The sequence below is a fragment of the Fundidesulfovibrio soli genome (genome assembly GCF_022808695.1).
Classification (GTDB): domain Bacteria; phylum Desulfobacterota; class Desulfovibrionia; order Desulfovibrionales; family Desulfovibrionaceae; genus Fundidesulfovibrio; species Fundidesulfovibrio soli.
The window spans coordinates 1-112,909 of sequence record NZ_JAKZKW010000008.1 but is presented as its reverse complement, the minus strand read 5'-3'; the positions used below and the strand labels follow the sequence as shown (position 1 = coordinate 112,909).

Annotated in this window: 102 protein-coding genes, 1 tRNA gene and 1 pseudogene (1 of these 104 cut by a window edge); 62 read left to right on the top strand and 42 right to left on the bottom strand. The window is 66.6% G+C overall.

All coding sequences use genetic code 11. The features are described 5' to 3' along the window. From fba to MLE18_RS09485, 4 genes are all read right to left on the bottom strand, one after another. Positions 1–125, bottom strand: the start of a protein-coding gene (fba, locus tag MLE18_RS09500; protein WP_243438559.1) for a class II fructose-1,6-bisphosphate aldolase. 799 nt of this gene lie to the left of the window's left edge; 125 of the gene's 924 nt are visible here — the first part of the coding sequence; it begins with the start codon at positions 123–125; its stop codon lies beyond the left edge, outside the window. Between the two features lie 246 nt (positions 126–371). Then, positions 372–2,717: a PAS domain-containing hybrid sensor histidine kinase/response regulator gene (locus MLE18_RS09495; RefSeq protein ID WP_243438558.1), complete on the bottom strand. Its 2,346-nt coding sequence runs from the start codon at positions 2,715–2,717 to the stop codon at positions 372–374. Next, on the bottom strand, positions 2,714–3,742 hold the full coding sequence (locus MLE18_RS09490; protein WP_243438557.1) for a sensor domain-containing diguanylate cyclase: 1,029 nt from the start codon (positions 3,740–3,742) through the stop codon (positions 2,714–2,716). The genes MLE18_RS09495 and MLE18_RS09490 overlap by 4 nt, the downstream gene beginning before the upstream one ends. Before the next feature lie 35 nt (positions 3,743–3,777). Next, positions 3,778–4,731, bottom strand: coding sequence for a magnesium transporter CorA family protein (locus tag MLE18_RS09485; RefSeq protein ID WP_243438556.1), 954 nt, complete (start codon positions 4,729–4,731; stop codon positions 3,778–3,780). A 184-nt stretch (positions 4,732–4,915) separates the two neighbouring features. Here MLE18_RS09485 and MLE18_RS09480 point away from each other — a divergent pair, with 184 nt between their 5' ends. The 11 genes from MLE18_RS09480 to MLE18_RS09430 all read left to right on the top strand — a co-directional run bounded on the left by MLE18_RS09480 (position 4,916) and on the right by MLE18_RS09430 (position 17,772). Next, entirely contained in the window at positions 4,916–5,236 is a 321-nt protein-coding gene (locus tag MLE18_RS09480; RefSeq protein ID WP_243438555.1) for a carboxymuconolactone decarboxylase family protein, read from the top strand. Positions 5,237–5,254: 18 nt separating this feature from the next. After that, positions 5,255–6,109, top strand: coding sequence for an AraC family transcriptional regulator (locus tag MLE18_RS09475; RefSeq protein WP_243438554.1), 855 nt, complete (start codon positions 5,255–5,257; stop codon positions 6,107–6,109). A 93-nt stretch (positions 6,110–6,202) separates the two neighbouring features. Next, positions 6,203–7,090 (top strand): DMT family transporter, encoded by an 888-nt coding sequence (locus tag MLE18_RS09470; protein ID WP_243438553.1) that lies wholly within the window; start codon positions 6,203–6,205, stop codon positions 7,088–7,090. A gap of 85 nt (positions 7,091–7,175) precedes the next feature. Then, on the top strand, positions 7,176–8,600 hold the full coding sequence (locus tag MLE18_RS09465) for a UTP--glucose-1-phosphate uridylyltransferase (RefSeq protein ID WP_243438552.1): 1,425 nt from the start codon (positions 7,176–7,178) through the stop codon (positions 8,598–8,600). Between the two features lie 3 nt (positions 8,601–8,603). Further along, the gene (locus MLE18_RS09460) at positions 8,604–9,290 is read left to right on the top strand and encodes a response regulator transcription factor (protein WP_243438551.1); all 687 of its coding nucleotides are present in this window, start codon (positions 8,604–8,606) and stop codon (positions 9,288–9,290) included. After that, positions 9,268–10,650: a HAMP domain-containing sensor histidine kinase gene (locus MLE18_RS09455; RefSeq protein WP_243438550.1), complete on the top strand. Its 1,383-nt coding sequence runs from the start codon at positions 9,268–9,270 to the stop codon at positions 10,648–10,650. Before MLE18_RS09460 ends, MLE18_RS09455 begins: the two co-directional genes overlap by 23 nt. A 92-nt stretch (positions 10,651–10,742) precedes the next feature. Next, positions 10,743–12,140: a DegQ family serine endoprotease gene (locus MLE18_RS09450; protein ID WP_243438549.1), complete on the top strand. Its 1,398-nt coding sequence runs from the start codon at positions 10,743–10,745 to the stop codon at positions 12,138–12,140. A 234-nt stretch (positions 12,141–12,374) separates the two neighbouring features. Continuing rightward, the gene (locus MLE18_RS09445; protein WP_243438548.1) at positions 12,375–13,067 is read left to right on the top strand and encodes a 4Fe-4S dicluster domain-containing protein; all 693 of its coding nucleotides are present in this window, start codon (positions 12,375–12,377) and stop codon (positions 13,065–13,067) included. Continuing rightward, positions 13,064–14,134 (top strand): NrfD/PsrC family molybdoenzyme membrane anchor subunit, encoded by a 1,071-nt coding sequence (nrfD, locus tag MLE18_RS09440; RefSeq protein WP_243438547.1) that lies wholly within the window; start codon positions 13,064–13,066, stop codon positions 14,132–14,134. Before MLE18_RS09445 ends, nrfD begins: the two co-directional genes overlap by 4 nt. Then, complete coding sequence (locus tag MLE18_RS09435) at positions 14,131–17,202, top strand: molybdopterin dinucleotide binding domain-containing protein (RefSeq protein WP_243438546.1); 3,072 nt, start codon at positions 14,131–14,133, stop codon at positions 17,200–17,202. Before nrfD ends, MLE18_RS09435 begins: the two co-directional genes overlap by 4 nt. A 3-nt stretch (positions 17,203–17,205) precedes the next feature. Next, the gene (locus MLE18_RS09430) at positions 17,206–17,772 is read left to right on the top strand and encodes a molecular chaperone TorD family protein (RefSeq protein WP_243438545.1); all 567 of its coding nucleotides are present in this window, start codon (positions 17,206–17,208) and stop codon (positions 17,770–17,772) included. 7 nt (positions 17,773–17,779) lie between these two features. On the opposite strand, the gene MLE18_RS09425 is transcribed toward MLE18_RS09430, so the two are convergent. Beyond that, entirely contained in the window at positions 17,780–18,634 is an 855-nt protein-coding gene (locus MLE18_RS09425) for a fumarylacetoacetate hydrolase family protein (protein ID WP_243438544.1), read from the bottom strand. A gap of 92 nt (positions 18,635–18,726) precedes the next feature. Here MLE18_RS09425 and MLE18_RS09420 point away from each other — a divergent pair, with 92 nt between their 5' ends. Together MLE18_RS09420 and chrA are read left to right on the top strand one after the other, a co-directional pair. Beyond that, a complete protein-coding gene (locus tag MLE18_RS09420) occupies positions 18,727–19,092 on the top strand; it encodes a PadR family transcriptional regulator (RefSeq protein ID WP_243438543.1) in 366 nt (121 codons plus the stop codon). Further along, positions 19,089–20,462, top strand: coding sequence for a chromate efflux transporter (gene chrA, locus MLE18_RS09415; RefSeq protein ID WP_243438542.1), 1,374 nt, complete (start codon positions 19,089–19,091; stop codon positions 20,460–20,462). Before MLE18_RS09420 ends, chrA begins: the two co-directional genes overlap by 4 nt. A gap of 240 nt (positions 20,463–20,702) precedes the next feature. On the opposite strand, the gene MLE18_RS09410 is transcribed toward chrA, so the two are convergent. The 4 genes from MLE18_RS09410 to surE all read right to left on the bottom strand — a co-directional run bounded on the left by MLE18_RS09410 (position 20,703) and on the right by surE (position 24,450). After that, entirely contained in the window at positions 20,703–22,007 is a 1,305-nt protein-coding gene (locus MLE18_RS09410) for an SGNH/GDSL hydrolase family protein (RefSeq protein WP_243438541.1), read from the bottom strand. A 677-nt stretch (positions 22,008–22,684) separates the two neighbouring features. After that, on the bottom strand, positions 22,685–23,110 hold the full coding sequence (locus tag MLE18_RS09405) for a hypothetical protein (RefSeq protein ID WP_243438540.1): 426 nt from the start codon (positions 23,108–23,110) through the stop codon (positions 22,685–22,687). Positions 23,111–23,195: 85 nt separating this feature from the next. Further along, positions 23,196–23,618 (bottom strand): response regulator, encoded by a 423-nt coding sequence (locus MLE18_RS09400; RefSeq protein ID WP_243438539.1) that lies wholly within the window; start codon positions 23,616–23,618, stop codon positions 23,196–23,198. A gap of 79 nt (positions 23,619–23,697) precedes the next feature. Next, on the bottom strand, positions 23,698–24,450 hold the full coding sequence (surE, locus tag MLE18_RS09395; RefSeq protein WP_243438538.1) for a 5'/3'-nucleotidase SurE: 753 nt from the start codon (positions 24,448–24,450) through the stop codon (positions 23,698–23,700). A 113-nt stretch (positions 24,451–24,563) separates the two neighbouring features. Between surE and MLE18_RS09390 the strand changes: the two genes are divergently transcribed. The 7 genes from MLE18_RS09390 (at position 24,564) to MLE18_RS09360 (ending at position 29,394) form a co-directional block, all read left to right on the top strand. Beyond that, positions 24,564–25,595 (top strand): 3'-5' exoribonuclease YhaM family protein, encoded by a 1,032-nt coding sequence (locus tag MLE18_RS09390; RefSeq protein ID WP_243438537.1) that lies wholly within the window; start codon positions 24,564–24,566, stop codon positions 25,593–25,595. After that, the gene (gene tmk, locus MLE18_RS09385) at positions 25,571–26,203 is read left to right on the top strand and encodes a dTMP kinase (protein ID WP_243438536.1); all 633 of its coding nucleotides are present in this window, start codon (positions 25,571–25,573) and stop codon (positions 26,201–26,203) included. Before MLE18_RS09390 ends, tmk begins: the two co-directional genes overlap by 25 nt. Positions 26,204–26,280: 77 nt before the next feature. After that, positions 26,281–27,075 carry a transporter substrate-binding domain-containing protein gene (locus MLE18_RS09380; protein ID WP_243438535.1) on the top strand — a complete coding sequence of 265 codons (795 nt, stop codon included), beginning with the start codon at positions 26,281–26,283 and terminating at the stop codon, positions 27,073–27,075. Positions 27,076–27,132: 57 nt separating this feature from the next. Beyond that, on the top strand, positions 27,133–27,933 hold the full coding sequence (locus tag MLE18_RS09375) for an amino acid ABC transporter permease (RefSeq protein WP_243438534.1): 801 nt from the start codon (positions 27,133–27,135) through the stop codon (positions 27,931–27,933). Next, the gene (locus MLE18_RS09370) at positions 27,930–28,181 is read left to right on the top strand and encodes a glutaredoxin family protein (protein ID WP_243438533.1); all 252 of its coding nucleotides are present in this window, start codon (positions 27,930–27,932) and stop codon (positions 28,179–28,181) included. Before MLE18_RS09375 ends, MLE18_RS09370 begins: the two co-directional genes overlap by 4 nt. Continuing rightward, positions 28,181–28,528, top strand: coding sequence for a ferredoxin-thioredoxin reductase catalytic domain-containing protein (locus MLE18_RS09365; RefSeq protein ID WP_243438532.1), 348 nt, complete (start codon positions 28,181–28,183; stop codon positions 28,526–28,528). Before MLE18_RS09370 ends, MLE18_RS09365 begins: the two co-directional genes overlap by 1 nt. A gap of 218 nt (positions 28,529–28,746) precedes the next feature. Continuing rightward, complete coding sequence (locus MLE18_RS09360) at positions 28,747–29,394, top strand: response regulator (RefSeq protein ID WP_243438531.1); 648 nt, start codon at positions 28,747–28,749, stop codon at positions 29,392–29,394. 145 nt (positions 29,395–29,539) lie between these two features. Here the strand turns inward: MLE18_RS09360 and MLE18_RS09355 are convergent, their stop codons facing one another. The 6 genes from MLE18_RS09355 to MLE18_RS09330 form a co-directional block, all read right to left on the bottom strand. Beyond that, the gene (locus tag MLE18_RS09355) at positions 29,540–29,824 is read right to left on the bottom strand and encodes an Hpt domain-containing protein (RefSeq protein ID WP_243438530.1); all 285 of its coding nucleotides are present in this window, start codon (positions 29,822–29,824) and stop codon (positions 29,540–29,542) included. Between the two features lie 8 nt (positions 29,825–29,832). Next, a complete protein-coding gene (locus tag MLE18_RS09350) occupies positions 29,833–31,239 on the bottom strand; it encodes a sigma-54-dependent transcriptional regulator (RefSeq protein ID WP_243438529.1) in 1,407 nt (468 codons plus the stop codon). Between the two features lie 115 nt (positions 31,240–31,354). Continuing rightward, positions 31,355–33,112 carry a two-component system sensor histidine kinase NtrB gene (locus tag MLE18_RS18105; protein WP_243438528.1) on the bottom strand — a complete coding sequence of 586 codons (1,758 nt, stop codon included), beginning with the start codon at positions 33,110–33,112 and terminating at the stop codon, positions 31,355–31,357. 4 nt (positions 33,113–33,116) lie between these two features. Next, entirely contained in the window at positions 33,117–34,301 is a 1,185-nt protein-coding gene (locus MLE18_RS09340) for a hypothetical protein (RefSeq protein WP_243438527.1), read from the bottom strand. A 165-nt stretch (positions 34,302–34,466) separates the two neighbouring features. Next, positions 34,467–35,018, bottom strand: coding sequence for a periplasmic heavy metal sensor (locus MLE18_RS09335; RefSeq protein ID WP_243438526.1), 552 nt, complete (start codon positions 35,016–35,018; stop codon positions 34,467–34,469). 98 nt (positions 35,019–35,116) lie between these two features. Continuing rightward, positions 35,117–35,419: a hypothetical protein gene (locus MLE18_RS09330; protein ID WP_243438525.1), complete on the bottom strand. Its 303-nt coding sequence runs from the start codon at positions 35,417–35,419 to the stop codon at positions 35,117–35,119. A 244-nt stretch (positions 35,420–35,663) separates the two neighbouring features. Here MLE18_RS09330 and MLE18_RS09325 point away from each other — a divergent pair, with 244 nt between their 5' ends. The 4 genes from MLE18_RS09325 (at position 35,664) to MLE18_RS09310 (ending at position 39,946) form a co-directional block, all read left to right on the top strand. Then, positions 35,664–36,641, top strand: coding sequence for a GDP-mannose 4,6-dehydratase (locus tag MLE18_RS09325; protein ID WP_243438524.1), 978 nt, complete (start codon positions 35,664–35,666; stop codon positions 36,639–36,641). Beyond that, positions 36,638–37,729 carry a GDP-mannose 4,6-dehydratase gene (gene gmd / locus MLE18_RS09320; RefSeq protein ID WP_243438523.1) on the top strand — a complete coding sequence of 364 codons (1,092 nt, stop codon included), beginning with the start codon at positions 36,638–36,640 and terminating at the stop codon, positions 37,727–37,729. Before MLE18_RS09325 ends, gmd begins: the two co-directional genes overlap by 4 nt. A gap of 319 nt (positions 37,730–38,048) precedes the next feature. Continuing rightward, complete coding sequence (locus MLE18_RS09315; RefSeq protein WP_243438522.1) at positions 38,049–38,978, top strand: Lcl C-terminal domain-containing protein; 930 nt, start codon at positions 38,049–38,051, stop codon at positions 38,976–38,978. 203 nt (positions 38,979–39,181) lie between these two features. Continuing rightward, a complete protein-coding gene (locus tag MLE18_RS09310; protein WP_243438521.1) occupies positions 39,182–39,946 on the top strand; it encodes a glycerophosphodiester phosphodiesterase family protein in 765 nt (254 codons plus the stop codon). 194 nt (positions 39,947–40,140) lie between these two features. On the opposite strand, the gene gltX is transcribed toward MLE18_RS09310, so the two are convergent. After that, entirely contained in the window at positions 40,141–41,523 is a 1,383-nt protein-coding gene (gene gltX / locus MLE18_RS09305) for a glutamate--tRNA ligase (protein WP_243438520.1), read from the bottom strand. A 139-nt stretch (positions 41,524–41,662) separates the two neighbouring features. Beyond that, positions 41,663–42,238 carry a hypothetical protein gene (locus MLE18_RS09300; RefSeq protein WP_243438519.1) on the bottom strand — a complete coding sequence of 192 codons (576 nt, stop codon included), beginning with the start codon at positions 42,236–42,238 and terminating at the stop codon, positions 41,663–41,665. A 294-nt stretch (positions 42,239–42,532) separates the two neighbouring features. Between MLE18_RS09300 and MLE18_RS09295 the strand changes: the two genes are divergently transcribed. From MLE18_RS09295 to MLE18_RS09285, 3 genes are all read left to right on the top strand, one after another. Further along, entirely contained in the window at positions 42,533–42,937 is a 405-nt protein-coding gene (locus MLE18_RS09295) for a Fe-S-containing protein (RefSeq protein WP_243438518.1), read from the top strand. Positions 42,938–42,950: 13 nt separating this feature from the next. Further along, on the top strand, positions 42,951–44,111 hold the full coding sequence (locus MLE18_RS09290) for an ABC transporter permease (protein ID WP_243438517.1): 1,161 nt from the start codon (positions 42,951–42,953) through the stop codon (positions 44,109–44,111). A gap of 241 nt (positions 44,112–44,352) precedes the next feature. Beyond that, positions 44,353–45,072 (top strand): ABC transporter ATP-binding protein, encoded by a 720-nt coding sequence (locus MLE18_RS09285; RefSeq protein WP_243438516.1) that lies wholly within the window; start codon positions 44,353–44,355, stop codon positions 45,070–45,072. 96 nt (positions 45,073–45,168) lie between these two features. Here the strand turns inward: MLE18_RS09285 and MLE18_RS09280 are convergent, their stop codons facing one another. Continuing rightward, on the bottom strand, positions 45,169–46,335 hold the full coding sequence (locus MLE18_RS09280) for a hypothetical protein (protein WP_243438515.1): 1,167 nt from the start codon (positions 46,333–46,335) through the stop codon (positions 45,169–45,171). Positions 46,336–46,538: 203 nt separating this feature from the next. Here MLE18_RS09280 and MLE18_RS09275 point away from each other — a divergent pair, with 203 nt between their 5' ends. Then, positions 46,539–46,964 carry a phage regulatory CII family protein gene (locus MLE18_RS09275; protein ID WP_243438514.1) on the top strand — a complete coding sequence of 142 codons (426 nt, stop codon included), beginning with the start codon at positions 46,539–46,541 and terminating at the stop codon, positions 46,962–46,964. A gap of 109 nt (positions 46,965–47,073) precedes the next feature. On the opposite strand, the gene rpmB is transcribed toward MLE18_RS09275, so the two are convergent. Continuing rightward, complete coding sequence (gene rpmB / locus MLE18_RS09270; protein ID WP_243438513.1) at positions 47,074–47,289, bottom strand: 50S ribosomal protein L28; 216 nt, start codon at positions 47,287–47,289, stop codon at positions 47,074–47,076. A 145-nt stretch (positions 47,290–47,434) separates the two neighbouring features. Between rpmB and MLE18_RS09265 the strand changes: the two genes are divergently transcribed. From MLE18_RS09265 to MLE18_RS09185, 17 genes are all read left to right on the top strand, one after another. Beyond that, positions 47,435–47,965 carry a YceD family protein gene (locus MLE18_RS09265; protein WP_243438512.1) on the top strand — a complete coding sequence of 177 codons (531 nt, stop codon included), beginning with the start codon at positions 47,435–47,437 and terminating at the stop codon, positions 47,963–47,965. A gap of 31 nt (positions 47,966–47,996) precedes the next feature. Continuing rightward, on the top strand, positions 47,997–48,182 hold the full coding sequence (gene rpmF, locus MLE18_RS09260) for a 50S ribosomal protein L32 (protein WP_243438511.1): 186 nt from the start codon (positions 47,997–47,999) through the stop codon (positions 48,180–48,182). Then, positions 48,166–49,218 (top strand): phosphate acyltransferase PlsX, encoded by a 1,053-nt coding sequence (plsX, locus tag MLE18_RS09255; protein ID WP_243438510.1) that lies wholly within the window; start codon positions 48,166–48,168, stop codon positions 49,216–49,218. Before rpmF ends, plsX begins: the two co-directional genes overlap by 17 nt. Before the next feature lie 18 nt (positions 49,219–49,236). Further along, entirely contained in the window at positions 49,237–50,232 is a 996-nt protein-coding gene (locus MLE18_RS09250; protein ID WP_243438509.1) for a beta-ketoacyl-ACP synthase III, read from the top strand. Between the two features lie 83 nt (positions 50,233–50,315). Continuing rightward, positions 50,316–51,062, top strand: coding sequence for a 3-oxoacyl-[acyl-carrier-protein] reductase (fabG, locus tag MLE18_RS09245; protein WP_243438508.1), 747 nt, complete (start codon positions 50,316–50,318; stop codon positions 51,060–51,062). Between the two features lie 38 nt (positions 51,063–51,100). After that, on the top strand, positions 51,101–51,334 hold the full coding sequence (gene acpP, locus MLE18_RS09240) for an acyl carrier protein (protein WP_243438507.1): 234 nt from the start codon (positions 51,101–51,103) through the stop codon (positions 51,332–51,334). Between the two features lie 60 nt (positions 51,335–51,394). Then, positions 51,395–52,639 carry a beta-ketoacyl-ACP synthase II gene (fabF, locus tag MLE18_RS09235; RefSeq protein WP_243438506.1) on the top strand — a complete coding sequence of 415 codons (1,245 nt, stop codon included), beginning with the start codon at positions 51,395–51,397 and terminating at the stop codon, positions 52,637–52,639. Between the two features lie 444 nt (positions 52,640–53,083). Further along, positions 53,084–54,322 carry a serine hydroxymethyltransferase gene (gene glyA / locus MLE18_RS09230; protein ID WP_243438505.1) on the top strand — a complete coding sequence of 413 codons (1,239 nt, stop codon included), beginning with the start codon at positions 53,084–53,086 and terminating at the stop codon, positions 54,320–54,322. Between the two features lie 97 nt (positions 54,323–54,419). Continuing rightward, entirely contained in the window at positions 54,420–54,899 is a 480-nt protein-coding gene (locus tag MLE18_RS09225; protein ID WP_272881572.1) for a deoxycytidylate deaminase, read from the top strand. Between the two features lie 10 nt (positions 54,900–54,909). Then, positions 54,910–56,007 carry a bifunctional diaminohydroxyphosphoribosylaminopyrimidine deaminase/5-amino-6-(5-phosphoribosylamino)uracil reductase RibD gene (gene ribD / locus MLE18_RS09220; protein WP_243438503.1) on the top strand — a complete coding sequence of 366 codons (1,098 nt, stop codon included), beginning with the start codon at positions 54,910–54,912 and terminating at the stop codon, positions 56,005–56,007. 76 nt (positions 56,008–56,083) lie between these two features. After that, positions 56,084–57,409, top strand: coding sequence for a DUF945 family protein (locus MLE18_RS09215; protein ID WP_243438502.1), 1,326 nt, complete (start codon positions 56,084–56,086; stop codon positions 57,407–57,409). Positions 57,410–57,796: 387 nt separating this feature from the next. Next, positions 57,797–58,111 (top strand): RHS repeat domain-containing protein, encoded by a 315-nt coding sequence (locus MLE18_RS09210; protein WP_243438501.1) that lies wholly within the window; start codon positions 57,797–57,799, stop codon positions 58,109–58,111. Positions 58,112–58,270: 159 nt separating this feature from the next. Beyond that, positions 58,271–62,368, top strand: a complete 4,098-nt coding sequence (locus MLE18_RS09205; protein WP_243438500.1) for an RHS repeat-associated core domain-containing protein — start codon at positions 58,271–58,273, stop codon at positions 62,366–62,368. Positions 62,369–62,735: 367 nt separating this feature from the next. Continuing rightward, positions 62,736–62,811, top strand: a tRNA-Thr gene (locus MLE18_RS09200). Between the two features lie 175 nt (positions 62,812–62,986). Further along, positions 62,987–63,928 (top strand): hypothetical protein, encoded by a 942-nt coding sequence (locus MLE18_RS09195; protein ID WP_243438499.1) that lies wholly within the window; start codon positions 62,987–62,989, stop codon positions 63,926–63,928. A gap of 300 nt (positions 63,929–64,228) precedes the next feature. After that, a complete protein-coding gene (locus MLE18_RS09190; RefSeq protein WP_243438498.1) occupies positions 64,229–64,501 on the top strand; it encodes a transposase in 273 nt (90 codons plus the stop codon). Further along, entirely contained in the window at positions 64,498–65,277 is a 780-nt protein-coding gene (locus MLE18_RS09185) for an IS3 family transposase (protein ID WP_243438497.1), read from the top strand. Before MLE18_RS09190 ends, MLE18_RS09185 begins: the two co-directional genes overlap by 4 nt. A gap of 163 nt (positions 65,278–65,440) precedes the next feature. Here the strand turns inward: MLE18_RS09185 and MLE18_RS09180 are convergent, their stop codons facing one another. The 5 genes and pseudogenes from MLE18_RS09180 to MLE18_RS09165 form a co-directional block, all read right to left on the bottom strand. Beyond that, on the bottom strand, positions 65,441–65,599 hold the full coding sequence (locus MLE18_RS09180) for a hypothetical protein (protein WP_243438496.1): 159 nt from the start codon (positions 65,597–65,599) through the stop codon (positions 65,441–65,443). A 224-nt stretch (positions 65,600–65,823) separates the two neighbouring features. Further along, positions 65,824–67,815 (bottom strand): copper-translocating P-type ATPase, encoded by a 1,992-nt coding sequence (locus tag MLE18_RS09175; protein ID WP_473828292.1) that lies wholly within the window; start codon positions 67,813–67,815, stop codon positions 65,824–65,826. Positions 67,816–67,869: 54 nt separating this feature from the next. Next, positions 67,870–67,926: pseudogene (locus MLE18_RS18245) on the bottom strand (heavy metal-binding domain-containing protein); the annotation flags it as partial. 245 nt (positions 67,927–68,171) lie between these two features. Then, positions 68,172–70,541 carry a glycoside hydrolase family 65 protein gene (locus MLE18_RS09170; protein WP_243438495.1) on the bottom strand — a complete coding sequence of 790 codons (2,370 nt, stop codon included), beginning with the start codon at positions 70,539–70,541 and terminating at the stop codon, positions 68,172–68,174. After that, on the bottom strand, positions 70,538–71,293 hold the full coding sequence (locus MLE18_RS09165; protein ID WP_243438494.1) for an HAD family hydrolase: 756 nt from the start codon (positions 71,291–71,293) through the stop codon (positions 70,538–70,540). Before MLE18_RS09165 ends, MLE18_RS09170 begins: the two co-directional genes overlap by 4 nt. Positions 71,294–72,047: 754 nt before the next feature. Between MLE18_RS09165 and MLE18_RS09160 the strand changes: the two genes are divergently transcribed. The 13 genes from MLE18_RS09160 to zwf all read left to right on the top strand — a co-directional run bounded on the left by MLE18_RS09160 (position 72,048) and on the right by zwf (position 88,305). Further along, the gene (locus MLE18_RS09160; RefSeq protein ID WP_243438493.1) at positions 72,048–73,331 is read left to right on the top strand and encodes a cation:proton antiporter; all 1,284 of its coding nucleotides are present in this window, start codon (positions 72,048–72,050) and stop codon (positions 73,329–73,331) included. A gap of 552 nt (positions 73,332–73,883) precedes the next feature. Further along, positions 73,884–76,874: a 4Fe-4S dicluster domain-containing protein gene (locus MLE18_RS09155; protein WP_336605570.1), complete on the top strand. Its 2,991-nt coding sequence runs from the start codon at positions 73,884–73,886 to the stop codon at positions 76,872–76,874. Beyond that, positions 76,871–78,751 (top strand): quinol:electron acceptor oxidoreductase subunit ActD, encoded by a 1,881-nt coding sequence (locus MLE18_RS09150; RefSeq protein WP_243438492.1) that lies wholly within the window; start codon positions 76,871–76,873, stop codon positions 78,749–78,751. Before MLE18_RS09155 ends, MLE18_RS09150 begins: the two co-directional genes overlap by 4 nt. Next, on the top strand, positions 78,738–79,829 hold the full coding sequence (locus MLE18_RS09145) for a hypothetical protein (RefSeq protein ID WP_243438491.1): 1,092 nt from the start codon (positions 78,738–78,740) through the stop codon (positions 79,827–79,829). The genes MLE18_RS09150 and MLE18_RS09145 overlap by 14 nt, the downstream gene beginning before the upstream one ends. Then, positions 79,826–80,374, top strand: coding sequence for a cytochrome c3 family protein (locus tag MLE18_RS09140; RefSeq protein WP_243438490.1), 549 nt, complete (start codon positions 79,826–79,828; stop codon positions 80,372–80,374). Before MLE18_RS09145 ends, MLE18_RS09140 begins: the two co-directional genes overlap by 4 nt. A gap of 10 nt (positions 80,375–80,384) precedes the next feature. Continuing rightward, positions 80,385–81,773, top strand: coding sequence for a cbb3-type cytochrome c oxidase subunit I (locus MLE18_RS09135; RefSeq protein ID WP_243438489.1), 1,389 nt, complete (start codon positions 80,385–80,387; stop codon positions 81,771–81,773). Continuing rightward, on the top strand, positions 81,770–82,819 hold the full coding sequence (locus MLE18_RS09130) for a cbb3-type cytochrome c oxidase subunit II (protein ID WP_243438488.1): 1,050 nt from the start codon (positions 81,770–81,772) through the stop codon (positions 82,817–82,819). The genes MLE18_RS09135 and MLE18_RS09130 overlap by 4 nt, the downstream gene beginning before the upstream one ends. A gap of 3 nt (positions 82,820–82,822) precedes the next feature. Next, positions 82,823–83,086: a hypothetical protein gene (locus MLE18_RS09125; protein ID WP_243438487.1), complete on the top strand. Its 264-nt coding sequence runs from the start codon at positions 82,823–82,825 to the stop codon at positions 83,084–83,086. A 7-nt stretch (positions 83,087–83,093) separates the two neighbouring features. Continuing rightward, entirely contained in the window at positions 83,094–83,423 is a 330-nt protein-coding gene (locus MLE18_RS09120; RefSeq protein ID WP_243438486.1) for a hypothetical protein, read from the top strand. Continuing rightward, positions 83,416–83,949, top strand: a complete 534-nt coding sequence (locus MLE18_RS09115) for a c-type cytochrome (protein ID WP_243438485.1) — start codon at positions 83,416–83,418, stop codon at positions 83,947–83,949. The genes MLE18_RS09120 and MLE18_RS09115 overlap by 8 nt, the downstream gene beginning before the upstream one ends. 76 nt (positions 83,950–84,025) lie before the next feature. Beyond that, a complete protein-coding gene (locus MLE18_RS09110) occupies positions 84,026–85,855 on the top strand; it encodes a transketolase (RefSeq protein WP_243438484.1) in 1,830 nt (609 codons plus the stop codon). A 7-nt stretch (positions 85,856–85,862) separates the two neighbouring features. After that, positions 85,863–86,729 (top strand): transaldolase family protein, encoded by an 867-nt coding sequence (locus MLE18_RS09105; protein WP_243438483.1) that lies wholly within the window; start codon positions 85,863–85,865, stop codon positions 86,727–86,729. 46 nt (positions 86,730–86,775) lie between these two features. Beyond that, complete coding sequence (gene zwf / locus MLE18_RS09100) at positions 86,776–88,305, top strand: glucose-6-phosphate dehydrogenase (RefSeq protein WP_243438482.1); 1,530 nt, start codon at positions 86,776–86,778, stop codon at positions 88,303–88,305. A gap of 13 nt (positions 88,306–88,318) precedes the next feature. On the opposite strand, the gene MLE18_RS09095 is transcribed toward zwf, so the two are convergent. Genes MLE18_RS09095 through MLE18_RS09040 form a run of 12 tightly spaced genes read right to left on the bottom strand, consistent with a single transcriptional unit; the run spans position 88,319 to position 102,703 of the window. Beyond that, positions 88,319–89,734: an NADH-quinone oxidoreductase subunit N gene (locus tag MLE18_RS09095; RefSeq protein ID WP_243438481.1), complete on the bottom strand. Its 1,416-nt coding sequence runs from the start codon at positions 89,732–89,734 to the stop codon at positions 88,319–88,321. Between the two features lie 17 nt (positions 89,735–89,751). Continuing rightward, a complete protein-coding gene (locus MLE18_RS09090) occupies positions 89,752–91,242 on the bottom strand; it encodes a complex I subunit 4 family protein (RefSeq protein ID WP_243438480.1) in 1,491 nt (496 codons plus the stop codon). A gap of 22 nt (positions 91,243–91,264) precedes the next feature. After that, positions 91,265–93,142 (bottom strand): NADH-quinone oxidoreductase subunit L, encoded by a 1,878-nt coding sequence (locus tag MLE18_RS09085; protein ID WP_243438479.1) that lies wholly within the window; start codon positions 93,140–93,142, stop codon positions 91,265–91,267. Between the two features lie 2 nt (positions 93,143–93,144). Beyond that, on the bottom strand, positions 93,145–93,450 hold the full coding sequence (nuoK, locus tag MLE18_RS09080; protein WP_243438478.1) for an NADH-quinone oxidoreductase subunit NuoK: 306 nt from the start codon (positions 93,448–93,450) through the stop codon (positions 93,145–93,147). Next, positions 93,447–93,968: an NADH-quinone oxidoreductase subunit J family protein gene (locus MLE18_RS09075; RefSeq protein WP_243438477.1), complete on the bottom strand. Its 522-nt coding sequence runs from the start codon at positions 93,966–93,968 to the stop codon at positions 93,447–93,449. The genes nuoK and MLE18_RS09075 overlap by 4 nt, the downstream gene beginning before the upstream one ends. An 11-nt stretch (positions 93,969–93,979) precedes the next feature. Beyond that, complete coding sequence (gene nuoI, locus MLE18_RS09070) at positions 93,980–94,534, bottom strand: NADH-quinone oxidoreductase subunit NuoI (RefSeq protein WP_243438476.1); 555 nt, start codon at positions 94,532–94,534, stop codon at positions 93,980–93,982. Positions 94,535–94,551: 17 nt separating this feature from the next. Then, a complete protein-coding gene (nuoH, locus tag MLE18_RS09065) occupies positions 94,552–95,541 on the bottom strand; it encodes an NADH-quinone oxidoreductase subunit NuoH (protein ID WP_243438475.1) in 990 nt (329 codons plus the stop codon). Then, positions 95,538–98,030, bottom strand: a complete 2,493-nt coding sequence (gene nuoG / locus MLE18_RS09060; protein WP_243438474.1) for an NADH-quinone oxidoreductase subunit NuoG — start codon at positions 98,028–98,030, stop codon at positions 95,538–95,540. Before nuoG ends, nuoH begins: the two co-directional genes overlap by 4 nt. After that, a complete protein-coding gene (locus tag MLE18_RS09055) occupies positions 98,018–99,385 on the bottom strand; it encodes a complex I 51 kDa subunit family protein (RefSeq protein ID WP_243438473.1) in 1,368 nt (455 codons plus the stop codon). Before MLE18_RS09055 ends, nuoG begins: the two co-directional genes overlap by 13 nt. After that, complete coding sequence (gene nuoE, locus MLE18_RS09050; RefSeq protein WP_243438472.1) at positions 99,382–99,876, bottom strand: NADH-quinone oxidoreductase subunit NuoE; 495 nt, start codon at positions 99,874–99,876, stop codon at positions 99,382–99,384. The genes MLE18_RS09055 and nuoE overlap by 4 nt, the downstream gene beginning before the upstream one ends. A gap of 8 nt (positions 99,877–99,884) precedes the next feature. Further along, positions 99,885–102,257, bottom strand: a complete 2,373-nt coding sequence (locus MLE18_RS09045) for an NADH-quinone oxidoreductase subunit B/C/D (protein ID WP_243438471.1) — start codon at positions 102,255–102,257, stop codon at positions 99,885–99,887. Further along, on the bottom strand, positions 102,254–102,703 hold the full coding sequence (locus tag MLE18_RS09040) for an NADH-quinone oxidoreductase subunit A (protein ID WP_243438470.1): 450 nt from the start codon (positions 102,701–102,703) through the stop codon (positions 102,254–102,256). Before MLE18_RS09040 ends, MLE18_RS09045 begins: the two co-directional genes overlap by 4 nt. Positions 102,704–102,957: 254 nt before the next feature. On the opposite strand from MLE18_RS09040, the gene MLE18_RS09035 reads away from it, so the two are divergent. Both MLE18_RS09035 and eboE read left to right on the top strand, forming a co-directional pair. After that, complete coding sequence (locus MLE18_RS09035) at positions 102,958–104,130, top strand: 3-dehydroquinate synthase (RefSeq protein WP_243438469.1); 1,173 nt, start codon at positions 102,958–102,960, stop codon at positions 104,128–104,130. Then, a complete protein-coding gene (eboE, locus tag MLE18_RS09030; RefSeq protein WP_243438468.1) occupies positions 104,118–105,281 on the top strand; it encodes a metabolite traffic protein EboE in 1,164 nt (387 codons plus the stop codon). The genes MLE18_RS09035 and eboE overlap by 13 nt, the downstream gene beginning before the upstream one ends. On the opposite strand, the gene MLE18_RS09025 is transcribed toward eboE, so the two are convergent. Together MLE18_RS09025 and MLE18_RS09020 are read right to left on the bottom strand one after the other, a co-directional pair. Further along, complete coding sequence (locus MLE18_RS09025) at positions 105,181–105,666, bottom strand: RpiB/LacA/LacB family sugar-phosphate isomerase (protein WP_243438467.1); 486 nt, start codon at positions 105,664–105,666, stop codon at positions 105,181–105,183. The two genes, eboE and MLE18_RS09025, sit on opposite strands and share 101 nt — an antisense overlap. Positions 105,667–105,678: 12 nt before the next feature. Next, positions 105,679–107,022: a dihydrolipoyl dehydrogenase family protein gene (locus MLE18_RS09020; RefSeq protein WP_243438466.1), complete on the bottom strand. Its 1,344-nt coding sequence runs from the start codon at positions 107,020–107,022 to the stop codon at positions 105,679–105,681. Between the two features lie 277 nt (positions 107,023–107,299). On the opposite strand from MLE18_RS09020, the gene MLE18_RS09015 reads away from it, so the two are divergent. Then, the gene (locus MLE18_RS09015) at positions 107,300–108,064 is read left to right on the top strand and encodes a DUF2231 domain-containing protein (protein ID WP_243438465.1); all 765 of its coding nucleotides are present in this window, start codon (positions 107,300–107,302) and stop codon (positions 108,062–108,064) included. Here MLE18_RS09015 and MLE18_RS09010 read toward each other — a convergent pair. The 3 genes from MLE18_RS09010 to MLE18_RS09000 form a co-directional block, all read right to left on the bottom strand. Next, positions 108,026–108,988: a UbiA family prenyltransferase gene (locus MLE18_RS09010; RefSeq protein WP_243438464.1), complete on the bottom strand. Its 963-nt coding sequence runs from the start codon at positions 108,986–108,988 to the stop codon at positions 108,026–108,028. The two genes, MLE18_RS09015 and MLE18_RS09010, sit on opposite strands and share 39 nt — an antisense overlap. 67 nt (positions 108,989–109,055) lie before the next feature. Then, complete coding sequence (locus MLE18_RS09005; RefSeq protein WP_243438463.1) at positions 109,056–109,655, bottom strand: class I SAM-dependent methyltransferase; 600 nt, start codon at positions 109,653–109,655, stop codon at positions 109,056–109,058. After that, positions 109,646–110,407 (bottom strand): ubiquinone/menaquinone biosynthesis methyltransferase, encoded by a 762-nt coding sequence (locus tag MLE18_RS09000; protein WP_272881569.1) that lies wholly within the window; start codon positions 110,405–110,407, stop codon positions 109,646–109,648. Before MLE18_RS09000 ends, MLE18_RS09005 begins: the two co-directional genes overlap by 10 nt. 675 nt (positions 110,408–111,082) lie before the next feature. Here MLE18_RS09000 and MLE18_RS08995 point away from each other — a divergent pair. Continuing rightward, a protein-coding gene (locus tag MLE18_RS08995; RefSeq protein WP_243438462.1) for an IS3 family transposase occupies positions 111,083–112,320 on the top strand; the annotation gives its coding sequence in 2 pieces (ribosomal slippage) (positions 111,083–111,428 and positions 111,428–112,320; 1,239 coding nt in all). A 166-nt stretch (positions 112,321–112,486) separates the two neighbouring features. On the opposite strand, the gene MLE18_RS08990 is transcribed toward MLE18_RS08995, so the two are convergent. Further along, a partial coding sequence (locus tag MLE18_RS08990) for a sulfite exporter TauE/SafE family protein (RefSeq protein WP_243438461.1) occupies positions 112,487–112,909 on the bottom strand: 423 nt, incomplete at its 5' end.

Here is a 112,909-nt window from a genome sequence, read left to right as displayed (position 1 = left end):
CGCTCCTGGTTGCCTGCGGAGATGATGCCCTGGACGATCTCCATGTTGTTGACGTTGAACGCGCCGACGGCGTAGCCGCCAGCATAGGCTTTCTCGAACATCTCTTTGGGCGATACCAATGGCATGACGCTCTCCTCCTTGCGGGACGCGGGCGGTTGTGTCGGGGTGTGCGGGGTCGGGCGCGAAGCGCCGCGACAGCCTCGCGAGCCTAGCCCCGGAACGCTTTTTTTGTCAATGAAAAGCGGACGTTCGCGGCCTGGGGACGCAGCATCCATGCGGCTCGCGGCCTTCCCCCGAGCGGTAGGTGCTTGATAAGTATTCCAAGTTATCCTCCGGCGGGAGGAATGCGTGGACAACAGCCTGCGGCCCCCTCAAGGGCTGCCTCGGCCAGCAACTCGGCACGGGGGGGAGCCCCCCGCATCCAGGGGCTGGCCCAGGGCGCGGGCCAGTTGGGAACGCGACACCGGCTTGGCCAGCACCGCGTCGGCCACCGCCGCGCCGGGCCCGTCCTCGGCCTGGTCGGTCAGCAGCACCAGCCGGGCCTGCTCCCGCACGCGGCGGCAGGCGGCCAGGAACTCCCAGCCGGACATGCCGTGCAGATTCTCACCCGCCAGAACCGCGTCGAAGCGGGCCGGCACCCGCGCGAACACGTCCAGGGCCTTGGACGCGTCGCGCATGCTGGTGACCTTGAACCCGATCTCCCGCAGGGTCATGGCCAGGGCCTGGCGCGAGAAGGCCTGGGCGTCCACCACCAGCGCGCGGCGGCCGACCGCGCCAGTCGCGGCCCCCGCGGAGCATCCCGGGGACGGCGCTGCTCCGGCCTGTTGCGGGGCCAGCGGCAGGTAGACCCTGAACAGGCTGCCGCGCCCCAGTTCGCTCTCCGCCCGCACCGCGCCGCCCAGGGAGCGGACGATGCCGTGGACGGTGGCCAGGCCCATGCCCGTACCCTCACCCGGGCGCTTGGTGGTGAAGAACGGAACGAAAATCTTCTCCAGCAGGGAGGCGTCCATGCCGTGGCCGGTGTCTCCCACGGTCAGCAGGGCGTATTCCCCCGGGGCCAGGGCGGTGTCCCCGGAGGGATCGCCCCCGTGGGCCTCGTGCCGGGCCAGGGCGACCGACAGGGAGCCCCCGCGCCCCCGCATGGCGTGCAGGGCGTTGTCCATCAGGTTGGAGAGCATCTGGTGCACCAGGCTCGGGTCGGCCATGACGGACAACGGCTCGGGGCCTTCGTCGAAGGTGGCCTCAACGTCTGCGGGCAGCGTGGGCCGCATCAGCTCGATGGTTTCGCGCACCAGCGGGGCCAGGGCCAGGCGGGTGGAGCGCAGGCTGCCACGGCGGCTGAAGGCCAGGATCTGCTTGATGAGCTGCCTGGCCCTGCCCCCGGCCTTGATGATGTCTTCCAGGGGCTTGCGCAGGATGTCCCCCGGTTCGAGCAGCTGCATGCCCAGCTCGGCGTTGAGCAGGATGGGCGTGAGGATGTTGTTGAAATCGTGGGCTATGCCCCCGGCCAGTGTGCCCACGGCCTCAAGCTTCTGGGCGCGGCGCAGGCGCTTCTCCAGCCGCTCCTGGTAGCTCACGTCGCGCAGGTGCAGCACGGCGTTGCTCACCTGGCCGGAGGCGTCGCGGATGGGGCTGAAGGTCGTCTCCGCGGTGAAGCAGTGCCCGCCGGGACGCACCTGGTTGATGATGCCCGTCCACTCGCGGCCTTCGGCCAGCGCGGCGGCGATCTCCTGCCCGGGCAGGGGCGGGCGCGCGCCCAGGAACAGCCCGAACAGGGGGCGGCCCAGCGCCTCGCTGCGCCCAAGGCCCGTGACGGCCGAAAAGGCCGGGTTGACGTACTCCACGGACCATTTCGCCCCGGTGACGGCGATGCCCTCCACGGCCTGCTCCACGGCGGCCACCAGCAGCATCCTTTCGGCCTCGGCCTGCCTGCGGGCCGTGACGTCCTCGGCCACGCCCTCGTAGCGCAGCACCCGCCCGCCTTCGCCCCGCTGGGCCCAGACGTGCACCGAGACCCAGATGGGCAGACCGTCCTCACGCTGCAGGCGGACCTCCCTGCGGTCCCCCCTTGCGGCGGCGCGGGCCAGGAAGCCGCCGAAGCCCTCGCCCGCCTCAACGGGGGGATTGAGCATCACGCAGGTCCGCCCTGCCGCATCCGCCGGGCTCGCATAGCCGAGCATCCTGGCGAAGGCCGGATTGACCCACTGGAAGCCGCCCTCGGGCGAAGCCTGGAAGATGCCCTCCATCACGCTCTCGGAGATGCTGCGGAAACGCGCCTCGGAGTCGCGCAGGGCCTGCTCCGCCTGGGTCCGGCCAGAGATGTCGGACACCACCGCGAAGAGCACCTCGCCCTGGTCCGTCCTGATGCGCGAGACCCGCAGGTCCACGTCGCGGATCTCGCCGGTGCCCAGCCTGTGTTTGCAGACCGCCACCCGCCCGCCCGCGGACCGGCACACGCTGCTGGTGGCCTCGTGGCAGGCGGCCCCGTTCATGCAGAAGCTGGCCAGGGTGATCCCGCCCAGCGCGCCCTGCTTCCACCCGTAGAAATCAAGGGCGGACTGGTTGGCATCCAGGACCTGCATGGTATCGGGGTCGAGCAGGAACATCGCTGAGACGTGGCCCCGGAACATGGCCTCGAACATGCCCTCGCGCGCGGCGGCGCAGGCGGATGGGGCGGGGGCGTCCTGCGGGATGGCGGCCTTGGGCGCGTGCTTCATGCGTCGTCCGGCCCCGGGAGGTTCAGGCGCGTCAGGCTGGAGGCGAAGGCGAAGCTGCCGCGCTGGTGGTTCTTGACGTAATACATGGCCTCGTCTGCCCTGCGGATCAGGGTGGAGGGGTCGGCCCCGTCGTCGGGATAGAGGCTCACGCCCACGCTGGCTCCGGGCCCGGCGGCCCCTTCCAGGCTCTCATAGGGCCTGGCGAACGCAACCACCAGCTTGCGGGCCACCTCGGCCGCGCCCGCCCCGCCGCGTTGGCGGCCCAGCAGCACCACGAACTCGTCCCCGCCCACGCGGGCCACGGTGTCCGTGGAGCGGACCACGCCCTGCAGGCGGGCGGCCGCCTCCCTGAGCACCTCGTCGCCCACCGCGTGGCCCAGGGTGTCGTTGACGGGCTTGAAGTTGTCCAGATCCACGAAGAGCACGGCCACCTTGTCGCCCGCGCGCCTGGCGGCGTCGATGAGCGCGGCCAGCCTGCAGAGCATGAGGGGCCGGTTGGGGAGCATGGTCAGGGGATCGTGCTGGGCGTCGTGCATGGCCTTGGCCTCGACGCCCTTGGAGGCGGTCACGTCCTGGATGATGCCGTCGTAGAAGGCCACGCGGCCGAAGGCGTCGCGGCGCACCACGGTGGTGTTGCGCACCCAGAGCAGCGTGCCGTCCTTGCGCAGGATGCGGTGCTCCAGGGGCATGGCGTCCTCGCCGCGCAGGATTTTCCCGGCCTGCTCCAGCACCGCGGGGCGGTCCTCCTCGCTGACCATGCCCAGCCAGAGCAGGGGGTCGCGCTCGAACTCGTCGGGGGAGTAGCCGGTCAGGCGGGTGCAGCCCGCCCCGTGCGTGGTGCCCACGGCGCGGCCGTCCTCCACCTTCACGGTGTAGACGTAGTCCGTCACGGACTCCAGAAGCCTGCGGTAGCGCTCCTCGGAGTCGCGCACCATGGCCCAGGCGCGCTCGAGCCCGTTCACGCGCAGCTGGAGCTCCGCAATCTCCCGCACCAACTGCTCTTTCGTCTTGCCGGCGCTCTTCATGGTGCCTCCGCCCCGGGTGGGGCCCGCCAGGGACGCTACAGCAACCTTCTGAAACGCAGGAACAGGATGACCCCGCTCGTGATGAGGATGGACACCAGCCCCACGACCCCGAAGGCGTGCTCCGCCTCCTGCAGCGGCAGGGGGATGTTCATGCCGTACATGCTGGTGATGAGCGTGGGGACCATGAGGATGACCGTCAGCGAGGTCAGGATCTTCATGATCTGGTTGACGTTGTTGGAGATGACCGAGGAGTAGACGTTGGCCGTCGAATCCAGGACCTCCGAGAAGATCTTGGACATGTAGATGCCCTGGCGGATGTCGATGAGGGCGTCGTCGAAGATGTCCAGGTCGTCCTCGGAGAACATGAGCTTGTAGCTGTTGCACACGGCCAGGCCCTTGCGCGCGATCCTGTCGATGATGAGGTCGTTGTTCTTCAGGGCCGCGTGGAAATACGTCACGGCCTTGCGCAGGTTCAGCAGGAACTTGAGGTCGTCGTTGGAGGGCGATTCCGCCAGGTCGCGCTCCACCTCCTGGATATTGGCGGAGATCGCCTTGAGGTGGTGCATATAGAGCATGGTCACGTGCTTGACGATGTTGCAGAGGCAGCGCTCCTGCTTGAAGCCGTCCGGCGCGCTCCTGCTGATGCTCAGGATGTGGGTGAGGGACTCGTCCTCGATCTGGCAGACCGTGACCACGTTGGCCCGCGTGAAGAGGATGCCCATGGGCACGGTGGAATAGCGCCGCTGGTCCCCGTTCTGCTCGATGTGCGGGGTGCGGATGACCACCAGGGTGGCGTCGTCGTCCACCTCGATGCGCGGCCGCTCGTGCATGTCCAGGGCGTGGCGGAGGAGCTTCTCGTCCACGTCGGCCATGCGCGCCGCCCGCGATATGTCTTCCGAACGGGGCTCGATGAGATCGATCCAGCAGCCCTCGCAGGCTCCGTCCGGGTCGTCCAGGATGGTGCATCCTGGTCCGTAGATTGTGATCATCCTTCCTCCGGGAGGCCGCCGGCGCCGCCTTGGACGGCGGCAACCGGTATCGCCCCGCGTTGCATATCCCCGAGCGCGCGTGACGGTCAACCATGAGACGCCCGGGCCGCGCCACCCGCGCCGTGGACTTTTTGCCATCCTCATGTCACGGGAAGGTCACGAAAACAGACTCCGGGAGAAAACGATGAAGGACGACCTCAAGCCCAAGCACTACGAAATCATTCGCGCCAAGCACCCCGCATACATCGAAGCCGTGGAGAACCTGGGCAAGGCCGTGCACGGCTGCGGCCCCCTGGACAGCAAGACCCTCCTGCTCGTCCAGCTGGGTGCGGCCGCCGCCAGCCACTCCGAAGGCTCCGTGCTCTCCCACGCCCGCCGCGCCCTGAAGGCCGGGGCCAGCCTGGACGAAATCTACCACGCCCTCATCGGCCTGACCTCCACCATCGGCTTCCCCACCGTGGCCGCCGCCATGAGCTGGGTGCGCAAGGCCCTCGACGAGGATTAGCCCGTAAAGGCCCAGCCCATGCGCAAGACCCCTCCCTGCGCCTCGGTGTTCCGGCGCGACCCGGAGCTTGGCTTCCTGGAGTGGCGCAGCTCGCTCATCCAGGGCGCGCCCTTCGGGGTTCACACGCACGACACGGTCTCCGTGGCCGTGGTGCGCGGGGGGAGCTACGCCCTGAGCTGCCGGGGCGAGACCCGGGCGGCCGGGCCGGGCTCGGCGGTGTTCTTCCCGGCGGAGGAGCCGCACTCCTGCAATCCCCTGCCGGGCGAGGCCATGGACTACCGCAAGTATTACCTGGCCCCGGTCTGGTTCGAGGCCCTGCGCCTGGAGCTGGCCGGGGAGCCCGCCGCGCCCCCCGCCTGGAGCATCCTGAAGGACGGGGCCGCGCGCCCGGCCGTGGTCAGCGACCAGGGTTCGGCCGTGGCCTTCGCGGCCCTGGCCCGCGCACTGGAAGGGGAAGCGGCGGCCGGCGAGAAGCTCGCCCTGCTGCGCGAGGCGCTTGCGAGGCTGTTGCGCGCGCCAGCGTACTTCATGGGCGAGGGGGAGCCCACGGCGGAGCGCGAGGCCGTGAGCGCGGTGGTGCGGGCCATCTCCCGCGACCCGGCGGAGACCATCCGCCTGGAAGAGCTGGCCGAGGCCTCCGGCCTGACCCCGAGCCACCTGCTGCGGGTGTTCAGGCGCTCGCGCGGGCTGACCCCGCACGCCTTCCAGAACCAGCTGCGCGTGAACCTGGCCAAGCGCCTGCTGGCCGGGGGCGAGCCCATCGCCCAGGTCGCCCTGGAGGCCGGATTCGTGGACCAGAGCCACCTGAACAGGGTGTTCAGGCGCTACATGGGGGCCACGCCGAGGCAGTATCTGTTGGGGGCAAGGCCGTAATCGGGAGCGCCCAGCGCAATTTCATCCAAGAATCCCCGCCCCGCTCCGGGGTATCGCCTCCCGCGACCCGACAATCCCATCCCGGAGTATCCCATGCCACGCGCCTCCTACGCCCCCTACGCCGCCCTGGCGGCGTCCGTGCTCTTCTGGGGCCTTTCCTTCACGGCCACCAAGATCGCACTGGAGGGCCTGAGCCCCTCCTCCATCCTGTTCCTGCGTTTCGGGCTGGCATGCCTGCTGCTCCTGCCGCCCGCCTTTGCCAGCGGATCGCTGCGCCTGCCCCTGCGGGTGCACCTCCAGGTGCTGGCCGTGTCGGTGGTCTTCCCGGGTTGCTATTTCGCCCTGGAGACCTGGGCCCTGCGCCTGACCACGGCCACCAACGCCTCGCTCATCGCGGCGGCCATCCCCATGATGGTCCTGGCCCTCTCCTCCGTCGTGGAGCGCCGAAGCCCGAGCCTGCGCAGCATGGCGGGCGTGGCCGCCTCCCTGGCCGGGGTCGCCATGCTGGTGGGCGTTGGCGGAGGCCCCGTGAACACGGGCGACGCCCTGATGCTCGGGGCCGTGGCCTCGGCATCCGTGTACATGGTGGCCACGGGGCGTCTGAGCGCAAGCGTCGCTCCGCTCGGCTTCACGGCTTTGCAGATGGCCTGGGGCGCGATCTTCTTCCTGCCCATGTTCCTGACGAACCCGCCCAGCCCGGATGCCGTGCCCCTGGCCAGCCTGCTGGCCGTGGGCGCGCTTGGCCTGTTCGCCACGGTGGGCGCATTCCTGGCCTACAACTACGCCCTGTCGCGGGTGGAGGCTCCCACGGCCTCGCTGTGCATCAACGCCGTGCCCGTGGTGGCGGTGTTCGGGGCGCACCTGGCCCTGGGTGAGTCCGTGAGCATGGGCCAGGCCCTGGGCGGTGCGGTGATCCTGGCCTCGGTGTACGCCTCCTCCCGCCCCGCTCGAAACACGGAGGAATCCGCCCAGCCCGCTTGACGCGTCCAACCATTTCACGCATGTGTGGGAGTGGTACGCAATTACACTCCCAGCACCCGCGAGGACGCGCATGATCCTTGATTGCATGAAAACGGCCGATCCGGCGATGATCGAGATGTTCCGCCCCTTCGGCCTGAAGATGGAGGAGCAGGGCATCCCCCCCATCGTCATAAACGTCTTCAAATGCTACTACGCCCGGCTGCTCTACGGCGCGCAGGGCAAGCTGCCAGAGGACGAGCTGCTCCCGCTCACCGACGCCGAGGTGCCCCAGTACGAGGCCCTGGCCGACTACGCCGAGACGGGCCGCAATTCCATGGGCCACACCGTGGTCATCAAGCTCAACGGCGGCCTGGGCACCTCCATGGGGCTCGAGAAGGCCAAGAGCCTGATCCAGGTGAAGGACTCCATGACCTTCCTGGACCTGATCCTGGGCCAGATGCGCGCCCTGCGCGAGAAGTACGGCAAGCCCATTCCGCTGTTGTTCATGAACAGCTTCAAGACCCACCTGGACACCATGCTCAAGGTGGAGGGCTTCGACAACGGCACCACCAGCCTGCCCCTGGCCTTCCTGCAGCATCGCTACCCCAAGATCCTGCACAAGGACCTCTCGCCCGCCACCTGGCCCGGCAACCCCGAGCTGGAATGGAACCCGCCCGGCCACGGCGACCTCTACACCGCGCTGGTGACCTCCAAGATCCTGCGCAAGCTCCTGGACCGGGGTTTCCACTACGCCTTCATCTCCAACTCGGACAACCTGGGCGCGGTGATGGACGAGCGCATCCTGGGCTACATGGTCAGCCAGGGCTCACCCTTCCTCATGGAGGTGGCCGGTCGCACCGCCTCGGACCGCAAGGGCGGCCACCTGGCCCGCCAGCGCTCCAACGGCCGCCTGGTGCTGCGCGAGATCGCCCAGTGCCCCGACAAGGACCTGGACGCCTTCCAGGACATCACCAAGCACCGCTTCTTCAACACCAACTCCCTCTGGATCGACCTGCGCGCCATGGAGAAGGTGTTCGTGGCCAACGGCATGATGCCGCTGGACCTGATCCTCAACCCCAAGACCCTGGACCCGCGCGACCACAAGTCCCCCGAGGTGATCCAGATCGAGACGGCCATGGGCTCGGCCGTGTCGGCCTTCGAGTCCGCCCAGGCCATCAAGGTGCCGCGCACGCGCTTCGCCCCGGTGAAGACCACGGCGGACCTGCTGGTGGTCATGTCCGACTGCTACGAGGTCAGCCCGGAGAAGACCGTGGTGCCAGCCAGCGCGCACAAGGGACCCATGCCCGTGGTGCACCTGGACGGCCACTTCTACAAGCGCATCGACGACTTCAGCGCCCGCTTCCCGCACGGGGCGCCCTCGCTCAAGGATTGTTCCTGCCTGACCATCAAGGGAGACGTGGTTTTCGGAAAAAACGTCACCGTCAGCGGCACAGCCACGGTGATCAACGCCTCGGGCGCCCAGGTTCACATCCCGGACGGAACGGCGCTCACGGGGGAAGTGAGGTTCTAGGCCATGCGCGTTCTTCTGGTGGAAGACGACCCGCAAGCCGCCTCCTATCTGGTGAAGGGCCTCAAGGAGCAGGGCCTCACCGTGGACCACGTGGCCGACGGGCGCGAGGGCCTGATCCGGGCCACGGCGGGCGGCTATGACGTGATCGTGCTGGACAGGATGCTGCCCAACCTGGACGGCCTCTCCATCCTCAAGGCCATCCGCGCCGCAGGGGACACCACCCCCGTGCTGGTGCTCTCGGCCCTCTCCGACGTGGACGCCCGCGTGGAGGGCCTGCGCGCCGGCGGCGACGACTACCTGACCAAGCCCTTCGCCTTCGCGGAGCTCATGGCCCGCATCGAGTCCCTGGGCAGGCGCGGCCGCGCCGAAAAGATGCTCACCGTGCTCCAGGTGGCCGACCTGGAGCTGGACCTGACCGCCCGCACCGTGAAGCGCGCGGGCAAGCCCATCGACCTCAAGCCCAAGGAGTTCTCCCTGCTGGAGTACTTCATGCGCCACGCCGGGCAGGTGGTCACACGGACCATGCTGCTGGAGCGCGTCTGGGACTACGCCTTCGACCCCCAGACCAACGTCATCGACGTGCACGTCTCCCGGTTGCGCAGCAAGGTCGACAAGGATTTCGACAAGCCCCTGATCCACACCGTGAGGGGGGCGGGGTACATCCTGCGTGATCCGTCTGAAGCTCCTTAAGTCGTTCAGTTTCCGCCTGGCCCTGTGGTACGTGGGCATCTTCGCCATCACCGCCACGGTGGTCTTCGGCTTCATCTACTGGGCGGCGGTGACGTTCATGATCCGCCAGACCGACGAGATCATCGAGAGCGAGACCTGGGGGCTGGTGGAGCAGTACGACGAGCGCGGCCTGGCGGCGCTCTCCATGCAGATCTCCAGCCGCCAGCGAAGCGGCTCCTCCCAGGCCAACATCTACCTATTGGTGGACCGCGAGTTCCACTACCTGGCGGGCAACATGCGCCTGTGGCCCAAATCCATCGAGCCGCGCGGCTTCCCGGAGTGGCACACCATCTCCGTGACCGCCGAGGACGTGGCCCACCCCCTGGAGGCGCGGGTGTTCGTGGTCACGCTCATGGGCAAGGTGCACATGCTGGTGGGGCGCGAGCTCTCCGACGTGTTGCGCGCCCAGGCCGTCATGGCCCGGGCCATGGCAATCGGCCTGTTGTGCACGGTGCTCATGGGCCTGGTCTGGGGCCAGGTGATGAGCAACAAGCTTCTGCGCCGCCTGGAGGACGTCAACCGCGCCAGCCGCAAGATCATGGGCGGCACCTTCACCCAGCGCATTCCCCTGACCGGCTCCGGCGACGAGTTCGACAGCCTGGCCCAGAACCTCAACGCCATGCTCGACCGCATCGGCGAGTTGGTGGTGGCCGTGCGCCAGGTGGGCGACAACATCGCCCACGACCTGCGCAGCCCCCTGACGCGCCTGCGCTCCCGCCTGGAGCTGGCCCTCCTGGAGGACCCCGACCCCGCGGCCCAGCGCCAGGCCATCGAGGACGCCATCGACCAGGCCGAGGCCATCATCGCGACCTTCAACGCCCTGCTGACCATCGCCCGGGCCGAGGCGGCGGCCGCGCGGGACGCCTTCGAGCAGCTGGACCTGGCCATGCTCGCGCAGGACGCCACCGAACTGTACGAGCCTTTGGCCGAGGACAAATCCATCACCATGACCCTCAACCTGGAGACGGGCGCGAACGTGCTGGGCAACCGCCACCTGCTCTCCCAGGCGGTGGCCAACCTGCTGGACAACGCCGTGAAGTACACGCCCGAGGGCGGGGCCATCCGCGTGGAGGTGGCCTCCGGGGAGGGCGAGTCCGTGCTCACGGTGGCGGACAGCGGGCCGGGCGTGCCCGAAGCCGAGCGCGCCCACGTGCTCTCCCGGTTCTACCGGCTGGACCAGAGCCGCAACACCCCGGGCTCCGGCCTGGGCCTCTCGCTGGTTGCGGCCGTGGCCCGGCTGCACGGAGGCAGGCTCGAGCTGGGCGACAACGCCCCCGGCCTCAGGATCAGCCTCACCGTCCCCGCGGCACAGCCAGGATGAACATCCGTTCATCCTTGGGAAATATTTCTGTCATTCACGTGATTTAATTGCTCCCATCACGGGCGCAGACCGCCCAACACCAGGAGAAGACCATGTTAAGGACGAAGCTCATCCGCATCGCGCTCACCTGCTCCCTTCTCGTCCTGTTCACTGTGGGCCAGGCCCTGGCCGAACTGCCCAAGCTCGCCGACCTGGCCGAAAAGGCCGGACCGGCCGTGGTGAACATCTTCACCGAGACCATCCCCAAGCAGCAGCAACAGCCGCGCACGCAACGCAACATCCCCCGCGGGACTCCTTTTGACGACTTCTTCGACCAGTTCGACCAGTTCTTCAACCGCGACCCGCAACAGCAGCAGCGCAGCCGCTCGCTGGGTTCCGGTTTCCTGATCTCGGCCGACGGCTACATCCTGACCAACAACCATGTGGTGGAGAAGGCCGACCGCATCAACGTGAAGCTCCAGAAGGGCGAGAAGACCATCGCCGCCAAGGTCATCGGCACCGACCCCGAGACCGACCTGGCGCTCATCAAGATCGACAACGGCTCCAGCCTGCCCTACCTCAAGCTGGGCGACTCCGCCAAAATGCGCGTGGGCGACTGGATCATGGCCATCGGCAACCCCTTCGGCCTGTCCCACACGGTCACGGCGGGCATCATCTCGGCCAAGGGCCGCGTGATCGGCGCCGGCCCCTACGACGACTTCATCCAGACCGACGCCTCCATCAACCCGGGCAACTCCGGCGGCCCGCTCCTCAACCTGGACGGCGAGGTCATCGGCATCAACACGGCCATCGTCTCCTCGGGCCAGGGCATCGGCTTCGCCATCCCCTCCAACATCGCCAAGGAGGTGGTGGCCCAGCTCAAGAGCAAGGGCAAGGTGCGCCGCGGCATGATGGGCGTGACCATCCAGTCCATCGACGAGAACACCGCCAAGGCCCTGGGCCTGTCCTCCACCCACGGCGCGCTGGTCAGCCAGGTGAGCCCGGGCAGCCCGGCCGAGAAGGCGGGCATCGTCTCCGGCGACGTGATCACCGAGGTCAACGGCCAGGCCGTCACCGACTCCCACGAGCTCACCGCGCGCATCGGCACCATGGCCCCCGGCGACACCGTGTCCGCCACCGTGCTGCGCAAGGGCCAGACCAAGACCGTGAAGGTCACGCTCACCGAGCGCGACCCCAAGAAGCTCGGCAAGGCCGAAGAGCAGGACCAGGGCGACGAATCCAGCACGCTGGGCATGTCCCTCTCCAACGTGGACCCGCGCAACGGCCGCCCCGTGGACGGGCTGCTGGTGGTCAACGTGGCCCCGGGCTCCCCTGCCGCCGAGGTGGGCATCCGCCGGGGGGACGTGCTGGTGGAAGTGAACCAGCGCCCGGTGGGCAGCGTGGCCGACGTGGCCCAGATCGTGAACAAGGAAGGCAAGGCCAACGGCGCGGTCCTGGTGCTCATCAAGCGCCAGGGGCAGCCGGTGTTCCGCTCCATCCCGGTGCAATAGAGCACTGCCCGGCATGAATTGATCCCCTCGCGCGGCTCCGGCCCCAGCCCCCCGGAGCCGCCTGCCTCGCACCCCGCATCAGCCCCCCGTCATGGGGGGCTGTTGTTTTTCGGGGCCTGCCCAGGCTTCCGAACCGGCGCGTTTGCAATCCCCCGAACCATCTGCTAGTTTCATGCGCTGGCTTTCCGCACTGAATAGTCAACAAACTCGAACAATTACCAGACGGAGCAGCCCATGGAGCGCCGGGACTTCCTGGAGTTTTTCTCATTCGGCGGCAAGAAGCGCGAGGCCGCGCCGCCCCCGCCGCCGCCCCAACGCTGGGTCATGGTCGTTGACCTGCGGCGCTGCGTGGGCTGCCAGGCCTGCACCGTGGCCTGCGCCATGGAGAACGGCACCCCCCTTGGCGAATTCCGCACTTCGGTAAGCGATTTCGAGACCCTGGAGCAAGGCAGGCCGCGCAAGATCCTGCTGCCCGCGCTCTGCAACCACTGCGACAACCCGCCCTGCGTGCCCGGCTGCCCGGCCAAGGCCACCTTCCGCCGCGCCGACGGACTGGTGCTGGTTGACGCCCAGCGCTGCGTGGGCTGCGGCTACTGCGTTCTCAACTGCCCCTACTCGGCCCGCTTCCTCAACCGCGAAACGCGCTCGGCGGACAAGTGCTCCCTGTGCGTCCACCGCCTGGACGCCGGGCTGCTGCCTGCCTGCGTGGAGACCTGCATCGGCAAGGCCCGCACCGTGGGCGATGTGAACGACCCCGCCAGCGCAGCGGCCCGCCTCCTGGCGGAGCACAAGGCCGTGACGCTCGCGCCCCAGGCCGGGGCCAAGCCCCAGGTGTTCTACATCGGCCTGCCCGAGGGCATGGCCCTGCCGCAGGCCGACCCGGCCGTCGCACGCGAGCGCCGCGTGACCGAGGAGACCTTCCGATGAGCACGCTGATCGAACTCACCGCCTTCCGGCACCAGCCCGTGTGGGAGATGCACGCAGCCCTGTACCTGCTGATGATCCAGGCCGGCGCCTGGGCCATGCTGGCCGGGCTGGCCGCCAGGGCCGCCAACTCAGAGAGGCTGCGCGGGCTCGGTGCCTGGGGCCTGCTGGCCGCCACGGGCCTGGGCCTTTGCGCCCCGCTGAACCTCATCGCTGAGATGCTTAGCCCCCACAAGTTCTACACCCTGATCCCGCACTTCACCCCGAGCTCCCCGCTCTCCTGGGGCGTGGCGGCCATCAGCCTGTTCGTGCTGGCCGGGGCCCTGGGCTGCGTGGGGCTCAAGCGCACCCTGCCCGTGCCGAAGAAAGCAGTTGCGGGCCTGGGCCTGCTGGCCGCGCTCGGCGTGCTGGCCTACACTTGGTTCGAGATCGCCCGGGCCGCCGGAGTGCCCCTCTGGGCCAACCCGTACGCCTCGGCGGTGCTGCTCGCCTCGGCGCTGCCTTGCGGCCTTGGGCTGGCCCTCTGGCTGGACCTGGCCCACGGCGGCGCGGCGGCGCAGTCCCTGATCGTGCGGCTGGCCGCCGCCCTTGGCGCGCTGGGCTCCGGCGGGGCGCTGGCCGTGTGGGGCCTGCTGGGCTCCTGGCCTGATGCGCCCGGCTGGCCCTGGGGTTCGGCCCTGCTGGGCGGCTCGGCCCTGGCCCTGCTGCTGGCCGGGGCGCTCTTCCTGGACAGGCCCAAATCCCTCTCCGGCCCGCTGACCTGGGCCTGCCTGCTGGCGCTGGCCGGTGGCCTGGGCGCGCGCCTGGGCATCCTGCTGCTGGGGCAGTCCGCCGCGCTGGGCCGCGCCCAGGGCGAGCCGCATCTGCTGGGGCACACGGACATCCTGGGCGTGCTGGCCCAGCCCGCGCTGTTCGTGGCGCTCATGTTCATCGCCTCCATGGTCATGAGCCGCCCGGCAAAGACTGAGCCCGCCGCACCCAAAACTCAGGCCGCGACTGACGCGCCCGCCGCCCCGGCCCAGCCCGAAGCCCCCGCCGACGCCCAAACCGCCCACGGAGACCCCGCATGAGCATCGACCGCCGCACCGTCCTCAAGGGCCTTGGCGCTGGGGCCGCGCTCTCCGTGTTCGCCTCGGGCTACAAGCCCACGCTCCGGGCCATGCTTTTATATCCGGTCCAGTCTGACCCGGCCAAGCAACGTAACAACTGGCCGCACCTGGAACCCGAGGCCACGGTGGACAAGGCCACCGGCGAAGTGACCTTCAACCGCCAGCAGTATCTGGCGGGCAGCATCTGCCTGGGCTGCACCTCCATCTGCGGGGTGCGCGTGCGCATGGACAATGTCTTCGGGAGCGTTTTGCGCGTCTCCGGCAACCCCTACCACCCCCTGGCCGCCCAGCCCCCCGCGCCCTACGAGGCATCCCTGGCCGACACCGTGCGCGCCCTCTCCGCCCACCAGGGCTCGGGGCTTTCGCAGCGGGCCACGGCCTGCGGCCGGGGCAACGCCGTGCTGGACAAGCTCAAGGACCCCTACCGCGTGCTCACCCCGCTCAAGCGCTTGGGGCCGCGCGGCTCCGGCAAGTGGGAGCCCATCACCCTGGAGCGCCTGGTGGAGGAAATCTCCGCGGGCGGCGACCTCTTCGGCGAAGGCCAGGTGGAGGGCCTGGCCGCCCTGCTGGACGGCAAGCCCATCGACCCGGCCTCCCCGGAACTGGGCAGCCGCGCCAACCAGCTGGCCTGCATCTTCGGCTACGCCAACGGGCGCATGCAGTTCTTCCAGCGCTTCGCCGCGGGCTCCTTCGGCACCATCAACATCGCCAACCACCAGGGCAACTGCGGGCTGACCATGCGCGCGGGCTACGCGGCCATGCTGGGCGACTTCCAGGAGTATCCGCACCTCAAGCCCGACTACGCCAACTGCACCTTCTACCTCTCCGTGGGCTCGGCCCCTGCCAACGCGGGCAACCCCTTCATGTACCAGGCTGCCCACGCGGCCCGCGCCCGCGCCGAGGGCGGCCCGAGGCTGGTGGTGGTGGACCCGGTGCTCACCAACTCCGACAACGCCTGCTGCGGCGAGCGCACCGAATGGGTGCCGGTGCGCCCGGGCACGGACGGCGCGCTGGTCATGGGCATGATCCGCCGCATCCTGGAGACGCGCGGCTACCAGGCCGGGCACCTGGCATGCGCCGGGCCGCTGGCCGCCAAAAACGCGGGCGAGGCCGCCTGGACCAACGCCGCGCATCTGGTGGTGGCCGATCCCGCCGCCAAGGACTTCGGCCAGTTCCTGCGCGCCCGCGAGCTGAGCCCCGAGGCCGCCGAGAACGCCCTGCTGGCCCGCGACGTGGCCACGGGCGACATGGTGGCCCACGATCAGGCCCAAGGCCCCTGCTCCATCTTCTTCAGCGGCTCCGTGGCCACCCCGGCCCGCACCGTGGCGGTGAAGACCGCGCTGCAGCTGCTCCTGGAGGAGGCCCAGTCCAAGACGCTGGCCGAATACGCCAAGGCCTGCGGCGTGCCCCAGGCGGACATCGTGCGCCTGGCCGACGAGTTCGCGGCCAACGGGCGCACCGCCGTGGCCGACTGCCACGGCGGCACCATGCACGCGGGCGGATTCTACACCGCCTACGCCGTGGCCCTGCTCAACGCCCTGGCGGGCAACCTGAACCGCAAGGGCGGCACGGGCGTGGGCGGCGGCAAGTACAAGGATTTCGGCCCCGGCCCGCGCTACAACCTGGCCGACTTCCCGGGCAAGGCCAAGCCGGGGGGAGTGCGCCTCTCCCGCCAGGGCTTCCCCTACGAGAAGACCAGCGAGTTCAAGCGGCTGGTGGAGTCAGGCGCCAAGCCCTACCCGGCCAGGGCCCCCTGGTACCCGTTCTCCAACTCCGTGCAGTCGGAGTACCTGCCCTCGGCGCTGAGCGCCTACCCCTACCCGCTCAAGGCCATGCTCTTCTGGGCCAGCAACCCGGTCTACGGGCAGGCCGGGCTGATGAACACCAGCGCCGGGCAGATCAAGGACCCCAAGCGCATCCCGCTGATGGTCTGCGTGGACGCCTTCATGACCGAGACGGCCGCCCTGTGCGATTACGTGGTGCCCGACGTGGCCCTGTACGAGGGTTTCGGCTGCGCCACGCCCTGGGCCGGGCCGCTCTCAAAGGTCTCCAGCGTGGCCTGGCCCTGTGTGAAGTCCCCCGTGGCCCGCACGCCTGCGGGCGACCCCGTATGCATGGAGAGCTTCCTGATCACCCTGGCCAAGCGCCTGGGGCTGCCCGGCTTCGGCCCTGAAGCCATCGCCGACGCCCAGGGCGGCAAGCACCCCCTGGAGCGGCCGGAGGACTGGTACCACCGCGCCGTGGCCAACATGGCCTTCGACGGCAAGCCCGTGGCCGACGCCGCCCAGGAGGACATGGACGCCAGCGGCGTGTCCAAGCTGGCCGAGAGCCTGGCCCGCGTGCTCACCCCGGAGGAGGCGGCCAAGGCCGCCAGCGTGTACTGCCGGGGCGGGCGCTTCGAGCCGGTGGAGAAGGGCTGGCAGGGCGAACTGCTGGCCTCCAGGTGGGAGAAGCCCGTCCAGATCTGGAACGAGAACGTGTCCCGCGCCATCAACTCCATGACCGGCAAGCGCCTCAAGGGCACGGCCGCCTGGATCGAACCGGCCTTCTGCGAGGGCACCCCGGTGCGCGCCGTCTACCCCGAGGAGAAGTGGCCCTTCTCCATCGTCTCCACCAAGTCCCAGCTGATGGCCGCCGGTGCCGTGGGTTCCAAGCGGCTGCACGCCATCCGGCCCGAGAGCGAGGTGGCCGTGTGCGAGGCCGACGCCGCCCGCCTGGGCCTGCGCACGGGCGACAGGGTGCGCCTGGAGACCCCGGACGGCTCCGTGGAAGCGCGCGTCACCGTGCGCCGGGGCGTGATGGAGGGCGTGGTGGCGGTGGAGCACGGCTACGGGCACTGGGCGCTGGGAGCCAAGGAAATGAGCTTCGGGGCCAAGACCCTGCCCGCCAGCCCCCTGCGCGGCGCGGGCGCGGCCTCCAACCTGCTTGGCCTCAAGGACCCCTTCCGCAAGGGCTTCTCCACGCTCGGCGACATCGCGGTGGGGGCCAACGCCCGCAACGCCCTGCCCGCGCGCATCGTGAAGCTGTAGGAGATGGAGGACGCCGCCGGGCTGGCCCGGCTGTTCGACGCGGGCGCGGCCCTGCTGCTTAAGCGCCCGAGCCACGGGCTGCTGGAGGCCGCCAGCCTCGCCCTGCCCTGCCTGGCCGAGCCCATGCTGGAGCCGGACGCCCTGCCCCTGGCCCTGGAGGACTGGAGCGACCTGTTCTTCTCGCCGCGCTCCGGGCGCTACCTGCCGCCCCTGGAGTCCGTCTTTCGGGAGGGCCGCCTGGGCGGGGAGGCCGCCTGGAGTGCGCGGCAGGCCTACGAGGCCGCAGGGTTCGAACCGGCCCGCCTGGACATGGACCCGCTCTGGCGGGCCATCCCCCACCCTGACCACCTCGGCTTCGAGCTTGCCTTCGTGAGCGCCCTGCTGCGCTGCGCCGACGATGATGCGGCAGGCGCGGCAGCCCTGCATGCCACGGCCCGGGCCTTCCACGCCGAACGCATCGCCCCCTGGGCCGGGGCCTACGGTCTGCGCCTGGGCGAGGCCGGGCGCTCCCCCCTCTACCGTGCCCTGGCTGCGCTGCTGCAGAGGCTGGCCGCGCCGCTCCCTGGCTGATCCCCCGCTATACCGCGTCGGCCACGCCGTTCCTGAGCACGCCCACGCCCTCCACCTCCACCTCGCAGACGTCCCCCGGGGCCATGAACACCTTGGGGTCGCGCGCGAAGCCGATGCCCGCCGGGGTCCCGGTGACGATCACGTCGCCCGGCTCCAGGGTGGCCACCTCGCTGATGATGGAGACCAGGGAGGCCACGTCGAACATCATGTCGTCGATGGAGGCCTTCTGCATCACCTTGCCGTTGAGCCGAGTCTGGATGCCCAGCCCCGCGCAGCCCGGCGGCAGCTCCTCCGGCGTGACCAGCCACGGGCCGAAGGGGCCGGTGCCGTCGAAATTCTTGCCCACGGTCCACTGCGGGGTGCGGAACTGGTAGTCCCTGATGGAGGCGTCGTTGAACAGCGAGTACCCGGCCACGTGCTCCAGGGCCACCTCCTTGGGTATGGCGTGCCCCTTGCGGCCGATCACCACGGCCAGCTCGCCCTCGTAGTCCAGTTGGGTGGAGACGGCAGGGCGCACGATGGGCTCGCCATGCCCCACCAGCGTGGTGGTGAAGCGCAGGAACAGTGTGGGGTAGTCCGGCATGTCGTAGCCGGTCTCCTTGGAGTGGTCGCGGTAGTTGAGCCCCACGCAGACGATCTTGCCGGGCCGCCGCACCGGCGGCAGCCAGCGCACACCTGATTCGTCCACCACCGGGGCCTTCTCCAGCAGCGCGCCCACGGCCCGCAGGTCCGCCCCGGTGGCCAGCAGCTCCTCCAGATTGCCGGGATAGTCCTGGTCGCCCTCGAAGAACGCCCGCATTTCCCCATCCTTGCACAGTGCCAGGCCCGTGCGGCCCTCCCGGCTGATCATGGCCAGACGCATGACGTATCCTCCTTGCGGCCCGGGCCGCATTCTGTTTTTGACATTACACTGTTCATAGCACTATACTGTTAAAAACAGTATGCGAGGCTCCCATGGAAAAACGCAAGCAATACAGGCACCTCAACGCCTTCGTGCTCCTGGCCCTGGCCGAGGCCCCCAGCCACGGGGCCGCCGTACACGACGCCCTGCTGCACAAGCTCCCGGTGTTCAAGGCCGACACCGGGGCCGTGTACCGCGCCTTGCAGAAGCTGGAGCGCGACGGCGAGATCGCCTCCGGCTGGGACACGGGCCAGTCCGGACCGCCCCGCAAGGTCTACCGCCTGACGCCGCTGGGCTGGGAGCGGCTGGCATTCTGGAAGGGCGACATCGAGACGCGCATGCGCATCCTGTCGGTGTTCCTGGAGGCCTATGAACGCCTCTCCCCGCCGGAGCCCGACGAAGCCGGAGCAAAGCAGTGAGCCCGCCAACCGTGCAGCCAGGCTTGCCGCCCGAGGCCGGGCCGAATGAGGGGCCGAAGACGGGGGCCGCAACCGGGTCCATGCCGGACGCCACGTTCATGGCCGAGCCCGGGGTTGACCCTGGGACTGGCCCGATAGCTGGCCCTGGGACAGGGCCAGCGGGCGCGGCCGGGATCGGAGCAGAGCCCGAACCGGGGCCAGAACCGGGCTTCGAACTCCGGCCCTGCACAACCGGACAGATCTTCCGGGCCTTCCTGCGCCTGGGCCTCACCGCCTTCGGCGGCCCGGCGATAATCGCCATTATCAGGGACATGGCCGTTACGCGCAACAATTGGCTTTCGGAGCGAACCTTCCGGGAGGGGCTTACCCTGTGCCAGTCCCTGCCCGGGGCCACGGCCATGCAGATGGGCGCCTACGTGGGTCTCAAGGCGGGCGGGTTGCGCGGGGCCGTGGCCGCCTACGTGGGGCTTGGGCTCCCGGCCTTCTTCATGATGCTCGGCCTGGCAGCCACCTACGGGGCCACGCGCTCGCTGGAGAGCTTCCAGGCCCTGTTCCAGGGCTTGCAGATCGTGGTCATGGCCATCCTGGCCGTGGCCTGCGCCGGATTCGGCCGCGCCCTGCTTGGCACCGCCCGGCACTGGCTGCTGGCCGGGCTGGCCTGCGCCCTGCTGGCCTACGGGGTGAACCCCTTCGGCATCATCGTGGCCTTTGCCCTGGCCGGGATGGTCGTCTTCTGCGATTCGCCTCCCGCAGCCCTGCCGCAAGTCGGGAGCGCGCCCGCGCCCTCCCACGTCAGGCCCATGCTGGCCTATTGCGCGGCCCTGCTGGCCGGACTCGGCCTGCTCCACCTGCTGGACCCCAGGCTGTTCAGCCTCACGGAGCTGATGCTGCGCATCAACGTGGTGGCCTTCAACGGCGGGTTCTCCTCCCTGCCGCTGATGCTCCACGAGATCGTGGACGTGCGCGGCTGGATGGACGCCAAGACCTTCATGGACGGCATCGCCCTGGGCCAGGTGACGCCTGGACCCATCAGCATCACCTCCACATTCCTGGGCTACATGCTCTTCGGGCTGCCCGGGGCGGTGGCGGCCACGCTGGCCATGTTCTCGCCCTCCTTCGTGCTGCTCATGCTGGCCGACCCCTACCATGAGCGTCTCAAGGCTTCGGTGCGCTTCCAGCGGGCCAGCATGGGCGTCAACTGCTGCTTCGTGGGGCTGCTTGGCTACACGGCGGGCATGTTCGCCCTGGCCACGCACTGGAGCCCGGCCCGAGTGCTGCTGGGCGCGGTCGCCGTGGCGGCCCTGGCCCTGAAGGTGGACATGCTCGTGGTGGTGATCGCGGGAGGGGTCGCGGCGCTGCTGCTGTTCTAGGCGGTAATTTCCGGGGAGAGAGCGCCTTGCATGTTTGCCGCGTTGCGGACGCTGTGAGCCGTAGCGGGTCCAGGCGCGGCCTCTCCAGGGCCGAACTGGCGGATGTTCTTCAAATACAGCGGGCAGTTCGGCCTTGGAGAGGCCACGCCTGGAGCCGAGACAAAGGCAGCGCCTTCGGTGGCCCAGGGGACTTCAACCCCTTGGAACCCCGCATCGCTTCTCGGCCTGCCACCGCGCGGGTCACGGGTCGAGCTTGCCGACGGCGTCAGGCTCGAAGAGAACGCCCCCGGCGTCGCCCCAGACCTGCACGCCGTCCCCAATCAGGACGACCTCGATCCGCTGGCCGCGAACCTCCTCGGGGAGGTCGATCAAGTGCCGGTCCCCCACGTTGGTCCATGCTCCCGCTCGGGTGGCCGGGCTGTAAACCGCCAGCGGCCGGAACGAACCCTCGCCGTCCACGGCGCGCACCTCCACCCGGCCCTGGGGCGAGGAGCCACGGGGATAGAACAGCAGACAGCCGCCGGACCATCCGCCTTCCGGGGGGGCCATGCCGATGGTCGCGGGCAGCGCCGCATCCTTGGCCTCGTAGGGCCGCCACCCTTTCTGGTCCGCATCGCCCGGCTTCACGTTCGCGAACGACGGCTTCGCCGCGTCGGACCGTGCGGGGCGGGTGACGAACCCCGATGCGGGGGCGATGGAGGCTATGGCCCGCCGCACCTCGCGGTAGCGGGCTTCCATGGAGCCGGCGTCCGGGGTTCTCGTGATGCCGAGGGCCTGGCGGCAGGCGGGATTCGCGAGAATTCCCCGCGCAAGGACGTCGGCCAGTTGGACGTACCCCTGGTTGGAGAAGTGGATGTAATCGCTGAACAGGGCGAACTGCCCGCATGGGTCGGCGAGGTATCCCGCCATCTCGGCGGAGGCGTCCACAAGCGGAACACCGGAGCGGCTGGCGAGCGCCCTGTTCGCATCGTTCAGCTCGCCGCGGATGAATTCGAGCATGGCCACTTTGTCGGCCGACAGATTGAAAATGCTCCCCCTGGCCTGAAGCACCGGGAAGTTCACCAGTACCGGCATGATCCCCGCGCGCAGCAGGGTCTCGACGGTCAGGGACGTGTGCGCCACGTATTTCTCCAGCCCGTAGCGCCACATCGCCTCGGCAGATGCGGGCGCGTGCCAGACAGGCCCGGGAAAGAGCCTCCGGGAGGCGTCCCGCAGCTTGCGGACCGAGGAGAGCCGCAGAAGCGGCGTGGTCAGTTCGTCCAGGAGGTACAGCCTGTGCGCGGCGTCCGCCAGATCGCGGCGCTCGGGCAGATCCAGCCAGGGATGCTGCGCCAGGCTCGCGGCGAGGAGAATGTTGTCGAACCCGTCTCCCAGCAGGACGAGGTCCGGCGAGAGCGGGATGATCTCCTCCTGGAGCCGCAGCAGGAACTGGAGGCTTGTATGAGCCGGGACCCCCGCGTTGATCACCTCCACCTGCCCGCCCGTGGCGGCGCCGAGCAGCTCCGCCAGGGCGCCGGGGTAGGCGGTGGCGTCCCAAGGCGGCATTCTGTCCGAAGGTGAAGGAGCTGCCGAGGCAGGCGATCCTGGGGCGGCCCGGCGTCCGCGACGGCAGGATTTCCGGCCCCCGGAATCCGAGCGAATTGATCGTGACCGAGGGTGTGGCCGCCCCGGGATTCAGGCGGGTGCCGAGGAGCTCGTGCCGGATTCCCACCGCGTCCTCTGGCGATCCGCGTCCGCCCGCCTGGATGTGGTCCAGCAGGCGGCAAGCGCCCTCGGCGTATAGAAAAATGAGAAAGATCAGGGCTGTGGCCCAGGCGATTTTCCTGTGGGGAGCGGCGGCGTGAGGCGTTGCCATATCGCCGGGGAAACTACAGCGAGTCATCCTGTTGCGCAACCGGGTCGCCTTGCCGCGCGGTCCGGCGAGCGCCTCCGGCGGCCAAGGGGACTTCGTCCCCTTGGAACCCCAAATAGACTATTGAATTATTGTGCTTTGAGCCTTCCGGGTGGCCCTGCCGGGACGGCGCACGCCGACATATCGGAAGAATATCGTCATGCGCCGTCCCGGCAGGGTCACCCGGAAGGCAACACGGACCACGGCGCACATCCGGGAAACAGCTCTCTCCGATCGACGCGAAGCCGAAAGGGAGTCGGGAGGGGCGAAGCCCCTTTCGCGGGTGGGGTCCGGGGAGGGCATGGCCCTCCCCGGTCCTCGTCTTCGGCGTCTAGTTGTTGGTGCCGCAGCCGGAGTACCAGCTCTTGCAGCTGGCCTGGCAGGACTCCATGTCGTAGCGGGATTTGTTCATCGGATTCTTGGAGCAGGCGCTCAGGCACTTCTGGTACTGCTGCTGGCAGTATTCGGGAGTCTCCTTCCCGTTGGGAGACTTGATGGGGCCTTTCCCATCCTCCACGGGCGGGGGCATCACCGGGCGCAGGGTACCGTCCTCGTTGGTAAGATGCAGGCGGGCGGCGCAAACCATGTTGCAGTCCGGACATTCGTAGTTGCAGGTGACGCTGGGGTCACCGGAGGTGTCCCTGGTGGTGCAGACGACCGTGCCGTCGGGCCTCACGCACTGGTACACCTTGCCGCCCTGGGCCTGGGCGATGCCCGCCAGGCCGACCAGCAACACGAGCAGGAGAAGGATTCTCATCGCGTTGACTCCTTTGGATGGATGATGGGCCGATGCACCCTCTGTAGCGCGCCACAGCGGTCATCGCAAGCGGGCAGGCAAAAAATCAGGGTTCGCCGGGAGAATCGTGCGGGGGGATCTTGAGCTCGCGCAGGGCGGCGCGCAGTGAATCCTCCTCCAGGGGCTTGACCAGGTAAGCGTCCGCGCCGCAGGCGTAGAGCGCGTCGATACGGGTGTCGGGCTCGTCCACTGCGGAGAGCATGATGATCTTGGGGCGTTCTTCCAGGGGCAGGCGCAGCTTGTTGAACAGGCCCACGATCTCGCGCACGGTGGTCAGCCCGTCGAGGCCGGGCATCTTCACATCCATGAGTATCAGGTCGTAGGGCTTGCCCTTGTCCAGGGCGGTGCGGACGCATTCCAGGGCGTCCAGGCCTGAGCTGGCGATGCGCACCTTGCCCAAAGGCATGAGCAGCTGGGTCAGGTGGAACTGGGTGACCTCGTCGTCGTCCACGGCGAGTATGTGCAGCATGGCGGCGTCCGGTATTGGTTTACGCGATACCTGTCATTTTTCCACACAGCGCGCAACGAAAAAACCGGTGCTAGTATACTCAGAAAGCCAGCCCACGCAACAGTTCCATGCTCGCGTGGTCGGTGAAGTCGAAACGCAGGGGCGTCAGCGTGATGTAGCCCTCGGTCAGCAGGGCCCTGTCCTTCTCCGGGGAGACCTTGTCCTTGGGGATCACGCCCGTGAGCCAGTAGTACTTCCTGCCGCGCGGGTCCTCGCGCTCCTCGTACCAGTCGTGGTAGGCGGCGCGGGTCTGCGGGCAGACCTTGAGGCCCTTGACCCGGTTCATGGGCAGGTGCGGGAAGTTCAGGTTGAGCACGCAGTTGCGGGGCAGCGCGGCCCAGTCCACCCTGGCGGCCAGCGCGGCGGCGTAGTCGGCCTGCCCGGCCAGGTCGCGCGGGTCGAAGCTGTCGTAGGAGATGGCCAGCGCCGGGAAGCCCATGAGCGCGCCCTCGGTGGCGGCGGAGACCGTGCCGGAATAGAGGATGTCCACGCCTACGTTGGCCCCGGCGTTGATGCCGGAGACCACCAGGTCCGGCACGGAGTCCATGAGCGTTGTCAGCCCGAGCTTCACGCAGTCCGCCGGGGTGCCGGAGACGCCCTGGCCGTAGAAATCCGCCTCGTCGAAGATTTTCACGCGCAGCGGGGCCGCCAGGGTGACGGCGTGCCCCACGGCGCTCATCTCGGTCACGGGGGCCACCACGTGCACGTCGTGCCCGGCGCGTTTGAGTGCGTGGTAGATGGAGCGCAGGCCCGTGGCCTGGATGCCGTCGTCGTTGGTGAGCAGGATCTTCATGGAATTATGCGCCTTCGGGTGCGGCACAGGGGCACTTGCCCCGCCTCTTGAAATCTGTAACTCTTTGCGCCGCTTGAATCCACATTAGATGACACCCGAGGGGCTGGCAAGCCGTGAGCGAAAAACGCATCTTCGTCCGTGACCTGGCGGTTGGCGCCCAGGTGAACGAGTGTTTCCTGCTGGCCCAGGCCTCCAAGGGGCAGGCCCGCAACGGCCCGTTCTGGAGCCTCAAGCTCCAGGACGCCACCGGCACCATCGAGGCCAAGCTCTGGTCCCCCGCGGCCGGGGCCTTCGAGGACATCGCCGCCGGGCAGTTCGTGCTGGCCTCCGGCGTGGTGAACACCTTCCGGGACCAGCCCCAGCTCAACCTGGACGGCCTGGAGCTGCTGGGCTCCTCCCCCGAGGGGGTGGACCACGGCCTGTTCCTGCCTCAGAGCGCCGAGAAGCCCGAGAGCCTGCTCACCGCCCTGGAGGAGCTGCTGGCCGCCAACATCGGCCACGCCCCCTGGCGGCGCTTCTGCCGCAAGGTGCTGGCGGACCCGGAGATCCGCGAGAAGCTCCTGGCGGCGCCCGGGGCCAAGGCCATGCACCACGCCTACCGGGGCGGCCTGCTGGAGCACACGCTTTCCGTCTGCAAGGTCACGCTGGCGCTCTGCCAGCTCTACCCGGCCCTGGACCGCGACACCCTGCTGGCCTCGGCCGCCTTCCACGACCTGGGCAAGGCCTGGGAGCTGACCGCCGGGCTGACCCGCGACTACACCGACGAGGGCCAGATGCTCGGGCACATCATGCTGGGCATGTCCGTGCTGGAGCCCTTCCTGCGCAAGGCCAAGGACCTGGAGCCGGGCCTGGTGCTGCATTTCAGGCACATGCTGGTCAGCCACCACGGCGAACTGGAGTACGGCTCCCCGCGCGCGCCCATGACGCCCGAGGCCATGATCCTTCACTTCGCGGACAACATCGACGCCAAAGTGCAGCAGTTCAGCCAGGTGGTGGATGACCCCGAGAAGACCGGCGTGGTGGGCTACGTGCGCGGGCTGGACCGCTACGTGTTCAACCCCCTGCGCGTGCGCCCCGAGACCCCGCCCGCCAAGAAGACCCAGGAAAAAGGACCGGCACAGTGTTCGTTACTTTCGAAGGCGTAGAGGGTTCGGGCAAGTCCACCCAGATCGGACTCGTCCGGCAATGGCTTGCCTCCCTGGGCCGCGAAGCCCTTGTGACGCGCCAGCCCGGGGGCTGCGCCCTGGGCCTGGAGCTGCGCCGCATCCTGCTGGACGCCCGCAACACCCACCTGGACAGCACCGCGGAGCTGTTCATGTACCTGGCCGACCGCGCCCAGCACGTGGCCGAGGTGATCCGCCCGGCCCTGGACGCCGGGCGCGACGTGCTCTGCGACCGCTACCACGACTCCACCGTGGCCTATCAGGGCTTCGGGCGCGGCCTGGACGTGGAGCGCCTCGTGGCCCTGGGCCGGATGGCCACGGGTGGGCTGGCCCCGCACGCGACCATCCTGCTGGACCTGCCCCCCGAGACGGGGCTGACCAGGGCCAGGGGGCGCAACCAGGCGGTTGGGGCGAGCCAGAGCGAAGGCCGCTTCGAGGCCCTGGAGCTGGACTTTCACCAGCGGGTGCGCGAGGGTTTTCTGGAACTGGCCCGGCGCGAGCCCGGGCGCTTCGCCGTGGTGCACGCCGCCGGAAGCCCGGAGGACGTGTTCGCCAGAGTCCGCGCGGCGCTCGAAGCGCATCTGTCCTGAAGAATTAAAAAACTCTTTCCTCACAACGGCCTTTCAGGCTAGGTGTTGCCTACCATCCATTCCCGGAGGAATCCACGATGCGCAAAATCCTGCTTCTGTTCGCCATACTTCTGCTTGGCGCCCAGGCCTCCCTGGCCCAGACCCCCTTCGACATCAGCAAGAAGAGCCAGCTGGCCGAGATCGTGGCCAAGGGCAAGCTCGTCGTGGGCATGGAGCTCAAGTTCTGGCCCTTCGAATACACCGACGAGAAAGGCCAGCCCGTGGGCCTGGACGTGGACGTGGCCCGCCAGATCGCCAAGGACATGGGCGTGGAGCTCGAAATCAAGGACATGGAGTGGACCGGGCTCATCCCCGCGCTGCAGTCCGGAAAGATCGACCTGATCATCTCGGGCATCACGGGGACGCTTGAGCGCGCCAAATCCATCACCTTCACGGACGCCTACTTCACCACCGGCCTGTGCGCCCTGCTCTCCAGCAAGCGCGCGGGCGACCTGACCAAGGCCGACCAGCTCAACGCCACCGGCCGCGTCATCGCCGTGAAGACCGGCACCACGGCGGATTCCGTGGCCACCGCCCGCTTCCCCAAGGCCCAGATCAACCGCTACAAGGACGAGACAGCCTGCGTGCAGGAGGTGGTCAACGGCCGCGCCGACGCCTTCTTCTACGACCAGATCTCCGTGGCCAAGCACGCCCGCCAGAACCCGGAGAGCACCAAGGCCCTGCTCACGCCCTTCACCTACGAGCCCTACTGCATCGCCATGCGCAAGGGCGACTTCGACCTCTGGAACTGGCTGCAGATGTTCATCAGCGTGAACAAGGCCAACGGCCGCATGGAAGAAATCCGCAAGGCCCACCTGGGCGAGCTGTTCTAACAACGCCTTACGCGTCCCGGCCGGCCCTTTGCCCGGCCGGCCGGGGACTTCCTCGCCATGACCCGCGACCCAAAAACCATCCGCCCCTTTTACGTCCGCCTGATCATCGTCGCCTTCTTCACGGCGTCGCTGGCCGGGCTGCTCTCCACAATCGACTACACCTGGAACTGGGGCGTGGTCTGGCAGTACCGCGCCGTGTACTGGCAGGGCTTCGTGAACACGGTGGCCGTCTCCTGCGGGGCCATCGCGCTGGGGCTGGCCATCGGGCTCCTGGGCGGTCTGGCCCGCGTGTCGGAGAACATCTGGCTGCGCGAGCTGGCCACCATCTACGTCTGGGCCTTCCGGGGCACTCCGCTGCTCACCCAGATCTACATCTTCTACTTCTGCCTGGCCGTGGTCATCCACGTGGACAGCCCCTTCCTGACCGGCATGGCCACCCTGGCCTTCTTCGCCGGGGCCTACATCACGGAGATGGTGCGCGCGGGCATCGAGTCCATAGGCCAGGGCCAATGGGAGGCGGCGCGCTCTTCGGGCCTGAGCCACGGCCAGACCCTGCGCCACGTGATCTTCCCCCAGGCCATGCGCCGCATCATCGCCCCGGTGACGGGCCAGTTCGTGTCGCTCATCAAGGATTCGTCCCTGCTCTCGGTCATCGCCGTGCGCGAGCTGACCAAGGGCGCGGAGATGGTCAACGCCGCAACCTACAAGACCTTCGAGGCCTACCTGCCCCTGGCCGCCTTCTACCTGCTGCTGACCTACCCCCTGAGCATCTTGACCTACCACTTGGAAAGGCGGATAACCTACCAGTCCGCTCCAAGAAAGCCTTCGGCGGACAAACAGAAAGGAGCGGCCACATGAGCAAGGACGTTAAGGTTTTCGCCTTATCCACATGCATCCACTGCAAGCATTGCAAGGAATTCCTCGATGAGCGCGGCCAGGAGTACGAGTGCGTCTACGTTGACAAGCTCACCGGCGACGAGCGCAAGCAGGTCATCGACGAGATAAAGAAGGTCAATCCCACGTTGTCGTTCCCCACCGTCATCGTGAACCAGAAGGTCATCGTCGGCTTCGACAAAGCCGAGATCACCCAGGCCCTGGAGGAGTGATGGACGCCAAGCAGCTCTTCAACATGCTCGGACCCATTCAGGCCAAGAAAGGCTACCAGTTCAACCCGGACACCTCCATGACCATGGACCTGATGGAGATGCTCCTGGTCAACAAGGAGCGCTACGGGCACATGGCCTGCCCCTGCCGTCTGGCCAGCGGCAACTACGAGATGGACAAGGACATCGTCTGCCCCTGCGCCTACAGGGAGCCGGACGTGGCCGAGTACGGGTCCTGCTTTTGCGGCCTCTATGTCGATCAGCGCTGGATCGACGGCACTATCCCCCACCAGGTGGTGCCGGAGCGCCGCCCCCCCGAGAAGGTGCTGGCCGGGCTCGGCCTGGAGTGATCCCCGTCTTCCGGGCAAGGCTCCTGGTCAGGCCGGGGGGCCGCCGCATCCGCTTCTCCGTCAGCGCCGGCGCAACATGTGAGGCTGCGCAGGAGGCTTTCCGACCGGAAAATATCTTCACACAACCGGCCCGGTGCGGTTTTTATTGACTCCCAGGCGATCTTTGTTACGTTTTTTTTATTATTCGCAATCGTGTAAAGCCGGGATGGTTGGCATCCATGAAGCAGATCAGGCTGGTCATAGCCGAGGATATGGAGATAGTCCGCAAGGGTCTCAAGGCTCTGATCACCTCCAACCCCGGTTTCGAGGTTGTCGGAGAGGCCGTTGACGGACATGCCGCCGTGCGCCAGGCCCAGACCGCCAACCCCGACGTGGTCATCATGGACCTCTCCCTGCCGCGCATGGACGGGGTCGAAGCCATCACCGAGATCAAGCGCCGCTTCCCGCGCATGCGCATCCTGGCTCTGACGGGCCACGGGAAGGAGTCCTACCTGACCACCGCCGTGCAGGCCGGGGTGGACGGCTACATGTTCAAGCACAGCCCCAGCGAGGAGCTGTTCGCCGCAATCAAGGCCGTGGCCCAGGGGCAGACCTATTTCTCGCGTGAGGTATCCTCCATGCTGGCCCAGGTATGCCGCATGGGGAATAAGAACAACGCCCCGCTGGAGCGCCTCTCCAAGCGGGAGCGCCAGGTGCTCAAGCTGGCGGCCAAGGGCATGACCAACAAGGACGTGGCCGACGCCATCTTCGTCAGCGTGAAGACCGTGGAAAAGCACAAGACCAACCTGAAGAAGAAGCTCGGGCTGCGCAGCTCGCTGGAGCTGGCCGCGTTCTGCGTGGAGAACGGGCTCACCGACGACGAATAACCCCGCACCAGTCCCGGAGGGAACGCCTCCGGCGGCCAAAGGACGAAGTCCTGCCTTCGGCCCTCTGGACTCCCGCTCCGCTTCGCGTTTCCCGCTCCATGCGCCGCTTCATACCTGCACTTTCGCGGCGGAAGCGTTCCGCAAATCACTTCCCGCTGGCGACCGCCTCCAGCAGTTCCTCGAACTCCCTCAGCTCCTCCCTGGCCCCCTCCCCGCGCAGCAGGGCCTCCTCCGCCAGCCTGGCGGCCTCGCCCAGCTCCCGCAGCTGGAAGAGCTGGCACGATCCCTTGAGCGCGTGCGCGGCCTTGCGCGCGGCCTCCCATTCCCCGGCGGCCACGGCCTCCCGCACGCGGGCCAGCGTCTCCCTGCCGGAGGCGACGAACTCCGGCAGCAACGGGCGAAGCGCCTGGGGCACGCGGTTGATGTCCACCCGCGGGCTCATCGCTTGGCCAGCCCGTACTTCTTGAGCTTGTACTGCAGCGTGCGCCTGCTGATGCCCAGAGCCTCGGCGGTGCGCTCCCGGTGGCCCTCGTTGGCCTCCAGCGCGCCGAGCAGGATGGCGCGCTCGGCCTCCTCGAAGCTGGCCGGGGCGGGCGCGGCAGCCTGCGAAGCGGGGAGGACGGCCGCGGACACCGCCGAAGAGGCCTGAGTGGCCTCGAGCAGGTGCGGGGGCAGGGTCTCGGGGGTGAGCACGTCGGAGCGGGTCAGGATCAGGGCGCGCTCCAGCACGTTCTCCAGCTCGCGCACGTTGCCCGGCCAGGCGTAACGCCCCAGCAGCTCCAGAAAGGCCGGGCTCACGCTGCGCACGCTCTTGCGGTTGCGCTCGCCCAGCTTGGCCAGCAGGTGGGCCACCAGCTCGGGCAGATCCTCCAGGCGTTCTCGCAGGGGCGGGATGGAGATTTCGAGCACGGCCAGCCGGAAATAGAGGTCCTCCCGGAAGGCGCCCTTGGCCACCTCGGCGCGCAGGTCGCGGTTGGTGGCCGCCAGGATCCGCACGTCCGTGGGCACCGGCCGCACCGAGCCGAGAGGCTCCACCACGCGCTCCTGCAGGGCGCGCAGCAGTTTGGCCTGCACGGCCAGGGGCAGCTCGCCCACTTCGTCCAGGAAGATGGTGCCGCCGTGGGCCAGTTGGAAGCGGCCGGGCTTGTCCTTGACGGCCCCGGTGAACGCGCCCTTGGAGTAGCCGAACAGCTCGCTTTCAAGCAGCTCGCCGGGCAGGGCCGCGCAGTTGACCTTGATGAGCGCGTTGTCGCGGCGCGGGCTCTGGGAATGGATCAGCTCCGCCACCAGCTCCTTGCCGGTGCCGGACTCGCCCAGGATGAGCACCGTGGCCTCGGCCGGCCCCACCTGGCCGGCCAGCTCGCGCAGGTTGCGCATGGCCCGGCTGGAGCCGATCAGCCGCGAGGCCGCGTCCTTCTCGCCCACCTTGCGGCGCAGCTCGGTGTTCTCGCCCAGCAGGCGGCCGTACTCGTGGGCGCGCTCCAGCACGGCGCGCAGCTCCTCGTTGTCGGCGGGTTTGGTGAGATAGTCGTAGGCCCCGCGCTTCATGGCCTCCACGGCGGAGCCCACCGTGCCGTAGGCCGTGAGCATCACAACTGGCAGCACCGGCGCGCAGGAGCCGATGGCCGCAAGGGCCTCCATGCCGTCCATTCCGGGCATGCGCATGTCCAGGAGGACCACCCCGGGGCGCTCCTTGGCGTCGCCCGAGCCTCCAGCCCCGCAGAGCAGCTCCAGGCCCTTCTCGGCGGAGGGGGCTTCCAGCACGCGCCAGCCCGCGTCCTCCATCACGGCCCGCACCATGAGGCGATGGCCGGGTTCGTCGTCGATCACGAGGAGTGTTTTCATGTCAGGTGGGTGATGGGGGGTTGCATGGGGAGGCCTCCGGCGGCCAAAGGGCTTCGCCCTTTGGAATCCCAATCAATTGGCTCAGTTTCACCACGATTGTTCGCGGCGGGGCGGATCACCCGTTGCCTTGCGGCGCTACGGAACGGAAGAACATGGTCACGCGGGTGCCGCGACCGGGGTCCGACTCGATCTCCAACTCCCCGCCATGATGGCGCACGATGCTCTGCACGATGGCCAGCCCCAGCCCGGAGCCGTCCCGCCGCGTGGTGAAGAAGGGCTCCAGGGCGCGGGACCGCTCCTCCTCGCTCATGCCGTGGCCGTCGTCCTGCACGGAGACAGCCGTGCCGCCCTGGCGGGATTCACTGCGCACGGTCACGGCCCCGCCCTCGGCGGGCAGCGCGGCCAGGGCGTTGAGCACCAGGTTGATCAGGGCCTGTTTGAGCGCGTCGGGGTCCGCGAAGGCCTCGGGGGCCTCCAGGGCCGTGGCGAAGCTGGCGTTGCGGCGCTCCAGGTCGAAGCGCAGCAGGGATTCCAGCTCCCCGCACAGGGCGGCCAGCTCCACGGGCGCGGGCTCCATGGGGCGGGGTTTGGCCAGATAGAGCAGATCCGTGACCACGCGGCCCAGGCGGTCGGCCTCCTGCACCATGGTCCTGGCGTAGGACTCCTCGGGCTCCCGGCCTTTGAGCTTGGAGGCGAACAGCTGCGCGAAGCCGCGCAGGGCGGAGAGCGGGTTGCGGATCTCGTGGGCCACGCCCGCGGCCAGGCGGCCCACCGTGGCCAGTTGGCGGCTCTGCTCCAGGTCGTTCTCCAGGGAGCGCAGATGGGTGCGGTCGCGCAGGATGACCAGGGTCTCGCCGTCAAGGGAGCGGCTGAGAATCTCCAGGTGTCTGCCTTCCAGGTCCTGCTGGCGCCACTCCCCTGCGGCGGCGCAGCCTTCGCCGGGCTCCCGCAGGCAGGCGGCCACGGGAAGGGAATCGAAGCTGCGCCCGGCCAGTTCCTCGCCGAGGATGTTCTTGGCCGCCGGATTGGCGGCGGTGACCATGCCCGAGGCGTCCACCGCGATGATGCCCTCGGGGATGGAGTCCAGCAGTTTGGAGTGGAAGCTCTCCAGGCGCACCAGCTTGCGCCCCTGGGTGCGCCTGCGCATGTAGGCCAGGAGCAGCAGCCAGACCAGGGCCGCCGCGCCCAGCACGAAGCCGGTCTGGGCCATGGCCTGGCTGCGGAACTGCCGGTACTGCTGGTAGTGTTCGTCCAGGCTCATGCCCACCAGGAAATACACGGGGGCCTGGCGGCCCGGGGCCGTGCCCGGCCCGGAGCCGGGGCCTCTGCCAGGGCCCTGGCCGGAGCCTTGGCCTGGTCCCTGGCCCAAGCCGCGCCCTCCCGGGCAGAACTGGGCCATGCCGGGGCGCATGGTGCTGGCGTAGCCCAGCATGGTGGTGCCCCCGGCGAAAGGCAGGCTGCCGAACCACTCGCCGGTGACGGCAAGGTCCTCCAGGGCCAGTGGGTCCAGGGGGGGCTGGACCGCGCCTCCCGCCGTCTCCGGCTGGGAGGAGAGCAGCAGCTGGCCGTGGGAATCGTACACGCCCAGAAACAGCACGTCGCCCGAGGCCGTGACCTCCTGTAAGGCCTCCTGCAGGCGCAGTCGGGCTTCCTCGGGCTGCATGCGCCCGAGCATGGGCATCACGCGGGTGAGGTTGGCCTCTACCCCGTGCAGGATGGCCCGCGCCGCGAAAAGCACGTGCTGGTCGATGAGCCTGCGCTGCTCCACCAGGTTGCGCCAGGTGAGCGCCGAGAGCGCCACCCCCAGGATGACCAGGGCCAGGGCGGCCAGGGCCAGGAGGCTTACGGGCGAACGCTGGGAGGAGACGTCCACGGTTTTATTTCACCACCAGATCCATCACCTGCTCGGGGGTGAGGTTGTTTTCGATGGCCAGCTCGCGGAAGGTCATGTCCGAGAAGGCCACTATGCCCCGGGCCTTGAGCCTGGCCTGGGCCTGCTGGGTGTCGATGCCGTGTTCGCGGCAGAAGGCGGAAAGGGTCATGCGCTCCAGGCCCTCCGGCACGGGGATGACGCCCGGGGTTTGGGCCACTGGCTGCTCGTGCCCCGGCTGGGACGGAACGGGGGCCGGCGCCGAAGCGGAAGCCTGGGGGGCCGCCGGAGTTGGCGCAGGCGCAGGCGCCGGAGCGGGGGCAGGCTCGGAAGCCTTGGGCGGCACGCCGCGCAGGGCGTCGTAGACCTCGATGGGCAGCATCAGATTCGACTGGGCGATCTGGCGCAGGGTCATCTCCGGGGAGGCCTTGATGCCCGCCTTGGTGAGCTTCTCCACGGCGGTGGAAAGGTTCAGGCCGTACTGCTCGCACACGTCGGAGAGCTTGAGCCTGCCAAGCCCCGGCGGGGGGTCGGCGGGCAGCTGGGGCGCGGGGGGCGGCGTCTTGACCTCGGCGGTCTGCACCGGCGGGGGCGTGGGGGCCTTGGGCTCCTTGCCGCCGCGAAGGGTTTCGTACACGGCGGCCGGGGCCAGGCCGTTCTTGCGGGCGATCTCCTGCAGGGTGGCGTCCGGGGAGGAGAGCTTCACGTTGTGCAGGGCCAGGTTGGTCAGGGCCTTGGCCGGGTCCAGGCTCAGGCGCTTGGCCAGGTCCGTGGGCGTCATGGAGGCGGCCCCGGCGATGGGGGGCTCGCCGAAGCTCTTGGCGTGCCAGGCCTTGAGCGAGGCGGAGAGGTTCACAAGCGTGCCGCCCGGGGGCAGCTTCAGCACGCTGGCCACCATCACCACGAAGAAGGTCATCACGGCCAGCACCCAGGAGGGGGCCGCGCTGCGCTCCTCTTCCTCCAGGGCCATCATCCTGCGGCCTCCGGCCAGCAGGCTGCCCAGCCCGCCCAGCACGGTCAGCAGGCCCATGCCGTAGTGCAGGGCCTCCCAGCGGGGACGTGAGAGCCCCAGGAAGGTCCACTCGGACCAGAGGGCCACCTCGCTGGAGGGGCCGGCGAACAGAGCCAGGGACGAGGCGCACAGCCCCGCCAGGGAAAAGGCGAAAAGCAACCAGAACAGACGGCGTATCATGAAGTTTGCTCCCTGCGATCGGCGCGGGCACCGGCCCGCCGCAAGCTCACTGATCTACACCCCGCCGCCGTCCGATGCAATCCGCCCATCAAGGAGGAACCCCGCCGGTGGGGGGCGGGGTTCCCTTGGTGAGGGCGCGCCTGCGCGCGCTGTGGAGGCGGAGGACTAATTGGTCTTGGGCTGGGTCTCAGGAGCCTCGGAGGTCTGGCAGCAGGAGGGCAGGTTGCCCTTGGCAGCGCCCTTGCCGGGGCCGAAACCCGCGCCGGGGCCGCCCATGGGGCAACCGCCGGGGCCGTAACCGCCGCCGGGACCGTAGCCGGAGCCGTAGCCCCCGGGGCAGTCGCCGCGGCCGGAGCCGGGGCCGTCGGCCATGGGCAGGCTCACGCCGGTCTCCTTGAAGATGCGCTGCTGCAGGCCCACGCGCTCCTGGTAGATCATGGAGCTCAGGTTGCCGATCTCCTTGGCCAGGGCCTCGATCTTGGAGCTCTCAGGCTTGGCCTGGGCCAGCAGCGCGTTGAGTTCGCCCTGCTTGTTCCACTTGCGGCTTTCCAGTTCGGCGATCTTCTGGCGGCCTTCGCGGTAGATCTTGGCCACCTGCTCCTGCTTGTCCTGCGGGATGTCGAGCGACATGCCCCGCCAGGCCTGCGCCGGGGAGAAAGACCCCGCAGCCAGCAGGGCGGCCATCGCCAGGGAAAGGGTCATCGTGCGGATGGTCATCTCGTAAGGCTCCTTGTCGTTGCGCGCCGTTCCCGGCGGAGCGGCGCCGTTTCGTCCGGCCGGGCCGGACCTGTGTTCAGGCCCTTTCGGGTTTCGCGCTATTGAGCGGCCTGTGCCGGGACCTGGGTCTGCGCCGGTGAGGACGTGTTCCAGGAGACGCCGCGCATCATGCGTCCGTAGCCGCGCCCCGCGCCGGGGCCGTAGCCTGAGCCGGGGCCTGCCCCCTGCCAGTAGGCCGGGCAGTTGGCCGGACCGTAGCCCGCGCCCGTCATGGGGCCGCCCGCCGACCAGCCGGGACAGCCGTTGCGGTTGCCGTAACCGTTGCCCCTTGCCAGGGCGGTCTCGGCCAGAGGCGCCAGGGCCAGCGCCGCCAGAGCGATGAAGAGTGCCGTTGTGCGCATGGGAACCTCCATGAGGCGGCGTTTGCCGCGTCTGCGATGGGACAAAGCAGCAACCGTGCCAACAAACTGCTTCAACGATTCCAGGATATTATCAAGCCAGCCCCGGCAGCTTGCACGGGGTTGTGCAACCGGTTGCACAAGCCCGTGCACAAGCGCGCAGGCCGCGCCCCGGGTCGCGCCATTGACAGGAAGTGAGCTTTGGCCCAAGAGGAGTCACCTTTTACACGCTTCCACCGGACCATCCATGAAATCAGCGCTCATCATCGGCATCACGGGCCAGGACGGGGCCTACCTCGCCAAGCTGCTCCTGGAGAAGGGCTACGCCGTCGCCGGAACCTCCCGGGACGCGCAGATGGCCCGCACCGCCAATCTGCGGCTGCTGGGCGTGGCGGACAAGGTGGCCCTGCATTCGGCCTCGCCCTCCGATTTCAGGGGGCTCTGGCAGGTGATCGAGAAGACCCGGCCCGACGAGATATACAACCTGGCCGGTCAAAGCTCGGTGGGGCTCTCCTTCGACCAGCCGCTGGAGACGTTCGAGTCCGTGGCCGTGGCCACCCTCAACATTCTGGAACTGCTGCGCCTGCTGGGCCGCCCGGTGCGCTTCTACAACGCCTGCTCCTCCGAGTGCTTCGGCCACACCCCCGAGCCCGCCAACGAGGAGACCCCCTTCAAGCCCCGCAGCCCCTACGCCGTGGCCAAGGCCGCCACGTGCTGGGCCGTGGCCAACTACCGCGAGGCCTACGGGCTCTTCGCCTGCTCGGGCATCCTCTTCAACCACGAGTCCCCGCTGAGGCCCACGCGCTTCGTGACCAGCAAGATAGTCTCCACGGCCTGCCGCATCGCGGCCGGGTCCGGCGAGCGCCTGAGCCTGGGCAACACCGACGTCGTGCGGGACTGGGGCTGGGCCGCCGAATACGTGGACGCCATGTGGCGCATGCTCCAGCACCCGGAGCCTGAGGATTTCGTCATCGCCACGGGCAGGAGCCACTCCCTGATGGAGTTCACGGCCCAGGCCTTCGCCGCAGTTGGCCTGGACCACGCCGAGCACGTGGACACCCGGCCCGAGCTCTTGCGCCCGGCCGACATCCCCGTCAGCAAGGGGGACCCGTCCAAGGCCCGCGAGCTGCTGGGCTGGAGCGCCAGCAAGGACATGCCCCTCGTCGTGAAAGAAATGGTGCGGGCCCAACAGGAGCGCCTGCGCCTTCAGGAGAACTGTTCATGAGCAACAAAGTCGCCCTCATCACCGGCATCACCGGCCAGGACGGGGCCTACCTCGCGGAGCTGCTGCTGGAGAAGGGCTACACGGTCCACGGCATCAAGCGCCGATCCTCCCTGTTCAACACGGACCGCATCGACCACATCTACCAGGACCCGCACGTGGACAACCGCAGGTTCATCCTGCACTACGGCGACCTGACCGATTCCACCAATATCATCAACGTCATCCAGAAGGTGCAGCCCGACGAGGTCTACAACCTTGCGGCGCAGTCGCACGTGGCCGTCTCCTTCGAGACGCCGGAATACACGGCCAACTGCGACGCCCTGGGCACCCTGCGCGTGCTGGAGGCCATCCGCATCCTGGGCCTGGCCAAGAAGACCCGCGTGTACCAGGCCTCCACCTCGGAGCTTTACGGCCTGGTGCAGGAGACCCCCCAGACTGAGAAGACCCCCTTCTACCCGCGCAGCCCCTACGCCGTGGCCAAGCTCTACGGCTACTGGATCACGGTGAACTACCGCGAAGCCTACGGGATGTACGCCTGCAACGGCATCCTCTTCAATCACGAGTCCCCCCTGCGCGGAGAGACCTTCGTGACCCGCAAGATCACCCGGGCCATGGCGCGCATCAAGCTGGGCCTGCAGGACTGCCTGTTCCTGGGCAATCTGGACGCCAAGCGCGACTGGGGCCACGCCCGCGACTATGTGAAGATGATGTGGCTCATGCTCCAGCAGGACGGGCCAGAGGACTACGTGATCGCCACCGGCGTGCAGCACAGCGTGCGCCAGTTCGTGCAGGCCGCCGCCGAGGAGCTGGGCATCCCCCTGCGCTTCGAAGGCCAGGGCGTGGACGAGAAGGGCTACCACGCGCAGACCGGGCAGTGCCTCGTGGCCGTTGACCCGCGCTACTTCCGCCCAACCGAGGTGGAGACCCTGCTGGGCGACCCGGCCAAGGCCCGCGAGAGGCTGGGCTGGGAGCCGCGCATCACCTTCAAGCAGATGGTGGCGGAGATGATCCAGGCCGACCTGCGCGACGCCGAGCGCGACAGCCTCTGCAAGACCCAGGGCTTCAGGACGTATGACTTCCACGAATAGCATTCATGAAGAGAAATTAATCTTCGCTCCACAGCCCCGAGACTCTGGTCACGGGGCTTTTTCATTGTGAGTACAAATGGATGGCTGGCCACACCCGGCCTGGGCGGAATCAGAATCTTGCAGTTTATTATGATTTGCCTCCCGGGTGCAACAAGATTATATTTTCGCCACGCAGCAACCTCTGGAGCCAAGTATGAGCAGTATCGCGCGGAATCAGAGCCAGCCTTGTTCGCCCCTCCTCCTCCCATTCCTCCTGCTGACGGGCATACTGGCATCCTTCCTTTTCGCATCCGCACCGGTCCCCGCCCGGGCGTACACTTTGCCTGACACCGGGCAGACCCTGTGCTTCGACGATAGCACCGCTTCCATCGTCTGCCTGTCGCGCGGCAAACCGTTCTCCGCGCAGGATGGAAACTTCCGGGGCCCCCAGCCCAAGTTCACCGACAACGGCAACGGGACCGCCACCGACACTTTCACCGGCCTGATCTGGCAGATCGACGCAAACACCAGCGGCATCGAGGGCAAGAGCTGGGAAGACGCGGGAAACACCTGCTCCGGGTTGAACCTGGGCGGCACGGGGTGGCGGCTGCCCACCCAGCAGGAGCTGCTGAGCACGGTCAACCTCGGCGTCTGGCCCACAACCTCGCTTCCCGGTCCCCAGGCCGATGCGGCCCCCTACTGGTCTTCCACTCCGGTCGCCGGCTCCGCCACGGATGCCTGGGGCGTCGATTTCTCCACCGGCAAGTCCGAACGCTACGCCCAGACCGACAGCTACAGCGTGCGTTGCGTCAAAGGCTCGGCCCTGCCCGGCCCCAGCCTGACCGACAACGGCAACGGCACGGTCAGCGACGCTTCCACCGGTTTGATGTGGGAAAAAACCGGCAGCGCAACACCCGCCTACTGGCAGAACGCCCTTGATTACTGCACCCGCCGCACCACCGGCGGCTACAAGGACTGGCGCCTGCCCAACCGCCGCGAGCTGCTGACCATCACGGACTACAGCCTCACCGGCTCGGTCCTGCCCGCCGTTTTCACCCCCAGCACCAACTTGTTCTGGGCGAGCACGACCTACAACACCTATTCGCCCTATGGCTGGCGGGTATCATTCAGCGACGGGCTTTCCGACGGGTACTGGAAAGTCACGCAAGACCCGCCCCAGCAATACGCACGCTGCGTACGCGGCGGCAGATGGACCTACACGCCCATGGCGGGTGTGCCCGGAGCGCTGCTGTTGCTTGTGACCCAGTAGCATCCAGAAGCCTGACGAATGAAGGCCGGTGCGCGGGAGCGTGCCGGCCTTTTTCTCGTTTGGATTCCCCCGGCTTTTTCGCCCCGTCATAGAAGCGTCCGCCCTGCCGTTTGCCGGCTGCGCTACCAGCCAAGCGCGCCGGTTGCCTTCGGGTCGTCGGGAAGGCATGGTGCCGATGCCCGACAATCACCCTGCGAGAATCCATGCGCGACTGGCTGAGAAACGCCCCCATCGCCCACCGGGGCCTGCACGACAACGTGAGCGTGGCCGAGAATTCGCTCTCGGCCTTTGAGCGTTGCGCGGAGTCCGGCATGCCCATCGAACTGGACGTTCGCCTGACCGGGGACGGCCAAGTGGTGGCCTTCCACGACAAGGGCCTGATGAGGGCCTGCGGCGTGGACGGGCTGCTGCGCGAGCGCTCCTATGCGGATATTTCCGGGTTCCGTCTCTTCGGCACGGGCGACGCGATCCCCCTGTTCTCCACGGTGCTCGACCTCGTGGCCGGGCGCTCGCCCTTGCTGGTGGAACTCAAGGGCGACGGGCCCCCAGGCCCGTTGGAGGAACGCGTGGCCGCCCTGCTGGACGGCTACGGCGGCCCGTTCGCGGTGCAGGCCTTCAACCCGTTCTCGGTGCTGTGGTTCAAGCGGCGCAGGCCGCATTTCCTGAGGGGACAGCTTGTCTACGACTATGCGGACAAATCCGCGAGGCACCCGCTCAGGAGCTTCGCCTATCGCAACATGCTGCTGAACTGCGTGACGCAGCCGCACTTCGCGGCCGTGGACATCACCATGCTGACTGGCTGGCGGCTCAACTGGCTCATGAGGATGCGGGAGAGGATGCCGGTGCTGGTCTGGACTGCGCGCAACCGGGAGCAGAGAAAGTTCTGCGCGATGCACGGGTTCAATGCGATCTATGAGGAGGCGCGGCCCGAGGGCGGGATGGCGGAGCCGGAGGATGGGGAGGACTAAGTGCCGATACCCTGGCATATAATGAAAAAGCCCGGGCGACGATGCCGTCCGGGCCTTTTCATGCATTTTGCGTGAGTTCGACGGGGGGCACCCCCGACGCCACTCCGCCCTATTTGCGGGTCAAGGGGGCCACGCCCCCTTGCGGGGTGCGGGGCAGCGCCCCGCTCTCTCCACCCGATTTCCGGACTCGCCAGCTACCCCGCCACCCTCTTCAACCGCTTCAGCACCCGCTCCTTGCCCATGGCTTCCACCATCTCGAACAGGCCGGGGCTGGCGGTTCTTCCGGTGAGGGCCACGCGCAGGGGCTGGGCGACCAGCTTGAATTTCAGCTCTTTCCCCTCAAGATAGGCCTTCACGGCGGCCTCCAGAGGCTCCTGCCTGAAGTCGTCCGCAGTCTCGAAAATCTTGGCGATCTCGGCCAAATGCGGCTTGGTCTCATCAGTCAAGAACTTGGACCCCGCGGCCTCGTCCAGTGCGGGCTCCTCGGCCACGAACATCTCGGCCTGGTCGGCCATCTCCAGCATGGTGCGCGAGCGCGGCTGCAAAAGCGGGATGAACGCCTTCAGATAGGCCGCATCCGGCCCGGCGTAGCCCCTCTCGCCCAGGATCGCGGCCAGCAGCCCGGCCAGGCGGTCCAGGTCCGCTTCCTTGATATAGTGCTGGTTCAACCAGAGCAGCTTCTCGTTGTCGAACACCGAGGCGGACTTGCCCAGGCTGCCGATGGAGAAGTGCCGCAGCAGTTCCTCCCGGCTGAAGATCTCCTGGTCGCCGTAGGACCAGCCCAGGCGCACCAGGCAGTTGAGCATGGCCTCGGGCAGGATGCCCTGGGCCTCGTACTCGTAGACCGCCGTGGCGCCGTGGCGCTTGGAGAGCTTCTTCTTGTCCGGCCCGAGGATCATGGGCACGTGCCCGAACTTGGGCAGGGGGAAGCCCAGGGCGTTGTAGATCATGATCTGCTTGGGAGTGTTGTTGATGTGGTCGTCGCCCCGGATCACGTGGGTGATGCCCATGGTGGCGTCGTCCACCACGACGGCAAGGTTGTAGGTGGGCGTGTTGTCGGAGCGGCGCAGGATCATGTCGTCGAGCTCGGCGTTGTCGAAGGCCACCGGGCCGTGGACCAGGTCGTCCATGATGGTGGTGCCGGCCAGGGGGGCCTTGAGGCGCACCACGCGCCCCGGGCCGGGGCCCAGGCCGCGCTCGCGGCAGCGCCCGTCGTACTTGGGCTTGGTGCCGTTGGCGCGCGCGGTCTCGCGCATGGCCTCCACCTCTTCGGGGGTGCAGGAGCACCAGTAGGCCGTGCCGTTCTCGATCATGGAGTCGATGAACTGGTTGTAAATCTCGAAGCGCTGGGTCTGGTAGATGGGCTCGTCGTCCCAATCAAGGCCGAGCCATTTCATGGAGGCCAGGATGCCCTCGGTGTAGGCGGCCTGGGAGCGGACAGTGTCGGTGTCCTCGATGCGCAGCAGGAAACGGCCGCCTGCCTGGCGGGCCAGCAGCCAGCTGAAGATTGCCGTGCGCGCGCCGCCGATGTGCAGCTGTCCGGTGGGGCTGGGGGCGAAACGGGTGACGATGCTCATGAAGCCTCCAGAACGGACGCCATGCGGGGAAAAGCCCACCACATAGGCCCGTGATTGCCAAAATTTGGGGTGGCTGGCTGGTAAGCCTTTCAGTGGGCGGATGTCAACGAAGGGCGCGGGCGGCCTTCGCGCCGACAGCTCAGGAGGGCGAGGGGGCTGGATCAGATTGCGGCACGAGCGCCATGGAATTGATCGTGAACAGCCTGTATTTCCAACCATCGTGGCGCTTTACGAGTACGATCTGGATTGTTGCCGGGCCTGTCTCGAACTCAACCTTGGCCCTGTATTTGGCCGTTACGACTTTACCGCTCCCAAGCATGTAGGAAATATTGGCGTCACCAGTTACTTCGATAATCCGCCCGAATTGGCCAAGCCCCTTGAGCCAGATCAATATTTTGGTCAATTCCTCGGGAGAGCCGGCTTTCAGAAGCTCCGGGCTTGCGTGTTTTTTGAAGGTCTCCAGATCAAAAGCGGAACAGAGCACCGGAACCGTCTCCATAACATAGGCTTTGCTTTCCTGGTCCAGCCCCTGCCCCACGACAGCCATGTAGGCGAACAACGCGCCAACCAACACGAACGCCGCCAGAAACAACCCACCCAGGATCATCAACGCCTTCTTCATCGAAAAGCTCCTTTGCGCGGCGACGGTGCTCAAATCAGCAAAGCGGCAATAACCGCCCGTCGGCAACTCGAAACCCGACAACTCTTTGCGCACATCAATATCGCACCTGGGTCCACCTCACAACGGTTATTGTATTTCAGGCCTCCCCTCCCCTCGGAGTCCCGCCTTGCACAAAGGCCTATCTTGTGCAGTATATTGCACATACTGACACCACTCCTCAGAATAAACTTTTCGATTTTGAACAGTTAGACACAGGCACAAATCCTGCTTCATCTTGTCCGTTTTGACTGTGAACAAAGAATGGTTATCCCATTGCTTCTCCGACGTTCACAGGCCGGGCCACCGCAACCGGTCGTCGTGCAAATCCTATACTGAGAGGTATCTTTCGTGAAACGCATCCTTCTCCCCCTGCTCCTGCTTCTGGCCCTGGCCCCCGCCGCCCGCGCCGCCGACGACACGGTCACCATCCCGCTCTCCGACGTCAGCGACACCGCCAAGTTCTTCAAGTTCGACGTGGACGGCGTCACCGTGAAGTACTTCTTGATCAAGGCCCCGGACGGCTCCGTGCGCTCCGCCCTGGACGCCTGCGACGTCTGTTTCCCCGAGAAGAAGGGCTACAAGCAGTCGGGCGACGTGATGGTCTGCGTCAACTGCGGGATGAAATTCCCCGTGACCCGCGTGGGCATGGTCAAGGGCGGCTGCAACCCGCATCCGCTGCCCAACAAGGTGGAGGGCGACAAGGTGGTGATCCAGAAGTCCGACCTGGCCCAGGGCATCAAATACTTCAAATAGCCAAGGAGCGCCCGTGAACCTGCTCACCCTGCCTCTGCGAACCCTGCGCCGCAAGACCATGCGCACGGCACTGCTCACCGTGGTCTTCGCCGCGGGCATCTGCTCCGTGGTGGCGCTCAACTACGTGTCCAAGGCCGTGGGCGACTCCATGGAGAAGAAGCTCACCGCCTACGGCGCCAACATCCTGCTCCAGCCCAAGGTGGACACCCTGGCCGTGGGCTACGGCGGCTTCAGCCTGGGCAACGTCTCCCTGGACGTGAAGAGCCTCAGCCGCGAACAGGTGGACAAGGTCCGCACCATCGAGCTGCACGAGCGCATCGCGTCCGTGGCGCCCAAGTTCATCGCCCTGACCGAGGTCAAGGGGCAGCACGCGGCCGTCATCGGCGTGGACTGGCCCGAGGAGCTGATGATCAAGAACTACTGGGGATTCGAGGGCAAGACGCCCGAGGCCCCGGGCGAGGTGCTGGTGGGCTCCCGCGCGGCCGCGACCCTGGGCCTGAAGGTGGGCGACCGTTTCCAGGTGCAGGGACGGGATTTCACCGTGTCCGGCCTGCTGACCCAGACCGGCTCCGAGGACGACAACGTGATCTTCGCCGGCATCGAGGACCTGCAGGCCGCCATGGGCAAGCCCGGCCAGATCCACTTCGCCGAGGTGGCCGCGCTGTGCTCCGGCTGCCCCATCGACGACATCGTGGCCCAGATCCAGCAGAAGATCCCCGACGTGGACATCGTGGCCATGCAGAAGATCGTTAAGGCCCGCATGTACACCGTGCACTTCGTGCAGCACCTGGCGCTCATCGTCAGCGTGATCCTGCTGCTCACGGCCTGCTTCATGATCGCACTGTCGCTCCTGGCTTCGGTCAACGAACGCAAGCACGAGATCGGCGTGCTGCGCTCCCTGGGCTACTCGCGGGGGAGCGTGTTCTCCATCTTCTGCCTGGAGGCCATGGCCATCGGCATGGCCGCGGGCGTGGCCGGATTCCTGGGCGGGTTCGGCGTGAGCCACTCCGTGATGGACATGCTGGAGCTCGGCAAGGAGGCGACCATGCAAATGGAATGGTGGCACCTGGGCGTGACCCTGGCGGGCGTGGCCGTGATCTCCTGCCTGTCGTCGGTGATTCCGGCCTGGAAGGCCGCCAACACCGACCCCAGCCAGGCCTTGGTAATGCTTTAGAGGAGAGCGCCTCCGGCGGCCGGAGAGGGCGCTGCCCTCTCCGGACTCTCCCGCCAAAGGAACTTCGTTCCTTTGGAATCCTTCACAGCTTCGCGTAGGGAGCGGTTGTCAGCCGGACACCGGCAGCTACGGCACACGCCGCGAAGCGGAAAGGGAGTGCGGAGGGCCGAAGGCCCTTTGCCCGCCGGAGGCGACTCCGGACCATATTTCCATATCAGAGACAACCAAACGGGAGACCGACATGCTTCAGGCCGTGAACGTATCCAAATCCTACGGCGACACCCTCGTGCTGGACAACGTGTCCGTCCAGGTGGGCAAGGGCGAATTCGTGTGCGTGGTGGGCCGCTCGGGATCGGGCAAGTCCTCGCTGCTCAACGTCCTCTCCACCCTGACCCGCCCGGACTCGGGCCATGTGCTCTACCAGGGGGAGAACGTCACGGCCATGCCCGAGGGCCGCATCAACCGGCTCCGACACAAGGACTTCTCCATCATCTTCCAGCTGCACCACCTGCTGCCCTACCTCACGGCGCTGGAGAACGTGATGGTGCCCTTCATGAACACCCTGCGCCCCGTCGGGCAGGACATCCGCGACAAGGCCGCCGAGTGCCTGGAGCGCGTGGGCCTGGGCGGCAAGGGCGGCCGCCTGCCCGGCAACCTCTCCGGCGGCGAGCAGCAGCGCGTGGCCATCGCCCGCGCCCTGGTCAAAAGCCCGGAGGTGCTCTTCGCGGACGAACCCACCGGCAGCCTGGACAAGCGCAACGGCGACGGCATCGTGGAGCTCTTGCGCGACCTGCACACCGAGGGAGTCTCCCTGGTGATGGTCACGCACGACATGGGCTACGCCAGGCTGGCGCAGCGCACCGTGGTCATGGAGGACGGGCGCGTGGTTGACGGAGACGAGGTGGAGTGCGTGGCCCACCGCTCGAATGTGAAGCCGGGGGAGGTCATCGTCCGCTCCTGAGCTGCGAACTTCGCCGGGCGAACCGGCAATGTGCGAAAAACCCCGCCCGGGTAATGCCTGGGCGGGGTTTTGTGCATGATTGGTAACGGGGGACGATCAGTCCAGCCCGGCGGCCTTGAGCAGGTCGCCCAGGACCCTGACCGAGTCGAAGAACTCCTCGGCGATGCGCCTGGCGGCGGCGCGGTGCTTCGGGTAGTCGGCCAGCACGGCCTCGATGGCGCCCTTGGCGCCATCTGCCCCCTCGAAGGCCAGCAGCCCCTCTCCAACGGGCAGATAGGTGCCGAAGCCCGTATCCTCGACGATCACGGGGCGTCCCGAGGCCAGGTAGCAGGCCGAGCGGTCCGAGAACCAGCCCGACTTGAGCTGGATGTTCTGCTCCTTGGCCACTGTGAACTCCGCCGTTGAGCCGAGGATATAGTCCCTGTAGCCCTGAATGTCCCGCGAGACCACCAGGGCGTCCTTGACGTTCCAGCCGCGCGCGGCGAAGCGCCTGGCGTCCTCCTTCATGGAGCTCATGGTCAGGTCCAGCGTCACGCCGGGGAGGCTGGCGGGCAAGTCGATGATCTGCTCGTACTTCTCGCACTTGCGCCAGGAGAGCCTCTTGCCGTCGTGCACGATGTCGCGGCCTTGGGCGTCCCAGCTGCCTATGGTGGTGAAGCCCCGGCCGGGGCCGGGCTGCTCCCGCCAATGGTCCAGGACCACCGGGGCGCGGGTGGGCACGTACTCGATGCCGGAAAGGGGCACCCCGGTGGAGCCCGAAGGAATGTTGTGCCCGAAGGTGAAGACAAGGTCGTGTTGCAGGTAGTAGTCGCGGGTCCAGGGGTCGCTCGCGATCTTGGACTGGGTGAACACCGGGTCGGTGTCGATGACGGCGCGTACCTTGGCCTTCAAGAAATGCTCGTGCAGGGGAATCACGCCGGAGATGTTCAGGAATAGGTCGGCCTGTGTGCAGTAGCGCTCGACTTCCTCGCGTTCGAGGCCGAAGCACCTGCCTTCGAACAGGGAGTTGTAGGCCCAACGCCCGGGGAGCCCTGCGCGCTCGAAGGCCTCGGAGACGACACCTCGCCCGTGGGTGGAGTCGGGCAGTGCGAATCCGCGTACAGGGTCGAAGGGCAGGGCCCATTCTGCCGTGTCCTCAACAAACAGCACCTCGTGCCCCAGCCTGGAAAGCCCCATGGCGTAATGCAGCAGCATCCAGACCTGCCCGCCCATGGGAAACCCAACTGCGTATCCGCCGATGACGATCTTCAGCTTTTTGCCCATTCCTGCCGTACTCCTGCCGCTGTCAGCTCCCCGCTCGGCGGGATTGACTTATTCCGTTCTGGTCGGCGACAATGGCACATCCGGAGCGGCTTGCCGCCCGCGAGCGCCGGATCACGCCGCACCGGAAGCGCCATTTCGCAAACGCGCCAAGGTTTGAACCCGTCAGCTGGATTACGCCATTATTTTGGGGTGAAACATTTCTCATGTCCAAAGAGATCTACGAGGTGATCAAGGAGATGGTGGAGGCAGGCCCGGCCCCGGTCAAGGAACTGGCCGCCGAGTTGGGCAAGCCCTATTCCACCCTTATGCGCGAACTCAACCCCGACGACCAGGGCGCCAAGCTGGGAGTGGAACTGCTCCTGCCGCTTATGCGGGCCTGCAACTCCGTCATGCCCCTGCGCTACTTGGCGTCGCGCATGGGGCAGCGCGTGGTCTCGCTGCGCGAGGTCACGCCGGACAAACCATCCATGCTGGAAGGGATGCTCACCACCTACCCCGCGCTGGCGGAGTTCCATCAAGCGATCATGGAAGGCCAGCCCATGGAGAAGGTGGCCGAGCTGCGCGAGAACGTCATCCACCAAGTACAAGTGGATTTCGTGGCATATTCAAGGAAGAAATCCGGGGATTGAGCCGTCCTTGCGGCCCCCCGGGGGCTGAGTAAATCAAACGCAAAAAGGCCGGTCCAGTTCGTGCTGGACCGGCCGCTGTTTTGCGGTAGTATGGTCTTGGAGGCTCGCCCTACTCGGCGGCGGCCTGGCGAACCACGGGCTTGACCACCGCGCCGGAGCGCAGGCAGCGGGTGCACACGGTCATGGTGCAGACCTCGCCGTTGGCCTTCTGAGCGCGCACCTGGCGCAGGTTCGGGATGAAGCGGCGCTTGGTCTTGTTGTTGGCGTGGGAGACGTTGTTACCAGTCTGGGGACGCTTGCCGCACTTTTCGCAAACCTTGGACATATCGCACCTCCGCAGGGCCGGGCCCCTGGAATATGAATTCCCGTTCAAAGGGAAGAGATGCTTACACGCACTTTTTTGCACTGGCAAGCTTTTTGTTGACAGAAGCCGAAGGCGCGATTACTCACCCTTGTTTCCCGGAGGAAGCATGGCCGAACACTGGCTGGACATAACGGATCTCCCGGCCGAAGGGCGCGAGTTCTCCTTGGATGACAAGGAGTTTTGGGCCGAAAAGTGGGCCGAGTTCCAGATGGGCTTCGAGGCCCTCACCCCCTTGAGCGCCACCTTCACCGTGCAGCCGCAGCCACGCGGCGCGCTGGTGCGGGGCCGTCTCGCCGGCGAGGTGTCCGCCCCCTGCGACCGTTGCCTCAAGGATCTCTCCGTGCGCATCGACCAGCCTTTCGACCTGTTCGAGCAGCTGGAGTCGCCCGACGAGGAATCCGTGGAGCCCGGCCTGCTGCGCGAGCACAAGGGCAGGCTTGAGCTTGACGCGGGGGCGATGCTCTGGGAAGAGTTCGTGTTGGCGTTGCCCACGAAGCCCCTGTGCTCCGAGGACTGCAAGGGCCTCTGCCCCGACTGCGGCAAGGACCTGAACGAAGGCCCCTGCGGCTGCGCCAAGCCCAAGGGCGACGAGCGCATGGCCGCCCTGCGCGGGCTGACCATCGCCAAGAAAGATTGATAAAACAGACCGATCATAGAGGTTAACGGAAATGGCCGTCCCCAAGAAAAAAGTCTCCAAGTCCCGCAAGGGCATGCGCCGCTCCCACGACGCGCTGACCGCCCCCAACGTCATCCTGTGCTCCTGTGGCGCGCCGACCCTGCCTCACCGGGTCTGCCCGACCTGCGGCACCTACAAGGGCCGCCAGGTGCTCAAGCAGGATGAACCCCAGTCCTAACCGGCCTCGCATCGCCGTGGACGCAATGGGGGGCGATTTCGGCCCCCATGTCGTCGTCCCCGGCGCTGTCCAGATGGCCAAGGCCAAGCAGTACGACCTGCTGCTGGTCGGGGACGAGGCCCGCGTTGCCGCCGAGCTGAACAAGCACGACACGCGGGGTCTTGAGGTGCGCGTCGTGCATGCCTCGCAAGTTGCTGAGATGCACGACAAGCCCTCCGAGGCCCTGCGCCGCAAGAAGGACTCGTCCATCCAGGTCTGCTGCAACCTCGTGCGCGCCGGCGAAGCCGACGGCCTCATCAGCGCCGGCAACACCGGCGTGGTGCTGGCCTGCAGCCTGTTCACGCTGGGCCGCCTCGAAGGCGTGGACCGGCCTGCCCTGGCCACCATCCTGCCTACGGAGCGCACCCCCTGCGTGCTCACCGACGCGGGCGCCAACGTGGACTGCAAGCCCCTGAACCTCCTGCAGTTCGCCATCATGGCCGACGTGATGGCCCGCACCCTGTTGCGCTACCCCGACCCCAAGGTCGCCCTGCTCTCCAACGGCGAGGAGGAGGGCAAAGGCAACCAGCTGGTCAAGGAATCCTTCGAGCTGCTCAAGCAGTCCTCGCTGTCCTTCGTGGGCAACGTGGAGGGGCGCGACCTCTTCTCGGGCGACGTGGACGTGGTGATCTGCGACGGGTTCGTGGGCAACGTGGTCATCAAGCAGGCCGAAGGGCTGGCCTCCTCCCTGGGGCGGCTGCTCAAGGGCGAGCTGCGGCGGGGCTTCTTCGCCAAGATCGGCACCACGCTGGCCCTCTCGGCGCTCAAGCGATTCTCGCGCCTGATGGACTACGCCGAATACGGCGGCGCGCCGCTTTTGGGCCTCAAGGGCATCGTCATCGTCAGCCACGGGGCCTCGAACATCAAGGCCATCGGCAACGCCGTGGACATGGCCGGGGTGCTCATCCGCCGCGACGCCACCCGGCTCATGCGCGAAGGCCTGGCCGCCAACAAGGACTTCGCCCACTTCGTGAAACGACCGGCCCAGGCCGACTAATATAGAAGACCTCCCCACATGCACGGACGATTCACCATCGAAGGCTTCGGCCGCCACGTTCCCGAACGGGTGCTCACCAACGCGGACCTTGAATCCATTGTGGAGACCAGCGACGACTGGATCACCACCCGCACCGGCATCAAGACCCGCCACATCGCCGCTCCGGGCGAGGCAGCCAGCGACCTGGCCGTCAAGGCCTGCAACACCGCCCTGGCCGACGCCGGACGCCCCGTCGAGGACGTCTCCCAGATCTTTTTCGCCAGCTTCACGCCCGACTCCATCTGCCCCCCGGCCGCCTGCATCCTGGAGCACAAACTGGGCATCTCCGGCCGCCCCGCCTCAGACGTGAGCGCCGCCTGCTCGGGCTTCCTCTTCGCCCTCGACCACGCCATGGGCACCCTGGCCCGCAAGCCTGACGCCACCGTGCTGGTCACCGCGTCGGAGGTCACCTCCTCGCGCACCAACTGGGCGGACCGGGCCACCTGCGTGCTCTTCGGGGACGGCGCCGGGGCCGTGGTGCTCTCCACCAGGGAGCCCAAGCCCGGCCAGGCCGCCATCCGCGACGTCATCCTGCACAGCGACGGCTCCATGTGGCCCCTGCTCACCGTGAAGGGCGGCGGCTCGGGCTGGCCGCTCAAGCTGGGCGACACCGTGAAGGAAGATTTCTTCATCGAGATGAACGGCCCCGAGGTCTACAAGAACGCGGTGCGCTCCATGGGCCAGGTCTGCGAGGAGATCGTGGAGAAGAACGGCCTGAGCATGGATGACATCGACTTGTTCATCCCCCACCAGGCCAACCTGCGCATCATCGAGGCCGTGGGCAAGCGCCTGAAGGTCTTCGGGGACAGGGTCATGGTCACCGTGGACCGCTACGGCAACACCTCGGCCGCCTCCGTGGCCATCGCCCTGGCCGACGCCAAGACCGAAGGGCGCATCAAGCCCGGGGCCAAGGTGCTGCTGACCACTTTCGGCGGGGGCTTCACCTTCGGCGCGGCCTTGCTGGAGTTCGTCTAACCCCGCCCGCGTCGCCAAATTGGCGTTTGAGTTATGCGTTTGTTTGGGTTAAGGGACAATCCTCAATTCATACCGGAACGATCATGAACAACCCACCCCGCCTCACCGCCCTCGTCACCGGAGGCTCGCGCGGCATCGGCGCGGCCGTGGCCAAGCAGTTGGCCAAGGACGGCTATTCCGTCATCTTCACCTATGTCTCCAAGCCGGACGAGGCCAACGCCGTGGCGGCCCAGATCATGGCCGAAGGCGGCGAGGCCCAGGCCGTGCGCCTGGACGTCTCCGACCGCGCGGCGGTGCCGGCCTTCTTCAAGGAGCACATCGAGGGCAAGGTCAAACTCGAGGTGCTGGTGAACAACGCCGGCATCACCAAGGACGGCCTGCTGGTGCGCATGAAGGACGACGACTGGGACCGCGTGATCGGCGTGAACCTCACCGGGGCCTTCACCTGCCTGCGCGAGGCCGCCAAGATCATGATGAAGCGCCGCAGCGGCCGCATCATCAACATGGTCTCCGTGGTGGCCCAGATGGGCAACGCGGGCCAGGCCAACTACGTGGCGGCCAAGGCCGGGCTTGTGGGCCTGACCAAGTCCGCGGCGGTGGAGTTGGCCCCGCGCGGCGTCACCGTGAACGCCGTGGCCCCAGGCTATATCGAAACCGACATGACCGCAGTGCTGCCCGAGGCGGCCAAGGCTGCCTTCCTGGACCAGATTCCGCTCAAACGCTCGGGCACCGCGGAGGACGTCGCCGCCGCGGTCTCGTATCTCGCCTCCCCGGGCGCGGCCTACGTCACCGGACAGGTGCTGGCCGTCAACGGCGGGCTTCATCGCTAACACTGAACAACCACTCGCCCTCAAATAAGGAGAAAACCATGTCCGTCGCTGAAAAAGTCAAAGAAATCATTGTGGACCAGCTGGGCGTGTCCGCTGACGAAGTCCTTCCCGAAGCCAAGTTCGTTGACGACCTGGGTGCCGACTCCCTGGACCTCACCGAGCTGATCATGGCCATGGAAGAGGAGTTCAGCGTCGAGATCGCCGACGAGGACGCCCAGAAGATCGTCAAGGTCCAGGACGCCATCGACTACGTCGAAGCCAAGAAAGGCTAAATCGGTTCGGCGGCCGGCCGACATCTCCGGCCGCCTCATTTTTCCAAGGTGCCAATCACAATGAAGCTGCATAGAGTCGTCGTCACCGGTCTGGCTGCCGTCACGCCCATCGGCAACGATCTGGAATCCAGCTGGCAGAACCTCCTGAACGGCGTTTCGGGCGCTGGCCCTGTCACCCGTTTCGACACCACGGGCTACGACACCACCTTCGCCTGCGAGGTCAAAGGGTTCGATCCGTCCAAGCACATCCCGGCCAAGCAGGCCAGGAGGATGGACCTGTTCACGCAGTACGCCGTGTGCGCCTCCCTGATGGCGGTCGAGCATTCGGGGCTCAAGATCACCCCCGAACTCGCCGAGGAAGTGGGCGTGCTCATCGGCTGCGGCCTGGGCGGCCTGCACACCATCGAACTGCAGCACCAGAAGCTGCTGGCCGATGGCCCGGGACGCGTCTCGCCCTTCTTCATCCCCGTGCTGATCGCCAACATGGCCGCGGGCCAGGCAGCGATCTTCACCGGAGCCAAGGGCCCCAACGTCTGCACCACCACGGCCTGCGCCTCGGGCGCGCACGGTGTCGGCTACGCCTACACCGACATCATGCTCGGACGGGCCAAGGCCATGATCTGCGGCGGCGCGGAATCCACCATCGCCCCCCTGGGCATGAGCGGCTTCAACGCCCTCAAGGCGCTCTCCACCCGCAATGACGAGCCCACCAAGGCTTCCCGCCCCTTCGAGAAGAACCGCACCGGGTTCGTCATGGGCGAGGGCTCGGGCATCCTGATCCTCGAGGAGTTGGAGCACGCCAAGGCCCGCGGTGCGCGCATCCTGGCCGAGGTCGTGGGCTTCGGCGCCTCCGGCGACGCCTTCCACATGACCGCCCCGCCCGAGTCCGGCGAAGGCGCGGCCCTGGCCATGAAGGCGGCCCTGCGCGAGTCCGGCCTGGCCCCCGAGGCGGTGGACAGCATCAACGCCCACGGCACCTCCACCCAGCTCAACGACATGTGCGAGACCCGCGCCATCAAGAGCGTCTTCGGCGAGCACGCCTACAAGCTCTCGGTGACGGCCAACAAGTCCATGATCGGCCACTGCCTCGGCGCCGCCGGGGCCATCGAGAGCGTGTTCTCGGTGATGTCCATCCTGGAAGGCGTGGTCCCGCCCACCATGAACTACGAGACCCCCGACCCCGAGTGCGACCTGGACTACACGCCGCTTGCCCCCAAGAAGCGCGACGTGTCCGTGGTCATGAACAACTCCTTCGGGTTCGGCGGCACCAACGCGAGCCTGATCTTCAAGAAGTACGCCGAGTAGGCGCGCGGCTTGAGCAAAATACCCAGGGAGGCTCCGCCTCCCCGGACCCCACCGGCAGGGGGATGATCCCCCTGCACCCCCAACGGCTTCGCGTTCACGAACGCGCGCCGGTGGCTCGAGGAAAAACAAGAAAAACCGGGAAGGCGAAGCCTTCCCGGTTTTTTATTTGCGGGTCAAGGGGGCCACGCCCCCTTGCGGGGTGCGGGGCAGCGCCCCGCTCTTTCCTCCCCGCCCCTTCGGCTCCACCCGGCCGCCATCGGGGCTTTCCGGGCCAACCGCCCTCATCCTGATTCTCCGCGATATTTCCTTTGACGGCGCGGCCGGAAACGGCGAAGTTGCCTTTTTCACGCGCTGGAACGTCCGGGCGCGCCTCGATCCGCCCCGCCTCGTCCTCCTGCGCAGCTTGCCGCGAATCCGCTTAACCGACCACAGGAGCGCATCCCCATGGACGAAATACTCATCCGCGACCCCGAGTTGGCCGCCGCCATAGTCAACGAGATCGACCGCCAGGTCAGCGGGCTGGAGCTGATCGCATCGGAGAACTTCGTCTCCACCGCCGTCCGCCAGGCCCAGGGCTCGGTCATGACCCACAAATACGCCGAAGGCTACCCGCACAAACGCTACTACGGCGGCTGCGAGTTCGTGGACGTGGCCGAGGACCTGGCCCGCGACCGCGTGAAGCAGCTCTTCGGCTGCGACTACGCCAACGTGCAGCCCCACTCCGGCTCCCAGGCCAACATGGCCGTGTACTTCTCCGTGCTCAAGCCCGGCGACACCATCCTGGGCATGGACCTTTCCCACGGCGGCCACCTGACCCACGGAAGCCCCGTGAACTTCTCCGGCCGCTTCTTCAACGTGGTGTTCTACGGCGTGAAGAAGGAGACCGGGACCATCGACTACGAGGCCCTGGAGGCCCTGGCCCGCGAGCACAAGCCCAAGATGATCGTGGCTGGCGCCAGCGCCTACCCCCGCGTGATCGACTTCGACCGCTTCCGGGCCATCGCCGACGAAGTGGGCGCGTACCTGATGGTGGACATGGCCCACATCGCGGGCCTGGTGGCCACCGGGGAGCACCCCTCGCCCATCGGCAAGGCGCACTTCACCACCTCCACCACCCACAAGACCCTACGCGGCCCCCGCGGCGGCCTGATCCTGGCCGGCGAGGACGAGGCCAAGAAGATCGACTCCCAGATCTTCCCCGGCATCCAGGGCGGCCCGCTCATGCACGTGATCGCGGCCAAGGCCGTGGCCTTCGGCGAGGCCCTGCGCCCCGAGTTCAAGACCTACCAGGCCCAGGTGGTCAAGAACGCCCAGGTGATGGCCAAGGGCCTGGTGGCCCTGGGCTACGACCTGGTCTCAGGCGGCACCGACAACCACCTCATGCTCGTGGACCTCACAAGCAAGGACGTCACCGGCAAGGACGCCCAGATCGCCCTGGACGCGGCCGGCATCACGGCCAACAAGAACACCGTCCCCTTCGAGACGCGCTCCCCCTTCGTGACCTCCGGCATCCGCCTGGGCACCCCCTCGCTGACCACGCGCGGCATGAAGGAGGCCGAGATGGAGAAGGTGGTGGCCTGGATCGACGCGGCCATCAAGGGCCGCGAGAACGCCACTACCCTGGCCGCCATCAAGGCCGAGGTGAACGTCTTCGCCAGGCAGTACCCCCTGTTCGCCTGGTAGAGATCAGACTTGGATTGACCCGAAGGGCCGCCCGGCAAGCGCCGGGCGGCCCTTTTTCTTGACATACCGGGCCGCCCCGGCAATCTACTTGCCCATCATGGAACACATTCACCCCAAAGACTCCCGCCTCCCCTGGCCCGAGTATTTCATGCGCATCGCCTTCCTGGTGGCCGAACGCTCCACATGCCTGCGCCGCAAGGTGGGCGCGGTGGCCGTGAAGGACAAGCGCATCCTGGCCACGGGCTACAACGGCGCTCCGGCGGGCACGGCCCACTGCCTGGACATCGGCTGCCTGCGCGAGCAGCTCGGCATCCCCTCGGGCCAACGCCACGAACTGTGCCGGGGCCTGCACGCCGAGCAGAACGTGATCATCCAGGCCGCGGTGCACGGCGTCTCCATCTCCGGGGCCGTGCTCTACTGCACCACCCAGCCCTGCATCATCTGCACGAAGATGCTCATCAACTGCGGTGTGAGCCACATTCATTACGCCGAAGGCTATCCCGACGACCTTTCCCGTGATATGCTTGGAGAAGCTGGAGTGAATTTTGATACCCTGCCCCGACCCGACCAAGCCTGACGAGGCCTTCATGAGCCGCGCCCTGGAGCTCGCCTCCAGGGGCAAGGGCTCCACCGCGCCCAACCCCTGCGTGGGCGCGGTGCTCGTTCGCGGAGGCGCGGTGGTGGCCGAGGGCTGGCACCAGCGTTGCGGCGGCCCCCACGCCGAGGTGAACTGCCTGGCCGACGCCCGCGCCAAGGGCGTGGACCCGGCCGAGTGCACCCTCTATGTCACCCTGGAACCCTGCAACCACCACGGCAGAACGCCCCCCTGCACCGAAGCCGTGCTGGCGGCGGGCATCCGCAAGGTGGTGGTGGGCTGCACGGACCCCAACGCCTCCGTGGCCGGGGGCGGCAACGCCCGCCTGCGCGAGAACGGCGTGGAGGTGGATTCGGGCGTGCTGGAGCGCCGATGCAGGGACATGATCGCGGACTTCTTGGTCTGGCAGACCACGAAGCGCACCTACAACGTTCTCAAGATGGCCTCCACCCTGGACGGCCGCATCGCCACGCGCACGGGGCACTCCTCCTGGGTCAGCGGGCCGGAATCGCGCGCCCTGGTGCAGGACATGCGCGCCCGCGCCGACGCCGTGCTCGTGGGCGGGGGCACCCTGCGCCACGACAACCCCAGGCTCACCGTGCGCCTGGAGGGCCGCGAGAACGGCCCCCAGCCCCTGGCAGTGGTGGTCACGTCGCTCCTGCCCGAGCACGACGCTCCGCTCTCCCTGCTGCTGGACCGGCCCGCCCAGACCATCTTCTGGACCGCCCCGGCCAGCGCGGCATCCTGGCGGGCCGAAGCCTTGCGGGACAAGGGCGTGCGCGTCTGGGAGCTGCCCACCCTGGGCGACAGGCTGCAACTGGCCGCGGGGTTCGAGCGACTGCGCGCCGAGGCCGGATGCCACGCCACCCTCTGCGAGGGCGGAGGGCAGCTGGCCTTCTCCCTGGCCCGGCAGGGGTTGATGGACGAGTTCCGGCATTTCCTGGCTCCGAAAATCCTGGGCGACGCCTCCGGCGTGCCCGTGTTTTCCGGGGCCTGCGTGGAGCGCATGGACATGGCCCTGCCGTTGCGGCTGAGCGCCGTGCGCCCAAGCGGCCAGGACCTACTCATGACGTACATGCCCGCGGACTGATGAACGCGGGCCGTTTGCCCGGACCACCGGACAGGGGGTCCGGCGGCAACCTATCCCACCCATAGCGGAGAAGCCCGTGAAAAAATCCTTTGTCGCCGCATTGCTCGCCGCCACAGCCTACATGGCCATCACCGTCTTCGTCGCGAACCAGGCCGGAGGGGCCATCGACTCGAGCCTGAAGCGGATATCCTCCGGCTCACCCCTATACCGCTTCACCCCGCAGCAGAGCCGGATCGGGATCTTCAGCAGCAGCTACACCTACACCGCCAGCTTCCTGTCCCAACCCGGCGGGCCCGAGGCGCTCTCCCTGCTGGTCACGTTCGACGTGGCCCACGGCCCAATCCCCTTCGCCGCCGGATCGCTCAGCCCCTGCGCCGCGCTGGTCAACGGGCGCTTCGCCATGGCGGAGGGCACCCCCAAGGCCGTCCGCGATGCCCTGGACCAGATTCCCGAACTCTTCAGGACCACCCTGCGGGCCGAGGCCGGCTTGGGCGGCGGCCTGGATCTCCGGCTGAGCGTGCCGCCCCTCTTCCGGGACCCCCCGCTGCGCCAGGAGTTCCAGGGAGCCACCGTCTCCGTCTCCACCGACATGGATTTCAGCAGGCAGGTCACCAAGGTGGACATCCCGCTGATCAACCTTCAGGACAACGACTACACCTTCCTGCTCAAGGGGCTGACCATCCGGTCGGACGCCGTCAGGCTGCTCCCGTACGTCTGGCACGGACAGAGCGAACTGAAACTCGCGGGCTTGTCCCTGAGCACCAAGGATCCCTCCAACACCCAGGCTTCAACGCTTGAAAACCTGGAACTGCGCGGCAAGACCACGCTCCATGCGCCGACCGTCGACTACGCCCTGTCCCTGAGCGGGGCGACGGCCATCAACAAGTCCGCCCCGCTGCCCTTCTCCGTGGCGCTTTCGCTCTTCAACCTCGACGTGGAGGGATTCTCCCAACTCAACGACCTGCTGCAACGGGAGTATGGCGGCAACGAGGCCGTGAGGCCCTACGTGGACGAGGTGCGCAAGACCTACGACATGTTGCTGGTCAGGGCTCCCCGCGTCGAATTTGAGCTGAAGGCGCTGCCCGGCACCCAGAATGAGGTGGCTCTCAAGGGCGAGGCGAGCGCTCCCGCGCTCAAGAGCGTGCCGCCCACGCCGCAGGAGGCGCTGGCGCAGCTCCGGGCCAAGGCCGACCTGAGCGCCCAGGAGCCTGGGCTGGTCATCCTCGTGGACACGTTCTCCAGCCCTCAGGAAAAGGAGAGCCAGGCCCAGCAGAAGCAATTGCAGACCGCCCTGCAGCAGCTCACCGAGAAGGGCTCCATCACCCGCGACGGCACGCGCATCAGCTCCAGCGCCGTATGGGACGGATCGGCCCTGCTGGTGAACGGCAAGCCGCTCCAGTAAGGACCGGGAGATTCGCGGGCCTGGAGCTGTCACCCCAGGCCCGCGGTCAACAACCTGCGAATCCCGGCAAACCGGCCCTGTCCCCTGCCCCCCGGCATTGGCGGACACCGGCCCCCGCCGTAACGCCGGCAAAATCCGGCCGGCAGAGCAATCAATTCCCAAGCGGCAGCCAGAGCTGGCCGAAGCAGAACAGGCGCCCCCTCCCGGGGGCGCCTGTTGCGCGTCGGGCTTTTGCACTCCAGAAGTCCAGCTTTTTACTTATGAATGCCGGGCAGCATATACCCCACGGGGGAATTTGAGCTGCCAGGCGCATCATATTGCAATTTTCCGGGCGATTTCATAGAATGTGGCACCGGGTCTGTATTCCAGTAGCGTACTGGAGGAGCCATGAAACTTTCTTCAACATCCTCAGTTCCTTGTATTTTACGGACAATCCGCCCCCTGGCTGGCGCGCTTGCAGCCGTATTGCTGTTGGCCGGGGGGGCTGAGGCGGCGTCGGTCTCCTATGTATACGACAACGCCGGGCGGGTGGTCTCCGTTAAGTACAGCGGCGGGCAGCGCATCATCTACGCCTACGACGATGCCGGCAACATCACCCAGATGGTTGTCCAGGGGAGCGCCGGGGCGCTTCCGGCCGTCAACAGCCTGCTCCTCGGGAGCAACCCCAACGGCGGCGCCGCCCAGTCTGTCCTGCAGGATTAGCGTCCGCTCCGGGGCAATTACATTTCGTTCCTTCCTGTGCGCTTCCCGCGCGCGGTCTTTCGGTCAAGCGGTCTGGCCTGGCGGACGCTGAAGTCGTTCGTTCCCCCGCCACGGTGCGCATCGCCAACGGTCTGAACGTTTCGACGATGGAGACGCGCCATGCCGCGACACTTCCTCCTTGCCGCACTCTTCCTGGCCCTGCTGTGCCCCTGCGCGGACCGTATCGCCCGCGCGGACGACACTACATCCGTCTGTTATTCGGGCACCTGCCTGACCATCACCACCAAGGGGTTCGGCTCCTGGGCCTACAGCCAGACCCGCCCCGGCTCCAAGGACGAGGGAAGCTGCACCTTTGCGGTGGTCGAATACACCAACGCCGGCGCATCCATCCCCCGCAGCGGCTTCGTGCAGGCCACCATCACGGTGGACAGCACGTCCGAGCTGATCAGCGTGCCCAACCCCGAGTACCCCGACAACAGCGATCAACGGTACATCCTCGTTCCCGGGATCGACGCCCTCACCATGGACCTGCTCCAGAGCTACTCTGGTGGGGTGCACTATTCCGGCAGCAGGACCTTCAGCTTCATCCGGGCGGGTGAGTCGCGGAGCGGCAGCATCGGCTACACCATGTCGCAGGATTACGGGGACTATGCCACGTTGAAGATCGGCACCGGCTGGAGCGGCTGCTGGGAGGTGTACGTCAGCTCCCCCGTGGACTTCTCCGGCCCCGAGAACAAGGACGAGAACCTGGGCGCCGGCAAGGACAACCCCGACACAGAATTCGAGCGGGGCGGTGCCGGCACATGCTCCGGCCAGGGGCTGCCGGTGTTCGGCGTGAACATGTCCTACCTGAGCCTGGCCGTGGACGACACGGACCTGGCCTACCAGAGCTTCGGCCACCAGGTGGAGCTGCGCCGGGTGTGGAACATGCGCCCAAGCGAAACGGGGCTGTTCGGCAACGGGTGGTCCTTCGCCTATGCATCCACCCTGACCGCCCTGAGCCACACCTCCGGCGGGGCCGTGGTGAAGCTGGGCAACGGCCAGGGCTTCTCCTATACGGTCAGCGGCACCACTGGGCAGGGTACGGGCGAGCTCACGGTGAGCTACGCCTGTTCGGCCAAGGGACGCACCCAGCAGCTCACGGGCGTGCTGAACGAGGCCACGGGCACGGGCCACTACATCCTCCACGACAAGCAGGCCAAGCTGACCCGGCGCTACGACTACGTGGCACAGGACGGAACAGGGGCCTACGTCTACCGCCTGACCTCCATAACGGACCGCAACGGCAACGCCCTGACCCTGACCTACGACGGCAAGGGCAGCCTGGGCACCCTCATGGACGCCTCCGGGCGGGTCACCACGTTCGTGACGGACGTCAGCGGACGCTGCACCCAGTTCACCACCCTGGGCGGGCGCACCGCCTTCTTCCAGTACGACGCCGACGGCAACATGACCAAAAGCACTGACCTGGCCGGCAACGTGACCACCTACACCTACACCGCGGACAAATACATCGCCTCCATCACCACGGCGGGCAGAACCACGGCGTTCACCTACTCCACTTCCGGGCAGACGACCTACGTCTCCCAGGTCACGGACGCCAACGGAGCCGTGTGGCAGTACGGCTACGTCAGCCCGGCCATCAAGACCGTCACGGAGCCGGGCGGAGCGGTGCGCACCTACTCCAACTCCGGGGGCCGCACGACCCAGATAACCAACGCCTTGGGCCAGACAACGTACAGGAGCTATACCGCCCAGGGCATGCTCGCCTCTGAGACCGACGCCACGGGCCGCGCCGCCAGTTTCGAATACGACGGCGACGGCAACCCGACCAAGTGGACGGAAGCCGACGGCGGGGCGACCACGTTCACCTACGACGCCAACGGCAACATGACCGGCAAGGTCGACCCCATGGGCAATTCCTGGACCTACGGCTACGATGTCCGCGGCAACCTGACCTCCATAACGTCGCCCCTGGCCAGGTCCACGTCCATGGCCTACGACTCCAAGGGCTTGCAGACCAGCGCCACGCTGCCGGGCGGGGCCTCCCAGTCCTACCAGTATGACACCCACGGGAACCTCACCGACATCTTTGACCCCCTGGGCAACCGCACCCGCATCGCCTACGACACCGCGGGCCTGAACCGCGCCTCCCTGACCGACCCGGCGGGCAACACCACCAGCTTCATGTACGACGACAACCGCCGCCTGGTGATGCAGACCCATCCCGGCGGAGCCACGAACCAGTACGGCTACGACTGCTGCGCCATGACCAGCTCAATTGACGCCAACGGGCGCACCACCCTCTATGCCCGCGACGCCCTGATGAACGTCACCAGGATCACGGACCCCATGGGCGGCCAGACCCAGTTCACATACAACGCCAACTCCAGCCCCCTGACCGAGGTGAACCCACTGGGGCGGATACGCCAGTACACCTACGACAGCGCCAACAGGCTGTTCTCCGATACGGACCCCGCCGGGCGCACGGTGTTCTACGGGCGCGACGCGGCGGGCAGGGTCACCTCGGTCATGAACCCCAAGGGTGCGGCGACGACCCAGGAATACGGCCTGCGCGGCCAGTTGCTCAACGTGTTCGACCCCCAGGGCAACAACACGGCGAACTACACCATCAACGCCGCCGGACGCATCGTGGCGAAATACAACGGCCGCTCCCAGCTCTACATGCTGACCTACGACGCTGACGGGAGGGTCGTCACCAAAAAGCACGAAAACGCCGTGGCGGCGAGCTACGCCTGGGACCAGCAGGGCAGGCTGACCAGCCACTCCACCCCGGCCACCGGCACCGTGAACTGGACGCGCGACGCGGCGGGCCAGGTGACCATGACCCAGGACCCCGACGGCGCCAAGGGGCTCAACATCAGCTACGACTCCGCGGGCCGCGTCTCCGGCATCGGCTACCCCGGCGGCCTGAGCGTCACCTACACCCGCAACGGGCGCGGCTGGCCCACCAAGGTGGATTTCGGCGCCTATTCCGTCAGCCTGGGCTACGATGGAGAGGGCCGGGTCACCTCCGAAACGCGCTCCAACGGGATGAACACCACCTACGGGTACAACGCCACGGGCAAGCTGACCTCCGTGGCGCATCAGAGCGCGTCAAGGACTCTGGCCAACATCAGCTATGCCCGCGACGCCTCCGGCGCCATCGTCAGCGAGTCCGGCACCTGGCCCCTCACGCCGCGCGGGCCGGTCAAGCCCTTCCGGGCCACGTTCAACAACGCCGATTCCATGACCGCCTGGGGCACGGACCCGGCCACCGCCGACGCCGACGGCAACCTGACCGCCATCGCCGGGACGCGGGCCATGACCGCGGTCTACGACGTGGAGAACAGGCCCGTTTCCCTCGTGGCGGGCGGCGTGACGCGCCAATACAGGTATGACGCCCTCGGCAACCGCGTGTGGGTGGCCGCGGGCGGCGTCACCCGCAACCTGCACTTCGATCCCCGAGGCCGGGCGGCCTTCGAGACCGACCACACCGGCGCCGTGACGGCCTGCTACATCTACGACGACAACCGCCTCCTGGCTTCCGGCACGGCGGCGGGCGGGTTCGTGTTCCACCATTACGACAAGACCGGCAACACGCTGGCCCTCACGGACGCCTCCGGGGCCACCGTGGGCGCATACGCCTACGGGCCCTATGGGGCCGTGGTCGCGCACACCGGGCGCTCCACCCCCTTCACGTATGCGGGCGCGTACGGGGTGATGGACGAGGGCGCGGATTTCTTCCTCATGCGCAACCGCTACTACGACGCGCAGGCCGGGCGCTTCCTGCAGCGCGACCCCATCGGCTTCGAAGGCGGGATAAACCTCTACCGCTATGCGGAGGGCAACCCCGTGCGCTTCATCGACCCCCTGGGCCTGCGCTCCGACGAGGGCATCTTCAAGGGCGACTACGAGCATATGTCCCAAAACGGGAAGATGGTCTTTGAGCCCAACGCGTATCAGCGCCAAATGTGGGACGACTTCAAGACTGCCGCGGACGTCACGTTGAGCTCCAAGGGCGGGATCGTGTCGGCGGTCTACCTGCCGTACAAGCTGATGTACATCAACCAGACCGCCCCCCCCAGCCAGCGCTTCGCCGAAGGGATGTTCGAGATGGGCAAGGCCCTGCTCGGCGGAGTTTACGGCGTCATGGCCGACATATTCACTGCCGGACAGGACACAAACATGAAGCGGGTGAAAGAAACTGAGGATGAATGGCGCCGGACGCAGCAGTTCTGGTGCCCGAAACGCTGACGGCGCTCTCACGACCACCAGAAGCGCGCCTTGACGTTATACGGCCCGCCTGCCATCCGTGTCAGGCGGGCCGGTTGCGCCCGCCACCCGGCAGGGGAAATGGACGCCTGGGAGCGCATCGGCACGTCCACATTCGTAGGCGGTCCCAACGCGCGATTGCCCGACGGCTGGACGGCTCATTCCCGGGCAGGCGGGTTTCAGGTGGTCCCGTTCTGGATGCGATGGACACCCGCGAGCCCTGCGCGCCCGATGCAAAAGCCCGCGCCGCTTTACGACGGACCTGCTCGATTCCGGCCCGAAACAACCTAGCCTGAAAGAGGGGTTGACCACCCCGCAGCCCTTGTATATCAAGGCTCCCTGTCGAGTCGCCAGCGTAGCTCAGTTGGTAGAGCAGCTGATTCGTAATCAGCAGGTCAGGGGTTCGAGTCCCCTCGCTGGCTCCAGGAAAAACAAGGCCTTACCCTAAAATCGGGTAAGGCCTTTTTCTCTTTTGCTACCCCATTGCTACCCTGGCGACGGATTTAGGGAACAAGATTGCCCCCTGAAAGCAGGACAGGAATGCCCAAACAAGCATAACGTTTGGCCACGCCCATTTCCGTCGTATCGGGAGGGTCGGCCATGAGGATGGGCAACCTCAGCCAAGATGGCACCCAGCCGAACAAGATTCGATCTTTTCAGATTGATCCTCGGGATGACGCGCTTTGCTTGGAGTCAGACCATGCTCGTGAGGCAAAGGCTCAGGCCCCGCACCAGTTTCAGCCGCCAAATAGGACGGCATGGGACATAGCTCGTGAGGCCTACGAGAGAGTTGGCCATGCACAAGGCACTCTTCCGGGCGTTCCCGTCACTCCAAAAGGTACGGCTCCCATGGGGAACAAACTCGCCCGAACTCCGCTTTTCGCACCGATCAAGCGCGGACGACGGAAGATCCACGACATGGTTCGGCTACCTTCTCCTGGAGGCATTTCGCTCTGGTATTTCGGCAAGCAATTGGACGTTAGCGACCAAGACACATACCTGACCGCGCTTATGCTGGCGAAAGGCGTTGCCTCGGATACTCCGATCAAAATCAATCGTACGGAGTTTTTGCGCCTCCTGGGAAGAAAGATAGGCGGGTCAGGCTTCAAATGGCTTGAGCAAAGTTTTGCGCGCATCTCCACCGGACGTCTGTTCTATGACACACCTGATGAACAGGGCAGCACCCCGCTGATTGGCCCACTGAGGTACGACAAGGGTGCAGAAGAATACTATTTCACGATACCCGCCGATTCACTCCGAGCCTTCGGGGTCAAGTCATTCGGATATGTTGATATGGAGAAGCGGCGACAGATCGCGAACAAGGCCGAGCTTGCAAAGTGGCTACAGTGCTACGCTGTGAGCCATGCCAAGGGGGAGCACAGGGTCAGCGTGGCGAATCTCAAGGCGTGGTGTGGACATGAGGGGAGAGTCAGGGACTTTCGAAACTATTTGGCGACTGCGCTGGCCGAACTGGTTCGAGTGGGCATCCTTGGTTCTTGGGGATTCTATGAAGACAATGGAAAGATTAAATGGTTTCGGTGAGATAAATCGAGCGCGGAGCTATGCCAACAGGATGTTGGCATAGCTCCGCAAAACGTTGGCACTACACCGCGCCTATGGGCATAGCTCCGCGCTATATTGGCATAACTCCGCAGAAAACGTCCGGGAAGCCTTGTCATTCCTGACTTCTCGACCTCTTAACCTGGTTTTAACCAGTAAGAATAAGAAGTGACGCCTCAAGCCCACTCAGAACACAGATGTGGAGGGATTATCCTGCCCCCGGTTTGGTGAGCGGTTGCGCTAACTTAGTTTTCGTGGCTGATTCCGATGAGGAGGTCGGCCATGAAACGACGGAAGTGGACCCCGGAGCAGAAGGCTCTCATCGTGCTCGAAGGCCTTCGAGGACGGCCAATCGGCGAGCTGTGCAACGAGCACGGCATTTCCCAGGCTCAGTATTACCAGTGGCGCGACCGCTTTCTCGGCAATGCCCACCGCGTGTTCGAGACGGCCACTGTGGACAAGCGCACCCAACGGCTTGGGTCTGAGAATGCCAAACTCAAGGGATTGGTCGGCGAGTTGACCTTGGAGTTAAAAAAAACGGACGGTTGGCCGTGAAACGGCGCGGCTCTTACGCCAAAGTCGCCGCCCGAAACGCCGACCTTCTGGACCGTATTCGCTCGCTCAAGGCTGATCACCCGTTCTGGGGCTACCGGCGCATATGGGCTCATCTACGCTTCGTTGATGAGCTGGCCGTCGGCAAGAACCGAGTGCACCGGCTTATGAAGGAGCACGGGTTGACGGTGCGGAGCAATCAGCTGCTCAAGGCCAAGCGCAAACCGACCGGCAGCAAGCCCAGGCCCACCAGGCCGAATCAGTGGTGGGGCATCGACATGACCAAGGTCATGATCGAAGGCTTCGGCTGGGTCTACGTGGTGATCGTGCTGGACTGGAACACCAAGAAGGTCGTTGGGCATTACGCCGGGTTGCAGGCCCGGGCTTGGCACTGGCTGGCGGCGCTGAACAAGGCCGTGAACCGCCAGTTTTCCGAAGGTGCGCGTGGGGCGGCGCTTAACTTGATGTCCGACAACGGCTGCCAACCCACATCGGTGAGCTTCATGAAGTCTTGCCGGATCATGGGCATCAACCAGGCGTTCACCAGCTACTCCAACCCCAAAGGCAACGCGGATACGGAGCGCTTCATGCGCACGCTCAAGGAAGAGCTGGTCTGGATCAACGAGTTCACGAGTCCTGGCGCCTTCTTGGAGTCTTTGGATCGCTGGATCGACGGCTACAACGCCAACTATCTGCACTCGACCCTTGGCTACAGGTCGCCAGAGGCCTTCGAGGCAGAACAACTCAGCCGCGAGACTCAATTAGCGGACGCTTGCTAAACAAGGGGCAGTACAAGCGGCCAGAGGATTTCGTTGCCGAAGCCCTGGTAGATCCTGCTGACCTCCTTGCGCAACGTCACTGGCCGCAGCAGCTAGCCCGCATCGTGGGAGAAATCCCGGCACAGCCTGGCCATGCCCTTTTCGTTCGCTCCCGGCCACCCGATCAACTGTCCTCCAGGTCCTTGAGGACCGGGGCCATGGCGGTCACCAATCTCCCGGCGCCCTGTTTCTGGACCACCCCGCCCTCTTCGCGCACGACGCGCACGGGCAGGCGGTTGGACACCACAATGGGGCGTTGGTCTCCGATCTGGAAAAGTGTCATCGGCTTGCTCCGCCCGAGAAGGTTCTCCCGGTGAAACGGCCGAACAGGGCCAAGAGTTCCTGGGGGCTTGATCCGGTACCCGGCGGCGGTCGGTGCGGGGCTCGCTGCGGACGAGCACTCCGATCCCCACTCGCCGAGGGTCAGGGATGCGTCCTCGTTGTCAGGAGAATGCAATCCAGTGCCGCCGCATCCGAATCAATGCGGCGATTTCGGCTTGACCCAGCTCATTGCGAACCGAGTTTGAGCGCGCGGAGGCGGAGGGCGTTGGTCAGCACGGAGACCGAACTCATGCTCATGGCCGCAGCCGCGATCATGGGGCTGAGCAGTATCCCCATGCCGGGAAACAGGACCCCGGCAGCGACGGGCACTCCAACCGCATTGTAGACGAAAGCGAAGAACAGGTTCTGGCGAATGTTGCGCATGGTTGCCTGGCTCAGCCGCCTCGCCCGGACTATGCCCCGCAGGTCGCCCTTGACCAGAGTCACCCCGGCGCTCTCCATGGCGATGTCGGTGCCGGTGCCCATGGCGATGCCTACATGGGCCGCCGCCAGGGCAGGGGCGTCGTTGATTCCGTTGCCCGCCATGGCCACGGAATGCCCCTGGCTCATGAGCTCCCGGACCTTTTCCGCTTTCTGATCCGGGAGCACTTCGGCCAGTATCTCCTCGATTCCGAGCTGCCTGGCAACCGCCTGGGCCGTGGCCAGGGAGTCGCCCGTGAGCATGAAGACCCGCACTCCCTCCTGGCCGAGTACCCTGACGGCCTCGACCGAACTCGGCTTGACCGGGTCCGCCACGCCCAGAAGCCCGGCCGGTTCGTCATCCACAGCAAGATAGACCACGCTGCGCCCCTGTTCGCGCAGCTTCCGGGCTTCTTCTTCCAGCCCGCCGATTTCCACGTTCAAATCCGTCAGCAGGGGGCCGTTGCCCAGGGCAACCCGCCTGTTCTCGATAAGCCCGGTCACGCCCTTGCCAGAGACGTATTTCCAATCCTTAACGGCTGCCGGAGCCACGCCTTGTTCCCTGGCATGGTCCAGAACGGCTTGAGCCAGCGGGTGTTCGCTCTCGCGTTCCAGGCTGGCGGCCAACCGGAGTATCTCCTCCTCCTTGAGATTCCCAAGGGATATGATCTCCGTCAGCCGTGGTTTGCCTTCGGTCAGGGTCCCCGTTTTGTCCACCACCAGAACGTCCACTTTCCTGAGGGTCTCGATGGCCGTTGCGTCTCGGAAAAGCACGCCCATGCTAGCCCCTTTGCCTGTGGCCACCATGATGGACACGGGCGTAGCCAGGCCCAACGCGCAGGGGCAGGCGATGATCAGCACCGAGACGGCGGCTACCAGCGCATGGGATAGCCTCGGCTCCGGCCCCCACAATATCCAGGCCAGGAAGGCCGCTGCCGCCACGCCGATGACCGCCGGAACAAAATAGCCCGATACGGTGTCCGCCAGTTTCTGTATCGGCGCGCGGCTGTGTTGCGCATCGGACACCATGGCCACTATCCGGGCCAGCAGGGTGTCGGAGCCCACCTTGACGGCCTCCATCACCAGGCTGCCCGTACCGTTGACGGTGGCCCCCACCAACGAGTCCCCGCGTGCCTTGGCCACCGGAACCGGCTCTCCGGTGATCATGGATTCATCCACCCTGCTCTCGCCTTCTAGAACGGTTCCATCCACAGGCACCTTCTCTCCCGGCCGCACCCTGAGCCGGTCGCCGACGGCGACCTCCTCTAAAGGAATGTCCACCTCGGAGCCGTCTGACCCGATACGCCGGGCCTTGGCTGGGGACAACTTGAGCAGGTCCCGGATGGCCGCCCCGGTGCGGTGCCTTGCACGCAACTCCAACACCTGCCCCGCGAGGACCAGGGCCACGATGACCGCCGCGGCCTCGAAATACACCTCGACCAGGCCGTCATGGCGCATGCTGGCGGGAAAACTGCCCGGAAAAATCATGCCTGCCAGGCTGTAGACATAGGCGACCGCCACGCCCAGGCTGATCAGGGTGAACATGTTGAGGTTGCGATTGAGCAGAGAATTCCATGCGCGCTGGAAAAAGGGCCAGCCGGCCCAGAAAACCACCGGCGTGGTCAGAGCCAATTCGACCCATTGGCGAGTTTGCGGCTGGAGCGCCCCGGCCACCGGGCGCCCGGGGATCATGTTGCCCATGGATAATACAACTACGGGCAGCGCCAGGCTGGCGGCCACCACGAACCGCCGTTTCATGTCCCGGTATTCCGAATCGGGCTCTTCCTCCTTGGTTGGCGTGACCGGCTCCAGAGCCATGCCGCATTTTGGGCACGTGCCGGGAGCGTGCTGGCGTATTTCAGGATGCATGGGGCATGTGTACTCGACGCCCCCTGAGGCGGGATGGCCGTTAGGTTCCTGAGCTTGGGCTGACATTTTCGCCTCCTTCATCTTCCGGGAAGGGCAAAATGCAGAAAACCCCATTTACCACGATTTTCGGTAGCCGGAAGGCATCTGTTTGCTTGTGATCCATTCACTGGCCGCGTCCAGCCCGGATACTTTGGCAATCCTATTTCTCCCTCGGCCACAGGACGGACATGCCGCACGCAGCACAATCATTTCCAAAGTCCCGACCCACGCTTGCGGAATCGTAACTCACGGCCTGGCGGCAACGCTGGCGGCTCGTTCAACGCTGACGGCGGAATCGGGCGTTCGACCGGATCGGAACTGTTCAGGATCAACTGTTCGCCGTAGTGCATGATCCGCATCGGGCCCGAGCCCAGCGTGAGCCGGTAGGTGGCGGCGTTTGCTGCCACCTCCACCCGGATGCTGGTGTCGCGGTACACGATGCAGAAAACCAGTGATATGAGGTGCTCCGGCAGGCGCGGGGCGAACGACAATATACCCGCGTGATCCCGCATGCCGCCGAAACCATTGACCAATGCGATCCACGTTCCTGCAAGAGATGCGACATGCAGTCCATCCCGAACATTATGATTTATATCATGCAGATCAATGAATGCGGCTTCTGCCGCATATTCCAGCGCAAGGCGGAGATACCCGACCTCGGCGGCCATCACAGCCTGCGTGCATGCTGACAGGGACGAATCCTGAACGGTGATCTTGTTGTAATACTCGAAATTCCGCTGCTTTTGGTTCTCAGAGAACGCATTGCCGCAAAGTTGCATGGCCAGAACGAGATCAGGCTGTTTCACCACCTGCTTTCTGTACAGATCAAAATACGGGAAATGCATCATGAGTGGATACTGTTCCGGTTTTGTCCCGGCGAAATTCCACATCTCATGGTCGGTGAAGCCTTCCGCCTGCGGATGTACGCCAAGACGTTGATCGTAAGGGATGTACATGTTCCCGGCGGCGGCGCGCCAATCCGCCATTTCCCCGGGCGTCACCCCGAGCTCGTTCGCCCTGTCCTGGTGACGCTCGCACGCGTCGGCCGCGCCTGCGAGGTTCCGTGCCGCCATAAGGTTGGTGTAGACATTGTTGTCGGCAAGGGCGCTGTATTCGTCGGGGCCGGTCACTCCATCGATCCGAAAGCGTCCGTGCGGGTCGTGGTGCCCGAGGGAATGCCAGAGCCGGGCGGTCTGCACGAGGAGTTCCACCCCGATTTCACGTTCGAAATTCTCGTCGCCTGTCGCATTGACATGGCGGATCACCGCGTCGGCGATGTCCGCGTTGACGTGAAACGCGGCTGTCCCCGCTGGCCAATACCCCGAGCACTCCTCGCCGTTGATGGTGCGCCATGGAAAGGCCGCCCCGGCCAGGCCCAATTCCACGGCCCGCCGCCTCGCCGCCTCGATGGTCGAGTGGCGCCAGCGCAGCGTATCGGCCGCGGCACCCGGCATGGTGTAGGTCAGCACAGGCAGGATGAACGTCTCAGTGTCCCAGAACGAGTGGCCATCGTAACCGTTTCCCGTCAGCCCCTTCGCGGGAATGGCGCGCCTCTCGGCCCGCGCACCCGCCTGGAGCACATGAAACAGCGCGAAGCGCACAGCCTGCTGCAGCCCGGGGTCGCCCACTATCTCGACATCGGCGCGCTCCCAGAAATCATTGAGGAATTGGCGCTGGCCTTCGAGCAGATCGTCCCATCCGGTCTGGCGCGCCGCGGCTAGGGCGGCGGCCACCTGGTCGCGCAGAGCGGGCACGGTGCGCTTGGACGACCACCCGTAGGCCACGAGCTTGACCAGGCGCAGGCGCTCTCCCGGCTTGAGCCTGTCCGTGACGACGATGCGGGCCGAGTCGGCCGTGGTCTCCGTGGCCACATGCGCTTCGGAAGTTCCCGTGACGGTATGATCCATCGCCGCCGCAATGTGCAGCCCGCTCTTGCGGGTGCGGTGGATCAGCACGGCCCCCGCATCGCGCGACTGGTGATCCACGGACTCCAGAGGTGATTCGAGCGCGCTGGAAACGCGGGGATCTCCCTCGACGGAAGGCATCTGCTCGTTGGCGACAAGCTCGGACTGCACGACAATGCTGGCGGGCCCGTCCAGCGGTTCAACCTCGTAGCATATGCCGACGACCGCCCGATGCGTGAAGGAGACCAGCCTGAGCGAGGTCACGCGCACCGTTTGGCCCGCCGGAGAGGTCCATTCCACTTTCCGCGACAGGGTTCCGGCGCGGAAATCGAGCACACGGTCATGGCTGCTGAGGGTGCCGTAGCGCACATCGAAAGGCTCGTCATTGACGAGTAGACGCATCAGCTTCCCATTGGCCACATTGACGAGCGTCTGGCTCGACTCCGGCAAGCCATATTGCGGCTCGGCGTACGGCAGGGGACGCAGTTCGTAAAATCCGTTCAGGTAAGATCCCGGCAGTCCATGGGGTTCACCCTCGTCAAGGTTGCCCCGCAAGCCGATGTGGCCATTGGAAAGCGCGAAGAGCGATTCGCTCTGAGCTAGTTGGCCGAGGTGCAGTTCCGTCTCGTGAAGAGCCCAGGGCTCAAGGCGGAATGCCGGGTGCAGGATCATTTCGCCTCCAGGAGCTCGGCAAGGTCGTTAACGACGATGTCCGCGCCGTGCGCGCGCAGTTCGCGGGCCTGCCCCATGCGGTCCACGCCGACGACGAACCCGAACTTGCCCGCGCGGCCCGCGGCCACACCGGCGAGCGCGTCCTCGAAGACCGCCGCCCGGGCGGGTTCGACGCCGAGAGCCCGGGCCGCCGCCACATAAGTGTCCGGGGCCGGCTTGCCCGGGAGGCGCCGCTCCCTGGCCACGATGCCGTCGATGCGGGCATCGAACAAATCTGCGATGTCCGCCGCCTCGAGCGCCTCACGGCAGTTCGTGCTCGACGAAACCACGGCGGTGCGAAGCCCGGCGGACTTGACCGCGCGCACATAGCGCAACGAGCCGGGGTATGCCTCCACCCCCCGCTCCCTCAATAGGGAGAGGAAAATGCCGTTCTTGCGCGTTCCCAGCCCCTGGACGGTTTCAGCCGCTGCCGGATCGCCCTCACTGCCTTCGGCCAGCTCAATGCCGCGCGAACCGAGAAAGGACCGTATCCCGTCGGCGCGCGGCTTGCCGTCGACGTATTGGTCGTATTCGCCGACGGCATCAAAGGGGACAAACGATTGGCCGCTCGCCCGGGCGCGGCTGGAGAGAAAATCGTCGAACATCCGCTTCCAGGCCTCGGCATGAAGTTTCGCCGTTTCTGTGAGCACGCCGTCCAGGTCGAAGAGGCAGGCGCGGATGCCCCCGGGCAAGCCCAGTCTGGCCTCATCCATGTTCAGCCCCCATGCGCGGCGCTCCGCCCGGCTGCGCGGCGCCCGCACGCGTCATGATCCGAAATGACCGCGTCTCTCTGCCCATGGAATTCCCATTCTCCTACCGCCGCCCAGCGCGGCGGAGAGCCGATGGCAGAACAGCCCACGGGCCTCAAGGGCATGGAAAATCGAAGTTCCTTGTGCCCGGCCCGAAAGGCCTCCCGGAGTTTCCCAGAACAAAAGGGGAACCAGCCGCCATGTCTCGGCCACACTCCATGCGGCGCGGCAGTAAGTCTGACAGCCCGGCGGACAGATTTAGATTCTTAACAATTTAGCTGAAACCGGCAGGTAGGCAAGCACAAAAGACCACAGTGATCGATGCCATCCCGGACACACCCGCACGGGTTCGTCAACAAGCCCTGCCGCGCGGTCCAGGGAAAAACATCGCAAACATGATGATGTAACCATGAGTTGCATGGCAAGCCGAGCATAGCCAGCCGAATGCTTTGGCTGTTCGCCTTGCGTTTTGCCCTGTGTTGCGTGATGGGGGTAAAAGACCCATCAGATTACAAACTGCCCGCCGCATTTGGGCCAGGAAACGAACGCGGCCATCTTACGGGGTCCAAAAGGCCGCAACCGGCACTCCCGGCCAGCCGGCGTTCTCAACGGCGTGAAATCGCCGTTCGCGGCACGGGCTTCATCCGCGCAGGAATTCAATGCCGCGTGCAAACCATGAAAACCGCATCCTGAGCCGTGCGACATGCTTGGAGGCATCGTGGGTTTCTTTCCGCTGGTCAGCATCATCATCTCGCTCGCGGCCGTCTCGAGCTATCTCAATTTCAGATACGTCAAACTGCCGACCACTATCGGCGTCATGCTGGTGAGCCTGGTCGCCTCACTCCTGATCGTGCTTGTTGGCCCATACGCCCCCAATTTCCACCAACAGGCGGCCACGCTGGTTTCACAGGTCAATTTCGACCAGGTCGTCCTACATGGCATGCTCGCGTTTCTGTTGTTCGCAGGCTCCATAAACGTGCAGATCGAGGACCTGGGCCGTGAATGGCTGCCCGTCTCACTGCTCGCCATTGTCGGGACGCTCATCTCCACCACCGTTGTCGGCGGTTCGGCGTGGCTGCTGCTTGGCTGGCTGGGACAGGGAATTCCCTTGATGCACGCGCTGCTGTTCGGCGCGCTGATTTCGCCCACAGACCCGATAGCAGTGCTGAGGATCATGAAATCCGTCCGCGCCTCCCGCCAGCTGGAAGTGCAGGTGACCGGCGAGTCCTTGTTCAATGACGGCCTGGGCGTTGTCGTCTTCCTGCTCCTGCTGCAGCTCTCCGGCCAGGACGGATCGGGCCAAGGGGCGGCGCCTCTCTCGATTGATCCCTGGCAAGTGGGGATGCTGCTGCTCAAGGAAGTGGGCGGCGCACTGGTGCTGGCGCTGGCGGCTGGAGTCGTCGCGTATCACATGCTCAAGCGGGTCGATAACTACAAGATCGAAGTGCTGCTCACACTCGCCCTGGCCATGGGGCTTTACGCGCTGGCGGATGCGCTGCATTTTTCCGCGCCGATAGCAGTCGTGGCCGCCGGGCTCTTCGTTGGAAACCGCGGGCGGGCATTCGCCATGACGGAGCAGACGCGGGAACACGTCGACACTTTCTGGGAGCTTATTGACGATATTCTCAACGCGGTTCTCTTTCTGCTGATCGGGCTGGAGATTCTCGTGCTGCCGATCGAGCGCGAATGGCTGGTGGCCGGCGCCCTCGTCATACCGATCGTGCTGGCGGCGCGCTGGCTGAGCGTTGCGGGAATCATGGGGCCGCTCGGCTGGGTCACGCCCCAGTCGCGCGGTGCGATTCCGGTGCTGACCTGGGGCGGTTTGCGCGGAGGCATTTCAGTTGCCATGTCGCTTTCCTTGCCGGTCAGCGACTCACGAAGCCTGATACTGACCCTCACGTATCTCGTGGTTTTGTTTTCCATCCTCGTCCAAGGCTTGACTGTGGGCTGGGTGATCCGAAAGACCAGCGATCTGGAGCCGCCCGGCATTTTTCCCGATTGAGGCGAGGGCGGGCAAATGGCCGCTCAAGCCCGAACGTCTGCCTGACGCCATCCGAAAGCAGGCGGCCCGGGCGGACGCTTGGCCGACAGATTGCCAACATGCGGAGTTGCCCTTCCCGCCCGCCAGAAGGCTCCGGCTGCTTCAGGGCGGAGGCGCCCCCCGGCCTTCCTGGCCGGAACACTCCAGGAGCACCCCTTCCGGCGGTCTCACCCTTCCGGCGGTCTCACCCTTCCGGCGGTCTCACCCTTCCGGCGGTCTCACCCTTCCGGCGGCTCGCGGATTGTCATAACCCGCCGTGCACTTCGGCCATCGGCATCCTCTCGGGATTGGAAATCCAGGATTATTGGTTGACCTGCCTCCGAAAACCGCTAGTAAAGTTGATGGTGAAGTATTCATCGAACCGGAGGCTTCCCAGGAATGAACCATACTTTCAAATTAAAGAGCTGTTCCTACTCCGTTTCCTGGACGATGAAAACATCAAGAAGGTGCAAACTATAATCGATGATGCGGGCGTAAACTCAGGAAATCCATACCGGCCGGCATAGCGCCGAAATGAGGCCCCCCATGGCACAAGACAACCGCAAACTGAGCAGGCGCGAATTCTTGCGCCTGGGCGGCGGAATGTATGCGGCCATCGGGTTCGGGATCAAATATCCGCAAAACCTCGTCCCCTTCATAGTCCCCCCGGACCAGGTGGCCCCGGAGGGCTGGAGCCATTTCGCCACGACGTGCCGGGAATGCCCCGCCGGTTGCGGTATGCTTCTCTCTCACCGGGATGGCCGCGTGACGAAGGCCGAAGGCGCCCCGGGGCACCCCGTCGGCTACGGCGCGTTGTGTCCTCGGGGGCAGTCCTCCGTGCAGGGCCTCTACGACCCCGACCGACTGCGGTCGCCGCACGTAAAGTCCGAGAAGGGGTTGAGCGTCCCCGCAAGCTGGGAGCAGGCCATCCCGGCCCTGGCCCAACGCCTGAAAAGCAAAGCTGGCCGGGTGTTCGTGCTCAGCAAGCTGGAAACTGGAGCCTTGGCCGAAATCCTGAACCGCTTCGCCCATGCCTTCGGCGGAAGCGCCCTCTTCTGGGAGCCGTTGGGTTATGCCCCCCTGTTGCGAGCCCACAAGGCAGTGTTCGGGCGACCCGTCATCCCCCGCTACCTAATCGACCGCTGCGACTTTCTGCTGGGTTTCGGTGCCCAGTTTCTGGAGACATGGGTCTCAAACGTGGAATATGCCCGGCGCTTCACCGAAATGCACACACGGGCAAACACACCGGGACGTTACGTGCATGTGGGGCCGCAGTTCTCCATGACCGCGGCCAACGCGGATATTTTCGTGCAGGTTCCGGCCGGAGCCGAGGCCGACGTGGCCTTGGCCCTGCTCAAAATCATTTTCGAGCGCGGCTGGGGCGCACCCGGCAGCGAAGCCCTCGCAGCCTTGGCCGCCCCTCTGACTGAAGGAATCAGGCCCGAGGCGATGCCCCTGCCCGATGCGTCCCGCCGCCTGGAGGTCCTGGCCCGCGAGTTCGCACGCGCCCCGACCAGTCTGGCCTTGCCCGGCCCTCTGGGCGCACGCGGCCCCCTGGCCGAGCGCCTGGCGCTGGCCGCCGGGCTGCTCAACAAGGCCTGCGGCAGGGACGGCCAGACCCTGGATTTTTCCCGGCCCCACGCCCTGGGCGGCGCAGCCTCGGACGCCGAGTTGGACGAACTCCTCTCTGGTCTGACTCCAGGCGACATCGTGATCCTCCATCAGCTGAACCTGGCCTACACCCGGCCTGAGCTGATCGACAAACTGCGACGTGCCGGCGTCATCATCAGCCTGACGGTCATGCACGACGAAACGAGCGCCCTGGCCGACTGGGCGCTGCCTGTGGATTCCCCCCTGGAATCCTGGGGCGACTACGAACCCGTGAAGGGGCTGACCGCCTTCATGCAGCCTTCCATGGCCCGGCTGCACGACTCCCGATCAGCGGGAGACATCCTGCTTGCCCTGGCCCGGGCAGCTGGGATTCCGCTGGCCCGCCGGGAGGGTCGGCCGCCTGAGGAGGATTTCCGGGCCTGGCTGGACGGCACCTGGAAAGAGCTGTTCGACGCAGCCGGGGTGGCCGGTTCCTTCGAGGAAGCCCGCCAGGAGGCCTTGGGCCGGGGCTGGCTGGAACTCCCCGCAGCTGCGGCCACCGCCGATACGGGCAAGGCCGCAGGGCTGCCGTCCGGTCCATGGCAATCCCCCGAAACGGCACCAGGGCAGAATCCCTCGCAGGAGTCAACGCCGGATTCGAAAGCCCCCCTGTTTCACCTTTTGGCCTGGCCCTCGATCTATTTTTACGACGGCAGCCTCGCCAACAGGGGCTGGCTCCAGGAGGCTTCCGACCCGGTCAGCGCGGTGGCCTGGGGGAACTGGCTGGACATCCACCCCATGAGGGCCGCCGAGTTGGGCATAGCCGACGGGGATCTGGTGGAGGCCGCATCCGCCACAGGCGCGGTGCGCGTTCCGGCGCGCCTCACGAGCGGGGTGGCCGCCAACGCCGTAGCCCTGGGGCTGGGACAGGGCCACACGGGCCTGGGCGAGACGGCCCGGGGCGTGGGAGGCAACGCCTACGCCCTGCTCGGGCCTGTCGATCCGGGACGGTTGTTCGCCGGGGTGAGCGTCAGGAAGATCGGGTCCGCCTTTCCCGTCACGCCCCTGGCCACCAGCGAGCAGCACGGGCGGGACCTGTTGCGCTGGACCAGCGTGTCGGAAGCGGCGTCGGGCAAGGCCGCCGACGAGATCACCATGCCTCTCCCCTCCGGCTACAAACGCAGCAGGGACCTCTACGGCGGGCACGAACACGCGGTGCACCGCTGGGCCATGGCCGTCGACCTCAACCGCTGCATCGGCTGCGGCGCCTGCAGGGTGGCCTGCTACGCCGAGAACAACATCCCAGTGATGGGGGCCAAGGTCGTTTCCATGGGGCGGGAGATGGCCTGGCTCAGGATAGTGCCATACGCGCACCCCGAACGCCCCGGCAGGCTGGGTTTCCTGCCGCTGCTCTGCCAGCACTGCGACGCGGCCCCGTGCGAACCTGTCTGCCCGGTCTTCGCCTCGGTCAACAACGAGGAAGGGCTCAACGCCCAGATCTACAACCGCTGCATCGGCACCCGCTACTGCGCACAGAACTGCCCCTACAAGGTGCGCAAGTTCAACTGGTTCGACGGGAGCTGGCGCTCCCCCCTGCATTGGCAGCTCAACCCCGAGGTGACGGTTCGGGTCCGGGGGGTCATGGAGAAGTGCACCTTTTGCGTGCAGCGCATCCGCCTCGCCGAGTATCAGGCCCGGCTGGAGGACAGGCCCATCCGGGACGGCGACATCACGCCCGCCTGCATGCAGACCTGCCCGGCCGGGGTCTTCCTCTTCGGGGATCTGCGCGACCCGAAATCCGAGATATCCAGGCGCTTTGCCACTGACCCGAGGCGCTACCAACTCCTCCACGAGCTGAACACGAAATCAGCCGTGCTCTACCTCAAGCGGGTGGAGAACGACGCCCTGCTGCGGACCTGGGAGGAAAAGGCATGAGCGGCCTTACCCTGCGGGACGTCAACCGGGACACCCTCGAAGCCAGCCGCGCTCCGAAGCGGCGCAGCTATTGGCTGGCCCTGGCTCTCACCGCCGCTTCCTTCATCGGGCTGCTCGCCTCCCTGCTTTACCAGGCCAAGACGGGCATGGGCGTCACGGGCCTGAAGGAGCCCGTGAACTGGGGCCTGTACATCGGCAATTTCGTGTTCTGGGTCGGCATAGCCCACTCGGGCACGCTGATCTCGGCCATTCTCTTCCTGCTCAGGGCCCGCTGGCGCGATTCGGTCTCGCGCTCGGCCGAGGCCATGACCGTCTTCGCGGTCATGACGGCGGGCCTCTTCCCGCTGATCCACCTGGGGCGTATCTGGCGGTTCTATTACATCATCCCCTACCCGAGCCAACGTCAGCTCTGGCCCAACTTCGTGAGCCCCCTCATCTGGGACGAACTGGCCGTGGGCACCTACCTCATCGTGAGCACCATCTTCTTCGCGGTGGGCCTCATACCGGACGTGGCCGCGGCCAGGGACTGGTCCGAGGAGCACAGGGGGCCGCTGCACTGGAAGACCCGGTTGTTTTCCGCCATGGCATTGGGCTGGTCCGGGGCGGCCAGCCAGTGGCGGCACTACGAGCGGTCGTACCTGTTCTTCGCGGCCCTGGCCACGCCCCTGGTGGTGTCGGTGCATTCGGTGGTCTCCTGGGACTTCGCCATGGGCATCCTGACCGGCTGGCACACCACCATCTACGCCCCCTATTTCGTGAGCGGCGCGGTGCACTCGGGGCTGGCCATGGTCCTGCTGCTGGTGATCCCCATGCGCCGGATCCTGAAGCTCGAACGCCTCGTCCAGGACAAACACCTGGACATGTTGGCCAAGACCATCCTCGTGACCACCTTCCTCATGGCCTACTTCTACCTGGTCGACCCTTTCATCGCCTGGTACAGCGGCGACATCTACGAGCGGCAATTCATGCGCTGGCAGGCCATGAGCCAGATGGGGCTGATCTACTGGTCGCTCATGCCGCTCAACATCCTGCTGCCCGCGACCTTGGTCTTCCGCCCCCTGCGCCGCAGCAAATTCTGGCTCATGGCCGTCTCACTGGCCATAATCGCCGGGATGTACCTCGAACGGGTCATGATCGTCACCGGCTCCCCGGCCCACGACTTCATGCCCCACAACTGGGGCCACTACTTCCCCTCCTGGGTGGAGCTTACCATCACTGCCGGGTCGTTCGGATTCTTCTCCCTGCTGTTCCTGATCTTCTCCAAGCTCCTGCCGACGATGCCCATCGGCGACCTCAAGGCCGCGCTCGACGAAAGCCGGGTGGAGGCAGCGCCCGCCAGGGCGCCCCTCAAGCCGGTGGAGCCGGTGCCAGGCGGCATCCCCGGCGTCATGGCCGTCTACGACAACCCGGCGGCCCTGATCGAGGCCTGCTCCAGGGCGCTCTCGTCGGGTTACACACGTTTGGAGGCCTTCTCCCCCTACAAGATGCCGAAGCTCCAGGAGGCGCTGGGCACAACCGCGAGCCCCGTGCGGTTCTGGACCCTGGCGGGCGCGCTGGCTGGCTTCGCCGGGGGCTGGGCCCTGGCCCTGGGCGCGTCGCTGGTCAACAACCTGCTCGTGGGCGGCAAGGGGCCCTTCGCGTACGTCCCCTTCTGGATTCCCGGGGTGGAGATGCTCATCCTCTTCGGCTGCCTTTCGAACCTGGCGGCCGTGCTCTACTACGCCAAGCTGTACCGCTTGCGCCCGATTCCCCGTTACGACAGGCGCTTCAGCCGCGACCGGTTCGGGCTGTTCATAGCCGCGGCCGGAGCTCAAAGCGAGGAAGTGCGGGACTTTCTGGCAGGCAGCGGCGCGGAGGAAGTCCATGTCCACCACTAGCCCCAACTCAGCCCTCTTCGGGGAATGGACGCCCAGGCGCATCGACCTGGCTTGTGCCGTGCTCTTCGCCGCGGGCCTGTCGGCCTGGCTGCTGTCCTTGTCTTTCGGCGGCCCCCCCGCCTGGCGGGCCCTGCTCACGAACTTTCTCTACTTCACGCCCATGGCCGGGAGCATGGCCGTGTGGCCCGCAGTGGTCCAAGCCTCCAATGCCCGCTGGGCCGGCACCTACGATCGCCTGCCAGCCTCCGGCCAGGGATTCGCGCCGGCCTCCATGCTCATCCTGCTCGCCTTGTGGCTGTCAGCCGGAATCTGGGCGCCCTGGCCGGGCCGGACCTTCCGGCAGGGCTTCTGGCTGGATACAGATTTCCTTTTCGCCCGGGATATTATGGCCCTGGCCCTCTTCTGGGGGGTGGCCAGACATTACCAGCGGCGCCGGAAGCTGGGCCAAGGCAGCGTTGCTGGGCCGGTGCTGATCATCACCTATTGCTGCGTCTTCAGCCTGCTCGGCTTCGACTTGGTCATGGCGCTGACCCCGGAGTGGCGCAGCTCGCTGTTCGGCGGGTATTTCTTCGTGTCGGGGCTCTATGCCGGAGTGGCCGCCTGGGGCCTCATGGCCGCACTGCAGCCAGACCCGGATCCGCAGCGGCTGCATGACCTGGGAAAGCTGACCGTAACGTTCTGCCTGCTGACCACCTACACCCTGTACAGCCAGCTCCTGGTCATCTGGTACGAAAACCTTCCGGGGGAGACGAGCTTCGCGGCGGCGCGCCTCAATTTCCAGCCCTGGGCCGGGGTCGGTGTGGCGCTGCTGGCCGTGGTCTACCTGGGGCCCGTCGTCATGCTGCTGACCGGGCGGGCCAAGCGCAGTCCCCGGCTCCTGGGCGCCATATGCGCCCTGATTCTTCTGGGCCTCTGGGTGGAGCGCTGGTGGCTGGTGACCCCGAGCCTTCCGGGAGGCCCGCTCTTCGGCCTGGCCGATCTCGGCGCAGGGTCGGCGCTGCTCGGGCTGTTCTGCCACGGAATCCGGCGCGCGAGCCGTACATCACTGATCATCACGACGGGTGCGGAGAACCCATGAGCGCGGGACAACAGCCGAAAACCTGCCCGCAACGCCGCAACCGGCCATGGGGAGTGTTTCTCTCAATTACGGCCATCGCGCTCTTCGGGCTGACATGGTGGGGTTACCGGGGCATCCCGGAGGCTCCGTTGGGGCCGATCCAGCCGCTGCCGTTCAGCCACAGGGTTCACGCCGGGGTCAAGACGCTGAGCTGCCTGATGTGCCACAACACGGTCCAGGCTTCGGCTCACGCGGGCATCCCGCCGGTGGAGACGTGCATGCTGTGCCACTCCCGCATCATCATCACCTATCCCGACATTCAGGCCCTCCGGGCGCACTACTATGACCGGATTCCCCTGCTGTGGAACAGGGTCAACATCCTGTCGGACTTCGTCAAATTCAATCATTCCCAGCACATCAACCGTAGCGTGGACTGCGGGCATTGCCACGGCGACGTCAAGAGCATGGACAGGATCAAGCCGCCCCAGGAATTCAGGATGGGCTTCTGCATGACCTGCCACAAGGCCTACAACGCAACCCACGACTGCTTCACATGCCACCGGTAGGACGCACGCCATGACTGCCCTTTACGACAAAAACCAACGCGCCACCCTGGCCTTTCTGCTGGCCGGGGCCGTCTGGTTCGTGGTCGGCACCCTGTACGGCCTGGCTTCCGCCATCGACCTGGTCGCGCCGGAGACCTTCAACAACATCCCCTGGCTGGTCTTCGGCCGGGCCAGGGCCGTGCACACCAACACCGTGATCTTCGGCTTTTCGGCCAACATCCTCATCGGCTGCGGCCTGTATTACGCGCACACCCTGCTAAAGCCCCGGCAGTGGCCCGTGAAACTGGTCTGGGGCGCGTTCATCCTGTGGAACTTGGCCGTGCTCTCGGGTCCGTTCACGTTCTCCTTCGGCATCAGCCAGGGCCGGGAATACGCGGAGTACATCTGGCTGGCCGACGTCTCCATCATGCTCTCCATGCTTCTGATCACCGCTATTCTGGCCGTGGCCGTGCGAAGCCGGGAGGAGGAGACCCTCTACGTCTCCGTTTGGTATTTCGTGGGCACATTCCTGTGGATGCTCGGGGTCTACTCCATCGGCAACGTCATGTGGCGCCCCGAAACCGGGGCCATGCCGGGCATGGTGGATTCCGTGCTCCTGTGGTTCTACGGGCACAACCTGGTCGGGCTCCTGGTGACGCCCCTTGCCGTGGGGCTGGCCTACTACGTCATACCCCGGGTGACGCAGACGAAGCTCTACTCCTACACACTCTCCCAGATCGGCTTCTGGACGCTCGTGCTCTTCTACACCCACATCGGCAGCCACCACATTCTCCAGACCCCGATTCCCAACTGGCTCAAGGTGGCCTCGGTGGCTCACTCCGGCGCGATGGCCATTCCCGTCCTGACCGTGCTGGTCAACCTGTGGGTTACGGCCCGGGGAGCCGGGGGAAGGCTGCTCCGCGACCCCGCGGGCCGCCTCGTCCTGGCGGGCACCATCTGGTATCTGGTCACCTCCGTTCAGGGCGTGGTCCAGTCGTTCCCGTCCGTGCAGAGGGTGACCCATCTCGGCAACTTCAACATAGGCCACGCCCACATCGCCGTGCTCGGTTTCGGCGGATACATCGCCCTGGGCGGCCTGTGGCACATCCTGCCTTACGTCGCCCGCCGCCGACTCTGGTCGCGGCGGCTGGTCAACCTCCAGTTCGGCCTGGTGACGCTCGGCCTGACCGGGTTCCTGGCGGTGCTGACCATCGCCGGGCTCATCCAGGGGCAGGCCTGGCAGAACGGCGAGGTCGTCTACCGGGTGCTGCCCGAAATATTCCCCTACATGGCGCTGCGGGCCGCCTTCGGGCTCTCCATCATCGCCGGGGCCATCATCGGCCTGGTCAACGTCTGGATGACCCTGCGCCGGGGCGAACCCTTCGACCCCGCCGTGGAACCCCGGGGGCTCCTGCCATGAAAATGACCCCTATGCTCCTCTTCCTCGGGGGGCTGAGCGTGTTCTGGGCCGCCGTGCTGACCATGGTCTTCATGCCTGTCGCCATGATGCGCTCCTCACCCTCGGACATCTGGCGGCCCATGACCGCCGAGGAGAAGGAGGGGCTGAAGCTCTTCGTGGGCAACGGGTGCAGCTATTGCCATACGCAATTCATCCGCAACCTGGATTGGGGCCTCGGCGCAGAGCGCATATCCCAGAACGGCGACTACCACGATATCGAGCCAGCCATCATGGGGACCGAGCGCACCGGCCCCGACCTGGCCCAGGAGGGCGGCGAGCACCCCTACGACTGGCACCTGGCGCACTTCACCAATCCCCGCCACACCAGCCCGGTTTCGGTCATGCCATCATGGGAGTTCCTGGGAGAGGAGAACATCGGCAAGCTGACGGCCTACGTGCAGTTCGCGGGCATGAAGAACGCGGACTACAGGGTGGCCCGGCAGAAGTACTGGAAGGAGGTGAGCCGCGCGGCCTACGCCCAGGGGGTGGACCGTAACATCGAATGGCTGCACTCCCATGTGCCCGAGACCTGGCGCATGATGCCGAATCCCTATGCGGCCACCCAGGCGGGCCTGGAACGCGGAAAGAAGATGTTCCAGCAATTCTGCATCGGTTGCCACGGGCCCATCGGCGACGGCACTGGCCCAGCCGCGCCCTACCTGAATCCGCGCCCCCTCAACTTCACCGTGCTGCGCCGCCACCTGGTGGAGGAGCGCTACATCGGGGGAATCTTGTATTTCCAGATCATGAACGGGGTCACGGGCACGGCCATGCCCTACTTCAAACGCGCCCTGGAGTCGGAGAAAATCTGGGATCTGGCCAACTATGTGGCCGTCTCCTTCATGGGCTACACCGACGCGGGCATAGGCCCCAAGGGCATCGACGCGGCGTACGAACCTGCCTGGGAGAACAATTTCGAACCGCCCGACAAACTGGGCTTCAGCCACGGCAAGGGCGTCGGCAGACAGCCCACAGGCCCGGATGCCTCCGGCCAGGACGGGAGGTAAGGGATGCTGTACTATGAAATACTGCGCGGGCAATGGATTCTCGCGGCACTGGGCGGGGGGTTGGTCCTGCTGCTGACAGCCGTGATGAGCTACCTGGCCATCTGGCGGGAGCGGCCCGGCCAACCCGGTGATTGCGGCGGGGAGCACCCCGCACCGCTCAGCTTTCTCCAGGCCCTGCCCGCCGTGCTGCTGATGACGTATCTGGGCATAGCGATCTTCATGATGGCCTATTTCGCCGGAAAGATCGCCTCACCACCCAACTGGTAGGTGCAGTGTGGAAAAAGAACGCGAAATATACGAGGAGTATACTCCCACCAGCTCATGCACGGCCTGGTCGATTGTGCTAGGTGTCTCCTTCGCGGTCCTGGCTTTGGGCATGTTCCTGCACACCCGCATATCCGATCCGCCCAGGACATGGGATTTCGGAGCCCTGCCCGACACGCCCGCCGAATCCGTCTATTCCACCAACGAGCCGCAGGTGCGCGAACAGGCCCCCCTGGAAACCGAGGGCGTGCCCCGGCAACTGCCCGCCCTCCCCTGGGCCAAGCCGCTCAAGAAGCTCCCTCCCGAAGGCTACGAGCAGACGAGGAGGTTCAATGAATAGGGCCCTTCTCGTGCGGATGTGTCTCATCCCACTGGTGGCGGGCCTCGCGGCCTACCTCTACTTCCTCATGACCGGGCCGGACATGGCCGTGCAACAGGCCTTGCAATCCTACGATGCGCGAATGCCGGACCTGCCCCAAGGCTCGGTGCCCGCCAATTCCGGGCTGTTTTTCCCCTCCGAGCGCCAAGGAGGGAAGGCCGTGTTGCCGAACCACGCCCGGGGGAAGTTCGCGTATGACGCCTACTGTGTCTTCTGCCACGGAATTCTGGGCGACGGCGAAGGGCCGGTCGGCCAGAGCTATGTTCCGGCTCCCGGCGACCTGCGCACGGACAGGATCCGAGGCATGGACGACCAGGCTCTCCTGAAGGCGATGCTCACCGGCGCCGGACACGATCCTGTTCTCCACCGTGTGGTGCCGCCGGACGACAGGCCATCGCTGCTGTTGTATGTCCGGTCTCTTATCCAGGCGCGGCAGGCGGGCCAAGCGGGCCAGGCGAGACGGATACCGGAGCCAAAATCGGATTGATCTTTTCGATGCGCCTCCATATATCATAGGGCTTGGTGGAGTTTTCCTAAAATCTATCTGCATCGGGGGCTGCGCCATGAATACCGATCCCCTGCGGGAACTTGCCAGGCTCGTCCGCTACTACATTCTCACATCGAGCACCCGGGCCGGTTCCGGCCACCCCAGCTCCTCGCTCTCGGCCACGGAGCTCATGTGCTGCCTGCTGTTCGGAGGGGTGCTGCGCTACGATCCCGAACGCCCGGGCCTGCCCAACAACGACCGGCTGATCTTCTCCAAGGGCCACGCCTCGCCCCTGTTCTACGCGCTGTGGGCCACGGCCGGACGCCTCACGGAGGACGACCTCTCGCGCATGCGCACCTTCGACAGCCCCCTGCAAGGCCACCCCGTGGCCTCGACGCCCTTCGCCGAAGCCGCCACCGGGTCGCTGGGCCAAGGGCTGTCCATCGGCGTGGGCATGGCCCTGAACGCCAAATACGTGGACAAGCTGCCCTACCGGACCTTCGTGCTCCTGGGCGACAGCGAGATGGCCGAAGGCTCCCAGTACGAGGCCCTGCAGTCGGCGGCGCACTACAACCTGGACAACCTGGTGGGCGTCCTGGACGTGAACCGCCTGGGCCAGCGCGGCCAAACCATGTACGGGCACGACCTCCAGGCCTACGCGGCCCGGGTCGGAGCCTTCGGCTGGGAGACCATCCTGGTCCAGGACGGGCACGACCCCGCCCAGGTGCTCGAGGCCTACGGGCGAGCGGTATCCGCCGGGCGTCCGGCCATGATCATCGCCCGGACCCTCAAGGGCAAGGGCGTGTCCGTCATGGAGGACAAGGAAGGCTGGCACGGCAAGACCCTGGCCCCGGACCAGCTGGACGCGGCCCTGGCGGAGATCGGCCCGGTGGACAAATCGCTGCGCGGGGTGATCGCTCCCCCGGAAGACCTTGCGCCCACAAAAGAGGCCTCGGCGGCGGTGGCCCAGCCCTCGTACCCGCCGGGCAAGGCCGTCTCCACGCGCAAGGCCTACGGCAACGCCCTGGCCAGGCTCATCCCCGGTCACCCGGAGATGGTTGTCCTGGATGCGGAGGTCAGCAACTCCACCTACGCCGAGAGCGTCAAGGCCGTCCGGCCCGAGCGCTTCTTCGAGATGTACGTGGCTGAACAGAACATGGTGGGCGCGGCCCTGGGCCTGTCGCGGCGCGGCAAGAAGCCCTGCGTGTCCACCTTCGCGGCTTTCTTCACCCGCGCCTGTGACCAGATCCGCATGAGCCGCTACTCCGACGCGGACATCCTGTATTGCGGCTCCCACGCCGGGGTGTCCATCGGCGAGGACGGCCCCTCCCAGATGGGCCTGGAGGATCTGGCCATGTTCCGGGCCATCCTGGGCAGCGTGGTCCTCTACCCTTCGGACGCCATGAGCGCCGAACGCCTCGTGGAGGCCGCCCTGGAGCACCGGGGCATCACCTACCTGCGCACCACCCGTGGCGACACCCCGATCCTCTACGGGCCGGAGGAGCGCTTCCCCATCGGCGGCAGCAAGGTGCTGCGCCAGAGCGGCAAGGACGCGGCCACCATCGTGGCGGCGGGCATCACCCTGCACGAGGCCCTGGCGGCTGAAGAGATCCTTGCGGGGCGCGGCGTGGCGGTGCGCGTGATCGACTGCTACAGCGTCAAGCCCCTGGACACGGCGGCGCTGGAACAGGCGGCCAGCCAGACCGGGCTGCTGGTCATCGTGGAAGACCACCACGCCCAGGGCGGGTTGGGAGAGGCGGTCTGCGCCGCCCTTGCCGGGTCGGGGACGAAGGTCGTCACGCTCGCGGTGCGCAGGATGCCCCGCAGCGGCAAACCGGCCCAGCTTCTGGAATACGAGGGAATTTCCCGGGAGGCCATCGTCGCCGCCGTAACTTCCAATCTGTGAGGCAAACATGCGACCGGACGGACTCAAGACGCGCATTTTTCTCGACAGCGGCGACCCGGCCGAGACTAGGCAGATCCTGGACCTGATCGGCTTTCTGGACGGGCAGACCACCAACCCCTCCCTGATCGCCAAGAACCCTGAAGCCAAGGAGCGCAAGGCCAAGGGCCGCCCCTTCGATCCGAAGGAAGTCTGGGCTTTCTATCGTTCCGTGGTGGGCGAAATATCAGGGCTCATCCCCGAAGGCTCGGTGTCCATCGAGGTGTACGCCGATGCCGCCACAGGCACCGAACGCATGCTGGAGCAGGTCCGGGAGTGCTCAACCTGGATACCCAACGCCCACATCAAGCTGCCAACCAACGCGCCCGGGCTCCTGGCAGCGAAGCAGGCCACGGCGGCGGGCCACAGGGTGAACATGACCCTGTGCTTCAGTCAGTCTCAGGCCGCTGCCGTCTATGCGGCAACGCGCGGGGCCGCCCAGGGCCAAGTGTTCGTGTCGCCCTTCATAGGCCGCCTGGACGACAGGGGGGAAAACGGCATGGACCTCATCGCCAACATCTTGCGCATGTTCAAGGCGGGCGACGGCCACGTGCAGGTGCTCACCGCCAGCGTACGCACGCTGGACCATTTCCTGTGCGCCCTGGCCCTGCAATCGGACATCATCACCGCGCCCTTCTCCCTGATACGGGCCTGGGGGCAGGCGGGCATGCCCATACCCGGTAAGGACTTCGTCTATGACTCCAAGAAGCTGGCCCCGATCCCCTACCGCGAGATCAGCCTGAAAGAGTCCCTCGAGTCCTACGACACGGTCCACGACCTGACCGATGCGGGCATGGCCAAGTTCTCGGCGGATTGGAACGCCCTCATGGGCCAATGATTGCGGCCGCGAAACACTCACGGGCCTACAAGCCAATAACGCCGACATGCAAACGACAACCACCCACATCGACACTTCCTGCCTGATGAAGTCCAGGCCGGACCCGTGCGCCCTGGTCATCTTCGGGGCATCCGGCGACTTGACGGCGCGCATGCTCTTTCCGGCCCTGGCCAAGCTCTACGGCCTGGGGGCCATGCCGGAGCGCTTCGCCATCGTGGGTGTGTCCCGCACTCCACTGGACGACGAGTCCTTCCGGAAACGGATGCGCCAGTCCCTGGAGGAGGCCGGAATCTTCGACGCCGCCGCCTGGGAGGTGCTGGCTTCCCGCCTGTTCTATGTTGTCCTGGATTACGGCGAACAGGAGGGCTATCTGCGCCTGCGCGACACCCTGGCCGGGCTGGACGAGCGCCTGAATCTCGGCGGCAGGCGGCTGTTCTACCTGGCCACGCCGCCCCAGCTGTTCGAGCCCGTGGCCGAGGGCCTCGGGCTGTCCGGCCTTGCCGGTAAGCGTTCGCGCGACTCCGGGACGCGCCTCGTGGTGGAGAAGCCTTTCGGCCGCGATCTGCAGTCGGCCAGGCATCTGGCGGACACGCTGCACGAGTGGTTCGACGAGAGCCGGATCTTCCGCATCGACCATTACCTGGCCAAGGAAACCACCCAGAACATCCTGCTCTTCCGGTTCGCCAACGCGGTCTTCGAGCCGGTCTGGAACCGCCACTACATCGACTACGTGTCCATAACCAGCGCCGAAAGCCTGGGCGTGGAGCATCGGGCCGGGTTCTACGAACAGTCGGGCGTGATACGGGACATGTTCCAGAACCACATGATGCAACTGCTGGCCCTGGTGGCCATGGAGCCCGCCCCCTCCTTCGTGGCGGACATGGTGCGCGACGAGAAGGTCAAGGTATACCGCAGCCTGAGGCCCTTCGATCCGGGCCGCCTGAGCCAGGACTTGGCCTTGGGTCAGTACGGCCCTGGAACGGCCGACGGCCAGCCCGTGCAGGGATACCGCCAGGAGCAGGGCGTGGATCCCCAGTCCGCCACGCCAACCTTCGCCATGATCCGGGCCTTCATCGACAACACGCGCTGGCAGGACGTGCCCTTCTACCTCTGCTCGGGCAAGCGCCTGCCCCGCAAGCTCATGCGCATGGTCATCCAGTTCAAGACCGTGCCGCATTCCATGTTCCGCAACGTCCTCGGGGACAGCGTCTCCTCCAACAGGCTCATACTCGACGTGCATCCCGACCAGGCCATCTCCATGAGTTTCCAGGTCAAGCGTCCCGGGGGCAAGCTCTGCCTGCGCACCACGGCTTTGCGCTTCAATTTCACGGAAAACGAATCCGAACCGTCCCTGGACGCTTACGAGAAGGTGCTCCTGGACTGCATGCTGGGCGACGGCATGCTGTTTCCGCGCCAGGATGCCGTGGAGTGGTCCTGGCGCTACTTCACCCCCATTCTGGAGTTGTGCGAAGCCTGCTCAGATCCCGGCGGCCTGGTCAAACCCTACCCGGCCGGAAGCTGGGGACCGCCGGAAGCGCCCGCCATCCATCCAGGTTTCGCCGGGGATGTGGGTTGAGCCGAGGGCGGATTCACCCCAGGATCAGCGCGGAGACGGCCTCCAGCAGGGGGGCGGGGTAAAGGCCAACGGCGACGAGCAGCGCGGCGACGGCCATGCAGGCCAGGTTGCCCGGGGTCTCGGCCGGGGTCCCGGCCGGAAGCCTCTCCGGTTCGGCCCCCGCCGGACACGGCGTATAGAGGGTGACCAGCACCCGGAGGCAGTAGTAGAGGCCCACGATGGTCGCGAGCATGCCGAAGACGGCCAGCGAGTAAAGCCCCGCATTGAGCGCGGCCTGAAATATCACGAACTTCCCGATGAATCCGGCAGTGGGCGGCAGCCCTCCCAGTGAAGCCAGGCTCAGGGCCAGAAGCCCTGCCCGCCAAGGGTGCGTGTAGCTCATCCCCCGGTAGTCCTCCAAAATGTCCCGGTCCGATCCGTCCGGCGAGAGCAGCCCCACAGCCCCGAAGGCCCCCAACTCCATGAGCGCGTACACTCCCAGGGAGAACATGGCCGCCCTCTCCCCCCCGCCCCTCACGGACAGCACCGCCATGGCCACGAAGCCCATCTGGGCGATGGAGGAATAGGCCAGGAGGCGCTTGAGGCTGCTCTGGCTCAGGGCCGCGATGCTGCCGGCGGCCATGGTCAAGGCGGCAGCCGCCTGAAGAACGGCGGCGGGCTGGCCCCACCCGGCCGCCAGGGCCAGGCGCAGGAGCACAGCGGCCACGGCGGCTTTGGAGCCCGTGGACAGGAAGGCCGTCACCGGTGCCGGAGCCCCCTGGTAGACGTCGGGCGTCCAGAGGTGCACCGGGGCCAGGGACAGCTTGAAGCCGAGCCCCACCAGGATCAGGGTCCAACCGACACTTGCCGTGGCCGAATTCCGGGCCAAGGCGGCCATCATGTCCATCTCGCCGGTCCCTGCGTAGACCAGGGCCACGCCGAAGATGATGCCCGCCAGGGCCACGGCTCCGGGCAGGAAATACTTGAGGGCCGCCTCCAGGGCCAGGGGATCATTCCGGCGGGAGGCTATCAGGGCGTAGAGGCACAGCGACATCAGCTCCACGCCGATGGCCAGGAGCAGCAGGTTGGCGGCCTGTGCGGTGATGAGCATGCCGAGCCCGGCCCAGAGGGTCAGGCCGTAGAGCGCATCCCCTGAGAAGCCGCGCTCCTGCGCATAGCTGTGGATCAGCAACATGCTGAGGCCGGCGGCCGCGCAGACCAGCACTGTGAAATACCGCTCCAATCCGCCCGCAGCCAGCATGGGGCTCTGCGTCCCCGGGGGCCAGGCCCCGAAACCGCTGAAGAACCCCGCGCACAGCACCGCTGCCAGGGAGACGCCCAACAGCAGCTCCTTGGGCGGGCGCTTGAACGCCGCCCCAGCGCCCAGAACGGCCAGCCCCCCGGCGGCCAGGGCCGCGTGCGGCATAAACTGCGTGGATAGCCAGGTCATGAACGCTCCTTGTCCGCCTAGGGCCGCACGCCCAGCGCCGGGAACTGGGGCAGGTGAATCAACAGGTTATGGATTGGCCCAGCGATGAGGTCCTGAAGCGGGGCCGGGTGCAATCCGACAAGCAGGACGGCCAGCGCCAGCGGGACCAGAACCAGCGCCTCGCGCAGGCCCACGTCGGTCATGGGCAGCTCGGAGCGCCTCGGACCGAACAGGGTGTCGCGGTTCATGCGCAGCAGATAGATCAGGGTCACGGCCATGCCCGCCACGGCCGCCGCACCTGCCAGGGCATGCACCTTGAAGAGCCCGAACACGATCATGATCTCGCCCACGAAGTTGCCGAGCCCCGGCAGGGCCGCCGACGCCAGGGAAAAGACCAGGAACAGGCTCCCGAACAGCGGGGCCTGATCCCAGAGCCCGCCCAGGCTCTTGAGCGAGCGGGTGGCGAGCCGTTCGTCCACCATGCCCGCCGAGGCGAAGAGCCCGCCCGTGGTCAGTGCGTGGCAGACCATCAGGACCACCGCGCCGGTCATGCCAAGCCCGGTCAGGGAGGCGATTCCCGCCACGGTGAGCCCCATATGGGCGATGCTGGAGTAGGCCACCAGGCGTTTGAGGTCGTCCTGCACCAGGGCCATCAGCGAGGCGAAGAACACCCCGGCCAGCCCGAGGGCCACCAGCAGCGGAGCGCAGGCGGCGGCCTGGGCCGGAAAAAGGGGGAAGGCGAAACGCATCAGGGCATAGCCGCCGGTCTTGAGCAGCAGGCCCGCCAGGATCAGGCTGCCCGCAGTGGGGGCCTGGGTGTGGGCGTCGGGAAGCCAGATGTGGATGGGCACCAGGGGTATCTTCACCGCGAAGGACAGCAGGAAGGCGGCGAACAGCCAGGCCCCGAGACCCGGCGGAAGCTGGGCGCCGGTCAGGTCGGCCAGGGCGAAGCTCTGCCCCCCGGCGTGGGCCACGGACAGGACGATGACCGCCAGGAACATGAAGAGGCCGCCCGTGGCGCTGAACAGGAAGAACTTCACGGCAGCCCTGCGGCGCTCGCCGTGCCCCCAGACGGCGATCAGGAAGAACACGGGGATGAGCTGCGCCTCCCAGAACAGCGCGAACAGGATGAGGTCCGTGGCCAGAAACACCCCCTGCACGCCGCTGAGAGCGGCCAGGAGGCAGAAGTGGAAGGCCCCTACCCGCTCGGTGACCTGCCTCCAGGAGACCAGAACTCCCAGGACCCCGAACAGGGCGGTGAGGCATACGAACACCTGGCTCAGGCCGTCCATGGCCAGGGTGTAGCGGATGGCGAAGCCGGGTATCCAGGCCCTGTCCTCCACCAGGAGCCAGCTCCCCCCGGCCTGTCCCGCCGCGGCCACAGCCGCCAAGACCACGGCCAGTTCGGCCAGGGCCGCCGCAAGCCCCAACTTGCGGCAGAGCTCGGGCCGTTCCCGCACGCCAAGGATCAGCAATCCGCTGCCCAGGGGCAGGAAGGTTATCAGGGAAAGCCAGGGGAATGCGTTCATGGTCGTTGTCGCCCTCCGGGGCTCAGGCCAGGCGCAACGCCAGGTAGACAAGCGCCACAGCCATGGACGCGAGCAAGGCCCTCAGGGTTGTGGAGACGCGCCCCGTGGCCAGGGAGCTCACGGCCCTCGACAAGGCCAGCACTGCTTTCGCGCCGCCGCCCACACCCCTATCCAGCACGGCCCCGTCCACCCTGACGGCAGTGAAATCCGCCAGCTTCCGGTAAGGCCCGGCCACCAGCGTTGCGTATAGGGCGTCCAGGCCGAATCCGGTGGCCGACATCCAGGCGGCGTCGCTCGCGGGCTTTCGGCCCGGCCCGTACATTCGCCTGGCCAGCCACAACCCGGCCAGGGCCAGGGCGGCGTCGAGGGCCGCCACGAACATCTCCACCCGGATGGGCGGAGCCGCGTGGGCCGGATGGCCTAAGCCCCCGGCAAGGGCAGCGTCCAGCCAGGCCTTCAATCCGAACACCTCGGGCGGGTTGACGAACCCGAAGACAAGAGCCAGGGCCGCCAGGGGCCACAAGGGCAACTCCATGCGCCTCATTCCGGTATCCGGGGTGTGGGGAGCAGGATCGTCCGGGCTGCCCGCCAGGGCCGTGTAGACCAGCCGGAAGGCGTAGAGCGCGGTCACGAAGGCCGCCTCCAGCCCGAGGACTGCGCTCAGGACGTAGGGCCAGCCCGGCAGACTGAGGGCGTCGGCCAGCACGCGCCCCTTGCTGAAATACCCCGCAGTGAGGGGCATCGCCGCCAGGGAGACGGCCCCGCACAGGAACAGCACGAACACGCCGGGCATCTCGCGCCTGAGCCTGGCCCCCATGCGGAAGATGTCATGCTCCCCGCCCACCGCCCGGATCAGGCACCCAGCGGCCATGAACAGCAGGGACTTGAAGAAGGCGTGGGCCATGAGGTGGAACATGGTGCCGGGCACATCGCCGCAGCCAGCCGCCAGGAACATGTAGCCCACCTGGCTGATGGTGGAATAGGCCAGGATGCGCTTGATGTCCCGCTGGGCCAGGGCCGCCAGGGCACCGTACAGGGCGGTGAACGCACCGAGCAGGGCCGTGGCCTCGAGCACCACGGGAGCGTGGGCCAGCAGGGGGGTCAGGCGCATGAGCAGGTAAGCCCCCGCTGTGACCATGGTGGCGGCGTGGATCAAGGCCGACACGGGCGTCGGCCCGGCCATGGCGTCGGGGAGCCAGACCGTCAGCGGCAACTGGGCGGACTTGCCCACCGCCGCCAGCAGGATCAAAAATCCGAGGATCATGGAGGTCTGCGGGGCCAGGGAGGCCGCCTCGGACGCGACCCGGCTCACCGAGGCGCCGCCCCACATCCCCGCCATCAAGGCCAGGGCCGCAACCAGCCCCAGATCGCCCAGGCGGGTCAGGATGAAGGCCTTGCCCCCGGCCGTCACGTTGGCCGTATCCTGATGCCAGAAGCCGATCAGGGCGTAGGAGCAGAAGCCCACCCCCTCCCAACCCAGGAACAGGAACAGCAGATCGTCGGCCAGGGTGATGACCAGCATGAAGAACACGAACAGGTTCAGGTAGCAGAAATAACGGGCGTGGCCCTGTTCCTCGCGCATGAAGGCCGTGGAATACAGGTGTATCAGCAGGGAGACGAAGGTGACCGTCACGGCCATGAACCCGGCCAGGGGGTCGTAGAGCAGGCTGGCCTGAGCCTGGAAGCCCTCCCCCGCGAACCAGCCGCACAGGTTCACGGCCCAGGTCTGACCCTGGCCCAGAGTCAGGCTCAGGGCGGCCACGGCAGCGGCAAGCGCGCCGCCCACCGCCGCGCAGGCCGCCCATCCGGCCAGACGCCGCGAGAGCATCCGGCCCGGCAGGGCCTGGAACAGCGCACCGGCGGCGGGAAAAAGCAGCATGGTCACCAGCAGGGTTTTCATGGTCAGCCCTTGAGCCCTGTGTAGCCGTCGGCTTCAAGCGAGCCGCCACGGCGGCGGGCGTGGACCAGCAGGGCCAAGCCGAAGGCCACCTCCGCGGCGGCCAATCCCATGACCAGGATCACCGCCGCCTGGCCGTCCAGGGTCTGCCAGCGCAGCGAGGCTCCGACGAAGGCCACCGCCGCGCCGGTGATCATGATCTCAACACCCACCAGGATCATTATCACTGAACGCCTCATGGCCGCGCAGGCCGCGCCCAGCACGAAGAGCGCCGTGGCCAGGATCAGGATGTGCTCAAAGGGAACGATCATGACGCGCCTCTCCGGCCATCGCGATGCGTCCGGTCCGGGCGGCACAGCACCAGGGCCGCCACCAGGGCCGCGAACAGCAGGATGGATACGGCCTCGAGCGCCGGCCAGTAGGCCTCCAGCAGGAATGCCCCTGTCGCGGCCGGGCGGGCCTGGGTCGCGCTCAGGACCACCTTCGCTCCGGGATCTCTTGCGAACACGCTCCAGGCGGCTGCCAGGCAGAGCCCGGCCAGACACACGGGCGGAGCCGCGCGCTTCAGCCCGATGCCTCCAGCTTCGCCGCGCAGGCCCAGGAGCATGATGATGAACAAAAACAGCACCATGATCGCACCGGCGTAGACCACCACCTGCAGGATGGCCGGAAGCGGCGCGCCCAACAACAGGAAGATCAGCGCCGAGGCCAGCAGGGCCACCACCAGGTACAGCACCGCGTGCATGGGGTTCCGCCTGGTGGCGGCCATGGCGGCCCCGCCCAGTGTTATCCCGGCGAGAAGGTAGAAGATGACACCCAATAAGCTCATGGTTTCATGTCCTAGGGCAGCAGCGTGCGCACGTCGATGGGTTCGTCCTCGTCCAGGTGGCTGCCCTTCCCGCCTTCGACCGCCACACCGGCGTGCTTGTAGAAATCGTACTCCGAATCCTTGCCGCCGTGATCCACAAGAAGGTCCTCCTTCTCGAAAACGAAGGCCGCCAGGTCCGGACCTGAAAAGGCGAACTCGGGCGTGAGCTGGATGGCCAGGGTGGGGCAGGCCTCCTCACAGAGGCCGCAGTAGATGCAGCGGGCGAAATTGATCCTGAACCAGGCGGCGTAGCGCCTGCCTCCGGGGCCTTCGGCGGACTGCATGGAGATGCAGTTCACGGGGCAGGCCCCGGAACACAGGTAGCAGGCCACGCAACGCTCCTGCCCGTCCGGAGAGCGGGTCAGGATGATGCGCCCCCTGCTGCGTTCGGGCAGGACGCGCTTGTATTCCGGGTACTGCTCGGTGATCGGGGCCTCGAACACGTGCCGGAGAGTTTCCCTGTAGGACCCGGCCAGCCCGGCCGCGCCCCGGGCGATTTCACGCCAGAATCCGCTTTTTTCGCTCATGAGTTCGCCTCCATGCCCTAGGGCCACAGCACCAGAACCGCGCCCGTGACCAGCGCGTTGGCCAGGGCCACGGGTATCAGCACCTTCCAGCCCAAGGCCATAAGCTGGTCGTAGCGCAGCCTGGGCAGGCTGGCCCTCGTCCAGATCAGAAACACCGGGACAAGAAACGTCTTGAGCCCCAGCCAGACCAGGGGGGGCAGCAGCGGCCCGCGCCACCCTCCCAGGAAAAAGATGGAGACCAACAGCCCCAGGAGGATCATGTTCATGTATTCGCCCAGGAAGAAGAGCCCGAAGCGCATGCCGCTGTATTCGGTGTGGAACCCGGCCATGAGCTCGTTCTCGGCCTCGGGCAAGTCGAAGGGGATGCGCCGGGATTCGGCCATGGCGCTCAGCAGGAACAGCGCGAAGGACACCGGCTGCATGAACAGGAACCAGCACTTGTCCTGGGCGGCCACGATCTCGGAGAGGTTCAGGGATCTGGCCAACATCACAACTGGGACCAGGGACAGCGCCAGGGGAATCTCGTAGCTGACCATCTGCGCCGCAGCCCGGATGCCCCCCAGCAGGCTGTACTTGTTGTCCGAAGCCCAGCCCGCCAGGGCAACCCCGTACACGCCAAGGGAGGACATGGCCAACACGAAGAGCAGGCCCACGTTCAGGTCCGTCACGACCAAGGGAATGCTCCGCCCGAAGAGCACCAGGGGCTCGCCGAAGGGTACCACGGCGAAGCTCAAGAGCACCGGCGCAGCCGCCAGGGCCGGGGCCGCCAGGTAAACGAAGCGGTCCGCCCCCTCGGGGACCGTGTCCTCCTTGAGGAGCATCTTCACCGTGTCGGCCAGGGGTTGCAGCAGACCGAAGAAACCCACCCTGTTGGGCCCGTAGCGCAATTGCATGCGCCCCAGGAGCTTGCGCTCCAGGAGCACCAGGTAGGCGGCGGCCGTCAGGACCACGCCCAACACCAGAGCCATCTTGCCCAGCATGACCGCCACCCCGAGGAGCATGTTCATACCGCCCCCCCCGCCTTACGGCGCACGGCGGCGGTTCCGCACTCCGGACCCGGACCGGACGGACCGGCAAGGCCCCGCAGGCGGGGCAACACGATGACGCCCGCAGGCATGTTCGGGAAAATCCTGACGGCAACTTCCACGTCCCGGCCGCCCAGGGTGACCACGACGATCTCCTTTTCGGCGATGCCCAGGCCCTTAGCGTCTTCGGCCCCCAGACAGGCGAAAGTCTCACCCGCCGCCTGGCGCACGAGTTCGCTGTAGCTCCCCAGCTCTTCGGTTCCGAAGAGCGCCTCGCCCCAGACCACCGCGTAATCGCCACCGCGTCCGGAGGTGTCGGGCTTTTGCAGCTGGTCCGGAAAACCGTCGCCGGATGCGGGCGCGGCGCTGACACGCATCCCGTCGAAGGGGTAGCTCTCGCGGGGCAGATGAGCCAGGGCGGGCACGGCCGTCGCCACACCTCCCCAGGGGTGGCCGTAGGCCGGGAAGCCGAGGGTTTCCCTCAGTTCCTCAAGGATAGCCCAGGCCGGACGCGGTTCGGTCCCGGGCAGGGCCCGGTCGAAGGCGCGGGGAGGATGCCCCCCCGCCCCGTCCTGGGACACCGGAAGACCGCAGGCATGGACCGGGCTGGCGTACTGGAGGCGGCCTTCGTTGTTGGCCAGCGTCCCCCCGGACTCGAAAAGTGTGGTGGCGGGCAGGAACACGTCGGCCCGTTCCGCCGTGCGGCTCGGCAGGCAGTCCAGGACCACCAGGGTCTCCAGTTCAGACAACGCCGCCCCGTCGAAGGGATCGCACTCCACGGCCAGCACGGCCTTTATCCGGCCCTGGCGGATTCCGGCCAGGACGTCCGCGTGGCTCGGCTGCCCCTCGCCGGAAGATGCCCGGGCCAACAAGGCGGCCCCGAAGGCGTTGGGTCCCGGCAACACGGGCAGGAGCTTGCAACCGTCCCGGGAGGCGGCCAGGATGTCGGCGGCCTTGGATATCCGCCCAGCCAGGGGCGTCCACGAGCCCGGGCCAGCGCCGGTGCCGACGCCGGGCATGGCCTGTCCCCAGGCCAGCACGGGCCTGCGGCAGGCGGCCAGGGCCGGAGCCGTCTTTTCTAGAACCGGCCAGAGCCCGGGATAGCCGGGGAGCAGACGGGGGAGGATTTCCGCCGCGAGCGCAGCAGCCTGGACGGGTGTGGCCAGGGCGGTCAGAGCCTCCAGGCAGGCGGACAGGTCGCGGGGATGGACCGGCAGGTGGACGAAGGGCAAGGGCAGGGCCACGGGCCTGGGGTCGGCGACCAGCACCAGGGCTCCATCCAGGGCGGCCTGGCGCATGGCCAGGGCCAGCATGGGCGCTTCGCCCAGGGGGTCGAGGCCCAGGCAGAGCACGGCGTCGGCGCGCTGCACCTCCGCCAGGGAGCAGACCCGCTCCGGGCTCAACGCCCTTACCGAATGGATGGTCTCCCCGGCCTCGCGAACGCCGGAGAACACTGCCGGGCCGGTCCAACCCGCGGCGTCAGCCAATCCCGCCAGGGCTCCCAGCGTCTCCAGGGTGGCCCTGCACGAGCTGAGGCAGGCCACGGCCTGGGGTCCATGACGCGCGGCAACAACCCGGAGCCGCTCGGCGGCCTGGGCCAAAGCCTGGGGCATGGTTGTTTCCTTGCCGTCGGCGCAGGCCCGGCGGGGGCGTCCGGGCAGGCTGGAAAAACCGTGGGAGAAGCGGCCCCGGTCGCACAGGAAATAGCCGTTGACCGCCTCGTTCAGCCTGGCCTCGACGCGCAGCACCTCGCGGTAGCGTGCCGCGACCGTGGTGTTGCAGCCCAGTGAACAGTGCGGGCAGACCGAGGGGGCGCGCTCAAGGTCCCAGCGCCGGGCCTTGAAGCGGGCCGTCTTGTCCGTGAGCACGCCTGTCGGGCAGAGGTCCACCATGTTTCCCGAGAACGCGCTCTCCAGTCGCCCGTCCTCGTAGCGGCCGAAATAGACCCGGTTGGCGATCTGCAATGGGCCGAAATCACGCCCGCCCGCGACCTCCTGGTAGAAACGGGAGCAGCGGTAGCAATGGATGCAGCGGTTCATCTCGTGCTGCACGAAGGGTCCCAGGTACTGGTCCTGGTAGGTCCGCTTGCGCCCGGCATAGCGCCTCAGGCAGTGGTTGCCGGAGATGGTCTCGTCCTGGAGAAGGCAGTGGCCTCCCTCGTCGCAGACCGGGCAGTCGTGGGGATGGTTGACCATCAGCCACTCGATGATGTGGCGGCGGAAATCCACGGCTTCGGGGTGGTCCGTGGAAACCACCATGCCGGCGGCGGCCAGGACGGAGCAGCTCATATCCAGGCCCTTCACAGGCCCCTCCAGGAACATCACGGCGCACATGCGGCAGGCCCCGGCCACCTTGAGGGCCTTGTGCCAGCAGAACCTGGGGATCATGATCCCCAGGCGCTCGGCCGCCTCGATGACCGATGTCCCTTCGGGAACGCTCACCGGGCGCTTGTCGATGATCAGATCCGGCATGACAGTCCCTCCCGGCATGGCGTCGGGCCGAAGGTGACCGGTCCGGGGGCGCAAGGCTTGCCCCGGGGCGTCGGGGCCACGGCGCCGAAGGGGCAACTCCTGTGGCGGATGTGCTCGCGCACCTCGTCCTCGAAGAAATCCAGCAGCCCGAGCAGCGGCGCCGCGGCGCCCGGGGCCAGGGCGCAGTACGCGTGGCGCATGTGGTGGCCCATTTGCCTGAGCATGCCGATGTGCTCTTCGCGTCCCTGGCCGGATTCGATCTGGTACAGGATATTGCGGATGAAAGGCAGGCCTTCGCGGCAGGGAGTGCACCAACCGCAGGACTCCCTGGCGAAGAAGTCGATCATGTTCAGGGTGGCCCCCACCAGGCAGGTTTCCTCGTCGAACACGATGATGCAGCCGGTGCCGAGCCGCTGGCCGATGGCCTTCAGGGCGTCGAAATCCATGGGCACGTCCAGGTGGCGCGCGGGCAGGAAGGAGGTGGAGGCCCCGCCCGGCAAACAGGCCTTGAAGGTGCGCCCGGGAAGCATGCCCCCGGCGTGCTCGAAAAGTATCTCCCGCAGGGGGGTGCCCATGGGCAGTTCGTAGCACTCGGGCCGGGCGACCGGCCCGCAGACGGAATAGAGTTTGGACCCTGAGCCCGTGGGGGTGCGAGCAAGATTCTTGAACCATTGCGGGCCGTTTTGCACTATGCCGGGCAGGCAGGCCAGGGTCTCCACATTGTTCACCACGGTGGGCCGCCCCCACAACCCGCTCACGGCCATGCGCGGCCCGCCCTTGCGCGGGTTGGGGCGCAGGCCCGAGATGGCGTTGATCTGGGCTGATGCCTCGCCGCAGATGTAGCGCCCCGCGCTGCGGTGCACCACCATGTCGAAATCGAACCCGCTGCCCAGGATGTTTCTGCCCAGAAATCCCGCGGAGCGAGCGATCTCAAGTTCCCTCTCCATGAGTTCGGCGTCCATCTCGTAGGAGGGCCTGACGAAGAAGATGCCGTGTTCCGCCCCCACCGCGTAGGCGCAGAGCAGAACCCCTTCGATGACCATGTGCGGATCCGCTCCGACCAGGATGCGGTCCTTGAAGGAGCCAGGCTCCATCTCGTCGGTGTTGGGCAGGACGAATTTCGGCCCCTTGTGCCCCTTGGGCACGCTCTGCCACTTGCGGCCCGCCGGGAAGCCGGCCCCGCCCCGCCCGCGCAGGTTGGCCTCCAGGACCATTGCCTGGACCTCCCCTGGATCGCGCTTGCCGACCGTGGCCAGGAGGGCCTCGTAGCCGCCGTTTGCGCGATACTCATCGAAGGGGACCGGCCCGTCGGGACGGCGGTTGCGCAGCAGGATGGGGCTGAAGGGGGCGTTCATCGGCAGACCGCCAGCTCTTCATGGGAGACGCGCAGATCGTCCAGGATGGTGTCGATCTTTTCCGGGGTCAGCCCGCCGTAGAAACGGCCGTTCACCAGCATGGCCGGGGCCTGGTGGCAGTTGCCCACGCATCCGGCCGGAAGCACGGTGAACAGCCCGTCCTCGGTGGTCTGGCCCGGGCCGACGCCGAGCTTGCGGCACAGGTGGTCCAGGAGCGAGTACTGATGGTACATCCAGCAGACCACCCCGTCGCAGACGTGAAGGATGTGCCGACCCACGGGACGCCGGTAGAGGAAGTCGTAGAAGGTGGCCAGTTCCTCCAACTCCAGGAGGGTCATGCCCAGAATCCAGGAGGCATCCGCCATGGCCTCGTCGCAGAGGTAGCCGTAGTGGTTTTGCAGCGCGTACAGCACGTCGATGGCGTGTTCCCTGGGGAATTCGGCTTTGCTGACCTCCTGCTGGAGCTTGTTTTTGAGTTCTTCGAGCTGCATGTGCACTCCTAGCGGTCAATGTCCGGCAGTACGTAATCTATGGAGCCCAGCACGGCCACGAAATCGGCCAGCCTGCCGCCCACGGACATGAGCGGCACGGCCTGGAGGTTGGCGAACCCCGGCGTGCGCAGGCGCATGCGGTAGGCCGCGCAGCCACCGTCGCTGACGAGGTAGTAGCCTTGCTCGCCCCGGGGCGATTCCGTGGCCCGGTAGACCTCGCCCTCGGGCAAGCGCGGCCCACGGGTGACGTTGACGAAATGATGGATGAGGCTCTCGATGTCCTTCAGGGCGGCCTTATTCTCAGGCAGCCCGTAGCGGCTGTCGCCGGCTACGTAGCGCCCCTCGGGCATGCGCGCGGCGGCCTGCTCGATAATGCGCAGGCTCTGGCGCATCTCCTCCATACGCACCAGGTAGCGGGCGTAGCAGTCGCCGCCGGTATCCGTGGGGATATCGAAATCGAAGTCAGGATAGGCGCCGTACGGCGCCGTGCGGCGCAAATCCCACTCCAGGCCGCAGGCCCGCAGGTTGGGGCCGCTCACGCCCCAGTCCACCGCGTCCGACAGCTTCAGGCGGCCGACGCCCCTGGTCCTGGCCCGCACGATGGGGTTGCCGGTGACCGCCGCGTGGTACTGCTTGAGCCTGTCCGGGAATACGCGCACGAATTCCAGCACCATGTCCTTCCAGCCGGAAGGCAGGTCCATGGCCACGCCCCCGATGCGGAACCAGGAAGGGTGCATGCGCCCGCCGGTGATGAACTCCACGATGTCCAGGATCTGTTCGCGCTCCCGGAAGGCGTAGAAGACCGGGCTCATCATTCCGAGATCCTGAACGAAGGTTCCGAACCAGACCAGATGATTGGAAAGCCGGAACAGTTCGGCCAGCATGACGCGGATGTACTGGGCCCGCTCCGGAACCTGGACCCCGGCCAGCTCCTCCAGGGCGGTCAGGTAGGTGAAGTTGTTGGCCAGCCCCACCAGGTAGTCCACGCGGTCAGTGTAGGGGATGAACTGGTGCCAGGTCTGGCGCTCCCCGATCTTCTCCACGCCCCGGTGGTGGTACCCTATGTCCATCTCCATGTCCGTGATGGTTTCGCCTTGCAGGGCCAGCACGTACCGGAATACGCCGTGGGTGGCGTAGTGGTGGGGGCCGAAATTGAGCAGGTACTCGCCCGCATGGTCCCTCCCCGCGAACAGTTCGCCCGCGTCCACGGGCTCCATTCTCCGGGCCTCCCGGGAGGTGAAGGGGGGCATGGCGGTAGCCCGGCCCTGGTAGCCCTTGCGCAGCGGGTGGCCCTCCCAGCCCGGCGGCAGGAGCAGGGAGCGCGGGTTGGCCAGGCCCTCGAAGGCGATGCCGAACATGTCCCGCACTTCGCGCTCGTACCAGGAGGCCGAGGGCCAGACCGTCGTGACGCTCGGGGCCTGCGGGCTCCCTCCGGCCAGAGGGACCTTCAGGCGCAGCAGGCTCGCGTCCTCCAGGGAGCGCAGGGTGTAGACCAGGGTGTAATCGTTCTCCGGGCGCTGCCGCCTGGCCGTCTCGTCCACGGCGGTCAAGTCCTCCAGGCGGGCGTAGCGCGGGGCTGACTGGGTCTTGAGGTGGCGCAGCACATCGATGATACGCTTCTTCGGAACCCGGTACGTGGGCATGTCCGTGGAGGCGGGCTCCAGGGCCGCGTCCTGGCCGAAGAGCGCGGCAAGGCTCCTGGCCTGGCCGAGCTCCGGCGTGGAGATTTCATGGACGGGCGCGGGCGGGGTCCACATCAGGTCCGCCCTGCTCTCCCGGAACCAGGGCTCCGTGGCAGGGGTGCCCCGCACGGGGATGCCCGCATAGCCCGGCCCGCGAGGATCGCGGCATTTGTCCACCCCGTCCGTCAGCACGCCCTCCCTGCCGCCCTGGCTGCCCCCCGCGAGGCCGAGGACGGGCCGGGCCGGGCGCTCGCCCGCGGCTATCATCTCCTGTAGGCGCAGGAGCCCGTCGAACACCGCCTCGGGCCGGGGCGGGCAGCCGGGAATATATACGTCCACGGGGATGATCTGGTCCGTGCCCTGGACCACGGAATAGACGTCGTACATGCCCCCTGAATTGGAGCAAGAGCCCATGGAGATGACCCATTTGGGGCTGGACATCTGCTCGTAGAGCCGGAGTGCCACCGGGGCCACTTTCTTGAACAAGGTGCCGGAGACGATGAGCACGTCGGCCTGGCGGGGCGAACCCCGAAACACCTCCGAGCCGAAACGGGCGATGTCATAGCGGGAGGTGAAGGCCGCGGCTTCCTCCACGAAACAGCACGACAGCCCGAAGAACAAGGGCCAGAGGCTGTTCTTTCTGGACCAATTGATGACGATGTCCAGGCCGTTCAGGGCCATATCCTGCGGACCGCTCATCGGGCGTCCTCCCCGCTTCCGGGTGTGGGGCTCCGATCCGGGCCGAAGCCCCGCTCAGGCTCCAGGCCGCCCTTGCGCCAGGCGTAAGCCAGGCCAAAGCCGAGGATCAGGATAAACCCGCCCATGCGGATCAGGCCCGGCAGCCCGGCCGTGTCCCAGGCCAGGGCCCAGGAGACGATGTAGACGGTCTCCACATCGAAAATGAGGAAGAAAACGGCCGTGAGGAAAAAGGGGACGGGATAGCGGAAGCTGCCGGTTCCGGTAGGGATGACGCCGCATTCGTAGGCCCGGCGCTTCTCGCCGCCCGGCATCTTGACCCCGAGCCAGCCCGCGAGGAAGAGCATCGCACCCATCAGCCCGAGGACAAGCGCTCCGAAGACGCTCAGGGACAGTCCCGAAGGCTCCCAGGGGGAAAAGGCCGGGATCAGCGGAGTGAACTCAGACATACCCATGGTCTCCCTTCCCGCACCGGGCCGGTACTGCCCTTCAAGCGAGAATCGGATGATGCACCATACTAGGTGATCGTGAGCGGCAATTCAACAACCCCGCGAAAACTTGTCGAAGAATTGACGAACCACCCCACGCCACCTACAAAGAAGACTATGCCAGGTCCGCCCATGAGCTGACCCCCCTCGCGGACGGCGGGCCGCCGCCCTCGCGAACGGCATCCGCCCGGTATCATGCAACCATCGGGACTCATATGACCAGCACATTCCGAGAATCATTCAGCGTCACCCACGGCTACCCCGTCGTGTTTACACGCCAGGCTCTGGACCCGGCCAATCCCGCCCTGCGCGATGCCGTGGCCCAGGCCGGACCCGGCCCCCATAAGCTGGCCGCGGTCCTGGACGATGGCCCCGTGCGCGCCTTTCCCGGCCTGATCGGACGATTCAAGGACTATGTTCGGCATCACCGCGAGACCATCGCCCTGGCCGGCGACCCCCTGGTGGTCCGGGGAGGCGAACAGGCAAAGGACGGCATGGACCTGGTGCACCAGGTTCTGGAACTGATCGTCCAGCGCGGGCTGTGCCGCCAATCGTTCGTGGCGGTCCTGGGCGGCGGGGCCGTGCTGGACGCCGTGGGCTTCGCGGCGGCCACCGCCCACCGGGGGGTGCGCCTGATCCGCCTGCCGTCCACCACACTGGCCCAGAACGACGCTGGCGTCGGGGTAAAAAACGGCATCAACTGGTTCGGACGCAAGAATCTCCTGGGAGCGTTCGCACCGCCCTACGCCGTGATCAATGATTTCAGCCTGCTGGATGGCCTGGCCCCGGCGGAACGCCGGACCGGCTTGTCGGAGGCCGTGAAGGTGGCCCTGATCAGGGACCGGGCGTTCTTCGAGCGCCTGTTCCAGTTGCGCCACAGCCTGGGCGCATTGGAGTCCAACGCCGTTGAGGAGGCCGTAGAGCGCTGCGCCGTGCTCCACCTGGAGCACATCGCCGGTGCGGGCGACCCCTTCGAGTTGGGCTCCTCCCGGCCCCTGGATTTCGGCCACTGGAGCGCCCACGCCCTGGAGGAACTCAGCGGCTGGACCTTGTCACACGGCGACGCCGTGGGCGTGGGCGTGGCTCTGGACAGCGTCTACTCCCACTTGGCGGGGCTGCTGGCGGAGGCCGACCTGGACGACATCCTGGAAGTCCTCACGGATATGGGCTTCGCCCTCTGGAGCCCTCACCTGGACGCGTTGGACGTGGACGCGGCCCTGGCATCCTTCCGGGAACATCTGGGGGGCGAATTGGCCTTGAGCCTGATCACCGCCCCGGGCTCCCGCGTGGAGGTCGACCGGGTGGACGCAGGGCTCATGCGCCGGGCCATCGCCCGGCTGGGCCAATACGCGGCAGGATTGGGCAGGGAGCGCGCATGTCGGCGGTGACGTACTGCACAAACATCCACCCCGGCGAATCCTGGGCGCAGACCCTGGCAAGCCTGGAGAACCACACCCTGGCGGTAAAGGCCGCACTGTCCCCGGATGAGCCTTTTCCCGTCGGACTCCGGGTGTCGGGCCAGGCCAGCCTGGAACTGGACATCCGGGAGGCGGAACGCTTCCGCCACTGGCTCGCGCTGTCGGGGCTGTACGTGCGCACGCTGAACGGCTTCCCCTACGGCCGGTTCCATCATGTCCCGGTCAAGGCCGGGGTGTACCTGCCGGACTGGCGCGACCCCGAGCGTCTGGCCTACACCAAGCGCCTGGCCGACCTGCTTGGCTGGTGGCTGCCGGACGACGGATCGGACGCCGGCCCGGGGTCCATCTCCACGGTTCCCCTGGGCTTCCGGGACGGCTTCGATCCGGGCCAGGAGGGCCTGGCCTTCCGGCACTTGCGCCAGGCTCTGGAGCATCTGGACGCCGTAGCCCAGCGCACCGGCAAACTGATCCGCCTGTCCCTGGAGCCCGAGCCCGGCTGCCTGCTGGAGACCACAGTGGACGTGGTCGATTTCTTCCGGCGCTTCGAGGCCCCGCCGAGCCTCTCGCCCTACCTGGCCGTCTGCTACGACTGCTGCCACCAGGCCCTCCAGTTCGAGGACCCGGCGGCCTCCCTGACCCTGTTGGCGGACAACGCCGTGCCCATCGGCCACGTCCAGGTTTCTTCGGCCCTGCACCTGGAATCGGGCTGCCTGGACAGGCTGGCCCGGTTCGACGAACCCGTGTACCTGCACCAGGCCGTGGGCAGACGTTCCAATGGCGAGCTTCTGCGCCTGGACGACCTGCCCCAGGCCCTTGCGGGCGGCCGCTACGATGTGGAGAGCTGGCGGGTGCATTTCCACCTGCCGGTTTTTCTGGCCGAGCTGCCAGAGTGCCTGAGCACCCAGGGGTTCCTCCAGGAGGCCCTGCCAAGGTTCGACCCGCAAACGCCCCTGGAGGTGGAGACTTACACCTGGTCGGTGCTGCCTGCCGAACTGCGCGCGTGCTCGCTCACCGAGTCCATCATTCGTGAAATTTCGTGGGTCGAGGCCCATCGCCGGCCGGGGCGCACTCCAGGGCCGCCACCTTGGCCAGCCTGCGCCGGTGGCGCTCCCCCCCGCTGAAAACGGCCCTTAGGAAGACCTGAGCCAGCTCCCTGGCCAGGGCATTGCCCACCACTTGGCTGCCCAGGCAGAGCAGGTTCATGTCGTCGTCCTCAACGCCCTGGTGGGCGCTGAAGGTATCGTGGATCAGTGCGGCCCGCACGCCGGACACCTTGTTGGCGGCAATGGATGCGCCCACGCCGCTGCTGCAGAAGGCCAGGCCCCTGTCCACCTCTCCCTTGGCCAGGGCTTTGGCCAAGGGGACGACAAAATCCGGGTAGTCGTCCGTCTGGTCCAGGACCACGGCCCCATAATCCACAACCGTATGCCCGGCATTCTCAAGCGCCGCGAGCATCCCCTGTTTCATGTCGAACCCGCCGTGGTCCGCAGCCAACCCGATGCGCATGGTGTCGCCCTCCTAGCCCATGTACCGGACATAGTACCCGCAGGTGGGGTAGGCCCAAATTCCGTCGTGCAGGGCCGACACGGGCAGGCCCTGGCGCATGGCCAGGGCGAACAGGTTGATGATCTCCTCGGCGTTGTGCCCCAGGATGTGCGCCCCGAGGATTTTCCCGTCCGTCTTGTCCGTCAGCACCTTGGAGTAGCCCACTGTCTCGCCCAGGCGTTTCCAGGGGAAGGACCCGGCCAGGTCGAGCTCGCACTTGTCGTAGTCGAGCCCCTTGGCGGTGCAGGCCTCCTCGGTTAGGCCCACCATGGCCAGGGGAGGCAGCGTGAACAGCACGCTGGGGATACCCGTATAGTTCGCCTTGACCCCGCCCGTGCCCAGCATATTGGCGGCGGCCACCGCGCTCTCCATGTCCGCCGTGGGGGTCAGGGCGAAGGGGGTGGCCGCGCAGTCCCCCACCGCGTAGACCGCATTGTTGGAGACGCTTTGCATGTGCTCGTCCACGATTATGCCCTTGGGGCCGAAGGCGACGTTGGCGGCATCAAGCCCCAGGCCTTCGACCTGAGGAACCCGGCCCGCGCAGTGGACGACCAGGTCGGCCTCGTGAACCGTCTTGCCGTCGGCGCCGCTGCGGACCACCAGCCCCTGCCCGGTCCTCTCGACGGAGAACACCGGGGAGTTGAGCAGCACCTCCACCCCCCTATCGCGGCTGGCGGCCACAACCCGGTCGGCCGCGTCCGCGTCGAAGCGCCGCAAGGCCCTGTCGCCGTGGGTCAGGATGCTTGCCCGGCTGCCGCAGGCGTTGGCGATGTGGGCGAATTCGAAGGCTATGAAGCCCCCGCCCAAAAACACCAGACGCTCCGGCAATTCCTCCAGGTCCAGGAAGGCGTCGCTCACGGACACGTGCCCGGCCCCCGGGAAGCCAAGCTCCCTTGGCCCGCAGCCCACCGCCAGCAGGAACCTGTTCGCCTGAAGATCATGACCTTCGACATGCACGGTCCCCGGCCCGGTGAACACCCCGCGCCCCTGGAAGATATCCACCCCGAGCTTCTGATAGTGCTCGACCACCGCCTGGGAGATAGGTTCGGTCATGGCGCGTTTGAAGGCCATCAGTTCATTCCAGACGCATTCCGGCGTCCCGGCCACGCCTTTGCCCAGCAGATGGGCGGCCATGCCCCTCGCTTCCGGGACGGCCATGAGGATTTTCTTGGGGTTGCAGCCGGTGTTGGGGCACACGCCGCCGAAACGGCTTTCCTCCACGACGGCCACGCGCCATCCGGCCTTGACGCACGCCTTGACCGCAGGACCCGCCCCGGGGCCTGATCCAACGACGACCAGATCGTAGACTTTGGCCATTTTCTGCTCCTTCGCGCTCAAGATTTCCTGACTGCTGGCGGTAGTGCTCTTGACCAGTAGCGCAGGATGAAAGCCAAGACCAGAAGGTTCAAGCAATGAGACGGCAGGGTCGCTCCTTGAACCCGGAGGTTGCGTTCCCGTCGAAGAGGCAGGCGCTCATTCGGGGACGTTCCGCCTGATTGAGGAAACAGGCTCCGGGTTGCCGTGAACGCCCCAGGTCTGGTACGCAAAACCCAAAGCAGGCCAATCGCCGAATCTGGCCGGCAAAGGAACCGTCATGAGCGCAGATGAAAACGTCATCAGCCAGGAAACCCTGGCAAAATGCAACGGCGAGGGCGGCAATCCGATCTATGTGGCGCACGAGGGACGGGTCTACGACGTGAGCGCCAGCCGCCTCTGGAAGGGCGGCAAGCACATGAACCGACACTTGGCCGGAGGCGACCTCAGCCTGGAGTTCGCCAGCGCGCCTCACAACGTCGATGTGCTCAAGCGCTTCCCTCAGGTGGGTATCATCGCGGCAACCCCGAACCGGAAAGCGGAGCCGGAATTGCCCCAACTCCTGCGCCGGATACCGTTGCTGCGGCGTCACCCCCACCCCATGGCCGTGCACTTCCCCATCGTCTTTTCCATCGCGGCCACAGGGTTCGTCCTGCTGTACCTGGCTTTCGGCTGGAAAGGTTTCGAGCTGACCTCGTTCAACTGCCTCGGAGCCGGAGCGATCTTCACGCCGGTTGCCATGCTCACAGGGTATTTCACATGGAAATACAACTACATGAGGCAGTGGATTCTACCGGTTGTCGTCAAGCTCTCACTCTCGCCCCTGCTCTTCCTGGATCTGGCAACGTGCTTCATCTGGCGACTTGCGGACCCGCGGATTCTGGACACACCGGGTACGGGCCGCTGGCTCTACCTGTCCCTGGTCCTGGGGCTGACCCTGCTGGTGAGCGTCATCGGCTGGTTCGGGGCCACGCTCAGCCTTCCCCTACACCGCAAGCCTGCGGGCTCACCCCCTGAAAGCCAGGCCCAAAAGGAACACCCCTAGCATGGCCAGGGGATAGTAGCTGGCCGAATTGAACAACTCGGCGGCCTCATCCTTGCCCTGGCGGGCGAGCAGGGCAAGCGCCGGGTGCAGAAGCAGCACGGCCCCCGGGATGAGAGCCGCCAGCACCCATGCCCAGGCAAAGTCCGCCGGAGTCATCAGAAAGAGCGACGCGCCTAGGAGGGTGCTTCCGGTCAGGCAGGCGAAAACCAGCCTGGCCGCCTTGCTCCGGCCCAGCACCAGAGGCAGGGTTCTGGCCCCCTGGCGTTGGTCCAGCTCCAGGTCGAACCAATCCGCCGGGATGTTCTGCCCTCCGATTTCCCAACAGAACACCGCCACGAAGAGAACCGTTGGCATAAGCGGCGACGGGTGGGGGTCCACTGCCAGAATCGCGGCCAGCGCGCCCAGGGTCTTGACCACCCCGTTCACCAGGGCGCGGAGATGGCTGACCTTGAGCAGTTTGCAATAGAGGATCTCCATAGCCACTCCGGCCAACAGAAGCAGCGCACAGACCGGGTTGAGCAGCCAAGCTCCCGCCAGAGCTGCCACGGCCCAGCATGAGGTCCAGGCCAGGGCCTGGCCCAGCGTGAGCGCGCCCTGGGCCAGGGGGTGGCGCATGAATGCCCCGTCCAGGTAGCCTTCAACCTTGGCGAATTCGACCTGGTTCGCCTTGTCGGTGCGGTAATCCATGATGTCGTTGACGGCATAGACGGCGGTGTAACCCGCGAAGGCCGTCAACAAGGCCATGCAGAGCAGGCCGAGCGGGGGGAATCCGCCCAGGCAGAGCAGCGCCGCCAGGAGCGGCGTCGCCAAGTCCAGCAGACAGTGCGGCGTTCGTGAGAGGGCGAGGTAGAAACGCAGCTGCCGCACCAGGGCTGGAACGCGGGCCACGGGCCGGGCTTTGGTCAGGGACAGCGGGGTGTTCATTGGGTCCTCCCACGGGTGGTTGTCTGCCGGACAAACGGCTCCGCTGGGCGTACGTCACTCCTGCGAGTCAAGAAACAGAATGCGCTTTCCGGGCGACGCCCAAGATGGTGAAGCGCGATTCCCGGTAGCCGGGCTGCAGCGCCAGGGCCTGCAACGCAAGTTCCCGCCGGAATTCCCGGCCGTCGAAGCGGTCGCCTCTGGGGTGGGCCAGGACATCCCGCAGGATGGGGGCGGCATACAGGGCCGGGTAGATCTCCTCGAAGAGGAACAGCCCGCCCGGAACCAAAACGCGGGACACCTCAGCCAGGCCCCGGCGCCAGTCTTCAAGATGATGGATGATGCCCAGGTTGAAGACGGCATCGAAACTCGCATCGCGGAACGGCAGAGCCTGGGCGTCGCCACGGAGCAGGCACAGGCGTTGCTCGTTCCGGGCTTTGGCAGCGGCCAAGCGCAGCATGTCCGGGTCGAGGTCGATGGCGTGGTATTGCGCCGGTTCGAAGGCTCTGAGCGCGTGCAGGGCGCCGTTGCCGTTGCCGCAGCCGATCTCCAGGCAGCGGGCCCCCGGGCCGAGGCCGGACATCGCCTTTAGCGAACCAAGCTGCCGCTTGAGGATGAAGCGCCGGGCCACGCTGTTGCAAAACACCCGCTCCGGCCAGTTTACCAGCATGACACCCCCTCTGAACTCGAGGATCGAACAGCCGCGCCTTGCGCGGGCCGGTTCGGGACGTTGGCCTCGTACAGTTGGACGATGCCCAGGCTCAACGGTGTCCTGCTCACCGGGCCGAACCCTGCCCGAGTCAGCTCCTGCGCGAAGGCCTCGGGCTTGGGGAAGGCCAGCACCGATTCCACAAGATAGTCATAGGCGTAGTCAGAGCGTGAGAGGAAATTCCCCAGCGGCGGCAGGACGTGCTCGAAGTACAGGCGGTAGAGCCTCCTGGGCACGCTGGCCTCCGGCAGGGAGAACTCTAGCACCAGGGCCCGGCCTCCCGGCCTGAGAACCCGGCGGAATTCGGCCAAGGCCGTTGCCCGGTCGTCCACGTTGCGGATGCCGAAGGCGATGCTCACCGCGTCCATGCATGTGTCCCTCACAGGGAGACGGCGCGCGTCCCCAAGGCAGAGGCTCAGACGCCCGGCCAAGCCCTGGGAGAGGAGTTTCCCGCGGCCCACGGCCAGCATGGACGGGGAATAATCCAGACCCAGCACCTGGGCCAAAGGACGTCTGCGGCATATCTCAAGCGCCACTTCAGCTGTACCTGCCGCCACATCCAACACCCGCAAGGGCCGCCCGGGCGGCAGACGATCGGCCAGGGCCCTACGCCAGGCCGAGTCCCTGCGGAGGGACAGCACGCTATTCTGTAAATCGTAGCTAAACGCGACCTCCTCGAACATCCGCCGCACCTGGCCGTCTAACAAGGGCATGGCTTCGTCTCCGCAGAGGCAACTATCTAATCTGTATGGTTACCAGGCTCACGTCTCCACCTGGAGGGCTCAATCCTTCAGGTTGGTTCCCTTCTTGGCTGACCAATGGGCTTTGCAATATACCTCATTCAAGCAGTTCGCTTTAGGTACAGGCGAGGGTTTTCCTCTTTATGGCATTGATTCAGATTCCATGTAGCACCTTTTCTTTCTCTTGGGGAGCGAATCATGGCAAAGTAGGACTTATTTTGGGTCATGACCCCACAGGATTCGAGCTGCCGCATCGGCACGGTCCGATACTGCCGATCATCCGGCGGCCTGACTTGACCCGTAAGTTTGCCTTGCGTTGGCCCGAGCATGTCAGCCCCACCGGTGATTCAGCTTGGTGGGCCTGGGCCTGCTGCCGGTCGGCTTACGCTGGGCCTTGGGGCGCTCACTGCCGCGAACTGAGAGGCCTTGCTCCTTAATGAGCCGATGCACCCGGTTCTTGCCGATGACCGGCGCATCTACGGAGCGCGGTTGTGCCCATTTACGCCGGTTGCCGCAGAACGGGTGATCCGTCTGGAGTGAGAGAAACCGGTCCAGCAGTTCGACGTTTCGGGCTGCGACTTTGGCGTAATGGAGTAGCCCCCATTTAGACCGGACACCCTGACCAACCGAAGAGGTATGGCTAGAGGTATGTCCAGATATAGTGCTAACGAGTTCGCCACGGTCGAGTTGGTGAACGAGGCGCAGCGTCGTCGCTGGCCATTGGCGGAGAAGCTTCGGATCGTCGAGGAGTCGTCCCGGCCTGGGATGAGCGTCTCCTACGTGGCCCGCAAGCACGGCATCGCCCCCAACCAGCTCTTCCGATGGAGGAAGCTCATGAGCGAGGGCGGCAAGGTGGCGGTGCAGGCTGACGACCAGGTGGTCAGCGCTTCGGAGGCTCGTGCTCTCAAGAAGCGGGTTCGCGAGTTGGAACGCCTCCTGGGCAAGAAGACGATGGAGGTGGAAATCCTCAAGGAAGGCATCAAGATCGCGCGCGAAAAAAAACTGATATCGCGCACGCCGTTGCCGTTCGAGGAGGATTTCCAGTGAAACGGGTGGCGGAGGCGTTCGACGTGGCCCGTTCGCAGTTGTCCGAGCGACTGGCGACCGGCCCAAGGAACCGCCCGTCCCGCTATTCGATGGCCCAGGACGAAGTCCTGCTGCCTCTGATCCGTGAGATCGTCGATGGACGGTTGACCTACGGCTATCGCCGGGTGTGCGCCCTGCTCAATCGTCGGTTGGTGTCGATGGGCCAGCCACGGGTGAACCACAAACGCGTGTACCGGATCATGCGGCTCCACGGCCTGCTTTTGGCCAGACACACGGGCAACAGGCCCGAGCGGTCGCATGAAGGCAAGGTCATCACCCTGCGGAGCAACTTGCGTTGGAGCGCTGACGCTTTCGAAGTCGGCTGCTGGAACGGCGAGAAAGTGCGTGTGGTTTTCGCTCTGAACTGCTGCGACCGCGAAATCATGGGGTTCGCGGCCTCGACGTGCGGCATCTCGGGCTCAATGGTGCGCGACCTGATGCTGGAATGCGTGGAGAAACGATTCTGGATGAGCCCTGCGCCGCATCGGGTGGAGTGGCTGACCGACAACGGCTCCTGCTTCGCGGCCAAGGAGACTGTGGAATTCGCGTCCTGGCTGGGCCTGGTTAGCAGGTTCACCCCGGTCAGAAGCCCGGAGAGCAACGGCATGGCCGAGGCGTTCGTAAAGACCTTCAAGCGCGATTACGTGTACGTCAACGACCGCCCGGACGCTCAAACCGTCCTGAACCAGCTTGCGGCTTGGTTCGAGGACTACAACGAGATGCACCCCCACAAGGGGCTGCGGATGCTCTCGCCCAGAGAGTTCATTCGCTTTTCAGCAACTGAAGGGTGTCCGGTTTAGCGGGGGCAACTCCACCACCCTATCGCCGCACCTGACGTCACAGGTTTGGAGGTCAGCTTGGCCTGCGCTGGCTTCGGCACCGTTTACGCCGATATTGGCACGTCATACTTCAGGCGATCCCTGCCGCATTTGATCTCGGCCGTCCGATTTTTGCCTCGGCTAGCTTTCAGTTGATTCGGGGGTCCAGCCAATCAAGCAAGGCCATCTGCCCCAGGGAGCGCGCCAGCAGGAACCCGCCCACTCCGATGCAGACCACCGCGACCAGCGTGCGCAGGTGCCTGCTCCTGATGGAGTGCGCGAAGCGGATGCCGATCACCAGCCCGGCCAGTTGCACCACGCTCAGCCAGGACGCGGCCCTGAAGTCGATGAATCCGTGGATCAGGTTGCCCACGGTGCCCGAGCCCGCCGCAGCCACCTGGATCACCTGCCCGGTGGCCACGGCCGTGATGGGCGCGAAGCCCAGCACCACCATGATCGGCACCGAGAGCACCGGACCGCCCACCCCGGTCAGGCCGGAGATGAACCCCACCACCGCGCCGATGCCGCCAAGCAGCGCCAGATGCGCCGGGGAGCGCCGGTCGAAGGCGAA

What these genes read in the sequence shown, in the direction of transcription:
- MLE18_RS09495 (WP_243438558.1), bottom strand. Translation starts at nt 2,717, where the DNA reads ATGAAGCACGCGCCCAAGGCCGCCATCCCGCAGGACGCCCCCGCCCCA.
- MLE18_RS09490 (WP_243438557.1), bottom strand. Translation starts at nt 3,742, where the DNA reads ATGAAGAGCGCCGGCAAGACGAAAGAGCAGTTGGTGCGGGAGATTGCG.
- MLE18_RS09485 (WP_243438556.1), bottom strand. Translation starts at nt 4,731, where the DNA reads ATGATCACAATCTACGGACCAGGATGCACCATCCTGGACGACCCGGAC.
- MLE18_RS09480 (WP_243438555.1), top strand. Translation starts at nt 4,916, where the DNA reads ATGAAGGACGACCTCAAGCCCAAGCACTACGAAATCATTCGCGCCAAG.
- MLE18_RS09475 (WP_243438554.1), top strand. Translation starts at nt 5,255, where the DNA reads ATGCGCAAGACCCCTCCCTGCGCCTCGGTGTTCCGGCGCGACCCGGAG.
- MLE18_RS09470 (WP_243438553.1), top strand. Translation starts at nt 6,203, where the DNA reads ATGCCACGCGCCTCCTACGCCCCCTACGCCGCCCTGGCGGCGTCCGTG.
- MLE18_RS09465 (WP_243438552.1), top strand. Translation starts at nt 7,176, where the DNA reads ATGAAAACGGCCGATCCGGCGATGATCGAGATGTTCCGCCCCTTCGGC.
- MLE18_RS09460 (WP_243438551.1), top strand. Translation starts at nt 8,604, where the DNA reads ATGCGCGTTCTTCTGGTGGAAGACGACCCGCAAGCCGCCTCCTATCTG.
- MLE18_RS09450 (WP_243438549.1), top strand. Translation starts at nt 10,743, where the DNA reads ATGTTAAGGACGAAGCTCATCCGCATCGCGCTCACCTGCTCCCTTCTC.
- MLE18_RS09445 (WP_243438548.1), top strand. Translation starts at nt 12,375, where the DNA reads ATGGAGCGCCGGGACTTCCTGGAGTTTTTCTCATTCGGCGGCAAGAAG.
- nrfD (WP_243438547.1), top strand. Translation starts at nt 13,064, where the DNA reads ATGAGCACGCTGATCGAACTCACCGCCTTCCGGCACCAGCCCGTGTGG.
- MLE18_RS09435 (WP_243438546.1), top strand. Translation starts at nt 14,131, where the DNA reads ATGAGCATCGACCGCCGCACCGTCCTCAAGGGCCTTGGCGCTGGGGCC.
- MLE18_RS09430 (WP_243438545.1), top strand. Translation starts at nt 17,206, where the DNA reads ATGGAGGACGCCGCCGGGCTGGCCCGGCTGTTCGACGCGGGCGCGGCC.
- MLE18_RS09425 (WP_243438544.1), bottom strand. Translation starts at nt 18,634, where the DNA reads ATGCGTCTGGCCATGATCAGCCGGGAGGGCCGCACGGGCCTGGCACTG.
- MLE18_RS09420 (WP_243438543.1), top strand. Translation starts at nt 18,727, where the DNA reads ATGGAAAAACGCAAGCAATACAGGCACCTCAACGCCTTCGTGCTCCTG.
- MLE18_RS09410 (WP_243438541.1), bottom strand. Translation starts at nt 22,007, where the DNA reads ATGCCGCCTTGGGACGCCACCGCCTACCCCGGCGCCCTGGCGGAGCTG.
- MLE18_RS09405 (WP_243438540.1), bottom strand. Translation starts at nt 23,110, where the DNA reads ATGAGAATCCTTCTCCTGCTCGTGTTGCTGGTCGGCCTGGCGGGCATC.
- MLE18_RS09400 (WP_243438539.1), bottom strand. Translation starts at nt 23,618, where the DNA reads ATGCTGCACATACTCGCCGTGGACGACGACGAGGTCACCCAGTTCCAC.
- surE (WP_243438538.1), bottom strand. Translation starts at nt 24,450, where the DNA reads ATGAAGATCCTGCTCACCAACGACGACGGCATCCAGGCCACGGGCCTG.
- MLE18_RS09380 (WP_243438535.1), top strand. Translation starts at nt 26,281, where the DNA reads ATGCGCAAAATCCTGCTTCTGTTCGCCATACTTCTGCTTGGCGCCCAG.
- MLE18_RS09375 (WP_243438534.1), top strand. Translation starts at nt 27,133, where the DNA reads ATGACCCGCGACCCAAAAACCATCCGCCCCTTTTACGTCCGCCTGATC.
- MLE18_RS09370 (WP_243438533.1), top strand. Translation starts at nt 27,930, where the DNA reads ATGAGCAAGGACGTTAAGGTTTTCGCCTTATCCACATGCATCCACTGC.
- MLE18_RS09365 (WP_243438532.1), top strand. Translation starts at nt 28,181, where the DNA reads ATGGACGCCAAGCAGCTCTTCAACATGCTCGGACCCATTCAGGCCAAG.
- MLE18_RS09360 (WP_243438531.1), top strand. Translation starts at nt 28,747, where the DNA reads ATGAAGCAGATCAGGCTGGTCATAGCCGAGGATATGGAGATAGTCCGC.
- MLE18_RS09350 (WP_243438529.1), bottom strand. Translation starts at nt 31,239, where the DNA reads ATGAAAACACTCCTCGTGATCGACGACGAACCCGGCCATCGCCTCATG.
- MLE18_RS09340 (WP_243438527.1), bottom strand. Translation starts at nt 34,301, where the DNA reads ATGATACGCCGTCTGTTCTGGTTGCTTTTCGCCTTTTCCCTGGCGGGG.
- MLE18_RS09335 (WP_243438526.1), bottom strand. Translation starts at nt 35,018, where the DNA reads ATGACCATCCGCACGATGACCCTTTCCCTGGCGATGGCCGCCCTGCTG.
- MLE18_RS09330 (WP_243438525.1), bottom strand. Translation starts at nt 35,419, where the DNA reads ATGCGCACAACGGCACTCTTCATCGCTCTGGCGGCGCTGGCCCTGGCG.
- MLE18_RS09325 (WP_243438524.1), top strand. Translation starts at nt 35,664, where the DNA reads ATGAAATCAGCGCTCATCATCGGCATCACGGGCCAGGACGGGGCCTAC.
- gmd (WP_243438523.1), top strand. Translation starts at nt 36,638, where the DNA reads ATGAGCAACAAAGTCGCCCTCATCACCGGCATCACCGGCCAGGACGGG.
- MLE18_RS09310 (WP_243438521.1), top strand. Translation starts at nt 39,182, where the DNA reads ATGCGCGACTGGCTGAGAAACGCCCCCATCGCCCACCGGGGCCTGCAC.
- gltX (WP_243438520.1), bottom strand. Translation starts at nt 41,523, where the DNA reads ATGAGCATCGTCACCCGTTTCGCCCCCAGCCCCACCGGACAGCTGCAC.
- MLE18_RS09285 (WP_243438516.1), top strand. Translation starts at nt 44,353, where the DNA reads ATGCTTCAGGCCGTGAACGTATCCAAATCCTACGGCGACACCCTCGTG.
- MLE18_RS09280 (WP_243438515.1), bottom strand. Translation starts at nt 46,335, where the DNA reads ATGGGCAAAAAGCTGAAGATCGTCATCGGCGGATACGCAGTTGGGTTT.
- MLE18_RS09275 (WP_243438514.1), top strand. Translation starts at nt 46,539, where the DNA reads ATGTCCAAAGAGATCTACGAGGTGATCAAGGAGATGGTGGAGGCAGGC.
- rpmB (WP_243438513.1), bottom strand. Translation starts at nt 47,289, where the DNA reads ATGTCCAAGGTTTGCGAAAAGTGCGGCAAGCGTCCCCAGACTGGTAAC.
- MLE18_RS09265 (WP_243438512.1), top strand. Translation starts at nt 47,435, where the DNA reads ATGGCCGAACACTGGCTGGACATAACGGATCTCCCGGCCGAAGGGCGC.
- rpmF (WP_243438511.1), top strand. Translation starts at nt 47,997, where the DNA reads ATGGCCGTCCCCAAGAAAAAAGTCTCCAAGTCCCGCAAGGGCATGCGC.
- plsX (WP_243438510.1), top strand. Translation starts at nt 48,166, where the DNA reads ATGAACCCCAGTCCTAACCGGCCTCGCATCGCCGTGGACGCAATGGGG.
- MLE18_RS09250 (WP_243438509.1), top strand. Translation starts at nt 49,237, where the DNA reads ATGCACGGACGATTCACCATCGAAGGCTTCGGCCGCCACGTTCCCGAA.
- fabG (WP_243438508.1), top strand. Translation starts at nt 50,316, where the DNA reads ATGAACAACCCACCCCGCCTCACCGCCCTCGTCACCGGAGGCTCGCGC.
- acpP (WP_243438507.1), top strand. Translation starts at nt 51,101, where the DNA reads ATGTCCGTCGCTGAAAAAGTCAAAGAAATCATTGTGGACCAGCTGGGC.
- fabF (WP_243438506.1), top strand. Translation starts at nt 51,395, where the DNA reads ATGAAGCTGCATAGAGTCGTCGTCACCGGTCTGGCTGCCGTCACGCCC.
- glyA (WP_243438505.1), top strand. Translation starts at nt 53,084, where the DNA reads ATGGACGAAATACTCATCCGCGACCCCGAGTTGGCCGCCGCCATAGTC.
- MLE18_RS09225 (WP_272881572.1), top strand. Translation starts at nt 54,420, where the DNA reads ATGGAACACATTCACCCCAAAGACTCCCGCCTCCCCTGGCCCGAGTAT.
- ribD (WP_243438503.1), top strand. Translation starts at nt 54,910, where the DNA reads ATGAGCCGCGCCCTGGAGCTCGCCTCCAGGGGCAAGGGCTCCACCGCG.
- MLE18_RS09210 (WP_243438501.1), top strand. Translation starts at nt 57,797, where the DNA reads ATGAAACTTTCTTCAACATCCTCAGTTCCTTGTATTTTACGGACAATC.
- MLE18_RS09205 (WP_243438500.1), top strand. Translation starts at nt 58,271, where the DNA reads ATGCCGCGACACTTCCTCCTTGCCGCACTCTTCCTGGCCCTGCTGTGC.
- MLE18_RS09195 (WP_243438499.1), top strand. Translation starts at nt 62,987, where the DNA reads ATGAGGATGGGCAACCTCAGCCAAGATGGCACCCAGCCGAACAAGATT.
- MLE18_RS09190 (WP_243438498.1), top strand. Translation starts at nt 64,229, where the DNA reads ATGAAACGACGGAAGTGGACCCCGGAGCAGAAGGCTCTCATCGTGCTC.
- MLE18_RS09180 (WP_243438496.1), bottom strand. Translation starts at nt 65,599, where the DNA reads ATGACACTTTTCCAGATCGGAGACCAACGCCCCATTGTGGTGTCCAAC.
- MLE18_RS09175 (WP_473828292.1), bottom strand. Translation starts at nt 67,815, where the DNA reads ATGAAACGGCGGTTCGTGGTGGCCGCCAGCCTGGCGCTGCCCGTAGTT.
- MLE18_RS09170 (WP_243438495.1), bottom strand. Translation starts at nt 70,541, where the DNA reads ATGATCCTGCACCCGGCATTCCGCCTTGAGCCCTGGGCTCTTCACGAG.
- MLE18_RS09165 (WP_243438494.1), bottom strand. Translation starts at nt 71,293, where the DNA reads ATGGATGAGGCCAGACTGGGCTTGCCCGGGGGCATCCGCGCCTGCCTC.
- MLE18_RS09155 (WP_336605570.1), top strand. Translation starts at nt 73,884, where the DNA reads ATGAGGCCCCCCATGGCACAAGACAACCGCAAACTGAGCAGGCGCGAA.
- MLE18_RS09150 (WP_243438492.1), top strand. Translation starts at nt 76,871, where the DNA reads ATGAGCGGCCTTACCCTGCGGGACGTCAACCGGGACACCCTCGAAGCC.
- MLE18_RS09145 (WP_243438491.1), top strand. Translation starts at nt 78,738, where the DNA reads ATGTCCACCACTAGCCCCAACTCAGCCCTCTTCGGGGAATGGACGCCC.
- MLE18_RS09140 (WP_243438490.1), top strand. Translation starts at nt 79,826, where the DNA reads ATGAGCGCGGGACAACAGCCGAAAACCTGCCCGCAACGCCGCAACCGG.
- MLE18_RS09135 (WP_243438489.1), top strand. Translation starts at nt 80,385, where the DNA reads ATGACTGCCCTTTACGACAAAAACCAACGCGCCACCCTGGCCTTTCTG.
- MLE18_RS09130 (WP_243438488.1), top strand. Translation starts at nt 81,770, where the DNA reads ATGAAAATGACCCCTATGCTCCTCTTCCTCGGGGGGCTGAGCGTGTTC.
- MLE18_RS09125 (WP_243438487.1), top strand. Translation starts at nt 82,823, where the DNA reads ATGCTGTACTATGAAATACTGCGCGGGCAATGGATTCTCGCGGCACTG.
- MLE18_RS09115 (WP_243438485.1), top strand. Translation starts at nt 83,416, where the DNA reads ATGAATAGGGCCCTTCTCGTGCGGATGTGTCTCATCCCACTGGTGGCG.
- MLE18_RS09110 (WP_243438484.1), top strand. Translation starts at nt 84,026, where the DNA reads ATGAATACCGATCCCCTGCGGGAACTTGCCAGGCTCGTCCGCTACTAC.
- MLE18_RS09105 (WP_243438483.1), top strand. Translation starts at nt 85,863, where the DNA reads ATGCGACCGGACGGACTCAAGACGCGCATTTTTCTCGACAGCGGCGAC.
- zwf (WP_243438482.1), top strand. Translation starts at nt 86,776, where the DNA reads ATGCAAACGACAACCACCCACATCGACACTTCCTGCCTGATGAAGTCC.
- MLE18_RS09095 (WP_243438481.1), bottom strand. Translation starts at nt 89,734, where the DNA reads ATGACCTGGCTATCCACGCAGTTTATGCCGCACGCGGCCCTGGCCGCC.
- MLE18_RS09090 (WP_243438480.1), bottom strand. Translation starts at nt 91,242, where the DNA reads ATGAACGCATTCCCCTGGCTTTCCCTGATAACCTTCCTGCCCCTGGGC.
- MLE18_RS09085 (WP_243438479.1), bottom strand. Translation starts at nt 93,142, where the DNA reads ATGAAAACCCTGCTGGTGACCATGCTGCTTTTTCCCGCCGCCGGTGCG.
- nuoK (WP_243438478.1), bottom strand. Translation starts at nt 93,450, where the DNA reads ATGATCGTTCCCTTTGAGCACATCCTGATCCTGGCCACGGCGCTCTTC.
- MLE18_RS09075 (WP_243438477.1), bottom strand. Translation starts at nt 93,968, where the DNA reads ATGAGCTTATTGGGTGTCATCTTCTACCTTCTCGCCGGGATAACACTG.
- nuoI (WP_243438476.1), bottom strand. Translation starts at nt 94,534, where the DNA reads ATGAGCGAAAAAAGCGGATTCTGGCGTGAAATCGCCCGGGGCGCGGCC.
- nuoH (WP_243438475.1), bottom strand. Translation starts at nt 95,541, where the DNA reads ATGAACATGCTCCTCGGGGTGGCGGTCATGCTGGGCAAGATGGCTCTG.
- nuoG (WP_243438474.1), bottom strand. Translation starts at nt 98,030, where the DNA reads ATGCCGGATCTGATCATCGACAAGCGCCCGGTGAGCGTTCCCGAAGGG.
- MLE18_RS09055 (WP_243438473.1), bottom strand. Translation starts at nt 99,385, where the DNA reads ATGAACGCCCCCTTCAGCCCCATCCTGCTGCGCAACCGCCGTCCCGAC.
- nuoE (WP_243438472.1), bottom strand. Translation starts at nt 99,876, where the DNA reads ATGCAGCTCGAAGAACTCAAAAACAAGCTCCAGCAGGAGGTCAGCAAA.
- MLE18_RS09045 (WP_243438471.1), bottom strand. Translation starts at nt 102,257, where the DNA reads ATGAGCGGTCCGCAGGATATGGCCCTGAACGGCCTGGACATCGTCATC.
- MLE18_RS09040 (WP_243438470.1), bottom strand. Translation starts at nt 102,703, where the DNA reads ATGTCTGAGTTCACTCCGCTGATCCCGGCCTTTTCCCCCTGGGAGCCT.
- MLE18_RS09035 (WP_243438469.1), top strand. Translation starts at nt 102,958, where the DNA reads ATGACCAGCACATTCCGAGAATCATTCAGCGTCACCCACGGCTACCCC.
- eboE (WP_243438468.1), top strand. Translation starts at nt 104,118, where the DNA reads ATGTCGGCGGTGACGTACTGCACAAACATCCACCCCGGCGAATCCTGG.
- MLE18_RS09025 (WP_243438467.1), bottom strand. Translation starts at nt 105,666, where the DNA reads ATGCGCATCGGGTTGGCTGCGGACCACGGCGGGTTCGACATGAAACAG.
- MLE18_RS09020 (WP_243438466.1), bottom strand. Translation starts at nt 107,022, where the DNA reads ATGGCCAAAGTCTACGATCTGGTCGTCGTTGGATCAGGCCCCGGGGCG.
- MLE18_RS09015 (WP_243438465.1), top strand. Translation starts at nt 107,300, where the DNA reads ATGAGCGCAGATGAAAACGTCATCAGCCAGGAAACCCTGGCAAAATGC.
- MLE18_RS09010 (WP_243438464.1), bottom strand. Translation starts at nt 108,988, where the DNA reads ATGAACACCCCGCTGTCCCTGACCAAAGCCCGGCCCGTGGCCCGCGTT.
- MLE18_RS09005 (WP_243438463.1), bottom strand. Translation starts at nt 109,655, where the DNA reads ATGCTGGTAAACTGGCCGGAGCGGGTGTTTTGCAACAGCGTGGCCCGG.
- MLE18_RS09000 (WP_272881569.1), bottom strand. Translation starts at nt 110,407, where the DNA reads ATGCCCTTGTTAGACGGCCAGGTGCGGCGGATGTTCGAGGAGGTCGCG.